The sequence below is a fragment of the Qipengyuania huizhouensis genome (assembly GCF_019711635.1).
In the GTDB taxonomy this organism is placed as follows: Bacteria; Pseudomonadota; Alphaproteobacteria; order Sphingomonadales; family Sphingomonadaceae; genus Qipengyuania; species Qipengyuania huizhouensis.
This window is the reverse complement of record NZ_JAIGNT010000001.1, coordinates 115344-225572: the sequence shown is the minus strand read 5'-3', so window position 1 is coordinate 225572 and position 110229 is coordinate 115344. Positions and strand designations below refer to the sequence as shown.

119 protein-coding genes, 2 tRNA genes, 1 other RNA gene and 2 pseudogenes (2 of these 124 running past the window's edge) are annotated in these 110229 nt (G+C 60.8%); 45 read left to right on the top strand and 79 right to left on the bottom strand.

What is annotated here, in order from left to right:
* A protein-coding gene (locus tag K3180_RS01090; protein ID WP_221537810.1) for a replication-associated recombination protein A crosses the window boundary here: on the bottom strand, window positions 1-616 show its beginning. The gene continues 701 nt to the left of window position 1, outside the view; only the first 616 of its 1317 coding nucleotides appear in the window; it begins with the start codon at window positions 614-616; its stop codon lies beyond the left edge, outside the window.
* A gap of 95 nt (window positions 617-711) precedes the next feature.
* On the opposite strand from K3180_RS01090, the gene K3180_RS01085 reads away from it, so the two are divergent.
* Window positions 712-1134 (top strand): hypothetical protein, encoded by a 423-nt coding sequence (locus K3180_RS01085; protein WP_221537809.1) that lies wholly within the window; start codon window positions 712-714, stop codon window positions 1132-1134.
* Window positions 1135-1139: 5 nt separating this feature from the next.
* Here K3180_RS01085 and K3180_RS01080 read toward each other — a convergent pair whose 3' ends face one another.
* Complete coding sequence (locus K3180_RS01080) at window positions 1140-2312, bottom strand: glycosyltransferase family 4 protein (RefSeq protein ID WP_221537808.1); 1173 nt, start codon at window positions 2310-2312, stop codon at window positions 1140-1142.
* Between the two features lie 253 nt (window positions 2313-2565).
* Between K3180_RS01080 and K3180_RS01075 the strand changes: the two genes are divergently transcribed.
* The 3 genes from K3180_RS01075 (at window position 2566) to K3180_RS01065 (ending at window position 6584) form a co-directional block, all read left to right on the top strand.
* Window positions 2566-3723 carry a phosphoserine transaminase gene (locus tag K3180_RS01075; protein WP_221537807.1) on the top strand — a complete coding sequence of 386 codons (1158 nt, stop codon included), beginning with the start codon at window positions 2566-2568 and terminating at the stop codon, window positions 3721-3723.
* A gap of 136 nt (window positions 3724-3859) precedes the next feature.
* Window positions 3860-5443 carry a phosphoglycerate dehydrogenase gene (gene serA, locus K3180_RS01070; protein WP_221537806.1) on the top strand — a complete coding sequence of 528 codons (1584 nt, stop codon included), beginning with the start codon at window positions 3860-3862 and terminating at the stop codon, window positions 5441-5443.
* A 28-nt stretch (window positions 5444-5471) separates the two neighbouring features.
* A complete protein-coding gene (locus K3180_RS01065) occupies window positions 5472-6584 on the top strand; it encodes an ATP phosphoribosyltransferase regulatory subunit (RefSeq protein WP_221537805.1) in 1113 nt (370 codons plus the stop codon).
* Here K3180_RS01065 and K3180_RS01060 read toward each other — a convergent pair.
* A complete protein-coding gene (locus tag K3180_RS01060) occupies window positions 6581-7207 on the bottom strand; it encodes a glutathione S-transferase (RefSeq protein ID WP_247710212.1) in 627 nt (208 codons plus the stop codon). The genes K3180_RS01065 and K3180_RS01060 overlap by 4 nt on opposite strands.
* Window positions 7179-8123: an oxygen-dependent tRNA uridine(34) hydroxylase TrhO gene (trhO, locus tag K3180_RS01055; RefSeq protein WP_221537804.1), complete on the bottom strand. Its 945-nt coding sequence runs from the start codon at window positions 8121-8123 to the stop codon at window positions 7179-7181. The genes K3180_RS01060 and trhO overlap by 29 nt, the downstream gene beginning before the upstream one ends.
* A gap of 307 nt (window positions 8124-8430) precedes the next feature.
* Between trhO and K3180_RS01050 the strand changes: the two genes are divergently transcribed.
* Window positions 8431-9720, top strand: a complete 1290-nt coding sequence (locus tag K3180_RS01050) for an adenylosuccinate synthase (protein ID WP_221537803.1) — start codon at window positions 8431-8433, stop codon at window positions 9718-9720.
* A gap of 295 nt (window positions 9721-10015) precedes the next feature.
* Window positions 10016-10942: a three-Cys-motif partner protein TcmP gene (gene tcmP / locus K3180_RS01045; RefSeq protein ID WP_221537802.1), complete on the top strand. Its 927-nt coding sequence runs from the start codon at window positions 10016-10018 to the stop codon at window positions 10940-10942.
* Here tcmP and K3180_RS01040 read toward each other — a convergent pair.
* The 19 genes from K3180_RS01040 to K3180_RS00950 form a co-directional block, all read right to left on the bottom strand.
* Window positions 10899-11654, bottom strand: a complete 756-nt coding sequence (locus K3180_RS01040; protein WP_221537801.1) for a DUF5131 family protein — start codon at window positions 11652-11654, stop codon at window positions 10899-10901. The two genes, tcmP and K3180_RS01040, sit on opposite strands and share 44 nt — an antisense overlap.
* A 611-nt stretch (window positions 11655-12265) precedes the next feature.
* Window positions 12266-12622, bottom strand: a complete 357-nt coding sequence (locus tag K3180_RS01035; protein ID WP_221537800.1) for a hypothetical protein — start codon at window positions 12620-12622, stop codon at window positions 12266-12268.
* A 76-nt stretch (window positions 12623-12698) separates the two neighbouring features.
* A complete protein-coding gene (locus K3180_RS01030; protein WP_221537799.1) occupies window positions 12699-13103 on the bottom strand; it encodes a hypothetical protein in 405 nt (134 codons plus the stop codon).
* Window positions 13103-13693 (bottom strand): lysozyme, encoded by a 591-nt coding sequence (locus K3180_RS12940; protein WP_345719405.1) that lies wholly within the window; start codon window positions 13691-13693, stop codon window positions 13103-13105. Before K3180_RS12940 ends, K3180_RS01030 begins: the two co-directional genes overlap by 1 nt.
* Complete coding sequence (locus tag K3180_RS01020; RefSeq protein WP_221537798.1) at window positions 13690-14061, bottom strand: hypothetical protein; 372 nt, start codon at window positions 14059-14061, stop codon at window positions 13690-13692. The genes K3180_RS12940 and K3180_RS01020 overlap by 4 nt, the downstream gene beginning before the upstream one ends.
* 97 nt (window positions 14062-14158) lie before the next feature.
* Window positions 14159-14869 (bottom strand): hypothetical protein, encoded by a 711-nt coding sequence (locus K3180_RS01015; RefSeq protein WP_221537797.1) that lies wholly within the window; start codon window positions 14867-14869, stop codon window positions 14159-14161.
* A 9-nt stretch (window positions 14870-14878) separates the two neighbouring features.
* Window positions 14879-16429 carry a hypothetical protein gene (locus K3180_RS01010; protein WP_221537796.1) on the bottom strand — a complete coding sequence of 517 codons (1551 nt, stop codon included), beginning with the start codon at window positions 16427-16429 and terminating at the stop codon, window positions 14879-14881.
* A gap of 3 nt (window positions 16430-16432) precedes the next feature.
* Window positions 16433-16816 carry a hypothetical protein gene (locus K3180_RS01005; protein ID WP_221537795.1) on the bottom strand — a complete coding sequence of 128 codons (384 nt, stop codon included), beginning with the start codon at window positions 16814-16816 and terminating at the stop codon, window positions 16433-16435.
* Between the two features lie 13 nt (window positions 16817-16829).
* Window positions 16830-19052, bottom strand: a complete 2223-nt coding sequence (locus K3180_RS01000; RefSeq protein ID WP_221537794.1) for a fibronectin type III domain-containing protein — start codon at window positions 19050-19052, stop codon at window positions 16830-16832.
* Window positions 19052-19465, bottom strand: coding sequence for a DUF6950 family protein (locus tag K3180_RS00995; RefSeq protein WP_221537793.1), 414 nt, complete (start codon window positions 19463-19465; stop codon window positions 19052-19054). The genes K3180_RS01000 and K3180_RS00995 overlap by 1 nt, the downstream gene beginning before the upstream one ends.
* The gene (locus tag K3180_RS00990; protein ID WP_221537792.1) at window positions 19465-20073 is read right to left on the bottom strand and encodes a hypothetical protein; all 609 of its coding nucleotides are present in this window, start codon (window positions 20071-20073) and stop codon (window positions 19465-19467) included. Before K3180_RS00990 ends, K3180_RS00995 begins: the two co-directional genes overlap by 1 nt.
* A 211-nt stretch (window positions 20074-20284) precedes the next feature.
* A complete protein-coding gene (locus tag K3180_RS00985) occupies window positions 20285-20866 on the bottom strand; it encodes a hypothetical protein (protein ID WP_221537791.1) in 582 nt (193 codons plus the stop codon).
* Window positions 20863-22845 (bottom strand): hypothetical protein, encoded by a 1983-nt coding sequence (locus K3180_RS00980; RefSeq protein WP_221537790.1) that lies wholly within the window; start codon window positions 22843-22845, stop codon window positions 20863-20865. Before K3180_RS00980 ends, K3180_RS00985 begins: the two co-directional genes overlap by 4 nt.
* Window positions 22845-23027 (bottom strand): hypothetical protein, encoded by a 183-nt coding sequence (locus K3180_RS00975; RefSeq protein WP_221537789.1) that lies wholly within the window; start codon window positions 23025-23027, stop codon window positions 22845-22847. Before K3180_RS00975 ends, K3180_RS00980 begins: the two co-directional genes overlap by 1 nt.
* A gap of 65 nt (window positions 23028-23092) precedes the next feature.
* A complete protein-coding gene (locus tag K3180_RS00970; protein ID WP_221537788.1) occupies window positions 23093-23473 on the bottom strand; it encodes a hypothetical protein in 381 nt (126 codons plus the stop codon).
* Window positions 23473-23931, bottom strand: a complete 459-nt coding sequence (locus tag K3180_RS00965; protein ID WP_221537787.1) for a phage tail tube protein — start codon at window positions 23929-23931, stop codon at window positions 23473-23475. Before K3180_RS00965 ends, K3180_RS00970 begins: the two co-directional genes overlap by 1 nt.
* A 17-nt stretch (window positions 23932-23948) precedes the next feature.
* Window positions 23949-24335 (bottom strand): tail completion protein gp17, encoded by a 387-nt coding sequence (gp17, locus tag K3180_RS00960; RefSeq protein WP_221537786.1) that lies wholly within the window; start codon window positions 24333-24335, stop codon window positions 23949-23951.
* Window positions 24335-24802, bottom strand: coding sequence for an HK97-gp10 family putative phage morphogenesis protein (locus tag K3180_RS00955; RefSeq protein ID WP_221537785.1), 468 nt, complete (start codon window positions 24800-24802; stop codon window positions 24335-24337). Before K3180_RS00955 ends, gp17 begins: the two co-directional genes overlap by 1 nt.
* Window positions 24780-24932: a hypothetical protein gene (locus K3180_RS00950; RefSeq protein ID WP_221537784.1), complete on the bottom strand. Its 153-nt coding sequence runs from the start codon at window positions 24930-24932 to the stop codon at window positions 24780-24782. Before K3180_RS00950 ends, K3180_RS00955 begins: the two co-directional genes overlap by 23 nt.
* Window positions 24933-24943: 11 nt before the next feature.
* Between K3180_RS00950 and K3180_RS00945 the strand changes: the two genes are divergently transcribed.
* Window positions 24944-25360 (top strand): hypothetical protein, encoded by a 417-nt coding sequence (locus K3180_RS00945; protein WP_221537783.1) that lies wholly within the window; start codon window positions 24944-24946, stop codon window positions 25358-25360.
* Here the strand turns inward: K3180_RS00945 and K3180_RS00940 are convergent.
* The 10 genes from K3180_RS00940 to K3180_RS00895 form a co-directional block, all read right to left on the bottom strand.
* A complete protein-coding gene (locus K3180_RS00940; protein WP_221537782.1) occupies window positions 25357-25686 on the bottom strand; it encodes a head-tail adaptor protein in 330 nt (109 codons plus the stop codon). The genes K3180_RS00945 and K3180_RS00940 overlap by 4 nt on opposite strands.
* A gap of 1 nt (window position 25687) precedes the next feature.
* Window positions 25688-26269 carry a head-tail connector protein gene (locus K3180_RS00935; protein ID WP_221537781.1) on the bottom strand — a complete coding sequence of 194 codons (582 nt, stop codon included), beginning with the start codon at window positions 26267-26269 and terminating at the stop codon, window positions 25688-25690.
* Window positions 26270-26290: 21 nt separating this feature from the next.
* Entirely contained in the window at window positions 26291-26512 is a 222-nt protein-coding gene (locus K3180_RS00930; protein ID WP_221537780.1) for a hypothetical protein, read from the bottom strand.
* Window positions 26513-26602: 90 nt separating this feature from the next.
* Entirely contained in the window at window positions 26603-28006 is a 1404-nt protein-coding gene (locus K3180_RS00925) for a phage major capsid protein (protein WP_221537779.1), read from the bottom strand.
* 23 nt (window positions 28007-28029) lie between these two features.
* Complete coding sequence (locus tag K3180_RS00920; RefSeq protein ID WP_221537778.1) at window positions 28030-28722, bottom strand: HK97 family phage prohead protease; 693 nt, start codon at window positions 28720-28722, stop codon at window positions 28030-28032.
* Window positions 28719-29972 (bottom strand): phage portal protein, encoded by a 1254-nt coding sequence (locus K3180_RS00915; protein WP_221537777.1) that lies wholly within the window; start codon window positions 29970-29972, stop codon window positions 28719-28721. The genes K3180_RS00920 and K3180_RS00915 overlap by 4 nt, the downstream gene beginning before the upstream one ends.
* Window positions 29969-31699, bottom strand: a complete 1731-nt coding sequence (locus tag K3180_RS00910; RefSeq protein ID WP_221537776.1) for a terminase large subunit — start codon at window positions 31697-31699, stop codon at window positions 29969-29971. Before K3180_RS00910 ends, K3180_RS00915 begins: the two co-directional genes overlap by 4 nt.
* Before the next feature lie 15 nt (window positions 31700-31714).
* Window positions 31715-32200 carry a hypothetical protein gene (locus K3180_RS00905; protein ID WP_221537775.1) on the bottom strand — a complete coding sequence of 162 codons (486 nt, stop codon included), beginning with the start codon at window positions 32198-32200 and terminating at the stop codon, window positions 31715-31717.
* A 48-nt stretch (window positions 32201-32248) separates the two neighbouring features.
* On the bottom strand, window positions 32249-32506 hold the full coding sequence (locus tag K3180_RS00900; RefSeq protein ID WP_221537774.1) for an HNH endonuclease: 258 nt from the start codon (window positions 32504-32506) through the stop codon (window positions 32249-32251).
* Between the two features lie 291 nt (window positions 32507-32797).
* The gene (locus tag K3180_RS00895) at window positions 32798-33253 is read right to left on the bottom strand and encodes a hypothetical protein (RefSeq protein ID WP_221537773.1); all 456 of its coding nucleotides are present in this window, start codon (window positions 33251-33253) and stop codon (window positions 32798-32800) included.
* Between the two features lie 416 nt (window positions 33254-33669).
* On the opposite strand from K3180_RS00895, the gene K3180_RS00890 reads away from it, so the two are divergent.
* On the top strand, window positions 33670-34569 hold the full coding sequence (locus tag K3180_RS00890; RefSeq protein ID WP_221537772.1) for a hypothetical protein: 900 nt from the start codon (window positions 33670-33672) through the stop codon (window positions 34567-34569).
* A 22-nt stretch (window positions 34570-34591) separates the two neighbouring features.
* Here the strand turns inward: K3180_RS00890 and K3180_RS00885 are convergent, their stop codons facing one another.
* Window positions 34592-36505 carry a DNA primase family protein gene (locus K3180_RS00885; RefSeq protein ID WP_221537771.1) on the bottom strand — a complete coding sequence of 638 codons (1914 nt, stop codon included), beginning with the start codon at window positions 36503-36505 and terminating at the stop codon, window positions 34592-34594.
* A gap of 41 nt (window positions 36506-36546) precedes the next feature.
* Between K3180_RS00885 and K3180_RS00880 the strand changes: the two genes are divergently transcribed.
* Entirely contained in the window at window positions 36547-37008 is a 462-nt protein-coding gene (locus K3180_RS00880) for a hypothetical protein (protein ID WP_221537770.1), read from the top strand.
* A 2-nt stretch (window positions 37009-37010) separates the two neighbouring features.
* On the opposite strand, the gene K3180_RS00875 is transcribed toward K3180_RS00880, so the two are convergent.
* The 9 genes from K3180_RS00875 to K3180_RS00835 are packed head-to-tail and all read right to left on the bottom strand — an operon-like array spanning window position 37011 to window position 41168.
* Complete coding sequence (locus tag K3180_RS00875; protein ID WP_221537769.1) at window positions 37011-37622, bottom strand: hypothetical protein; 612 nt, start codon at window positions 37620-37622, stop codon at window positions 37011-37013.
* Window positions 37619-37828, bottom strand: a complete 210-nt coding sequence (locus K3180_RS00870; protein ID WP_221537768.1) for a hypothetical protein — start codon at window positions 37826-37828, stop codon at window positions 37619-37621. Before K3180_RS00870 ends, K3180_RS00875 begins: the two co-directional genes overlap by 4 nt.
* Window positions 37825-38409, bottom strand: a complete 585-nt coding sequence (locus tag K3180_RS00865) for a helix-turn-helix domain-containing protein (RefSeq protein WP_221537767.1) — start codon at window positions 38407-38409, stop codon at window positions 37825-37827. Before K3180_RS00865 ends, K3180_RS00870 begins: the two co-directional genes overlap by 4 nt.
* 56 nt (window positions 38410-38465) lie before the next feature.
* Complete coding sequence (locus tag K3180_RS00860; protein WP_221537766.1) at window positions 38466-39092, bottom strand: hypothetical protein; 627 nt, start codon at window positions 39090-39092, stop codon at window positions 38466-38468.
* Window positions 39092-39415 carry a hypothetical protein gene (locus K3180_RS00855; RefSeq protein ID WP_221537765.1) on the bottom strand — a complete coding sequence of 108 codons (324 nt, stop codon included), beginning with the start codon at window positions 39413-39415 and terminating at the stop codon, window positions 39092-39094. The genes K3180_RS00860 and K3180_RS00855 overlap by 1 nt, the downstream gene beginning before the upstream one ends.
* The gene (locus tag K3180_RS00850; RefSeq protein WP_221537764.1) at window positions 39412-39996 is read right to left on the bottom strand and encodes a hypothetical protein; all 585 of its coding nucleotides are present in this window, start codon (window positions 39994-39996) and stop codon (window positions 39412-39414) included. Before K3180_RS00850 ends, K3180_RS00855 begins: the two co-directional genes overlap by 4 nt.
* Before the next feature lies 1 nt (window position 39997).
* The gene (locus K3180_RS00845; RefSeq protein WP_221537763.1) at window positions 39998-40495 is read right to left on the bottom strand and encodes a phage regulatory CII family protein; all 498 of its coding nucleotides are present in this window, start codon (window positions 40493-40495) and stop codon (window positions 39998-40000) included.
* Window positions 40492-40833 (bottom strand): hypothetical protein, encoded by a 342-nt coding sequence (locus K3180_RS00840; protein WP_221537762.1) that lies wholly within the window; start codon window positions 40831-40833, stop codon window positions 40492-40494. Before K3180_RS00840 ends, K3180_RS00845 begins: the two co-directional genes overlap by 4 nt.
* On the bottom strand, window positions 40830-41168 hold the full coding sequence (locus tag K3180_RS00835; protein ID WP_221537761.1) for a hypothetical protein: 339 nt from the start codon (window positions 41166-41168) through the stop codon (window positions 40830-40832). The genes K3180_RS00840 and K3180_RS00835 overlap by 4 nt, the downstream gene beginning before the upstream one ends.
* Window positions 41169-41257: 89 nt before the next feature.
* On the opposite strand from K3180_RS00835, the gene K3180_RS00830 reads away from it, so the two are divergent.
* Window positions 41258-41989: a S24 family peptidase gene (locus K3180_RS00830; protein WP_221537760.1), complete on the top strand. Its 732-nt coding sequence runs from the start codon at window positions 41258-41260 to the stop codon at window positions 41987-41989.
* Here K3180_RS00830 and K3180_RS00825 read toward each other — a convergent pair.
* Entirely contained in the window at window positions 41986-42825 is an 840-nt protein-coding gene (locus K3180_RS00825; protein ID WP_221537759.1) for an exonuclease domain-containing protein, read from the bottom strand. The genes K3180_RS00830 and K3180_RS00825 overlap by 4 nt on opposite strands.
* Before the next feature lie 113 nt (window positions 42826-42938).
* Here K3180_RS00825 and K3180_RS00820 point away from each other — a divergent pair, with 113 nt between their 5' ends.
* From K3180_RS00820 to K3180_RS00800, 5 genes are all read left to right on the top strand, one after another.
* Entirely contained in the window at window positions 42939-43196 is a 258-nt protein-coding gene (locus K3180_RS00820) for a hypothetical protein (RefSeq protein WP_221537758.1), read from the top strand.
* Window positions 43193-43639: a hypothetical protein gene (locus tag K3180_RS00815; protein ID WP_221537757.1), complete on the top strand. Its 447-nt coding sequence runs from the start codon at window positions 43193-43195 to the stop codon at window positions 43637-43639. The genes K3180_RS00820 and K3180_RS00815 overlap by 4 nt, the downstream gene beginning before the upstream one ends.
* On the top strand, window positions 43636-43842 hold the full coding sequence (locus K3180_RS00810; protein WP_221537756.1) for a hypothetical protein: 207 nt from the start codon (window positions 43636-43638) through the stop codon (window positions 43840-43842). Before K3180_RS00815 ends, K3180_RS00810 begins: the two co-directional genes overlap by 4 nt.
* Complete coding sequence (locus K3180_RS00805; RefSeq protein ID WP_345719404.1) at window positions 43839-45638, top strand: DNA cytosine methyltransferase; 1800 nt, start codon at window positions 43839-43841, stop codon at window positions 45636-45638. Before K3180_RS00810 ends, K3180_RS00805 begins: the two co-directional genes overlap by 4 nt.
* 196 nt (window positions 45639-45834) lie before the next feature.
* Window positions 45835-46929 (top strand): tyrosine-type recombinase/integrase, encoded by a 1095-nt coding sequence (locus tag K3180_RS00800; protein WP_221537754.1) that lies wholly within the window; start codon window positions 45835-45837, stop codon window positions 46927-46929.
* Between the two features lie 125 nt (window positions 46930-47054).
* Here the strand turns inward: K3180_RS00800 and K3180_RS00795 are convergent.
* Together K3180_RS00795 and sppA are read right to left on the bottom strand one after the other, a co-directional pair.
* Window positions 47055-47129, bottom strand: a tRNA-Val gene (locus tag K3180_RS00795).
* 71 nt (window positions 47130-47200) lie between these two features.
* Window positions 47201-49081, bottom strand: a complete 1881-nt coding sequence (sppA, locus tag K3180_RS00790; protein WP_221537753.1) for a signal peptide peptidase SppA — start codon at window positions 49079-49081, stop codon at window positions 47201-47203.
* A 111-nt stretch (window positions 49082-49192) separates the two neighbouring features.
* Here sppA and K3180_RS00785 point away from each other — a divergent pair, with 111 nt between their 5' ends.
* Both K3180_RS00785 and K3180_RS00780 read left to right on the top strand, forming a co-directional pair.
* Entirely contained in the window at window positions 49193-50218 is a 1026-nt protein-coding gene (locus tag K3180_RS00785) for an aspartate carbamoyltransferase catalytic subunit (RefSeq protein ID WP_221537752.1), read from the top strand.
* Entirely contained in the window at window positions 50215-51429 is a 1215-nt protein-coding gene (locus K3180_RS00780) for a dihydroorotase (RefSeq protein ID WP_221537751.1), read from the top strand. The genes K3180_RS00785 and K3180_RS00780 overlap by 4 nt, the downstream gene beginning before the upstream one ends.
* Before the next feature lie 70 nt (window positions 51430-51499).
* On the opposite strand, the gene K3180_RS00775 is transcribed toward K3180_RS00780, so the two are convergent.
* The 3 genes from K3180_RS00775 to K3180_RS00765 are packed head-to-tail and all read right to left on the bottom strand — an operon-like array spanning window position 51500 to window position 54319.
* Window positions 51500-52810: an SPOR domain-containing protein gene (locus K3180_RS00775; protein ID WP_221537750.1), complete on the bottom strand. Its 1311-nt coding sequence runs from the start codon at window positions 52808-52810 to the stop codon at window positions 51500-51502.
* A 39-nt stretch (window positions 52811-52849) separates the two neighbouring features.
* The gene (locus tag K3180_RS00770; RefSeq protein ID WP_221538075.1) at window positions 52850-53569 is read right to left on the bottom strand and encodes a hypothetical protein; all 720 of its coding nucleotides are present in this window, start codon (window positions 53567-53569) and stop codon (window positions 52850-52852) included.
* A 30-nt stretch (window positions 53570-53599) separates the two neighbouring features.
* Window positions 53600-54319: a ParA family protein gene (locus K3180_RS00765; RefSeq protein WP_160726808.1), complete on the bottom strand. Its 720-nt coding sequence runs from the start codon at window positions 54317-54319 to the stop codon at window positions 53600-53602.
* Window positions 54320-54555: 236 nt separating this feature from the next.
* Here K3180_RS00765 and K3180_RS00760 point away from each other — a divergent pair, with 236 nt between their 5' ends.
* From K3180_RS00760 to bfr, 3 genes are all read left to right on the top strand, one after another.
* A complete protein-coding gene (locus K3180_RS00760) occupies window positions 54556-55839 on the top strand; it encodes a DUF418 domain-containing protein (protein ID WP_247710211.1) in 1284 nt (427 codons plus the stop codon).
* Between the two features lie 71 nt (window positions 55840-55910).
* Window positions 55911-56105, top strand: a complete 195-nt coding sequence (locus K3180_RS00755; RefSeq protein ID WP_221538053.1) for a (2Fe-2S)-binding protein — start codon at window positions 55911-55913, stop codon at window positions 56103-56105.
* 123 nt (window positions 56106-56228) lie between these two features.
* Window positions 56229-56717: a bacterioferritin gene (bfr, locus tag K3180_RS00750; RefSeq protein WP_221537749.1), complete on the top strand. Its 489-nt coding sequence runs from the start codon at window positions 56229-56231 to the stop codon at window positions 56715-56717.
* Here the strand turns inward: bfr and K3180_RS00745 are convergent.
* From K3180_RS00745 to K3180_RS00720, 6 genes are all read right to left on the bottom strand, one after another.
* Window positions 56714-56926, bottom strand: coding sequence for a hypothetical protein (locus tag K3180_RS00745; protein ID WP_221537748.1), 213 nt, complete (start codon window positions 56924-56926; stop codon window positions 56714-56716). The two genes, bfr and K3180_RS00745, sit on opposite strands and share 4 nt — an antisense overlap.
* 107 nt (window positions 56927-57033) lie before the next feature.
* Window positions 57034-57543: a DUF2721 domain-containing protein gene (locus tag K3180_RS00740; RefSeq protein WP_345719403.1), complete on the bottom strand. Its 510-nt coding sequence runs from the start codon at window positions 57541-57543 to the stop codon at window positions 57034-57036.
* Window positions 57536-58975 carry a ribosome biogenesis GTPase Der gene (gene der, locus K3180_RS00735; RefSeq protein WP_221537746.1) on the bottom strand — a complete coding sequence of 480 codons (1440 nt, stop codon included), beginning with the start codon at window positions 58973-58975 and terminating at the stop codon, window positions 57536-57538. The genes K3180_RS00740 and der overlap by 8 nt, the downstream gene beginning before the upstream one ends.
* 213 nt (window positions 58976-59188) lie before the next feature.
* Window positions 59189-59473, bottom strand: coding sequence for a DUF3297 family protein (locus K3180_RS00730; RefSeq protein ID WP_221537745.1), 285 nt, complete (start codon window positions 59471-59473; stop codon window positions 59189-59191).
* Between the two features lie 49 nt (window positions 59474-59522).
* On the bottom strand, window positions 59523-59693 hold the full coding sequence (locus tag K3180_RS00725) for a hypothetical protein (RefSeq protein WP_221537744.1): 171 nt from the start codon (window positions 59691-59693) through the stop codon (window positions 59523-59525).
* An 11-nt stretch (window positions 59694-59704) separates the two neighbouring features.
* Window positions 59705-59953 (bottom strand): hypothetical protein, encoded by a 249-nt coding sequence (locus K3180_RS00720; protein WP_221537743.1) that lies wholly within the window; start codon window positions 59951-59953, stop codon window positions 59705-59707.
* A 149-nt stretch (window positions 59954-60102) separates the two neighbouring features.
* On the opposite strand from K3180_RS00720, the gene K3180_RS00715 reads away from it, so the two are divergent.
* Window positions 60103-60187 (top strand) — tRNA-Leu (locus K3180_RS00715).
* A gap of 59 nt (window positions 60188-60246) precedes the next feature.
* A complete protein-coding gene (gene tig / locus K3180_RS00710; RefSeq protein ID WP_221537742.1) occupies window positions 60247-61842 on the top strand; it encodes a trigger factor in 1596 nt (531 codons plus the stop codon).
* Between the two features lie 60 nt (window positions 61843-61902).
* Here the strand turns inward: tig and K3180_RS00705 are convergent, their stop codons facing one another.
* From K3180_RS00705 to K3180_RS00695, 3 genes are read right to left on the bottom strand one after another with little or no spacing between them, the layout of a single operon-like run.
* Window positions 61903-63270, bottom strand: coding sequence for a cation:proton antiporter (locus tag K3180_RS00705; protein WP_247710210.1), 1368 nt, complete (start codon window positions 63268-63270; stop codon window positions 61903-61905).
* A 6-nt stretch (window positions 63271-63276) separates the two neighbouring features.
* Window positions 63277-64764 (bottom strand): amidase, encoded by a 1488-nt coding sequence (locus K3180_RS00700; protein WP_221537741.1) that lies wholly within the window; start codon window positions 64762-64764, stop codon window positions 63277-63279.
* Window positions 64765-64805: 41 nt separating this feature from the next.
* Window positions 64806-66893 (bottom strand): TonB-dependent receptor plug domain-containing protein, encoded by a 2088-nt coding sequence (locus K3180_RS00695; RefSeq protein WP_221537740.1) that lies wholly within the window; start codon window positions 66891-66893, stop codon window positions 64806-64808.
* Between the two features lie 282 nt (window positions 66894-67175).
* On the opposite strand from K3180_RS00695, the gene K3180_RS00690 reads away from it, so the two are divergent.
* Together K3180_RS00690 and clpX are read left to right on the top strand one after the other, a co-directional pair.
* A complete protein-coding gene (locus K3180_RS00690; RefSeq protein WP_221537739.1) occupies window positions 67176-67889 on the top strand; it encodes an ATP-dependent Clp protease proteolytic subunit in 714 nt (237 codons plus the stop codon).
* 183 nt (window positions 67890-68072) lie between these two features.
* Window positions 68073-69329: an ATP-dependent Clp protease ATP-binding subunit ClpX gene (gene clpX, locus K3180_RS00685; RefSeq protein WP_221537738.1), complete on the top strand. Its 1257-nt coding sequence runs from the start codon at window positions 68073-68075 to the stop codon at window positions 69327-69329.
* Window positions 69330-69502: 173 nt separating this feature from the next.
* Here the strand turns inward: clpX and K3180_RS00680 are convergent, their stop codons facing one another.
* The 8 genes and pseudogenes from K3180_RS00680 to K3180_RS12830 all read right to left on the bottom strand — a co-directional run.
* Complete coding sequence (locus tag K3180_RS00680) at window positions 69503-70072, bottom strand: fasciclin domain-containing protein (RefSeq protein ID WP_221537737.1); 570 nt, start codon at window positions 70070-70072, stop codon at window positions 69503-69505.
* Window positions 70073-70155: 83 nt separating this feature from the next.
* Window positions 70156-70878 carry an anti-sigma factor gene (locus tag K3180_RS00675; RefSeq protein WP_221537736.1) on the bottom strand — a complete coding sequence of 241 codons (723 nt, stop codon included), beginning with the start codon at window positions 70876-70878 and terminating at the stop codon, window positions 70156-70158.
* Complete coding sequence (locus K3180_RS00670; protein ID WP_221537735.1) at window positions 70875-71444, bottom strand: sigma-70 family RNA polymerase sigma factor; 570 nt, start codon at window positions 71442-71444, stop codon at window positions 70875-70877. Before K3180_RS00670 ends, K3180_RS00675 begins: the two co-directional genes overlap by 4 nt.
* Window positions 71444-72364, bottom strand: a complete 921-nt coding sequence (locus tag K3180_RS00665) for a cation diffusion facilitator family transporter (protein ID WP_221537734.1) — start codon at window positions 72362-72364, stop codon at window positions 71444-71446. The genes K3180_RS00670 and K3180_RS00665 overlap by 1 nt, the downstream gene beginning before the upstream one ends.
* 5 nt (window positions 72365-72369) lie before the next feature.
* Entirely contained in the window at window positions 72370-73041 is a 672-nt protein-coding gene (gene mtgA / locus K3180_RS00660; protein ID WP_221538051.1) for a monofunctional biosynthetic peptidoglycan transglycosylase, read from the bottom strand.
* A 72-nt stretch (window positions 73042-73113) separates the two neighbouring features.
* Window positions 73114-74019 (bottom strand): RNA polymerase sigma factor RpoH, encoded by a 906-nt coding sequence (gene rpoH, locus K3180_RS00655; protein ID WP_221537733.1) that lies wholly within the window; start codon window positions 74017-74019, stop codon window positions 73114-73116.
* Window positions 74020-74141: 122 nt separating this feature from the next.
* Complete coding sequence (locus K3180_RS00650) at window positions 74142-75059, bottom strand: RluA family pseudouridine synthase (protein ID WP_247710236.1); 918 nt, start codon at window positions 75057-75059, stop codon at window positions 74142-74144.
* Window positions 75060-75284: 225 nt separating this feature from the next.
* Window positions 75285-75428, bottom strand: a pseudogene (locus K3180_RS12830) (GIY-YIG nuclease family protein); the annotation flags it as partial.
* Between the two features lie 69 nt (window positions 75429-75497).
* Between K3180_RS12830 and K3180_RS00645 the strand changes: the two are divergent.
* The 4 genes from K3180_RS00645 (at window position 75498) to rnpB (ending at window position 78109) form a co-directional block, all read left to right on the top strand.
* The gene (locus K3180_RS00645) at window positions 75498-75887 is read left to right on the top strand and encodes a M67 family metallopeptidase (RefSeq protein WP_221537731.1); all 390 of its coding nucleotides are present in this window, start codon (window positions 75498-75500) and stop codon (window positions 75885-75887) included.
* Window positions 75888-75920: 33 nt separating this feature from the next.
* The gene (locus tag K3180_RS00640; protein WP_221537730.1) at window positions 75921-76580 is read left to right on the top strand and encodes a histidine phosphotransferase family protein; all 660 of its coding nucleotides are present in this window, start codon (window positions 75921-75923) and stop codon (window positions 76578-76580) included.
* The gene (locus tag K3180_RS00635) at window positions 76577-77323 is read left to right on the top strand and encodes an N-acetylmuramoyl-L-alanine amidase (protein ID WP_345719402.1); all 747 of its coding nucleotides are present in this window, start codon (window positions 76577-76579) and stop codon (window positions 77321-77323) included. The genes K3180_RS00640 and K3180_RS00635 overlap by 4 nt, the downstream gene beginning before the upstream one ends.
* 365 nt (window positions 77324-77688) lie before the next feature.
* An RNA gene (rnpB, locus tag K3180_RS00630) (RNase P RNA component class A) lies at window positions 77689-78109 on the top strand.
* A 106-nt stretch (window positions 78110-78215) separates the two neighbouring features.
* Here the strand turns inward: rnpB and K3180_RS00625 are convergent.
* Both K3180_RS00625 and K3180_RS00620 read right to left on the bottom strand, forming a co-directional pair.
* Entirely contained in the window at window positions 78216-79526 is a 1311-nt protein-coding gene (locus K3180_RS00625; RefSeq protein ID WP_221537729.1) for a UDP-glucose dehydrogenase family protein, read from the bottom strand.
* Entirely contained in the window at window positions 79527-80330 is an 804-nt protein-coding gene (locus K3180_RS00620; RefSeq protein ID WP_221537728.1) for a metallophosphoesterase family protein, read from the bottom strand. It abuts the gene before it with no gap.
* A 269-nt stretch (window positions 80331-80599) separates the two neighbouring features.
* Here K3180_RS00620 and K3180_RS00615 point away from each other — a divergent pair, with 269 nt between their 5' ends.
* Entirely contained in the window at window positions 80600-81352 is a 753-nt protein-coding gene (locus K3180_RS00615; protein WP_221537727.1) for a TorF family putative porin, read from the top strand.
* Between the two features lie 82 nt (window positions 81353-81434).
* Complete coding sequence (locus tag K3180_RS00610; protein WP_221537726.1) at window positions 81435-81872, top strand: VOC family protein; 438 nt, start codon at window positions 81435-81437, stop codon at window positions 81870-81872.
* A 20-nt stretch (window positions 81873-81892) separates the two neighbouring features.
* Here K3180_RS00610 and nhaA read toward each other — a convergent pair whose 3' ends face one another.
* Window positions 81893-83104 carry a Na+/H+ antiporter NhaA gene (nhaA, locus tag K3180_RS00605; RefSeq protein ID WP_221537725.1) on the bottom strand — a complete coding sequence of 404 codons (1212 nt, stop codon included), beginning with the start codon at window positions 83102-83104 and terminating at the stop codon, window positions 81893-81895.
* 211 nt (window positions 83105-83315) lie between these two features.
* Between nhaA and K3180_RS00600 the strand changes: the two genes are divergently transcribed.
* From K3180_RS00600 to K3180_RS00590, 3 genes are all read left to right on the top strand, one after another.
* Window positions 83316-84221, top strand: coding sequence for a sulfite exporter TauE/SafE family protein (locus K3180_RS00600; RefSeq protein WP_221537724.1), 906 nt, complete (start codon window positions 83316-83318; stop codon window positions 84219-84221).
* Window positions 84222-84256: 35 nt separating this feature from the next.
* Window positions 84257-84967 (top strand): TIGR02186 family protein, encoded by a 711-nt coding sequence (locus tag K3180_RS00595; protein ID WP_221538049.1) that lies wholly within the window; start codon window positions 84257-84259, stop codon window positions 84965-84967.
* Between the two features lie 99 nt (window positions 84968-85066).
* Complete coding sequence (locus K3180_RS00590; protein ID WP_425594502.1) at window positions 85067-87046, top strand: ATP-binding protein; 1980 nt, start codon at window positions 85067-85069, stop codon at window positions 87044-87046.
* 21 nt (window positions 87047-87067) lie between these two features.
* Here the strand turns inward: K3180_RS00590 and K3180_RS00585 are convergent, their stop codons facing one another.
* Window positions 87068-87814, bottom strand: a complete 747-nt coding sequence (locus K3180_RS00585) for a 7-carboxy-7-deazaguanine synthase QueE (RefSeq protein ID WP_221537723.1) — start codon at window positions 87812-87814, stop codon at window positions 87068-87070.
* A 244-nt stretch (window positions 87815-88058) separates the two neighbouring features.
* Window positions 88059-90767, bottom strand: a complete 2709-nt coding sequence (locus K3180_RS00580) for a valine--tRNA ligase (protein ID WP_221537722.1) — start codon at window positions 90765-90767, stop codon at window positions 88059-88061.
* 104 nt (window positions 90768-90871) lie between these two features.
* Between K3180_RS00580 and K3180_RS00575 the strand changes: the two genes are divergently transcribed.
* Genes K3180_RS00575 through K3180_RS00560 form a run of 4 tightly spaced genes read left to right on the top strand, consistent with a single transcriptional unit; the run spans window position 90872 to window position 94442 of the window.
* Window positions 90872-91981 (top strand): ABC transporter permease, encoded by a 1110-nt coding sequence (locus tag K3180_RS00575; RefSeq protein ID WP_221537721.1) that lies wholly within the window; start codon window positions 90872-90874, stop codon window positions 91979-91981.
* On the top strand, window positions 91981-92889 hold the full coding sequence (locus tag K3180_RS00570) for an ABC transporter ATP-binding protein (protein ID WP_221537720.1): 909 nt from the start codon (window positions 91981-91983) through the stop codon (window positions 92887-92889). The genes K3180_RS00575 and K3180_RS00570 overlap by 1 nt, the downstream gene beginning before the upstream one ends.
* A 3-nt stretch (window positions 92890-92892) precedes the next feature.
* Window positions 92893-93840: an MlaD family protein gene (locus K3180_RS00565; protein ID WP_221537719.1), complete on the top strand. Its 948-nt coding sequence runs from the start codon at window positions 92893-92895 to the stop codon at window positions 93838-93840.
* A 17-nt stretch (window positions 93841-93857) separates the two neighbouring features.
* On the top strand, window positions 93858-94442 hold the full coding sequence (locus K3180_RS00560; RefSeq protein ID WP_221537718.1) for an ABC-type transport auxiliary lipoprotein family protein: 585 nt from the start codon (window positions 93858-93860) through the stop codon (window positions 94440-94442).
* 13 nt (window positions 94443-94455) lie between these two features.
* Here K3180_RS00560 and K3180_RS00555 read toward each other — a convergent pair whose 3' ends face one another.
* The 5 genes from K3180_RS00555 to crcB are packed head-to-tail and all read right to left on the bottom strand — an operon-like array spanning window position 94456 to window position 97558.
* On the bottom strand, window positions 94456-95145 hold the full coding sequence (locus K3180_RS00555) for an ATP12 family chaperone protein (protein ID WP_221538047.1): 690 nt from the start codon (window positions 95143-95145) through the stop codon (window positions 94456-94458).
* On the bottom strand, window positions 95142-95387 hold the full coding sequence (locus tag K3180_RS00550; RefSeq protein WP_221537717.1) for a hypothetical protein: 246 nt from the start codon (window positions 95385-95387) through the stop codon (window positions 95142-95144). Before K3180_RS00550 ends, K3180_RS00555 begins: the two co-directional genes overlap by 4 nt.
* Window positions 95374-96033, bottom strand: a complete 660-nt coding sequence (locus tag K3180_RS00545) for an HAD-IA family hydrolase (RefSeq protein ID WP_221537716.1) — start codon at window positions 96031-96033, stop codon at window positions 95374-95376. The genes K3180_RS00550 and K3180_RS00545 overlap by 14 nt, the downstream gene beginning before the upstream one ends.
* The gene (locus K3180_RS00540; RefSeq protein ID WP_221537715.1) at window positions 96030-97151 is read right to left on the bottom strand and encodes an RluA family pseudouridine synthase; all 1122 of its coding nucleotides are present in this window, start codon (window positions 97149-97151) and stop codon (window positions 96030-96032) included. The genes K3180_RS00545 and K3180_RS00540 overlap by 4 nt, the downstream gene beginning before the upstream one ends.
* Complete coding sequence (crcB, locus tag K3180_RS00535) at window positions 97148-97558, bottom strand: fluoride efflux transporter CrcB (RefSeq protein WP_221537714.1); 411 nt, start codon at window positions 97556-97558, stop codon at window positions 97148-97150. Before crcB ends, K3180_RS00540 begins: the two co-directional genes overlap by 4 nt.
* Window positions 97559-97764: 206 nt before the next feature.
* Here crcB and rpsU point away from each other — a divergent pair, with 206 nt between their 5' ends.
* The 8 genes from rpsU to K3180_RS00495 all read left to right on the top strand — a co-directional run bounded on the left by rpsU (window position 97765) and on the right by K3180_RS00495 (window position 106487).
* Complete coding sequence (gene rpsU / locus K3180_RS00530) at window positions 97765-97971, top strand: 30S ribosomal protein S21 (protein ID WP_011413239.1); 207 nt, start codon at window positions 97765-97767, stop codon at window positions 97969-97971.
* Between the two features lie 135 nt (window positions 97972-98106).
* The gene (locus tag K3180_RS00525; RefSeq protein ID WP_221537713.1) at window positions 98107-98682 is read left to right on the top strand and encodes an FKBP-type peptidyl-prolyl cis-trans isomerase; all 576 of its coding nucleotides are present in this window, start codon (window positions 98107-98109) and stop codon (window positions 98680-98682) included.
* 80 nt (window positions 98683-98762) lie between these two features.
* Window positions 98763-100466: a DUF4153 domain-containing protein gene (locus K3180_RS00520; RefSeq protein WP_221537712.1), complete on the top strand. Its 1704-nt coding sequence runs from the start codon at window positions 98763-98765 to the stop codon at window positions 100464-100466.
* A gap of 59 nt (window positions 100467-100525) precedes the next feature.
* Window positions 100526-100828, top strand: a complete 303-nt coding sequence (gatC, locus tag K3180_RS00515) for an Asp-tRNA(Asn)/Glu-tRNA(Gln) amidotransferase subunit GatC (RefSeq protein WP_221537711.1) — start codon at window positions 100526-100528, stop codon at window positions 100826-100828.
* Window positions 100828-102321 (top strand): Asp-tRNA(Asn)/Glu-tRNA(Gln) amidotransferase subunit GatA, encoded by a 1494-nt coding sequence (gene gatA / locus K3180_RS00510; RefSeq protein WP_221537710.1) that lies wholly within the window; start codon window positions 100828-100830, stop codon window positions 102319-102321. Before gatC ends, gatA begins: the two co-directional genes overlap by 1 nt.
* Window positions 102312-102686, top strand: a complete 375-nt coding sequence (locus tag K3180_RS00505) for a hypothetical protein (protein ID WP_221537709.1) — start codon at window positions 102312-102314, stop codon at window positions 102684-102686. Before gatA ends, K3180_RS00505 begins: the two co-directional genes overlap by 10 nt.
* Window positions 102679-104175 (top strand): Asp-tRNA(Asn)/Glu-tRNA(Gln) amidotransferase subunit GatB, encoded by a 1497-nt coding sequence (gene gatB, locus K3180_RS00500; RefSeq protein WP_221537708.1) that lies wholly within the window; start codon window positions 102679-102681, stop codon window positions 104173-104175. Before K3180_RS00505 ends, gatB begins: the two co-directional genes overlap by 8 nt.
* 149 nt (window positions 104176-104324) lie before the next feature.
* A complete protein-coding gene (locus K3180_RS00495) occupies window positions 104325-106487 on the top strand; it encodes a S46 family peptidase (RefSeq protein ID WP_221537707.1) in 2163 nt (720 codons plus the stop codon).
* Between the two features lie 77 nt (window positions 106488-106564).
* On the opposite strand, the pseudogene K3180_RS00490 reads toward K3180_RS00495, so the two are convergent.
* From K3180_RS00490 to K3180_RS00480, 3 genes and pseudogenes are all read right to left on the bottom strand, one after another.
* Window positions 106565-108952, bottom strand: a pseudogene (locus K3180_RS00490) (TonB-dependent receptor).
* Between the two features lie 193 nt (window positions 108953-109145).
* Window positions 109146-109451, bottom strand: coding sequence for a hypothetical protein (locus K3180_RS00485; protein ID WP_221537706.1), 306 nt, complete (start codon window positions 109449-109451; stop codon window positions 109146-109148).
* 64 nt (window positions 109452-109515) lie between these two features.
* Window positions 109516-110229: the final stretch of a M16 family metallopeptidase gene (locus K3180_RS00480; protein WP_221537705.1), read on the bottom strand. The gene runs 2160 nt beyond the window's last position; only the last 714 of its 2874 coding nucleotides appear in the window; its start codon lies beyond the right edge, outside the window; the stop codon is at window positions 109516-109518.

Below are 110229 nucleotides of genomic sequence, written 5' to 3'. Positions count from 1 at the left end.
CGCTGGCAATCAACGCATCGCGGGCCTCGGCGGTGAGGGGGAGGGGCCCTTCGAGCTCCTCGGCCCGTCCAAGCAAATGCCCCAATGCCTTGCGGTCCAGCCTCTGAAGGATCAGCACCTGCGCGCGGCTGAGAAGTGCGGCGTTGAGCGCGAAGCTCGGGTTTTCGGTGGTCGCACCGACCAGCGTCACCGTTCCGCGCTCGACAAACGGCAGGAAACCGTCCTGCTGGGCCCGGTTGAAGCGGTGGATTTCGTCCACGAACAGCAAAGTGCGCTGGCCCGCTTCGGCGGCCTTGTCCGCAGCTGCGAAGGCCTTCTTCAGATCGGCTACTCCGCTAAAGACGGCAGACACGCTTTCGAAGCGCATTCCTACGCTGTCTGCCAACAGCCGTGCGATGGTGGTCTTGCCTGTGCCGGGGGGACCCCACAGGATCATGCTCGACAGGCGGCCCGCAGCGACCATGCGTCCGATCGCGCCATCCGGGCCGGTTAGGTGATCCTGCCCGATAACTTCGTCGAGGCTGGTGGGTCGGAGCCGGTCGGCGAGTGGCGCATCCTCGCGCAGAATTTCTGTGCGTGGTGTCTGGGGCGGATCGTTGGCGAATAGGTCGGCCATGGTGAAGCGACTTAGGGTGTGCTTCGGCATTTTGCCATCGCCGAACAATGGACTATAGCTCTTCCGTGATGCGGGTTGATGGGGAGGCTTGCGAAATGAACGTGGAAACCAAAACGCCGTGGCACTTGTGGGTAGTGGGGATCCTCACGCTGCTGTGGAACGCGGTCGGCTGCTGGAGTTATACGAGCACGCAGCTCGGCATGCTCGAAGGCTACGGGATGTCAGACGAGGCGATCGCCTACGTCACCGAATTTCCCGCTTGGGCAGATGCCCTATGGGCTTTGGGTGTATGGGGCGCGCTGGCCGGTTCGATCCTGATCCTGCTACGTTCGCGTCATGCCGTAACCGCGATGCTGGTCGCTCTGGTAGGCCTCGTCGGTACCACGATTTACCAGCGGATGCTGACCGAACTCCCCGCCGATATGGCCGGTCTCGGCCTGCCGATCGCTATCTGGGCCACCACTCTGTTCCTGACCTGGTATGCGTTCCGGATGAGGTCGGAAGGCGTGTTGCGCTGAGCCAGCTAGCGGGCGGCCGAGCGTTGGCCGAGCAACCTTAGATAGGTGTCGACCACCGCCTGGTTGATCGCGTCCCAGCTATAGGCGCGCGCGGCTATTTCGCCTGCCCTACCATGGGCGAGGCGCAAGGCATCGTCGGTGCAATAGGGGGCAAGGGCCTCTGCACAACCTTTTGAAAAGGCATCCGTCTTGCTCGGCGGAACGAGTCGCCCGGTTTTTCCATCCTTGACCAGGCTGGCGGCGCCAGTTGCCCCCGCCGCTACGACCGGCAACCCGCACGCCATCGCTTCCAGAGTAACATTGCCGAATGTTTCGGTGATCGAGGGATTGAAGAAGATGTCTCCGCTGGCGAGCGCACGTCCGAGGTTCCTTCCCGTCTGGAATCCGACGAAGGTTCCTCCCGGTAGAGCTTTCTCGAACCAGCTGCGAGCCGGCCCGTCGCCGATCACGAGCACTTTATGCGGTACCTGCCGCTTGCGAAGTTCGACGATGGCATCGGCGAATACGTCGAGACCCTTCTCCATCACCAACCGTCCCAGAAATACGATGGCGACATCGTCGTCATCCAGCCCGTTGGCGCGGCGCCATTTCATGTCACGTCTGGAAGGGTCGAAAACCTCGCGGTCGACGCCGCGGGACCAGATCGTGATGTCGTGATGCATGCCTTGCGATTTCAGCTCATCGATCTGGCTTTGCGAAGGTGCGACCAGCGCATCGCAGCGATTGTAGAAGCGGCGGAGCAATGCCTCCACGGCTGGTTCGAGGAACGCAAGGCCGTAATATCGCGGATAGGTTTCGAACCGGGTGTGCACGCTGGCGAGGACTGGCACGTCCTGCTTGCGGGCCCATTTGAGCGCTGCGTGACCGGTGGGGTCCGGTGAGGCAATGTGAATCAGGTTCGGCGCGAATGCCGCAAGATCGCGGCGGGCTTTCTCGTCAAGACCCAGAGGAAGGCGATATTCGCCCCGTCCCTTTACCGGCATGCGCACATTGGGCACCCCGACGAGGTCGCCGGTCGGTTTGAAGTCGGGCTTCTCCACGACAGGAGAATAGACCCTCAGCGCCGCTCCCTGCCTGAGCAGGTAATCCGCAAGGCGATTGAGCGCCTGATTCGCACCGTCACGGGTATAATTGTAGTTCCCGCTGAAAAGCGCGATGCGAAGATCGGTAACATCCATCGCGCGCGGCCATAGGAAAAGGCGCGGCGTTTGGCGAGTGGGTAGAACACTTCGTTGTGATGGCTGAGGTTATCGCCCTCTTGCACTCTGCGCGCCGCTCCGGAACGAGAGCGCGTTTCACGGACCGATCCCACGAACATCCACTTGGGCGGCGCATACCTATTTCGCATTGACTTGAACCCGGGCAACTTTATTGCCGCCGGCGGGCCACGCGGTCCCAACGCCGCGCGAGCTCTCTGGAAGGAGAGAATACATGACTGCCGAACCGACGCTCAAACCCGAGCGCCCATTTTTTTCGTCGGGTCCGACCGCCAAGCACAAGGGCTGGTCCGCCGCAAATCTCAAAACCGAATCGCTCGGACGCTCGCATCGCAGCGCTCTTGGCAAGTCGCGGCTGAAATACGCCATCGACCTGTCGAAAGAGATGCTCGGCGTGCCCGAGGATTACCTCGTCGGCATCATGCCGGCCTCGGACACCGGCGCGCTGGAATGCGCCATGTGGACGATGTTGCGCCCCGACCGTCCGGCCACGGTCGCGGCATGGGAAAGCTTCGGCAATGTCTGGATCCAGGACGCGGTCAAGCAGCTCAAGCTGCCGAAATTGACCACGCTCGACGCCGATTATGGCGAAATCCCCGACCTCGCGTCGATCCCGCAGGACAACGACGTCGTCTTCACCTGGAACGGCACCACTTCGGGCGCGAAAATCCCGAATACGGACTGGCTGGCCGAAGGCCGCGAAGGCGTGACCATCAACGACGCCACCAGCGCCGTCTTCGCAATGGAGATGGATTGGGCGAAGCTCGATGCCACGACCTACAGCTGGCAGAAGGTCATGGGTTCGGAGGCCCAGCATGGCATGCTGATCCTCAGTCCCAAGGCGGTGCAGCGGATCGAGGAATACGACCCCGAATGGCCGCTGCCCAAGCTATTCCGCCTGAAGAAGGGCGGCAAGATCAATACCGGCATTTTCGAGGGCGCCACGATCAACACGCCCTCTATGGTGGCGACAGAGGATTACATCGACGCGCTCGAATGGGCGCAGGCGCTTGGTGGCCGCAAGGCCATGTTCGAGCGTGCCGATGCTAATGCGCAGATCGTCAAGGACTGGATCGAGGCGACGCCTTGGTTGCGCAACATGGTCTCCGACCCGGCAAAGCAGACCAACACCGGCGTGTGCTTCGTCTTCCAGGGTGACTGGTACGACAGCCTGTCCGAAGAGGGTAAGGCGGGCGTACCGAAGAAGATCGTCAAGCTGCTGGAGGAGCGCGATGTCGGCTACGACTTCAACGGATATCGCGATGCCCCGCCGTCTCTGCGCATCTGGTGCGGCGGCACGGTCGAGCAGGAGGACTTGAAGCGTCTCCTGCCATGGATCGAGTGGGCCTACGAGCAGGTCAAGAACGGCTAACGCGCCCGTAAACAATTTCCCGTTCAGGCTGACCCTGTCGAAGCCCCGTCGTTCTTCTTAAGCGATCCGCCAAAAGTGAAGTGCGACCCTTCGACAGGCTCAGGGCGAACGGTTTTCAGAGTTCCGGAGTAATCCAATGACCAAACCCAAAGTCCTCATCAGCGACAAGATGGACCCGAACGCAGCGCGCATCTTCGAAGAGCGTGGCTGCAACGTCGATGTGAAGCCGGGCATGACCCCCGATGAACTGAAGGCCGTGATCGGCGAATACGATGGTCTAGCCATTCGCAGCGCCACCAAGGTCACCGCCGAAATTCTCGACGCGGCGACCAATCTCAAGGTCATCGGCCGTGCCGGCATAGGCGTGGACAATGTCGATATTCCCTATGCCAGCGGCAAGGGCGTGGTGGTGATGAACACGCCGTTCGGCAATTCGATCACCACTGCCGAACATGCCATCGCTATGATTATGGCGCTCGCCCGGCAGATTCCCGCCGCCGACCGCCGCACGCAGGCAGGCGAATGGCCGAAGAACGACTTCATGGGCGTGGAAGTCACCGGCAAGACGCTTGGCTTGATCGGCGCGGGCAATATCGGCTCTATCGTCGCGGCCCGCGCTCAGGGACTCAAGATGAAGGTGGTCGCTTTCGATCCCTTCCTGACTGCGGAGCGCGCGCTGGAAATCGGGGTGGAGAAGGTCGATCTCGACACGCTGCTTGCGCGTGCCGATTTCATCACGCTTCACACGCCTTTGACCGACGAAACGCGCAACATCCTCTCGAAGGAAAACCTCGCCAAGACCAAGCGGGGCGTGCGCATCGTCAATTGCGCGCGCGGCGGGTTGATCGACGAGGAAGCTCTCGCCGAGGCGCTCGATAGCGGACAGGTTGCAGGCGCGGCACTCGACGTGTTCCAGACCGAACCGGCAAAAGACAGCCCGCTGTTCGGCAAGCCCAATTTCATCTGCACGCCGCACCTCGGCGCCAGCACCACCGAAGCGCAGGTCAACGTCGCGCTGCAGGTGGCCGAACAGCTGGCCGACTATCTCGTCAATGGCGGGGTGACGAACGCGCTCAATATGCCCAGCCTCTCGGCAGAGGAAGCGCCAAAGCTGCGCCCCTATATGAAGCTTGCCGAAAACCTCGGCAGCCTCGTGGGGCAACTGGCCCACGGCAACCTCACCAAAATCAATATCGAGCGGGAAGGCGCTGCGGCCGAGCTTTCCGGAAAACCTATCGAAGGTGCAGTCCTGGCGGGGCTGATGCGCCAATATTCGGACACGGTGAACATGGTCAACGCGCCCTACCTCGCCAAGGAAAGAGGGCTCGATATCCGTTCGATCCGCCACGAGAAAGAAGGCGCCTACAATACTCTGCTCCGGGTAACCGTGGGAACCGACGCAGGTGACCGATCTGTGGCAGGCACGCTGTTCGGTTCCGACGCACCGCGCCTGACCGAAATCTTCGGCGTCCGGATCGAGGCCGAACTCGATGGGCACATGCTCTATATCGTCAACGAAGACGCGCCGGGTTTCATCGGTCGTATCGGATCGTTGCTTGGCGAGAACGGTATCAACATCGGCACCTTCAACCTTGGCCGACGGTCTGCTGGTGGCGAAGCTATCCTGCTGCTCAGCGTCGACCAGCCGATCCCGGATGGCGTAGTCAAGAAAGCCTGCGCCCTCGAAGGCGTAAAGACCGTCATGCCGCTGGAATTCTGATCCGCGATAGGGCAGGGGACGCCGCGCAATGAACCAGCTCGACGATCTCCTGCCCATCGGCCTCGAAGACGCGCTTCCCGGGCGTTCCGCCATCATCACGCGTGCGATGCGCGAAATCCTCCGGGTGATGGACAGTCATGGATATGACCGCGTTCGCCCGCCCTTGATAGAGTTCGAGCGCTCTCTGGCTGGCCGGATGGAAGGTGTGGCCACGCGCCGTATGGTCCGTTTCACCGATCCGGAAAGCCTGCGTACCCTGGCCTTGCGAGCGGACATGACGGTTCAGGTCGGGCGGATCGCTGCGACCGGGCTCGCCGATGCGCCGCGCCCGCTCAGGCTTTGCTATGCGGGGGATGTGGCGCTTTTGAGGGCGGACCAACTCGATCCGGCTCGCCAGCGGCTGCAACTGGGTGCCGAATTGATCGGGAGCGACAATGTATCCGCGGCGATCGAGGCGGTGACAGTGGCGCTCGATGCGCTGGAGGCTGCGGGCGTTACCGGCCTTTCGGTCGACTTCACGCTTCCGGATCTCGTCGATACGCTGGCGGACAAGGCGCTGCCGCTCGACGCAGACAAGCGCGAGGCGGTTCGGCGCGAGCTCGACATGAAAGACGCTGGCGCGCTCAAGGCGGCAGGCGGCGCGGATTATCTCCCCTTGCTCTATGCTACTGGCCCCTTCGACGAGGCGATAGAAAAGCTGGCCGCACTCGATGCGGGCGGTGCACTTGCCACGCGGATTTCAGGTTTGCGTAACGTAGCCGATACGCTGGGAAGCCGTGTGCGCCTGACGCTCGATCCTTCCGAGCGGCATGGATTCGAATATCAGAGCTGGTTCGGATTCACTTTGCATGCGAAGGGCGCGCGGGCAGCCCTGGGCCGGGGCGGGACCTATGCCATCAAGGGTAGCGAGGAGGCGGCCACCGGCTTTTCCCTGTATATGGAGCCCTTGCTCGAAACGCTCGGTACAGGTTCGGAAAAGAGCCGTGAAACAGTGTTCCTGCCGCTGGAACATGATCGAGACGCCGCCGCACGCCTGCGCAGCGAAGGATGGAGAACCGTCGCGGCCATCGATGAAGAGGATGATGCGGTGCGTCTGGGTTGTTCCCACATCCTCAAGGATGGCACGCCCATCGGGCTTTAGTCGGCAACCCACCGGTCGTGCTTGGCCATGATACCGGCAAACAGTTCCGAACTTACCAGTTCGTCGAGCCAATGCCGCACCTTGGGCAAGTCTTGCGCATCGAACCAATCCCGGTCGGCATTCGCGAACTGGCGAACGAACGGGAATATGGCGATGTCGGCGAACCCGCGCCTCTCGCCGCAAAGGTAGGGCGAATCCGCAAGACGATCGTCGAGAACCCGCAGGTGCCTCACGGCTGCCGAGCCATGTTCCTCCGGATCGACCTCGTGGTACCGCGTGGAATATTTGTACCGATCGAGATGGTGCTTGAAAGGTCCGTCATTTGCCGTGACCAATTCGGGATCATCGCGGTCCAGCCAGCCTTCGGGATCACATCGATTGAGAGCCCAGCGCATGAGGTCGATACTTTCTTCCAGGACGTCGCCTTCTGCTGTCACGAATACCGGCACGGTTCCTTTAGGCGATGCTTCGAGCATCTGCGGAGGCTTGTCGCGCAACACGACTTCGCGGTGTTCATACTCAGTCCCGCTAACTGCCAGCGCCATTCGGGCACGCATTGCATAGGGGCAGCGCCTGAAGGAATAGAGTACCGCCTTACCCATCGTCTGTCTTGCGTCCGACATGCTCCTCGCCGCGAGCCTCGGCCAGTTTCGCCTGGCGCTGACGTTCCGCATATCGAGCGCGTTGCTCTTCGCTGCGCTCCGGATAGCATCGATGACAGGAAACACCCTCGACATAGTGCTCATGCGCAAGGTCTGTCTCGTTCAGCGGACGGCGGCAGGCGCGGCACAGGCTGTGTGACCCCACCTCGAGACCATGTTTTACACTCACGCGCTCGTCGAACACGAAGCATTCACCCTGCCAGCGGCTTTGGGCTTCGGGCACTTCTTCCAGATATTTCAGGATGCCGCCCTTGAGGTGATAGACCTCGTCCAGACCTTCCGATTTCAAGAAAGCGGTCGATTTTTCGCAGCGGATGCCGCCGGTGCAGAACATTGCGATTTTCGGTTTGCGCCCTTCGGCCTCGAAGTCGGCCCTGCGCTCGCGAAACCATTCGGGAAATTCACGGAAGCTTTTGGTCGCCGGATCGATGGCGCCCTCAAAAGTACCGATCGCAACTTCGTAATCATTGCGCGTGTCGATCAGGATGGTGCCGGGATCCGAAATCAGCGTGTTCCAGTCTTGCGGATCGACATAGGTGCCGACACCTTGCAGTGGGTCCAGATCGGGCTGGCCCATGGTCACGATCTCCCGTTTCAGACGCACCTTGGTGCGATGAAAGGGCATCTCGGCAGCGCGTGATTCCTTCCATTCGAGATTGTCGCAACCGGGCAATGTTCGAATATGGTCGAGAACCTCCCCGATCCCTGCATCGCTACCCGCAATCGTGCCGTTGATGCCCTCGTTCGCCAGCAGCAGCGTGCCACGAACGCCATTCCTTTCGGCGCAGTCGAACAGCCCCTCGCGCAGGGCAGAGGGATCCTCGAACCGCGTGAAATGATAGAGCGCGGCGATACGGATGGGGCGATGGTCGATCACGGCGGCGCCGATAGCAGTGAATCCATCATGCCGCACCCCCGATTGTCAGTCTTGAATTCGGCCGAAGCCGCGTCTCATCCCACCTTTCAGCTCACCCATATCGGCGAAATGTTCCCCTGATTGGAAGGGAGAATGGAGGGGCGAGACGCAACCTGACGACGATTAGGCGGCCAACGCTTGACTCGCTTGCTCACCACGCTCTAGGGGCCGCCCCGCATCGCGGGCCATAGCCCGCCCTATACCGTCCCAAGGTCGAGTCCTGTCGAAGGACCTTGCGGATCACCCCGGCAGGGGAAGAGACTTATCAATGGCCAACGTAACCGTGATCGGTGCCCAATGGGGCGATGAGGGCAAGGGCAAGATCGTCGACTGGCTTGCCAGCCGCGCCGATGCCGTGGTCCGCTTCCAGGGCGGTCACAACGCCGGCCACACGCTGGTAATCGACGGAACAACCTACAAGCTTTCGTTGCTGCCTTCGGGAATTGTTTCGGGCACGCTGTCGATCATCGGCAATGGCGTGGTGCTCGATCCCTGGGCGCTGAAAGCCGAAGTCGAAAAGCTGGAAGGGCAGGGCGTAAGGATCACCGCCGATAACCTTGCGGTAGCGGACAATTGCCCGCTCATTCTGCCCATTCACCGCGACCTCGACGGGCTGCGGGAAACGGCAGCGGGTTCGGGCAAGATCGGCACAACCGGGCGCGGGATCGGGCCCGCCTACGAAGACAAGGTCGGCCGCCGTGCGATCCGCGTCTGTGACCTTGCGCATCTGGATGACCTTGAGCCGCAGCTCGATCGTCTCTGCGCGCATCACGATGCCCTGCGCGCAGGCTTTGATCAGCCGCCGGTCGATCGTGAACAGCTCCTCTCCGAATTGCGGGAAATTGCCGGCTTCGTGCTGCAATATGCCCAGCCGGTCTGGAAGCGGCTCAAGAAAGTCCGCAAAGCCGGTGCGAAGATTCTGTTCGAGGGCGCACAGGGCGTGCTCCTCGACATCGATCACGGGACTTATCCCTTCGTCACCAGTTCGAACACGGTGAGCGGCACGGCTGCAGCCGGAAGCGGGCTCGGCCCCAATTCGACGGGTTATGTGCTCGGCATAGTCAAGGCTTACACGACCCGCGTCGGCAGCGGTCCCTTTCCGACCGAACTGGAAGACGACATCGGGCAGCGTCTCGGCGAACGCGGCCATGAATTCGGCACAGTTACCGGACGCCAGCGCCGCGTTGGATGGTTCGATGCGGTTATCGTGCGTCAGAGCTGCGCGATCAGCGGGGTGACCGGCATCGCGCTGACCAAGATCGACGTTCTGGATGGGCTGGATGAGGTGAAGATCTGCACCGGCTACCGCCTGCGCAGCAACGTTTACGATTACTTTCCCAGCCACGCTGCCGACCAGGCCGCTGTCGAGCCGATCTACGAGACGATGGACGGCTGGAGCGAAAGCACCGCAGGCGCGCGCAGCTTTGCCGACCTGCCTGCCAATGCGGTGAAATACGTGCAGCGAATCCAGGAACTGATCGAAACGCCGGTTGCCCTGGTCTCAACCAGCCCGGAGCGCGACGACACCATCCTGATGCGCGATCCGTTCATGGATTGAATTCCGCCGGGCGTCGGCAGAGCACTATCGATCAAGGCTTTGGACTGCAGAAGATGGTGGGCGCGGCAAGGATTGAACTTGCGACCCCACCCGTGTGAAGGGTGCTTTGCAATTGTCCTAAGCAGCGAAGAATGCTGGCATAATCAGAGGCGGCGCTGAGTGCCTTGTACGAGGTTTGTACGGAAGTCGATCAGCTGCCCGCTGTTGAAATATCTGGATTATCCCCCGCCGGGCTACTGATAACATTGCCTCTAGCGGCATTTTCGATGACATTTCCTCCAACAGGGGGAATTCAGTGCCGGGTGCAAAGAGAGCGAAGAACGAGTTCGGTGGTCCGTGGACCGAGATCAAGCTCGATGCTGTCACCGACTACCTCCAGTTCTACCAGGGCGCTCTCAAGAACATGGGATTCGAGACCTGGTACATTGACGCCTTTGCCGGCACTGGCGATCGCCACGCGAAGGTGATCAAAGGCGGGTTACTCGAAGCGCAGCCGATCGAGGAGGGCGAAGAGGTTCTCGACGGCAGCGCACGCAAGGCCCTCCGGATAAATCCACCCTTCACCCACTATTGGTTCGCGGAAGCCCACAAAGGCCGTCAGGCTCAATTGGCGAAATTGAGGACCGAGTTCGACCAAAACATCACGATCTATCCTGGCGACGCAAATACTGGCCTTCGCGATCTGTTCGGAAGTCGACCATGGAGCGATGGACCAACCAAGTCGAAGCAGAGAGCCGTCGTCTTTCTAGATCCGTTCGGGATGAGCGTGAGCTTCGAGACACTGGAGGTTCTGGCCGCAACAAAGAGGGTGGATGTTTGGTATCTGTTTCCGCGGGCCGCCACCATTCAACAGCTTCCGCACAAGCACAGCGCGCTCGATCATACGAAGAGGGGAAGTCTGGAGCGAATATTCGGTTGCGCGGACTGGGATGAGAGGTTCTACGCCGCGCAGCCCGCGCAAGGAGATTTCTTCGGCGGCACGAATTCGAAGGACAAGATACGATTAGCAAAGGGCGATGAGATCGCGGCTTTCGCTCGAGAGAGGTTCGGAAGCATATTCTGCTACGTCTCCAAACCCCTGCCGCTCTTGGTCAACGGAAACGACTTCTTCGAGCTCTACTGTATGTCGAACAACCCGCGCGCCATCCACCTTATCGAGAAGGGCGTGAAGCACGTCCTCAAAAACTATACTCCGGCATCTCGTCGTACGTTCGGCCATTGAGAAGACGGCCAGTCTTCTTCTTGTTCACGCCGCCCCATTGCTTGAAGAAGAATGCGGTGCCGTCGCTAAGGCACTGGTCCAAGATTTCCTCGACCCATTCTTCTTTCATGGGCCGCGCACGAGGGCCGCTCTCACCGCCCACGATAGCCCAATCGATCCCCGCTAGATCGAGGGAAGGTAGCCGCGCAATCAGAGGTTCGAACGAGATAAAGCGAATAGCTGCCGGCGTCCTTCGAAGATCATCGATTCTATCTATGACCTTCGGACCTTCGACGCTGGTACCCAGCCAGACATTCGGCAAGGGCACTTTGGCTATTTCCTGCAGGGCGGCCGCCATTCGATCGGGACGCTTCGTGAGGATCTGATAGTTGTGCTGGGGAGTGGCTCCCATCACCTTCCAGATGCGCTCGACAAAGGTCAGAGGCACGTCGGGATGAAACAGGTCGGACATCGAATTTACAAAGACCCGGCGCGGCTTCTTCCAGCTCAGCGGGATCTCGAGTGACGCCTCGTCACAGCGAACCTTATCGGTCCAGACCGCGCCCCTCTTGGTCTTCCTGGTAAGACCTTCATACTTGGGGCTGCCCATAGCTTGAAGGCGTGCTGCCATTCGCATGGCGTAGCAATTGGTGCATCCGGAACTGGCGATCGAGCAACCCACCACTGGATTCCAGGTCAGGTCAGTCCATTCGATTGTCGATTGCTGTGCCATATCGTCCCTCTTTCGCTCGGCATAGCATTGCCGAGTCGCCTTGAGAATCCCTGCTTTTCGACAGAGGACTGCAAATCATCCTTCGCATCGCACTGAGCCGATATTTTCCGCAAATTTGACCGGTCACTCCGCCACGCAGTCCCGCGGGATAGGGCCGCCGATTGCGGAAAATCTGGCATCCAGTTAGGTGTCGGCACCTGGTCAAAACCAAGGACTGATTGGATGCCTGACGAAGAAGCGCAGAAGATCCGCGCATGAGCCTCCCAGACAAAGCTTCAAAGCAGCGTCTTGCCAGCGACGAATTCACCCGAATGCACGCCGCGTTCGAAAGAGTGAAGGAATTCCCCGAGTTCAACCCAAACGAGCGAGCTCACTGGCTGGAGCTACGTCAGGCAGTAGAAATGTATCTGCGCCGGTGGGGTTAGTTGTCAGGCGACCGCTCGCACTTGTAGTCTGCAACATTCGACGCACCATTCAGCCATTCGCAGACGCGAACGCCCGCAGCCCGGACACGTTCGCCCCATGCCTCGAGCGCATTGTCGTAGGCTAGGCTGGCAGCTTCACTTTCGACAATATCGACGGGCGGAACAGGCTTCGGTTCCGTCGCGCCTTCAACGTCCTGCGCAGGCGGCAATGGAACTGATGTCGGTCCCGGCTTGTCGCAGGCGCTCACAGTCACGGCCAATGCGGCCACCAGTAGCAGTTGCTTCATCTCGTGCCCTTTCGGCTTCGGTGTTGCGGATGGTATCGATCGCGCGCTTTTCGCCCGCGTCGAGCGTGGCCTTGTCGGCCTTGTCTTTCGCCGCTTCCTGCTCCGCCTCCCATCGGTCCCGTTCGTCGTCCACGCCCTGAGAATAGCGGTGGTTGCCAAATATCCACGCGGTGAGCAGGATCCCGAGGATCGCCCAGACCTGCCAGGGGATGCGCTTCGCCACGCTTGATACGGCGGCAAGTGCTGTCCAGATCATCCTGTCACTCCTATCCAAATTCCAGCCAGGAACATCAGCACACCGAACACGAGAAGCCCGGTGTCGCGCGGGCGGATCATCCGCCTTTGATCCGGTCGGCTTCCTCATCGGCAGCGTCAGCCACCCGCTCGGCAGCTTCATTGCGAGAGATATTGAGATCGACGCCATCCTTGCCACCGCGAAACGATAGCCGCCCACCGGCAAGCACGATCACAACCAGCACCAAGAGGGCGAGGGCAATGGTTCCGTGCGCAATGTGGCTATCTATGGCCAGCGCGTCGATCTGCTTGGACATGAGGCCAAAGCAGCCCTGTATGGCGCTCTCTGGCCTATCGCCCTGCTTTGCCGCCCATCCTGCCCTTGCGCACCAATCGGGCGCGGATAGGTGTTCTGTCTTGTCGTAGGCGAAGAAGATGAGCGCGGCAGTGGCAACGGCTACGCATACGAGCGCCCAGGTGCTTACGAGGTGGCGCATCTTCATCAATCCGCCTTCCGATACAATTCAGCCTCGGCGGCACGGCGGCGCACCAGCCCTTTCATCGGGCGACCGTTTGCATATATCCAGCGCCCGAATTGCTCGGCTGCGCCTGCGTAGTCGCCAGCGTTGTGCAGTTTGAGTAGCGTGGACTTGGCAAGGTTCGCATCGCCCACGTTGAAAGCCAAACTCACGAGCGCCGCGAACTGGTTGTCGGTCGCCACCGGTGCCAGCTTTTCAACGGCAGCTTCAAAGCGGTCAGTGTCTTTGTCGAATAGCCGCTCGGCCTGCCCTATGGTGATGCGCTGGCCAAGTTCAAACGGCTTGCCGTCCATGTCGAGCGTTGCGCCCCGGCCCACGGTGTAAGGCTTTCCGCCTGTGGCGGGGTCGGGGTATGCTTCTAATTCGAGCCCTTCAAAGGATTTAATCAGCCGCTCGCCCGCCGCATTGATCTGGCGACCCTTCTTCTTCGGAGCGCGGACCACGATGATGCCGAGTGCTTCGTCGATCGCGTCGTCAAGCTGCTCGACTTCGGACTGTGTGAAGCCACGGCCAAGCATGGAGCGAACGGCGTCGAATATGGGTTTGCGGTTCACTTCTTCTGCTCCCGCCGTTCAGAAGCAAGGATCAACTGCGCCTTTTCCCGCGCCTCGCCATAGCCCTGCATTGCCGCTTTCAGCCGAGCGACTTCCGCTTCGCTTTCCGCGTGCTTGTGCTTGCACTCGGCAAGATCGCCCTCGACCTTCTCCAGCCTCTTTTCGAGATCAGCCCCCCGCGCAATCAACCCCTCTATCTGGGTCTCCATCCGCGCAATCAGCTTATCCATTCCGGCGTCGATGCGATCCGCCTTTTTATCCATGCGACCCCCGAGGTATTCGAATAACCACCGGACGAAGAAGTAACCGACACCGCCGCCGGTAGTGACCGCCGTTGCCGTTCCTGCAATGTTGAGAAAGTTCTCCATCACCATGCCCACCCCGCAAAGGCTTTGCGTAGGTCATGCTCCAGACGCACCGCGCCTATCGCCAGAGCGCCGATGGTGAGGATGATGGCGAGACGGGTCATGCCAGCGTCACCCCCCGGTTAGCCATAGCGGAGATGAGATATGGCAAAATCTCACCCTCAATCTCCGAAAGCGTGAGGGCGCGATCGAAAACCATTGCAGCGTTCGCATCGAAGCCTGCCGTCAGAGTGTCGGAGGTGCGCCCCCCGACCAGCATGGGGTAGGGTTGGATGTTCGACCCTGCGCGAGGGAAGGTAACCGAAAGCAGATTGTTCCCATCCTTCACATGCAGGGCGCAAGTTTCCAGATCAAATGTGGCGATTACGGCGCGAACTCCCGACATGGTGCCGTCGCTCGCCAGCGTCCGCGAAAGTGTCCCGCTTGTCGATCCGGCGTTGGTGTGCCGAATTGAAGCATCGTAATTGAATATGGCTTCGATGCCTGTCCCACCTGCGGTCGGGTAGAAACCCATCAGGGCAGCGACTTGACCCGCCACAATCGGCAGAGTGCCTACATAGACCATAGTGTAGGGGCCATCGAATTGAATGCCGGTGGCCAGCCCTGCGGGCGCTCCGAGATTGGCGCTGTTGCTGGTGAATGTAGGGGAGCCGGTAAAGGAATCCGCCTCGCCCGTAACCAGATTCTCCTGACTTGCGAGCGCGTCCGTGCCGAACAGCCAGTAACCTCTTATATCGGCGGAAAAGGGGAACTTCGACGCGATGGATGCTGCGGAAAAATCTACATCGGGAACGACGATTGCTAGTGACATGACAACCCCTCAAGAGATGACGAAAGAAGGCACCATGAGGCACCAGTTGTGGAGCGGGTTGGCGGTCCCGTTCGGATCGAACACGATTTGATCGCCCTGGCTGTCGCGCAAATTGCCGCGCGGGCCGGTTGGACCGCAGGACAGCGTCCCGCCATCCCCATTGTCGATCGCGTATTTCAGCACAGCCCCTGCCGGAATCGTCGAGGCCGCTATAATGCGGACGGTATCGGGGTTACTTACTTCGACGGAGTTGATCGTGATGGGGGTAACTCCGTCCGCCCCGAACAGGGTAAAACCGTTATTGGCAACGCTCGGCACCCTAACCGTATCTATGACCAATGGTTTTGCAGGGACGTGGAACTTGACCTCAAGGATTTGCCCTTGCCTCACCGAAGAAAGCGGGCGCACCGGCGACCATTCTTCACCGAACAACACAACCCTCGAATAGCAAAGCCCGAGATAGGCCCCCATCCATCGCGAACTCTCGGCGGTGAGATGGACCGTATCGGCGTATTGGAATTGATACATCGGGCAGGCAACATGGAAGTTCGGATCGTCCTGCTGCAATTCCAGCACGGCTTGCTGCCAGAACGGCCCCCGTCCGGTGGTGTTGAAGTATCGCTGGGTCTGGTTTGAGATAATTTGCAGCGTGTCCGCCTGTCCGGTGGTAGCCTGAATATGGGCTTCCAGATCGCTGCGCAGCGTCTCGATCTCGGTTTTTACCGTCGCAACCGGCGTTCCGTCCGAATTGTCCTGCTCGCCGTGGACCAGCAGCATGGCGCGGCATCCGAAGGTTTCGTTGTTCGCTTGCGCGCGGCTATATCCGGCTGTAATCGCGGAAGTGAACTGGCTGTAATAGGTTGAGGGATTGTCCAAATCCTCGATCGCCAGACCTCCCTCGCCGGGGGCGTTGAGAAGCAGGCGGAAATTCTGATCGGTGTAGCTTAGTCCTGAAACGCTACTGATGCGTTCCTTGACCATATCGGCAGCGCCCAACACCGGAACTTCACCATAAACGCTGCTGTCGGCAGGGGTCGCAGCAACGGCAGGGACCAGCGCGGCGTAGAACGACAGGGCATTGTCGGGATGGGTAGTGGAAAGCCCACCCTGAAACATCACGCTATCATATATCTGCTCCGTCGTGATATTCGGCGTCGACTTTGCCCCCAAGGACAGCGACTGGCCGTAGATCGGCAGTAATTCCAGGTTGTAGCGGAAGTCGCCGGACAGAAGGTCCTCGGGATTGGTGATGAATGGTTCACCGTTTAACAGGATGCTTCCCGTCTCTACGGCATCGAAGGCCCCCTTCTTCGCGACGAAGGCCTTGTCCGATGTGCGGACACCCGCAACGGCTTCGCCGCTCTCATCTTGAATGGTGAAGTCGAATGCGTCGGGGGTGCTCAGGTCCGCGTAGTTCGCAGCCAGCGCATCGTCGCGTGCAGCTTCGGCGCCTGCTTGTGCAGCGATGGCCTTATTGGCCGCGCGGGTCGAGATTTCGGTGGAATTGCCCAGGTTCACGCGAATAGGCTCACCGTTGATGCGAATTGCGAAATCGGCCATCACTCAGACCTCCCCGCTGATGAAGACATTGCCTGCGAACAGGCGGCTTTCGGTTCCGCCCGAGGGCGTGCGCTGCACCGAATAGACAAGTTCGGTCAGGCCGTTCGCGTCTGCGTCCGTTGGCAAGGTGTCGACCGTTGTTTCGGGCAGGGCGAGTGTGATGGTCGTGTATTCGCCATCGAACGCACCCACGGTCACGGTGAATGTCGCAAGAGGGGCTGCATCGGGCGCGATCCCCAGCGCAGCCGTGAACGTGTCAGCCGATGCATCGAGCGGCAGTGTGAAGCTCGTCTCGTAGGCCTCGCCGCGTGTGATGCTCGGCAGCGCCACGCCGCCCTTACCGTCTGCAGCGAGTTGCCGCAGCCAGTCACTGTGCTGGGTTTCCATTGGGTTTTCCTTGTTATGAGCCGGTCGCGCTGGCCGTGCCGGAGAGGAAGCGCGTCACGCCATCGCCCGCGTTTGCCTTGGCGGTGAGGCGGAAACTGTAAGCAGTCGAGGCAGTCAGGCCGGTGAGCGTTTCGTTTGCGGACGCCGATGCCGGAATGACCGTGCCGTCCGGTTCGCGCTGTGTATTGCCCGAAACGTGCGCCGATCCCACCGCCGTCCATGTGCCGCCGATGTCCTGCTCCCATTGCAGGGTTGCGGAATAGGAACCCGTTGGCGAACCCGAACCGACCTTGATTGTGAGCGGCGCAGACAAGTCCACTTCGCCCGCCGTGCCGGTCTGCATGTTCATCACATCGGTGACGACCACGTAGCTTGTCGAACTGAACGAATTGAAGCTGTTATCCGCCGAACTCGATCCGCCCGTGCCGGTATTGATGTCCACGCCCGCAAGACGCTTGGCGACTTGGTGCACGAACTTCGTCTCGCGCCCGTCAATAGTCGCTGTGACCGTGTAGCTAGCCAGCAGGCTATCCATCGCCGTGACCGTGACTTGTCCCGTTGCCGCGCCGATGGAGAGCGTGATCGTGCCGCTATCCACATTGACTGACCAAGCCGCATCCGTAGTGCGATCCGTGCCGCGATAGAGCAGTGAGAAACTTGTAGTGAAGGGCAATTCGCCATCCACCGCATCGCCGTTCGTCTTGGCTTCAACCACCTTGGACGTAGGTCCGACGATTTGCGGAGTTGCATCGCCGTTTGCAGCCGCCGCCAGTTCGTCGCGTTCCTGCGCAGTCTGTCCGACCGCAGGCGTAGGCGGCGCAACACCGGTCAGCCCGAGACAATAGGCGTGCTTGGCTGCCGTCTCGGTTATCATCTCGAAGGTGACCTTCATCGTCGCCGGATCGATCTGACGCCGCAAGATGATCGCCGTGATGTCGAGGCCCAATTCTTCGTCGGTGATGTGCAGGCATTCGCCGGGACGGTAAAAGCGCATGTGCGGCTTGCATGTCACCGTGAAGGGCAGTTCGCGGCTGTCTCGCATACGATAGGCGGCAAGCTGCGAGGCCTGCGTGGCATTCTTCACACCATTGAACGGCCAGACTTCGCGCTTCTCTTCGCCGTCCTCGGTCAGGAAGGTGGCATTCACCACCGGCTCGGCGTCCACCATCTCCCAGTTGTGGTTCGGGCTGCGATATTTCGGGATGACCGTGTTGATGCGGTCGCGGAACGGCTGCATCCCGGTGATCGAGCGGTTGTCGTCGGTCAGGTCGTCTGCCGTGATCGTGTCGAGCGCCACGACCGGCGCGGAATATTTGAACGTCAGCTTGCCGCCTGCGACCGGTTCGGCCCCGCCCGCGAAGCAGATGTCTTTCAGGTTGGCCCAGCGGTCGCCGGGTTCGAAGACCGGCAGGAATATCGTCCAGCCATTTGCATCGCAGACGTTCGCCCAGGCTGCTACGGTTGCCCAGTCGATCCCGTCTGCGGGTAGGCCCATGCCGATAGTGCGTTTGCCGTTCTGGTAGCGGCCATAGGCATAGGTGCCCGCGTGCAGGGCAGGGTTGGCGCTGTATTCGTAAGTCGTCTCGTCGCCGAGTCTGTGCGCTCCAACTCCACCCGGCTGCGTGTCATCGAGACGTGGATCGTAAACCTTGACCCACTGGCCATAGGCGCCGAGCAACGGAACACCGCTGGCGAACCGCTTGCCGTCCTTGTCGAATTTCAGATTGTAGAGAATGGCTGCTTGGCCTGATAACTTGGCGCTCGCCCCCCATCCGGGCATTCCAGAAAAGTTGGGCGTTAGCGCGCCCGGTTCCGGGCAAGCCCCTAGTTGAGTGTCAGTGTAGAGAAAACCATCATACCAGCTTGAAACGGCGGCGAAATCAACTTGCGGAGTGATGCTCTCGATCGGGCCTCCCCCTGAATAAACCACCACCATTCCGCGATAAGGATTGGGGACGTCATCAAGGGTCGCGCCATATCCAGTGTCGTGTCGCAATACGCCTGCAAAATAGCCTTCGCCCATGATGTAAGGTTGAGGCGCGTCTGGTTGTATCAGGATTTGCGATACCGAACCCCGCGCCGGGGGAGGTTTGATGAGCGCCTGCGCGCCCATTGTAGCAACCTGAGCGCCGACAGCGACCAGAGCGGCAATGGGCTGATGCGGACCCGGTATCATGGCCGCGATTGATGCTATCGCACCGACCACACGACCTACGGAGCGGACTGCCTTCGCCATCAGACCCTCCACGCCCCGGTGAGTTCATCCAGCCCGATGTCGAGAATGACCATCTTCGGTTGATCCTCGCGCCACCCGAACACCTTGAGCGGACCAGCACAGACGAATATCGCATCCATGCCGCCTTCACCCGGCACGATCGCCAGATCGCCCAGCATCATTTGCGCCGGAGCGATACGCGGCATCATGCTGTCGAGCATATCCGCCACCGACGCCCATCCCTGTTCTTTCAATGCCTTCTTCGCACCAAGCGCCGACCGAAAGCGCGGAAGCGTCTCGGGCTTGTGACCCATGTTGCGCAGGTGGAAGCGCGCCAAGTGAACGCAGGTAATCCCCTTCGACCAGTCGAACACCTTCCCCTGATACCGCTTCAGTGTCTTTTCCGTTGCAATCCGGCGGCGTTCCAGTTCCATCAATAGGCCCTCAGATCGCGCGCGCCGACGGGACCGCTGCCATCATTGTAAGAACCGCGCCCTGTCGTCCCTACGCGAGGTGATTCCACACCCCATGCAACCGGCTTCGAAAGCCCAGTCGCGTTGTCGTGCCCCGTTTCCCCCGGCCAGACCGACTTGTGCCAGGTCGGATTGAGCGTGTTGCCGATGTTGCCTTCGAACAGACGCTCCGCGAGGCTGACCACCGAAACGTCCAGTGTCTTGGTGCCCTTGCCAACCGTCAGGATTGTCTGGTCGATCTGCCCGTCGAACATGACTTCGGCAGAACCGATCACACCCGTCGCAGGATCGAACTCCGCAATCCAGAAGCGCACCCGGCTTGTCTGGTGGCCCGGCTTCGAAAGGTCCGCCGCAGCGGCATCGCCCGCCGGTAGCAGCGTCATTTGCAGCGCAGGCACGACATCGCCCACACCTTCGCTCATTGCCTGTAGAGAACCGATTGTCCCGAACGTATCGTCCCTCGACCGGAAAGCCTCACCGCCGAACTCGAAGAACCCGCCGTCGCAATAGCGCAGCGTTCTTTCCGGCAAGTCAATCTGGACTAGGCCGGTGAGGGCGACTTGGTTCATCAGACGTGGACTCTGTTCCGCAGAGTCTCAGCTTCTGGTGATCCCTCGGGAGGCTCATGCTTCGCTATAAGTTCGCATACTGACTTGAACGCACATTTGAGCGACCTCGGCGCAGAGGATAGAAACGCCTTATGGTCCGGTGCGCCAAGCTTTCTCGCAGCCGCGTCCATTACTGCGGGCGAACATTTTTGGTTGATGTGATAATTCCAGTTCACGCGTATTCCTCCACCGAAAACCCGACCGAGACGAGGCGATTGACCGGAACCGACCAGCCCCATTCATCGCCGTCGACGAATCCTTCGATCCAAGGCGCGGCCAGTTCCACAGTGTCACCGTCCGCTAAGGGCGCACGCAGTGGCGGTTCAACAGTCAGAGTGGCTAGACCGCCCGCATCGGCGCGAACCGTCTCGGTGATCTGGTGCAGATAGCCGACGCCATTCGCATCCACGACCGTCAGCCAGAAGCCTTCCTTCGCCGGATAGCCAGCGTTGAATCCGCGCACGGCCAGCGATGTGCCAGCCTGTCCTGCACCATCCACCACCGTTGCGCCGGGTGAGCCCTGTGGCACGATCAGCGGCAGGGTGATTTTCACCCCGTCGCGCTTCGCCCGCGTCAGCCGTCCGGTGAACGTGCGCGCCTTGTCCGGCTGCATAGGCGGATAGCTGAACGCGATGCGATAGCGATTGCCCGGGCGATTGACCCGGATTGACGACGCGCCGCGCTGGACCATGCCATAGTCGAGCAGCGCAGGTTCCATCCCGTTCGGCGCGGGGGATGCGGGTAGTTCGATCATGCGAGCCGCCGCGAGCGTTGGAACTGCATCTGTTGCCCTGCGAGTTGCGCGCCGCCTTGGGCGATGGCCGGTGCTGCGCGCTGGACGCGGCCGTCAACCACTACGTCAAAGTAAGGCGAGGGGATGATCTCGACACGTTGCCGTCCGCCACTAGCCTTCATGCTGTCGCTGTTATTCAGAACCCGCTCGCCGCCATTGAACTTGACCAGTTCCGGCCCGCGCTCACCGACCCAAGCCCATCCACGCGCCGCCGAGTTGGTGCCGGTCGCATAGCCGGGAACAGAATTGACCTTGCCAGCCAGTCCCTTGCCGAACACGCCGCTGCCAGCGAGGTTCATGAACAGGCCGACCGCGCTCTCGAGAATATCGAGGAAGCCGCCGCCCTTGATTGCATCGACCAGACCGCGAACCGACTGCAACGTCTTTTCCGCCATGTCCTTGAAGCTCTCGGCGATGCGCACCGTGCTGACCTTCGTTTTGTCAGCGACGTCCTTCGTGATGTCGCTGAACTTGCCGAGGCGCCGTTCGGTTGCTTCGATGTCGAGGCCGGCCGGAGCGGCCACGGTTCCGGCGGTTGGTTCTGCCCGTCCGGTGCCGCGTGCATCGGCTCTAGCCGCAGCAATCGCCGCAAGGCCCACGTCTTCGGTGAGCAATGGCGCTTCACCATTTGGCCCGCGCTTCATTCCCGCTTCAAGCTTGGCAATCTCTTCATACATCTTACGGATGCGAGCGGCTTCGGGGAAAAGCCGGTCAAGAATAGATCGAATGTCGCTGGCAAGGTTGCGAAAAGCTTCGCCGGTTTTCTCCGTAGCCTTCGTGGCAGGATCGACCATGAGTCCATCGAGGCGGCGCATGTGGTCGCCGATGCTTTCAACCATATCGGGAATGTAGGAGTTGCGAACCACTACATCGTCGAGCCACTTGAACTTATTGGCTACCCAATCAACCTTCTTGCCGACCCAATCCCAAACGGCATTTAGCTTATCCTGTAGCCAAGTCTTCACGCTAATGTAGAGCCGTCGCAGCGCAGCGTTGGCGCTCAAGGCAAGGTTGTCGAAATACTGGCCTGTCGAGGTTAGCGCATTCAGCGCCGTGTTCTTCATGCTGACCAGTGCTTCATGCGTCGCCTGCGTGCCGCGATCCATTGCCGCGCCGAGAGCCTGCACATTCACTACCGCGTCGATCAGCGCGAGCTTGAGCGTCGAAAGACCTTCCTCGAATTTCAAGATCGAGTCCGCATGCTCAAGCATCTTCTTGTTCTGCTTCGCGTCGACCTGGGCATTCAGCAAAGCAAGGTTGTTCGCGACTTCCTTGGCCTTTGCTATCTCTTCGCTCGACATGACTAGCCCGAGACGTTCCGCTTCTTCGGCGAATGCCCCCATCGCCTTGCCGTTCTCGCGCATCAGCGGAATGAGCAGCGTGGCATCGCTGGCCATCGCTTCCATGTAGAACGTCATCTGCTGCTGCGAGAGACCAGCCTTTTCCAGCGAGGAAACGAAAAGCTGCAAAGCCTGCGGGCCGGATAGCTTTTCAAACTGTTCCGCAGTCACGCCAACCTTGGGCGCGATGTTCTCGAAGAAGTCGGCCATAGGACCGCCGCCGGTGGCGATGAAGTCACCAATGCGGTCGTTTACGTCCTTGTAGATGTCGGCCAGCTTGTCGCTTTCGATCCCAACCGAACGGGCAGCGAACGCAGCCTTCTGGAACTCTTCGACGCCCGCGTTGGAAATCTGCGCGAACTCTTCGATTTCCTTGGCGCTCTGGATAGCCTGTTGCGCCATGTCGCGGAACTTCACACCGATAGCGACAACCGACGCACCAATGGCAGCAGCGCCCACGGCTATCTTCTTGCCCAAGTCCGAGAACTTGCGCTTCATCTGGTTCATGCGCTTCTCGGAAGATGTCGCGCCTTTCTCAAACGCAACAGTATCCAGAGAGAGGTTCACCGCGAGACGCGCGATCACATCGCCCATTGCCATCAAGCGTCTCCCTGCTTTGCGATCATGCGGTCAAACATCCGCTTAACGTCACGCGCTCCGCTCTCGGCGGTCTTGGGTTTCTTCGGTGTCAGATACTTCGCCAAATCCGGCAGCTTCTTCTGATAATGAAGGTTCCGGGTGTGCCACCCGATCATTCCGGCCATGTCGCCTTTGGCTTTCATGCGTGCGCCCACGATAAGGCCGAACGTGCGCGGTGTTGCTCGCCAGAAGTATTCGTGATCTTCGCTTACTTCGCACCACTGCGCCCAGAGGTCTTCCCACGTTGGGTTTTTGCCTTGGGCGCTTTGCCGTTTCCCGACTTCTCGCTATCGGGAAAAGCCGCCTCAACGGCATTGCCGAGGGCTTCTTCCAATGCATCGCTATCGTCCGACATCACCATCTTCACCACTTCCGCGCGGGTGACTTCGGGATGGTGGCGAGCGAATGCAGCCTGCGCGATTGCCGCAGTCGAAGTGATGAACCCTTCGCCTGCCATCGCCATCACGCGCGGGAGAGGTTTGCCGGTCGATTCCTCAATCGAAAGCAAGGCTTCGTGATCGAGAACCAGCGTGAACTCCCGCCCGTCGCTGAGAACGAGCGGGGTTTCACCTTTGACCTTGTTCACCATTAGACGGGCGCCACATAAGCAGCGCCAGTGATCGCGCCGCTAACGGCCATCGTCACAGTGGCTTCCATCTTGCCGTCTGCGGTGACCTCGCCCTTGTCGTAGCCCGTCACCACGACAACGGTGTCGTAAGTGTAAGCCGGAACACCAAGCTCGGGCACGTTGAAGCGGGCCGCGCGCTCATCGCCAGCAGCCAAAGCCGCTTCGATCAGCAGGTCGGTATCGGTGCCAGGGCGGAAGTTCAGCGTCACTTCCAGTTCCCCGCCATCGATCATGCCGCTCGTATAGGTGCGGCGACGATTGGCGCTCTTGAGATGCGTGGTTTCGACGCGCTCGGAAGTGTCGCTCGGAAGCGAGAAACTGACGACTTCCACCAGTTCGTCTAGGTTCGCGGTGGTGGCGTCCGTGGACAGCCACACCTCGCCCATATAGCCGGTCGAGGCTTCGGTATCTTCTGCCATTTTAGATTACTCCAGACCTAAGCCAGTGAGTGCTCGGCCAGCAGGTCAAGACTGAGCCGATGCACATATCCGACGCCCTCGACGTCTTCTCCAAGGTCGCGCGGGCCTTCCGCCTTCGTTCGACCAAACTTGATGCCGCTCACTGTCGCGGGATTGGCGACTGCGGCGATGATGGTTTCCGATGCCGCGCGGGCTTCGCTGTATTTTTCTGCGAACACATCGACCTGCACTCGCGTGATGCGCGCCCCGTCATATCCGGTCAGGTGTTCCGGTCGTGGGTCGCTGATGGTCTGCATTCGAACGTAAGGCCGTGATGCCCCTTGCGGCACCAGCGTCCAGTAAACGCGGGAATGCCCAACCGCCGTGACGATGCGGCTGCGAAGGGCGGTTTGCAGGTCGGGCATCAGGTGGACCTCGCTGCTTTCTTCCGCGCCCTTGCGAGCGACTTGTCTATGGCATCGCGCAATTCGTCGCCCACGATGTCGATCACGTTCTGGCCTTCTGAATCTGCGGCAGGTCTCATGAACGGATTGGCCGGCATTTCGACCGTGCCGAACTCCTGGAAGTAGGCATAGCGCCCGCCCTTGTAGGTCGTCGGGCCGGTCAGGATGGATATGCCGGTCTGCCTTTCGAACTTGTAGGAACCGCGCTGGCGCTTGGCCTTGGCGTTCTTTGTCTTGATGCTGTCGCGCAGTTCGCCGTCATCAACCGGCGCAAGCGACTTGGCCTTGTCCTCGATCCGCTTCATCGCGTTGCGCATCCCGCGGCGAACCGCGTTCTTGCCGGTGTTCGTCCGCCCGCTGAACTGTTCCAGTTCGATCAGCGCATCTTCTAGGCCCTTGAAGCCGCTAGTCTTGATCTTCGGCTGCATCTTCGGCCACCAATCCCGCCGCGATCAGGTTGCGCCCGTCGCGTTCCGAAACCTCGTATTTGCGGCCCACATTTTTGACATACTGCGGTTTGTGTGCGTTACCGTGTCGCCTCAACGTCCTGACTTTCATCGGAGCCTCCTATGCGCGCTGCGCTTGTTCTTCTGTCCTCTTTGGCCTTGTTGAGCTGTTCTGAACCGGCATCCGAGTGGATGGTGAATGGAGATAGTGCAGTCGTTGAAGCTGACCTCGGCGAACTTCCCGTCATCAACACGATGAACCGGAGCAAAGAACTTCTCGCCACGGCGCCCAGGGTGAAAAACCTGACGATCCGATATTACGGCCAAACCGAAGATCGCCTTGGCAATGACGAACGAAACTTGTTCTATTCAGCGCAATTCGACGGCGAAGAGATCGCCAGGGCAAACTTCACCAACCTTGACCAGTTCGAAGCTGCGGCCCTTGCGACCTCAGTCACTCGGGGCAGTCAGGAGGGTAACCGCATACTTTACGGCCAGTGCCCTTTTACTGAGCAGGTCTGCGCCGACGCTTTGAATTAAGCCGCGCGAACAGCGGTGACTTCAATCTCTCCGCGCCTCGGCGTGTCCGGCGCGATTCCCTCGATGTCCCACGTCGCACCGGCGTGGTTGATGCGGTCCTTGACCGTCAGGCCCAATGTGATCGGATTGGCGAGCATCCCGAAATTTGCAGGCTGCGCCCCCTGTTCCATCGCCGCTTGTCGCCGCTCGCTCCCGCGGCCGTAGTAAATCGCGGCCCACTCCTGCCCAATTGTCGACCAGGACGGGATCTCGTCGCCATACTCGTCCTGAACGGTAGTGGCTCGCTCGAGCGTCACCAGCTGGTCGCGGCGGCCGATGCTCGCCATGTCAGATCAGCACCTGCCGAAAGGGCGAACACAGGGCAGTCACGCCCATTGGAACTTCGCCGGCCATGCCAGACGAAACCACTGCTTCGCGGTTGAGATAGAGATGTCCAAGCATCAGCTTGACCGCAGAGAGCAGGGAGGAAGGAGCTTCTCCAGCGGCGTATCCCGCGTCGAATGTCACCACGACCGAACCGCCAATGCCGGAAGGCCACTGGCCGCCGACAAGGGGAAGCATCTCCCCGCTGTCGGAGATCCGGTAATCAGCAGGCACACCATCAACGGGTGTGCCTTCTCCATCCTGCCAGGCGACGGCCGTCACCGCAGTGACCGGACGCACGGCAAGCGAGATCGATCGCGAAGGATCCGAGGGCAGCGATTCCGCGCGCCAGGTCATCCCGGTCACCTGGCCCAGCTTTACCCCGCAGTAGCGCTCCACGAACTCGATCGCCGCATCGCGCAGCGCCGCGATCAGCTCGTTCTCGCTGCCATGCGTAACGCGCAGATGCAGCTTGCACGCATCAAGCGACAGGATCGCGTCCCCATACCCCTCCGGCATGGGGACGTGTCCAAGCTCGAAGCGCATGGTGACTTACCCCTTTCGGCCTCAGCTGGCCGATTTGTTCTCAGGCTTTGGCGCGGCCTTGTTCTGCGGCGTCTTGGCTTTCTTGTTCTTAGGCTTTTCAGCCGCCTTGGCATTCGAAGCTGGCGCCTTCTTCACGGCCTTGCGTTCGACTAGTCGGTCGAAATCGACCTTGTCGAAATCGGCTGTCGAGCCGATCTCCGCTCCGTTTAGCGGCTTCAAAAGAATTGCCTTGATCTTCGCCATTGTGGCCTCCTTCGCTTTCGGGAAGGCCGCTACCGGCCCTCGCGAAAACGGGGGACGGTCCGAGGACCGCCCCCTGCCTTTCGGTCAGGATTAGACCACGCGGCCGAAGTCGCCGTAGACCAGCGCTTCCGGACGGTAGATCGCGAGCGCGAGGCGTTCCTCGGCGCGGATCGTCACCTTGTTCTTGATGAAGTTGTCCCCGTCTTCGGTCGAGACTTCGACCGTCGAATTCTGACGATCGAAGATCTGCGCCGCCAGATCAAAGGCGCCGACGAGGAACTTGTCTTCAGTCATCGCCTGCGTCGGCACTACCGGAAGACCCCACAGCGTCGGCGGCGTCATTCCCTGCGGCTGACCAATCAGGTAGTTGTCGTTTGCGTCCTTGAGCAGCTCGATAACCGCCCAATCGATCGGGTTCATGACGATGCCGTTGGCAGGATATTCGGCGAGAGCGACCTGCAGCATCGCGAGACGAGCCGTGTCAATCTGATGTGCCGCCGTCAGGCCACTGGGCGCGGCGTATGCGGTGGCCGCGGTGACCAGGCCTTCGAGATCGGACCCGCCCGGACCATTCAGAAGCTTGACTTCTTCCTTGAAGGCAAGGCCGTAACGCAGGCGGTTATCGATGATCGACTGGAGCGCCGGAGCATCATCGAGGATCTGCACGCTTGCCCGCATCCAGTGGGCGATCGTGACCACCTTGGCAGTCGCTTCCTCGAACTGGATTTCCGACTGCGGCTTGGCCGCACCTTCGGCCGTGGTCTCGGCGTTATTGGTGAAGCCGACCTCACGGTCGTATTCGACTGTGTTCGAGCTGGTAGTACCAGGCGCGAGCAGCGCACGAATGGTCATCCGGCGCTGTGGCAAGGGAACCGGACTGGTGCGGTCGGGCTGTACGAGCGTTCCGACCGAACCGGCTGCATCCGTGGTGAGCGAGGTGATGTCCTTGACGTCGACCTGCACGCGGCCACGCGGACGGGTTTCGCCTGCGAAAGCCTTGAAGCTTTCGTCGCCGATGAAGCGTTCGCCGGCAGTCATCCGGTCATCGCCTCGCCCGTTATCACGCGCCAGCTTTTGCTCCAGATCTTCGAGCCGCGCCTTAGTGCCGTTGAATTCGGTCAGCGCTTCGTCGATCTTGTCCTTGTCCGCCTGGTCGAGCTTCACGCCCTTCTCGGCTTCCGCGAGGGCCTTCTCGGCCATACCCTTCACGGTATCGAGCTGCTGTTCGAATGCGGCCTTGGTTTCTGCGGCGAGTTCGGCAGCAGTCTTTTTCACAGTCGGATGATCCGGGCCGCGCATGACACGACCCTTTGCGCGTTCGGCAGCGGTCATTATCATGCGACCAGTACCGGCGGCACCAGCCATCCCGATGGCACCCAGCGCAGAACCGCCGAATTCACCGGACATGGCGAGAGCAGGATCTGCACCGACAACGGTCAGTACAATGGCGAAAGCGAGCGCGAGAGCGCCCGCGAAAAGCGAATATATTTTCATGTTACGATTCCTGATTAGGCGGCTCAATCGGGCTCGCCGGTTTCATCGATGATCGGCGCGTCTCGCATTGCGGCCCAGAGTTCCGCCATGAATTCGTCGCCTTCGACTACCTCCACTTCTCCGGAATCGCTCCGAAGCAGCTGGGCGAGGCCGTGACCCGCGATCGCGGTGGCCTCTTTCTTGGAGAATCCTGCATCGCGCAGGAACGCCTCGAATTCGGGGAGCGAAGGGAGTCCCTCCGCTCGAATGCTTTTGAAGCTGCTGACGAGAGCCTGCTCGTTCGCTCCGAGGGAAACGACCGACACCTCGACCAAGTCGAGTTCCTTGAGTAGGGTCACGCCCTGGACTTCGTCGTCTTCGCTCTCACGGACACGGTAGCCGATGGAGAGCCCGTCAATGTCGCCCGCTTCCAGCAGCGCGTAGGCCTCGCGCCCCTGCTGGACATCCATGTTGAGGCGTCCCTTCACCTTCAGCCCGGTGTCGTCTTCTTCCATTTCAAGCCAGCTGCCGATCGGCTTCCAGCTGTCGTGTTGCCAGAACAGCTTAGGCATAGTGTCGTTCTTCGCATGCTCGGCCAGACTGTCCTTGAAGGCCCCGGAAACTACCACATCGCCGTAGCTGTCGCGATTACCGAATACTGAGGCATAACCCTCGAACTCGCCCTTCTCGCCGAACTTCTTCAGCTTCAGCACTGGCATGCCCTGCTTGGTCTTCATTGGTTTTCTCCGGCAATTGCATCGGCCAGCGGCACGTCCTGCATCTGGACCATCGCCACGTCGCCGCCATCGATGGGCGGCAGGTTCTCGAGCCGCCTGACTTCGTTGCGCGTCAGCACGCCGAGGCGGACGAGTATCTGGTAGAAGGCCGCGCGGGCCGCGCTGTCGCCTCGCAGCAGGCCTTCGATATTGAATTCAATCGAATAGCCGCCCTGGCGCTCTTCGCGCGTCAGCAGCTGCTTCATCAGCGCGCGCTCGATGCGGCGCAGTCGTTTGCGCAGGGTGAACTTGATGAAGCCGAGGACATCGACCTCTTTTCCTGTTCCCCAGTTCGACGCCTTATCGCCGTAACCCACCATGGCGGGCGGCACCCCGAATAAGCGACAGATTTCCTCGCCGGAGAACTTGCGGCTTTCGAGCAGTTGCGCGTCTTCCGGATTGATGGTCAGCGCATTCCAGGTCAGTCCATTGTCGAGGACCATCGGGCGGCCCACATTCAGTGCGCCTTGGTGTTTCTCTTCCAGTATAGCTTCGAGCTCGCTCCGCTGCTCGGGCGTCAGCTTGTCCTCCATCGAAAGGAATCCGCTGGGGCGCGACTCGTTCTCGAACATCTTGTCCGCAGTGCGATCGGTCGCCATGGCGCCGCGAAAAATACGGGCGCATGCCGTCAGCGTGGAAGCACCCTTGATCAGGTTTCCGCCGAATCCGCGCACATGGAGCATTTGCTCCTGCGACTTGATCTTGCGGCGACCGTCGTCGACCCACTCGTATTCGAGGCTGCCGTCACCCTTTCGCCGCACATGCATACCCACAGGCATTACGGGAAGCAGCGCTGTCAGGCGTGATCCATTGAAGATCTTCTCGGCATAACCGTTACCCTGCAGTTCGATCGAAGCCGCGAGAAATTCCCAGAATTCGTAGTCGGTCTGGTCGAAGTTGGGATCGAGCCGCAACAGCCAGAACAGCGGATGCTTCCGCGCCTCTGTCCGCACACCCTTTTCATCGGTAAAATAGATCGTTGGCGAAAGGCTCGCGATCGTCCCGGCGATCAGGTTGACGCAGGAATAGGTTGCTGACAGGCCCAGAGGATTGCCGCAGCTCGCATCGTTGTAGTCGGCCAACGTCACTCGGTTGGTGACGAAGTTATCCCGGTCTTGAAACGACGGCCGCCCTGTCTCAGGCGTCCATCGCGCGTCGGCGTCCTTCACACCGTCGCTCTCGAGGCCGAACATCTGGCGCAACCAGCTCATGCTGCCCGCATTCCCGCGATCCAGTCGTCGATGCTCGGCTTGCCATCACCCGCCACCGGCCCTGCCTCGAGCAGCTGTACGGCATTCAGAGTGGCGATGAGGGGATCGATCTTGCCGCTCCCCGCCGCCTGCTTGCTGATATACATGTTGCTGCCTCTCAGCTCGGCGCGCGCATTGGAAACGCACCACTGCATCATCGCCGAAGGAGCATGCCGCAGCATGCCGTCAGCGAGCTTGAACTCAGTTGTCTTGATGGTGCCCGTCAGGCCGACACCCTGCCGCACGGGCAGGATCGACCCGCCGCGCTTGTTCACTTCGTCGTATGTTTCGAACCCGGCCGCGACCAGGGCATCGACCAGGGCACCCATGCCCCAGGCATCGAGGCCCACCGCGCCAATGTCGGGCATCAATCCGCCATCACGGATCTCCACCGTCCGGCGAGCGACCTGCTCGACTATCTGCTGGCCCGTGTCGGTGAAGGTCAGGTCACCATCCGCTTCGAACCCTTCGAGCAGGCTGGCGATGTCCTTCCGCCGATCGAGCACCACACGTCGGGCCCAGGCATGCGCCCAGGTCAGCCATACGCCGGTGCCGCGCTCGCGGCCGCCGACGGCCATACCGTAGAGATCGTCTGCGCCGCCGCCATCGAGGCCGACCACCACCACCTCGCACCGCCGCAGCAGTTCCGCGAGGTCGAGTCCCTCCTCCTCAGTAGCGTCCCAGTAATCCGCCGCCATCCACCGGTCGCGCCGGAGGCGCAGTCCGATCTCGACATTGAGATGCTTGGCGAGGAAAATCTGCTTTCCTTCGCCGTCTCCAAGCATCTCCTTCTTCAGCTCGCTCGCCAGCCACTCCTGCGTGACCGATGATCCGAGATGCGGGTTGGTGACGTAGAAATTTGCCGGATCGAGATAGGCCTCGCTCTCCAGCATTGCTTCCGGAAATTCGTAGAGCACTCCGAGCGAGGACGGGTCATCGATATTGCCGTCACGCACGTCGCGGAAGTATTCGAGCTTCGCCTTGAACACGCCCGCAGGCGGTTCGTCGGAATGCGTCGTGATGTAGAGCACGAAGCCTTCCGGCCTGGCCGACAGACCGCCGGTTGCCTCCCGCAGCATCGCCGCGCTCTTCGGCTTCTTGCCGAACAGCCAGAGTTCCTCGACCAGCACCATACCGGCCTTCTTGCCCGACGCGGTGTCGTTGTCGGCCGCGATGACCTTGAGTTCGGATTTCTTGACCCGGTGCCTGATCAGGCGGCGATTCTCCACGATGTGGAGCAACCGGTCGAGCTCGGGATCCGCGCGGACCATGCCCTTCGCCGGTTCGAAACTGTTGTTGGCGACTTCCAGGGTCGGCGCGAGGATCAGCAGCTCGGCGTGATCGCGCCACCCGATGATGAGCGCGGTCAGCATGATGCCGGCCGCGATCGTGGACTTCCCGTTCTTCTTGCTGATCAGCAGCATGAAGTCGCGGATCAACCGCTTGCCAGTCGCCGGATCCTCGGCTCCAAAAATCGCCCCGACTAGGTCGAGGATCTTTTGGTCGACGACATCTCCGAGAGTTGGCCAGGTCCCGTCCCCCTTGCGTGGCAAGTCGACGACCTGAAGCGAGCAGAAAACCCGCAGTGCGTCGTTCGCCGTCTCCGGAAAGAGCGGCGCGATCGGCACGAGGCTTTCCCCCGCGACGATCCGGTCTTCCCAGTCGGTGCAGGCGGTCGACCACTTCATGTGCGAACCGAAGGGCTAGTTGATCATCGGAGAAGGGCGGGGCGCGAACTTGCCCTCGACCCGTTCTGCCAACGCCTGCTGTTCCTGTTTTTTGCCGACCGGCGGAGCCTTCTTCGGCTTGTCGTCGGTCTTGCGATTCTTGACTGCCGCGTTGAGCGAGACCAGTTCGCCGCGCTCGGCTTGCTCGAGGAGCTTCTTCATCGCGCCGACGTTTCCAGCTTTCGCCTGGTCGAACAGCTGCGCGAGAACTTCCGCCTTCAGCTTCAGCTGCATAGCGGCGCGCTGCGACACTTCTGAAAAATAATGCTTCCGCAGAGTCGGTTGTGTGACGCCTATCGCGGCCGCGACGTCCTTCACTTCGTGACCGAGTGCGAACAACAGGCTGACTTTATTGGCGTTTCTTTCGGTGCGGACATGCTCTGGCCGTCCGCGCTTGCCGCCGCGATGGATCACGGGGTCGCCGAAGAGATCGACCTCCCCCGAATTCTCGACATCGCTCAAAAAAAATCTCCGAATGAGAGGGGCGGTGGTGTTACGGCCCTCTAGGTCTCAGACTTTTGGCCTCCCCCCGGTCACCCGCGCCGCCTTGGCCGCTGCCGTCTTCCGGTTATGGCAAGGCTGACAGAGCAGCTCGACGTTCGCCGGATCGAGTTCCGCGCCGCCATCCCGCCGCTCAACCTTGTGATCACCAGCAACCCGGTGACCCGAACCGCAACGCTCGCACCAGTTACCGCGTTCAGCCTTGATCGACCTCACCAGCGCCCGCCATTCTTTCGACTGGTAGAACGCCTCCGCCTTCTTCGGCATCGACCTGACCCGCGAAGGAGCCCGGCCAAGCCGCGAGGGCAGGCGCTTCAACTGGCCCACACCGTGCCTCGATCATCGAAAAGGGGGAGGCCCGGCCACCACGCAACCTAGGAGGGAATCGCAGTCACCGGGCCCCAAGGGAGAGGATCACCCGCCAGAACATTCACACGTCCCGCCGAGTATGACGGGACATAGCACGCAAACCCTGTGCAAACGGACACGCTATATTTGCTGTGCAATTTTCTCCGCGCTTGACAGGGTGCACAGCGCAGAACCGCGTGAGTTCCGCCCTCAAAGCCTGTGCAATAGTGCAGCGTTGAGCCGCTGGCAGACCGCGCCTACCGCCCGCTCGTACCGCTTCCGCAGTGCTTCGGGTGCAGGAACCCGCTCCCCATCGCGGGCCACGCGCAGCATCGCCTCGCGCACATAGCGCCAGCGGAAACCCCCGCTGCGCTCGGGAAATCGCTTCATAATCAGCACCCGGCCGACGAGGCTGCGCTGCGCTTCAGGGATCGCGAGGAACACCGCATCGGACGCCAGCAGGAAGCGCTCGACATGCTCCAGCTGCCGCCGCGACAAACGCATGCGAGGATCGGGCCGATCGGGATAGTCGCTCTGATCGATACGCAGGACCGCCGGCCAGCTGGACGAGCGTCCTGCGGCAAGGAACGCGCCCTCGCGGTCACCCAGCGCACCCAGCCACTCCACCGCATCGCCGAGCGCCTCTTCGGCATCCTGCCAGGTCACGAGAGGCTTTCGGCCTATTCCTGCGCTGCCTGAGACCCTGCCTTCCGGCCAAGATCGCGACGGAACCGAACGCGGAAGGTCAGTGGAAGCTAACTCGCGGTCCTCGAAATTTGCTCTTTCCTCAACCTTATCAGTATATTCCATTCAATCTCTCCCTTCTGGAAGTGAGAAGATGGAAGTTATGGAAGGAAATATCGGGCCAAGAGCGCTGCAAACTGCATTGCACTGTCTTGTGCGGAGTGACCGAGATTTTGCTTCCACGACTTCCAAACGAAGCCAAACGCCTGAAACGACGCTCTTTATTTACTTCCAACCCTGTTTCCGCTGCGCCTCCGCCACGCGGGCGGTGGAAGCGAGCGGGGATAGCTTCGCCAGCATGATTGACGGCAACGCGCAGGACGAGGAATTCTTCGGCAATGAGTATCGCAATCAAGACACCCCCTGGACGAAGCGACGATCGCGATGCGCAGTTCATTAATTACCAAGAAGAATTTCGACGAGCTAAACGCAATAGTTTGACTTGGTCGGCACTCACCTTGGTGGCATCCATGGCCTCGCCCGTAGCGACTGGAGAGCAGGGTACCTTTCGGATTTACGGTACAGATTTGGCCGTGGAGCAACCTGTGCTCATAGCTCTCTTGCTCTGCGCATCTCTTTTCTTCTTCCTCGCCTACATCCGTAACCTGGGGGTTGTTCGCTCGCTCAACAGCGCTGCTGCGGTCGATGCGGACAAGATCTGGGCCTCCGCGCGAGATATGCTGGAGGGGATCGAGAAAAGCCTGACAGAGCCCTTCCACTCTGCAAAGGATGCCGAGAAGTCCGAAGTCAGTCTCAGCAACCTGATTACTCAGTTTGCCGCACGGCTCGACGATCTGGCGATGTTGCGACACACAATTATCGAGGTTGATGAACTCAACGCCAAATCCGCCGCGCGGAATTATCTCGATACGGTTCAGAGAAACCCGCACCATGAGTCCGAAGTGCAGCTTGCGGAAAAGCGGTTGGTCTATGCAGTTGACGAGCGCTTCCGACGCAGCACGGAACATGCAACTTCGATAATAAACGAGCTTGCGGACTTTAAGGATGACATCGAAACCCACGAGCGTGCTCGCATTCAACACTATGCGCGTGCAGTTGAGGCTGTGGAACGTCTGGAGAAGAGCCTGTCGAGGTTCCGGAGCGCAGTGACTGGAAGAGAAAAGGCATGGCACATTGCTCTGGATAAGGTAGCGGTCATCGGTCTGTATGCATTCTCTAGTACGCTCGGTTTGGCCGAAATTATCCCGGCCATGGCCGGTGCGATCGGCTCTCTTTGAGCTGTAGTCTGCGGCTTCTGCTTTAGTCACCCGGCACCCAATCGCTATCCGCCGCCGGATCGATCCAGTCGCCACCCTCTTCACCGGCAGGTCCACCATCGCCGGAACTCCAACCCGGATCGCCCGCAGGCATCTCCGGCGGTCCGTCCCAGCGTCCTTCGCGGATCGCCTCGGCATCGACCCCGTCGCGCAGCCTGATGCCTAGCCACCAAACGCCGTTGCTGGTCTTCTGCTCGAAGCCCTTGTCCAGCATTGCCGCCTTGAAGCCGCGATTGGTCCATTCGGCAGCGCCCGCTTCGCTCGCCCATGCGGCATAGGTCTCGAACAGCGACTTCGCCTTCACCCGGCATGGGCGATCGGGCAGGTCCTCGCCCACTTCGCAGGTGGCCGACAGGAATCGGCCTAGATCGTCGGACTGGTCGCGATAGGCGGCCGTCGCGCGCGTCACCGCCTCTGGTTCGATCAGCCCGTTGGCCTGCCAGTCGCACAGGCCCTCCAATAACCGATTGAGGATGCCGCCTGCTTCCCCGCGCAGGGTTTCCGGTAGGGACCGGTCCACCTCGGAAGCCGCGATCGTAACCTCCCACGGGACCAGCTGCATGCGGCGCCAGATGCCGTCGCTCGTGTCCTTCACCTGCGGCTTGTGATTACCGCTGATTGTCATCTTGAAATCGGGCAAGAAGGTGAAGAAGCCCTTGTTCAAATGCCGCGCATCCACCGGATCGCCGCCGGTCACCATCTTGATCAGACCCTCGTTGAGCCGCGCATTCTTCTCCGGTTCGGACACGCGGAGGAAGCGAACGCCCGGCAGGCGGGCAAGGTCGGGCGTCGCCTGGTCGCCGCGGCGCTTGATACCGCTGTCGAGGAAGCTCTCGATCGGGATAGATCCGGCATAATCACCCGCCAGATGCGCCACCGCTTCCACCCAAGTGCCCTTGCCGTTGCGGCCGCTGCCGTAGAAGAAGGCCAGCTTCTGCTCACCGATATTGCCGGTGAGCGACAACCCGCCCCACTGGTGAATGAAACGCCGCATCGCCTCGTCTGGCTGCGTCCGCAGGATGAAGGCATCATAGACCGGGCAGCTGGCAGCAGGAGCATACTTCACCGGCGCCAGCTTGGTGATCAGGTCCCGCCGATCGTGCGGGAAGCGCTTGATCTTGTATCCCGCATTCTTCCACTTCGACTTGCCTTCGGCCACTTCCTCGGCCGACCGCTTCACATTGTTCGGTACGAGCCGCAGCGTGCCGTTGAGCACGTTGATCGCCATGCGGTCCTGGTCGAGCTGCTCGGGCCGTATCGCGATATCGGCGAAAGACTTGGCCAGCTTGGCGACCGAAGAGAGCTTGCCGCTGGTCTCAGATGCCTTGGCATGCGCCGCGATCGTGTCGCTCCACAGCTTGCGGCTGCCCGCTGCGGTGGACACGGCGAAGTCCCGCGCATCGCAGCGCGCGATCCAGTCCGCCCGTTCGCCGTCCTCGTCGCCTTTCAGGTACCGGTCGAGGCCATCATCGCGCTTGCCGTCCGCCCATGCGGCGAAGTTCTCGCGCTGCCGGGTATTCAGATCGATCGGGATCTCGCAGCCCAGCGAAGCGATCAGCGACGCTTCGTTGCGGATCGCGCGCACCGCGTGGAACACGCTCTGCATGACCTCCGCTGGCATCGCGTCCTTTTCCTCGGACAGCAGCTTCCACCGGCGGCCGTCCCACATGAACCAGCCCATTACGTCGCAGAACCGGAAATCGTCCCCATGCCGCACCCGCCACCGCTCGGCATTGCCCAGGTCGGTCAGCGGCAACCGCGCACAGAGAAGGTCTATTTCGGGCTCGGGCAACGCACGAATGCGAGCATACTTGCGCGGAGCCTCGCCCTCGTCAGTTGGCGGCGCATGATCACGCGGCGGCGGAGTGCCGCCGGAAAGGCGATTCCGGGTGGTCATCGGGGCTGGCCGGGGCGGGCATTTTCGAGCAATGACGCGGTATGCCCAGCAAAGATCCCCACATCGAGAATGCGTTGCAGCTTATTGCCTTTCGAAGCCGAGCCGGCGCCTATCAAGTCGACAATCCGTTTTTCACCAGTTGTTTCAAAGAAGCCGTGATTGTTCTGGCCGAATGTATGCGGCGGGCCGAAAGCAACGAGGACATCTGTGAACTGACTTCCGTCGGTAAACTCTCGGGCGAAGAAGTTCGACTGACGGATTTGCTGATCCAACTCCGCAATGCAGCCGGGCACACATTCTCCGGCCAAAACAATCTGTCGGGCGACTATGTTTCGTGGAACGTCTTTGCAGGTGTCACTGGAGGAATTTTGATTCAGGATATGGAGGTGACCAATCCATTCGATGATGACGTGTTGATACAGGTCGGCGAAAAGACAATTTTTCTCAAAAGAGACTTTTCCCGCGCCTTCCAGTGGCTCGCAAGAATCTACCTCGCCTCTTGACATCACGCCGCCCTCCTGATGGGCAGCGTTCCCGTTTCCTTCACCCGCGGCAGCCCGCCGACGCGCAGAAGCGCTTTCAACCTCTCACCTGCACCACGATCGCAGCGCAGCAGCACGTTCTCCCCCAGACCGCGCAGCATGCGCAGCCCCAGATCCCATTCCAGAATTGCCACGCCCTCGCAGCCACCGCGCAGCCAGGCGAGCGGCGTCGCATGCACGCGCAGCTCATGCGCAAACCCGGTCTCGCACCGCAGCCAGGCATCATAACCGAGGCACCAGCCCTCGCCGCGCCGCAGCGCCCACTGGTCTTCGTCATGCGTGGCAAGCGCCACGATATCGACCGGCACGCCCTGTTCGCGCACCGTCAGCAGCAACCGCGCATCCGGACCCTCCGGCTCGTATCGCGATCCATCGCGAGACAAGGCAACCCGGGTCGCGGCCACGTCGCCCGCACCGCAAAGCTGCGCCAGCGCCTTCGCCGGGATGCCCAGCTCGAGCAGCCGCGCGAATGCCCGCGCTGAAAGCCCAGCTTCCGCAACCTCGCGTCGTAGCGCACACAGCGGGTCTGCTCGATCGCCCGCCAGCGCGGATTCCAGATACGCCAACGCGCTCATTTCCCGATCTCCCCCGCGATGACAGTCCAGACGGTCCGATCGGTTCCCGGCTTCGCCAAGTCGACGCCGATAATCACCGCCAGTTCTGGATCTGAGCCCTCAGGCAGCGACACCGGGCGCGCATGAATCATCGCCATCTGCCGCTCGGCCACGCTCGGCCCATTGCGCGGCTTCCGGCTCGCGTATTTCAGCCAGCGCCCGCTCAAAGGACCATCTCCGAAAGTGGTTTGGCTCGGCGGCGCAGGCCATATCGCTGCTGTTCCTGGGCGAGCAGGCCCGCTTCCCGTGCCTTCCGCTCGCGGATCACGGCCTGACGTCTCGTCTCAATCTCTTCCGCGGCAAGGCTTGGACAACCTGCCTCACCGCGCAGCTGCAGCTTGAGTGTAGAAATCTTTGGATCTGCATATTCGCGAATTTCGGCATCGATCTGCTTTTGCCGTGCCTTAAACTCGGTTGACGGCTTCTCGCGGCGCAGGCGATCCTCCTCGGCCCGCTTGGCGAGCCGTTCGAGCAAATCTGCAGGCACCGCCGTCGACTTACCAAGGGGCATTGTGACGAGAAGGTCGGTCGCGCGGCGCATTTCGGGGCATCTCTTGCGGGCGTCATCGATCTTTTTCTTCGAGTGGATGATCGTCGAATGATCCCTTCCGCCGAACCGATGGCCGATCTGCGGATAGCTCATTTCCGGCCAGCGCATTTTCATCGACCAGATTGCTGCATCGCGAGCGCGCACGACCTCTTTCTTTCTGCTGCGGCCCGGCAGAAGATGCGGTTCGACGTCGAACATTCGCGCCGCCGCATCTCGAAGAAAACGCGTGGCTCCGACAGGAATGGCACAGCAGCTCATGCCGCGAACTCGTAATCCGACGCCCGTTCGAGTCGCTTGCGACACGGAGCGAGCCATTCGAGCGTAGTGTCGCAGTCGTCACGATCGCCCAGCCATACGAGCCATGCGTAGGCGGTCGCAGTCGTACCGGCTTCGGAGAGTTTGCCCTTGTGGATCACCACTCGCTCGGTGAATTGCAGGACGTGAGACGGTGGATTGACCGCAAACAGACGCTGATACCGTCCGACCGATTCGAGGAACGCGGCGCGGACGATCATCGCGAAGCCGAATTCGCTGGTGCGAGCAGCCTTCGCGATGAACTCTTCAGCCAGACGGAAGGGCGGGTTCGTGATCGTGTAATGGACCGGCTCGCTGTCTCCGAACAGGTAGTCTCGCACCGGAAAACCGACGCCATAGTCGTGGATATCGCTGGCCTCGACACGGTGAAAATATTCCCGCAGCGGTGCCACCATGTGACCTCGATTGGCAGCGGGCTCCCGCACCGTGAATTCTTCGATATCTTCCCCGCGCGACTTCAGCCATTCGCAAAGCGCGCGAGTGGCCCAAGGCGGGGTGGGGAAGTCGTCGAGCGAAGTGTGCGGCTCGCTGCGCTGCTGCATGACTGCGGAGGAACGGTTCTGCATCACGCGACCTTTTCCAAGCCGCAGGCGCTTGGCCTAGCACTGACGAGGCTCTCACCTTCGTGAAGCCCGCCCGAAAGATCGTCGATCGCAACCGACATGGCGCGCGCGGTGGATCGCGCATGCTCTTCCTGGTCGGGACTGCGCGAGGCGATGCGGAGCGCATTGTCGCGTTTGCGGGCAAGGTAGCAAAGCGTGTCGGCACGCTCGGTGCGTCGACCCACCGTCTCACTCACCGCCTCGCCCTCGGCAAAGTCGGAAACTTCGGCGGAAAGACGCAGCGCTATCCCGGGCGGGATCGCTGGAAGAAGTCCTGATCCGCTCATCCTGTCTCCCCCCTGGTAGTTTTTGCGAGCAGCGCGACAGTGAAGACCATCGGCGCATCGCGGCGCGCATCGGCGCTACGGTCATGCTTGGTCAGCAGTCCGAGCTCGCAAAGGCGGCCGAGCAGGTATTTCGCGCGGAACCGGCTTTCGAGATGGCACCGGGTGGCAAGGCGGGCGAGGCTGGGGCATGCCTCGCCCGCATGCGCGGCCTGCGCCACGCATTGGTAAACCCGCGCTTCGTCGAGCGGCAGCGTGAGGGGGTCCGGAAGAGAGGTTGCGCTCGAAGGGTTCTCCCCGTCCTCAAGCAGAGAAGCGGTAGGACGCAAACGTCTGGCGCAGTAATCGAAGCAGTTCGCCCGCCCCGAGCGGCGCTGGAACAACTCGACTAGCCCCCGCTCGGCCATCGACCGCGCCGAACGCGCCGCGGCATGGTCGCCAAGCACGGGTCCGGTTGCATAGATCATCTCGTCGCCCGGTTGCGCGCGATTGGCCCAGTCGGTCATCGCCGCGCAGTCGGCATAGGTCGTCAGCGGCCCGATCCGGAACCCCGCCGTGTCCGCATGGGCAACTCCCGCGCCCATCTCAGTGCACGTCCCGCTTGCCGATGCCGATCGACACAACCGCATCGCCCTGCAGCTTCTGCAGCTCGGCGCGCAACATGACGGCACGTTCGATCAGGTCGTCGACTTCGGTCTCGACGCTGGCGGCTTCACGCGGAGTGACTGCCCCGTCGGCAACCGCCTCGCCCACGCGGGCGGACACATCGCCAAGCTCCTTGGCCAGTTCGCACACGCGTAGCGCCAGCGTCTCGCCATTGCCGGTGACCTGCGGCAGCTGCAGATAGACCCCGCCCAGCTCGCGCGCCATCGCGCTGACGATCTCGGGCCGCCTGCCTTCGATCACCGCGATCTCGTCGATCGCATGGGCATCGGCCAGCGTCGGCAGATCGTGCTGGTTCGGGTTGTGCCAGCTGCCCACCAGGCTGCGGCTCTTCTCAATCGTTGCTGCGGCACCATCGATGCCACCGCATGCCGAGATGGCCTGACGCACTGCGCGCTTGATTCGTGCGAAAGCGCTCATGTGTGATCTCCGGCGCCTTGGGAATCTCGAACTGCTCGGTTACGCAGCGATTCAGCGGAAGAGGGAGTGTCATGGAAATCATCGAATTCAGCCACGAGGGAGCGCTGGAAGTCGGCACCTTCTTCGACGACACCGGTGCCGAGTTTGTCTGCATCAAGCTGGATGAAGCCGAGGGAGCGCGAGAATTGCGCCTTTACTACCGCGTCGAGCACTTCGTAGCCGTCGCTGACCATCTTCGCACCGTCGCCGACGAGATGGTTGCCAGAAAGGCTCGGGAAGACAAATAGCCGGTCGAGCTTGAAGGGCTCTGCCGCGCCGAGGTTGGTAAGCGCGCTCATGCCGCCTTCTCCTGCGCGCTGGACGCATTGTCCGTCTGTCCAGCAGACAGGGCAGGGGCGGGCGCGCTAACACCGACCACATGAGCCAGCGCCTTCGCCTCATCAGCAACCTCGCCTTCCGGCCAGTTTTCCGGATCGACCAAAAATTTCGCGAACTTCGAGATGGTCGTATCGTAGACTGCCCGGCCGGGGTCTTCAGCCAGACGATCAAGCGTCTTACCATCGTCCATGACACGAGCGGAGAGTGCACCAGAAGACCGACCAGTAGAGGCGGTCCAAGCACCGGCAGCTGCAAGCAACCGGTCGCGAAGCGGAATGGTAGCGGGTGAGTTCATTCGCTCCATATGCGGGACATATCCCGCACATGTCAACGGGGTTTATCCCGCTACCAATCCTAACGCTTTTGCGGGATACTTCCCGTGCTATGGCAAACCCGCAGGAAACCTCGCTTCTCGACCGGATTACGGAACTGAGGAAAAAGTTCGACCTCAGCGAGCGACAGCTTTCGATCGATGTCACGGGCAAGCCTGATCTGATCCGCGACATCAAGCGCCGGGGTCATTTGCCGACAGCAGATAATCTTGCGCGGATGGCGCAAGTTCTGGGGACGACGACAGATTACTTGCTCGGCTACAGCAAAGATTCGGAGCAGGTCAGGAGCGAAGTCGGCTTGTCGGAGAGGCCGATCGATCTCACTACCAGTCGTAGTGAGCCAGGCATTCCGCTTGTAGGCACTGGCGACTGTGCGGATCTGGAAGTCTGTGACGAGAGCGGGAAAATGGTCCAAATCGAGCGCTCTAGCTTCGATGAAGACTACCATGTGCGGATGATAGCCCGCCCTCCAGCACTACGTGGAGCCCGAGATCTCTACGCGGTATATTTCCACGGCGAGAGCATGCAGCCGCGCTTTGAACCAGGCGAAGTTGGAATTGTCGATCCTCGCCGTCCGGCCGGGCCGGGAGACTATGTATTAGTTCAACTCAATGCCGGCGACAGCGATGAGGTCGTCAGCGTGCTTGTGAAACGCCTCGTGCGGCAGAATGCGCGTGAACTGGTCCTCGAGCAGTTCAATCCCGCGCTCACCTTCACCGTGCCCAAAAGCCGGATCGCGAGAGTCCATCGTATCTTGCAGCAGACGGATCTGCTCTTCGGCTAAAACGCGTTGAAATCGCACTCTGCGAGGATCCGGATAGGGTGACCGTCGACAATCATTTTTTCGGCCTTGCGGTGCTTGCTACTCTTCGAGTGACCAGCAAGTTTATCTAGATCTTGATCGCCTACGACCACGATTGTGGTCTTTTTGCTGACCGTAGAGCCAACATCCGCCCCCAGAGACGCGGCTCTATCAGCAGCCTGCGCCCGTGGCATCGCCAGGGCACCTGTGAAAACGATGCACTCGCCCAGAAGTGGACCGTCGCCTTCTCCAGTTCGCGTAACCGTTCCAGCTGGAGTTATCGATCTTTCGACCTGGTCGAGCCAGTCTTCAATCGACAGGGAGCTCTCTGCGAGAGCCAAGTGAAGAATTAGACCTGCTGCCCGAGCATCCTCCAGTGCGTCATGGTGCCTGAACTCAATACCGTGCCGCGCGGCAAGGGCGGCGAGACCATATCCCCTTCTCGCCACTTCCGTCCAAGTGCGCCTGGCAACTCGGGCGCTGTCCAGCCATCGGCATTGGAAGGCCGCCAGTTGATGGCCCTCGCAAGCCTGAGCGATCGCGACGCGGTCGAAGTGGGTGTGGCAAACGGCCACATCGTCCTCGATGAACTCTCGAAGCTCTCCAAGGGCAACTGGAATGGCCGGGCACCCACGGACCCTCTCTTCATCGATACCGTGGATCGAAATATTAATCTCATCGAAGTCGGTTTTGGGATCGACCAGCCACATTTTCTCTTCGGTCGGTCGGCCCTGCGAAAACCGTACGGCGCCAATCTGACAGATGCTTCCCATGAAGCTGTTGGCGGTTTCAACATCTATGGACACGAATTTGCTCATTAGAAGAACGTAACCACGGGACACCCACGGGGCGAGCGGGACAAATCCCGCAAAATCTGTTGACACGGGATATATCCCGCATTTAGGTGCGGGGTATTGCAACGGAGAATCCCATGCTTCAGACACCCGTCCCGTTTCCCTTCACCGGTTCGAAAGGCTTCATCGCAGGCACATGCCAGCCCTGCACCGTGCTCCGCCGCAATGACGACGGCAGCTGCCTGGTCCGCGTCGACGCACGCCCGCACCATGCCGCAAGTCGAGACGCCAGCGGCAACCGCACGCTCGAGCCCGGCCAGCTTTGCAAAACCGAGAAGCAAGCTTTCGAAGCAGGTCAGACCAAATCGAAGCGCAGGAAGGCGAGGGCGAAGTGAGCGCGCTGGCCCGTCTCGCTGCCGACGAATACCGCCGGCGCAAGGCTTCGGTCGATGCGGCTGTCGCTGACCGCCGGTTCGATCGGGCCGAGGGCGAGAAGCTGCTGCGCTGCTGGCTGTCGATCGCGCTCACCGCCGGAGCGCGACCTGCCGATTGCGATGCTCTGCTCGGATACTGGCAGGAAGAGCGCAAGCTGACCGACGTCTACGCGCGCTACATCCTGCTCGAGCAAGGCCCGAAGCGCAAAGTCTGGCAGGCCGAACTCACCCGCGCCCGTGACGCTGCCGGCGGCAAGGCCCGCGCGGCCGCCGAAGATATTGGCTGGGAGGACCGCCGCACCTTGGACCTGTCCTTGCGCCACCACGCTCTCGACAGCCTCGCGATCTACCTCGGCTGCCCCTCCGAATTCCCCATCGAAGAGCAAGAGAAGGAAGCGGCATGACGCACCATTCCCGCCCCGACAGCTGGCTGCACCCGAAGCCCTATAGCGACCCCAGCTTGCGCCTCAGGAAGCACGGCAAGATTCTCCCGATGGAGTATGCCCCAAATCCGCAGCGCCGGCTCGCATGGGCGTTTGCGCAGGGCACTATCATCATGCTCGGCTTCTTCGGCCTGTTCTTCCTCTTCGCAGTGATGACGCCGTGAACGGCCTGATCGTCGACAACTTCGCTGGGGGCGGCGGTGCCAGCACCGGCATCGAAGCAGCTATCGGCCGTGCCGTGGATATCGCCATCAATCATGATGAAGCAGCGATCCGGATGCACGAGGCCAACCACCCGGGCACCAAGCATATCCGGAACAACATCTGGCAGGTCGATCCCCGCGAAGTCACGGGCGGCGAGCCCGTCGACCTCGCTTGGTTCTCTCCCGATTGTAAGCACTTCAGCAAGGCGAAAGGCGGAAAGCCGCGAGAGAAGTCGATCCGTGACCTCGCATGGGTTGTCGTCCTCTGGGCGCAACGTGTGAAGCCGAACCTAATCCTCCTCGAGAACGTCGAGGAATTCCGTACATGGGGGCCGCTCTGCGAAGAGGGGAAACCAATCAAGGAGCGGCGGGGCGAGACATTCGAGAAGTGGTGTCGCGAACTGCGCAAGGCCGGTTACAAACTTCAGTTCCGCGAGCTCCGTGCCTGCGACTACGGCGCGCCCACGATTCGCAAGCGCTTCTTCATGATCGCCCGGCGCGATGGTGAGCCGATCGTTTGGCCGAAGCCTACGCATGGCGCTCCGGATAGCGAGGGCGTGAACGCCGGGAAGCTCAAACCGTGGCGCACCGCGGCGGAAATCATCGACTGGTCGATTCCTTGTCCATCGATCTTCGAGCGCAAGAAGCCGCTGGCCGAGAAGACGTTGCGCCGCATCGCACACGGCATCGTCAAGTTCGTCCTGAACAACCCGTCGCCTTTTATCGTGCCGATTTGCGATACGAACTGGGCAGGAGACCGCTTCTATCCCGGCGATGAGCCGCTGCGCACGATCACGACGGCCAAGGGTGGCGAGCAGGCTCTGGTGACGCCCTTCGTCGCACCACTCACCCATCACGGCAATCCGGCGCGCGGTACGGACCTGCAGGATCCGCTGCCCACCGTCACCGGGGCAAACAGAGGCGAGCAGGCGTTGATCGTCCCGCACGTCACCAAGTTTCGTAACGGGGCCATCGGCCATGATGCCGGGGAGCCGCTCGCGACCGTCACAGCGAACTCTTACATCAAGCGACCGGGCGGTAGTGCGCCGCTGGGCGTCGTCGCGGCCCACCTGGTGCAGACCGGATATGGTGAAAGGGAGGGGCAGGCTCCACGCGCTATCAACGCGGAAAAGCCCCTCGGCACTGTGGTCGCCGGTGGATGCAAACACGCTCTTGCCGTGGCCCACATGATGCAGGCGAACGGCGGACCGCGAAACGAGAACTTGCCGGGGCGAGCGGCCAATGCACCGATTTCCACGGTGGCCACTAAGGGAAGCCAGCAACAGCTGGTCACGAGTAATTTGGTCAAGCTGCGCGGCGGAGAAGAGAGCCATGCAGCATCAAGCGGTGTCTCGGTCGAAGAACCTCTGCACACAGTCTGCGCAGGCGGCACACACATGGCAGAAGTTCGCGCCTTCCTCATCAAGTACTACGGAAACGAAAGCGACGGTCACCCACTCGACGGCCCGCTGGGCACCGTCACGGTCAATGACCGCTTCGGCCTGGTAACCGTCACCATCGCCGGCGAGGAATATGTGATCGTCGATATCGGCCTTCGCATGCTCACGCCGCGCGAGCTCTTCAACGCCCAAGGCTTCCCGCCCGATTACGTGATCGAGCACGACGCCGAGGGTCGCAAATTCACCAAGACCGCGCAGGTCGCCAAATGCGGCAACAGCGTCTGCCCGCCTTTGGTCGAAGCGCTCGTTCGGGCAAACGCTACCAAATGCCGAAGTCAGGAGAGCGTGGCCGCATGAACACCACCGGCTGCGCCACGATCGATCAGGGACAAACGCCCGCCAATTGGGTCGCCATTTTGGCTGAGCGAGGATTCGAGGTATCCGAACGCACTCTCCGAGAGCGAGCGAATCGGCTCGGCGCCTGTCACAAAATCGGCCGCGCTATGCTGATCACGCCCGCCCAGCTGGAGCAGATCATGGAGGATGCCCGTCAATGTCCCTCGAAATCTACCGCCGCGGAAACACGTTCTGGGCCCGCGGCCGCATCGTCCACCAGGGGCAACCGATCGGGGAATATGTCCGCCAGAGCACTGGAACATCTGACGAAGCGGGCGCATGGGCCTGGTGCAGGGACGAAGAAGCGCGGCGGATCCGTCGTTTCCTTGTCGGCGACGAACACGCGCTGACCTTCGCCGAGGCGATCCTGCTTTACGAAGCAGATGCCAAGACTGCAGCCTATCTCATTCCCATCGTAGCCGAGATCGGTGAAACGCCGGTCACGCAGATCACACCGAAGACCGTTCGGTCTCTCGGCGCACAGCTCTACCCCAATGCAGGCACCGCCACATGGACCCGGCAGGTCGTCAGCCCGGTGAGGGCGGTGATCAACAATGCCCACGATCTCGGCAAGTGTCCTCCCATCCGCGTGAAGGGCTTCAGCAAGTCGGAGAAGGTCGCGCAGGACAAAGCGCGCGGAAACACCGGCCGGAAAAAGTATCCGCCCGGCAGCTGGGAATGGCTTCTCCAATTCCGCGCCCACGCCGATCGCAAGGTTGCCGCGCTTGCGCTGTTCATGTTCGTGACCGGTGCCCGCATCGGGCAGGCGACCGCGATGCACCCTAGCAAGCATCTCGACCTGCAGAACTTCAAGGCCTGCGTTCCCGGGGCGAAGGGCCAGCCCGACCGCTGGCTACGAATACCGAAGGAGCTGGTTGTCGAGCTCGCCAACCTGCCGAAGCTATGGCCGCGCGGGTGGGAGAGGAAACCGAAGAACCTGCGCCTGTTCGGCTACGCCGACCGCACTGCACCTCGCAAGGCTTGGGAATCGGCGATCGAGAAAGCTGGCATCGAGTTCATCCCATTCCACAGCGCCGGCCGTCACGGCTTCGGCCAAGAGATGAACGTCCGCCAGAGGCTCGACGAGAAGGCCGCCGGCGAATGGGGCGGGTGGAGCGACACCAATCTGATGAAGCGGACCTACACCCATGCAGAGGACACGCAGGGCAAGATCCACGAGGCGTTCTATCGCGGTCTTAAGGAGGCCGAAAAGGCCACCGGCCTGAGCCTCATCGAGCGGAACGCAGCGTGAACCCTTGTACGGGAATTGTACGGACGGAAGCCGAAACGAGCCGTATTTTCCTGCAATGTTCCGCATCGAGCGAAACTGACCTTCGCGGCGAGGCGCTACAAAAGCCTATGATTTAAGGGAAAAAATGGTGGGCGCGGCAAGGATTGAACTTGCGACCCCACCCGTGTGAAGGGTGTGCTCTACCACTGAGCTACGCGCCCGCCCCGAATTGGCGCGCCAGCGCCGGGCAGGCGCGCGCCTTTACGCGGCGAATCACGGCATGGCAAGCGTATCAGTCCGAGAGGAACGCTCCCACCTGTCGCAGGAATCCGTCGAAGCCGCGCTCGGCCTGTGCTCGTGCAATGCTAGGAGAAGGACAGACGAGGCAATAGGCCTGAATTCCACTGGTAGCGAGCAGGCGCTGTGCGTCCAGAATGATCATCCCCACAGTGGCACGCTGCTGGTTGCTCACCATGGCGAAAACGTCACGTCCACCTGCTTCCTCTTCGCCTATGAGCCATTGGCGCAGGATGGTGTCCGCGGTGCCACGATCATCGCCAAGATAGACCGGCGACCAGTCTTCTTCACCGAGTTCCGCCTGACGAGCGACCCAGGCAAGCGCCTCTTCCATTCCGCCATATTCGTCGACGAGGCGTAGTTGTCGCGCCGTACCGCCATCCCAGACACGACCTTGGCCGACACGGTCAACCTGATCGAGCGTCATGTTTCGTGACGCTCCGACGCGGGTCAGGAAATCATTATATCCGTCTTCGATCGAGGCTTGCAGAATGCGGTCCACCTCGGGAGTAAAACCGGCGATGAGATCCGGTTGCCCGGAGAGCGGACCTGTCTTCACTCCGTCGCTGGTCACACCGAGACTGCTCGCCGCTTCTTCGAAAGTCGGGATGAAGGCGAAAATTCCGATCGATCCCGTGATCGTTTCGGGTTCGGCGAAGATTCGATCGGCGGGAGTCGCAACCCAATAGCCGCCGCTGGCCGCGACATTGGCCATCGACACTGCGACAGGAATGTCTTTCGCCTTGTGGCGCAGGATCGCGTCGCGGATTTCTTCACTAGCCAGTGCCGAACCACCTGGGGAGTCGATGCGCACGACCAGCCCTGCGAAATCGCGATCGAGCGCTTCGTCGAGCAAGGTCGCAATGCGCGTCCCACCCGCGGTACCGGGACCCGCCTCACCGTCGACGATTTCGCCGGCGATTGTGACCACGCCGATTTCGCGTCCTTCGGTCGTCCAGGGGTTCTCTTCCAGCCAGGCGGCCAGGGTGGTCGACGGATAGCTACCCGGCATCTCGCTCCAGTCGTCTTCGCCGACGACCTCGGCCACGCGTTCGCCGAACTCGATACGTGTACCAAGCTTGTCGACAAGGCCGGCGTTGAGTGCCGCAGTGGCGAGATCGCCCTCGGCCGCCTCGACCCAGGCTGCGGGATCGCCGCTTACCAGCGCGAGGTCCGCACCAGGCCGGGCCTTTTTGACATTGGCCTGCCATTCTTCCCACAGGGCACCGTAAAGGGCTTGCGCATTTTCGCGCGCGGGAGCGGACATGCCGGTCTCCGTGTAAGGCTCTACCGCGCTCTTGTAAGTGCCGACCTTGTACACCCGGGCGTTGACGTTCAGCTTCTCGAGAAGACCGGCATAGTAGAGACGGTTGCCGCCCGGCCCGGCTACGAAGGCGCCGCCTTGCGGATTGACCCAGACTTCACTTGCATGGGAGGCAAGGAATACGCCGTCATCGGCATATGCCGTGGCATAGGCAAGCACGGGCTTTTCGGCTGCCCGAACACGATCGAGCGCTTCACCCACCTGCGCCAGATGAACCTGGCCTGCGCCGAGAAAGCGGTCGAGGTCCAAAACCACGGCGGTGATGCGCTCGTCGTTCGCTGCAGAATCCAGCGCACGCACCAGATCGCGAGCCTGATATTCACCGACCGGAGCGCTTCCCGCCAGCAATGCGGCCAGTGGATCGATAGGCGTGCGTTCTTCGACAATCACGCCATCTAGTTCCAGCAGCAACGCCCCTTCGCGCACTTGCGCCGGACTTGGCCTGGCGGTCAGTATCGCGAAAAGCAGCCCGAAGAAGAGCAACATGAAGAGGAGGACGAAACCGTCCTTGATACCGACCAGCAAGCGCCAGACCTTGCCTGCGAAATGCATGAGAATTCGTCCCCTGAAGTACTTTCCCGGTAAATCTAGGGGAGGGTGCGACGTTGCGCCACCGGATTATGCTTGAGGGGTAGATAGCTCTCGACTAAGGGCGTGACTTTAATGACATGCACGGACTCTTCGCCTCACGCGGCCCGCTATCCTGCGGGCGCGCTGGCATTCCCGCATCGCGACCTGCTTGGCATTGGCCAGTTGGAGCGGCACGAAATCCTCTTCCTGCTCGATGAGGCGGAGCAGTGGGTCGCATTGAACCGCCAGCGCTCGAAACACGTCGATACGCTGGCCGGACTAACGATCATCAATGCTTTCTTCGAGAATTCCACTCGCACGCTGCTCAGCTTCGAGATCGCGGGCAAGAGGCTTGGCGCGGACGTAGTCAATATGCACGCCGCGCAATCTTCCGTGAAGAAGGGCGAGACGCTGATCGATACCGCGATCACGTTGAATGCGATGCGTGCTGATGCGATCGTGATCCGTCATGGATCGAGCGGCGCCACGGGATTGATCGCGGACAAGGTCGACTGCCCGGTGCTGAACGCAGGCGACGGCCAGCACGAACACCCGACGCAGGCACTGCTCGATGCGCTTGCGCTGCGCCATGCACTGCGTGAAAGGGGCGAGGCCGCAGAGGATTTCACCGGTCAGACGATCGTGATCTGCGGAGACATCCTCCACAGTCGCGTGGCGCGTTCCAACCTGCTCTGCCTTCAAGCGCTGGGCGCAAGCGTGAGGCTATGCGCGCCGCCAGCCCTCATGCCCGTCGGTATCGAAGCGATGGGCGCGGAAGTGTTTCATGATTTCGATGCCGCTCTTGAAGGCGCGGACGTGGTGATGATGCTCCGCCTCCAGAGCGAGCGGATGAGCGGCCAGTTCATTCCGTCGGCGCGAGAATATCATCATCTCTACGGCCTGACCAAGACACGGCTCGCGAAGGCCAAGAACGATACGCTGGTAATGCATCCCGGTCCTATGAACAGGGGGGTGGAGATCGACAGCGATGTGGCCGACATGATCGACCGTTCGATCATTACCCGGCAGGTCGAGATGGGTGTGGCGATCCGCATGTCCTGCCTCGATGTTCTGACCCGCCGCACGCGAGGTGTAGAAGGCTGGGGAGACATCGCATGAAGCAGCTGTCCCCCATAACAATCGTCAATGGCCGCATCGTAACGTCCGATGGCATACGTGAAGGTTCGCTTCACATGGTGGACGGCAAGATAGCTGCGCAGGCCGAAGGCGATACCGTCGATGCAAAGGGACGGCTGGTCGTTCCTGGTCTCGTCGACCTGGGCGTCTTTGCGATCGACAAGCCCGCGTTCCATTTCGGCGGGATCACGCGTGCTGCCTTGATGCCGGACCAGATGCCGCCGCTCGATTTGCCGAGCCGTGTCTCCTACATAGCGAAAAGCGGCAAACCGGACCTTTGGGTGCATCCCTTGGCTGCTGCGACGCGAGGCCTTGATGGTCGGGAAATCGCCGAGATCGCCTTGATGCAAGAGGCTGGTGCCAAGGGTATTGCCACTGGGCGTCAGTGGATTGCCGACAGCGGGGTCATGCTCCGATTGCTACAATATGCCGCGATGCTGGATCTGCCCGTTTTCTGCCATGCCGAAGATGCCGCATTGGTGGGTGATGCTGTTGCGACCGCTGGGGAATATGCCACCCGTCGCGGCCTGCCGAGCGCACCCTGTGAAGCCGAGGCTATAGCGATCGCTCGCGACCTAGCGCTCGCGGAAATGGCGGCTGCGCAGATACACTTTCGGCAGGTCACTACGCGCCGGGGCCTGGAACTTGTCCGAAGAGCGAAGAAAGATGGTCTGCGCGTAACGGCTGGTGTGACGCCGGCGCATTTCATGCTTTCCGATCTCGCCACGGCGGAATTCAGGACTTTTGCCCGCCTGTCGCCGCCCTTGCGCTCCGAGGCGGATAGGCACGCAGTTCGCGAGGCGATAGCCGACGGCACGATCGATGTGATTGCAAGCGGACACGATCCACGCGGCCCCGAGGACAAGCGCCTGCCTTTCAGTGACGCGGAGCCCGGCATGGCGGGTGCGGAGACCCTCCTCGCGATGGCGCTTTCGCTGGTGCGGGACGAGGTCATCGACCTTGCACGGGCGTTCGAGCTGGTATCCACCAATCCTGCGCGGCTCCTCGGGGTGCGCGCGGGCAGCCTTGTGGAAGGCTACGAGGCGGATGTCGCTGTGGTCGACCCGGACAAGCCATGGATCATCCAGAGCTCCAAGATGGCTGCCACAGCCGGCAATACCCCATTCGACGGGCAGCCGACGCAGGGACGGGTCACTGCGCTATGGAAGGGCGGCGTACGGGTTGAAATCTAGATAAGAAAACCCCTCCCGAATTATGTCCGGGAGGGGTTGCAGTAGTTGTTATGGGATGCCTGCAGACTTCTCAGCGCGCGGCCACCCGTATGTTGCTGTTATCGAGAGCGCCCGGAAGCGGGTTGCTGCGGGCATAGGCAATGCAGCCACCTCCCTTGCCCTTGACGCTTGAGCACAGCGCTCGGGCCGCGTCCTTGGCATATCCCACGGCAGCCACCCGGTAATAGATCTTGCCGTTGACGCGAGCCTTGCTGATCACGCGCTCGGCGTCGGCGAGATCCGGATACATTGCCTGGAATTTATCCCAGCCAAGCTCGGCGTCCTTCATAGAAAAATAGGAGCCGAGTTGGATATTGTAGTCGCCGCGCGCAAGCGATGGAGCGGGAGCTGCAACTGGTGCCTTACGAGGAGCTTTGGTGGTTGACCGGACGGGGGCCTCGTCCGCCGATGCTTGACGCCGTATCGGCGCGACATCAACCGGCGTCGCAGCTTGCGAAGCGGCAATCACAGGCTGGGGCGCGTGAGCTTCCTCGTCATCGAGGTCGATGCGTTCGATTGCAGCCGGTCGGACTGCCGGAAGTTCTTGTGAATAGGCAAATTCCGTTTCCGGCGTATCCTCAACGACGGGCGCGTCATTTTCCGATGCGAGCATGTCGACGCTCGGATTGTTCGACAATGCGAGCATCGTCGGCTGACCCGGGTCGGCTACGATATCGACCTTTAGCAAGGCTGCAACGCGGGTGCGATAAAGTTCGGGATGCGCCAGCGCACCCCATTCGGCCATCCGCTCGCCAACCTTGTCGGCAGGGACATCTTCGGCGACCATCAGGCGGGCTTCGCGCCATTGCCCCGACATGGCATATGCATAGGCGAGGTTCTGGCGGATCTTGGCAGTATTGTTGCCGGAACGCAGCGAGTTAGACAGTATGTGTACACCCCGCTGCGGCTGCCCAGCGAGCGCGAGGGCCAGACCGAGATCGGCCGGATCCAGCGCCGCTTCGTAGCGTTCGAGAGTGTAGATTGCGGCAGCACGATCGCCCATCCCGGTCTGCGCCAGCGAAAGGCTTATTACCGTGCGTGGAGAAGTGCCTCCGAGGGCGATGGCGTCCTGAAAGGTCGTGGCGGCCGAGGCGAAGCGGCCCGCTTCGAGATAGGCGTTGCCAAGCAATGTGCGGGTGTAAGCATCGCGCGGGCTCGCGAGAACGGCTGCCTCTGCATGCGAAACCGCCTTGTTTGTCTTGCCTTCTGCGAGTGCCACTTCAGCTTTGTGGGCAGAGTTGGATGCAGTCGGTGCGAGCTTGCCGGTGCAGCCGGCGAGGGCGCTGGTCGCGAGCGCTGTGGTAACGGCGAGCCGGATGAAGGTGGTATTCCTGTTCGTCATTTTATTACCCCTGAAAAGGCGATCCCACGTCCTTCAAGTTCAATTCGGCCTGCGCTGCACCTGGGCGGCGAGCATGGCTATTTCCGGCATTTCGGCCAGCAGGCCATCGAGAGCGTCGGTCACGAGCTGCTGTGCGCTGCTGCCGCGAACGGTGCAGGCCAGGCGCAGCATGAGATGACGCTCCGGATCCAGACGCAGCGTGAAAGCTGCGCGTTTGCCCTTGGCGGCCGTTTTGGAGCGGGCCGGCGCAGGCTTGATGGCTTTTGGAAGGACTGCTTCGGAAGAGGTCTCTTCCGCATCGTCGGAATATTCTTCCTCGTCTTCGTTGTCGGCCTCGAAAACCCTCTTACCCTCCAGCTTGGTGGCAATGCGGTCGAGCGATTCGCGAACTTCGTTGTGGCCGTTGCTGCTTTCCTTGGACTGCAGCGGGCTTATCGATACCACACGGGTCGAGTTGTCCCCTTCTGCGGTGTCGAGTTCGTCGCGTTCATCGATCGGAGGAAGAGCGGGCTTCTTGATCAGGCCCGATTCGGCCAACGATCGAGGGCTGCTCGAAGTCGCGGACGAAATGGATTGCTCCGACTGGGAAACAGGCGCATCTTCGCCCATGTCGTTCCAGCCGAGGTCTTCGAGATTTGCGGCAGCCGACGCGCCATCAACCGGTCCGAGGACGGCCGATTGCGGACGCATGGCAGGCTTTGCCCCGCCCTTGCGTGCAAGGAGGGTTGAGGAAAGAGAAGCGAAATTGGCGTCCGACATCCGGCTGGTCTCCGCCTTACCTTGTTGCTCTTACTGGGCGACCCGACGGCCGAAGCCACCGGCGGGGCGATAGGCACCTGGTTGCTGCGCGGCCTGCTGGCCGGGCGCTGCAAAGACGGTGCGTCGAAACTGCTTTTCAAGCCGGTCGGAAATGTACTTCCACAGGGCCGTGACCTCGGCAGCCGAGCGACTTTCGGGATCGACTTCCATAACCGTTCGGCCGTCGATCATCGATGCGGCGAAATCGGTGCGGTGATGCAGTGTGATCGGTGCGACCGTACCGTGCTGCGAAAGGGCAACGGCCGCTTCCGAAGTGATCTTGGCTTTCGGGGTTGCGGCGTTGACCACGAAAATCAGGGATTTGCCCGCCCGTTCGCAGAGGTCGACCGTAGCACCGACAGCGCGCAGGTCGTGCGGGCTGGGACGGGTGGGGACGACGATGAGCTCTGCGACGGAAATGACCGACTGGATCGCCATGGTGATCGCCGGCGGAGTGTCGATAACCGCAAGCTTGAAGCCCTGCTGGCGCAGGATCGCAAGGTCAGCGGCGAGCCGTGCGACAGTCGTCTGGGCGAAAGCGGGAAGCTCCGCTTCGCGCTCGTTCCACCAGTCGGCGAGCGATCCCTGCGGATCGATGTCGATCAGGACGACCGGGCCTGCGCCCGCTCGCTGGGCCTGAACGGCGAGATGTCCCGAAAGCGTGGTCTTACCCGATCCGCCCTTCTGTGATGCCAAAGCCAGTACACGCAAGGCTAGGTCCCCCTGTAGCGCCTGTATCAATTCCATGTGCCGCTAGTTTGCGGCGGTCTCGAAACAGGGGGATCGCAGACTACCCCTAATTTAGGGTTAATACCCTGAAACATTTGCCGGTCCGGGAGGCATTGCGGTTGGGATCTGGTGCAGATTGCCCTTGCTTCACACGCCCGCAGGGATGCACTGACCCAGAATTGGAATGCTCCAAGGCTTTGCGTTTCGGGGGTGGCAGGATGACGGCACGTATGATTTCCGAAGGCTCTACTCCCGATCGGCCACAACCGGTTTCGGTTCAGGGCGGACGAATCGCCAGTCTCGACTTCATTCGCGGCATCGCTGTCATGGGCATTCTGGCTGCCAACATCTTTTCGATGGGTCAGCCCTTCACCGCGTATATGTATCCCGAGGCATTCACCACCGGCCACTCTGACGCGGAGGACTGGATGTGGGCGGCACAACTGGTGCTGATAGATGGCAAGATGCGCGGCCTGTTCACGATCCTCTTCGGCGCAGGCCTTTACCTGTTCATGGAGAAGGCCTGGGCAAAGGGTGCGAGCCGTTGGCTGCAGGTAAAACGCCTGCTGTGGCTGGGCCTGTTCGGGCTGATCCATTTCTATCTGATCTGGCGGGGCGATATCCTCTTTGCCTATGCAGTGAGTGGCTTGGTTGCAGTTCTGCTCTTCATCAATCTGAGCGCGCGAAACCAGTTAATCCTGGGCATTCTCGGGTACATTGCGGGAGGTATCTTCTACGCGATCGGTATGACTTTCATGCAGGTGACCGCCGACGGGCCGAAGCCCGACAGCGCGGCGCTTAGTGAGGTTCGAAGCGAATTCATCAAGGCCGCAGAGACGGATTTGGCCGACGGCAGAGCCGAGACTGCGATCCAGCAGGAAGGGACTTACCTGGAGTTCGTATCCCACACGATAGAGGAACATGGCACAGATCCGCTGGTCAATGCCTGGCTGCTCGTGTTCGAAACGCTGCCCCTGATGCTAATCGGGATGGCGCTTTACCGCTTTGGCCTGTTTGGCGGGGAATGGGATCCGAGAACGCAGCGCATTTGGGGGTGGGCGGGTTTGGCGGTCGGCGGGTTGTTGACGGCGATTATCGCCTCGATGACCATGGAAGGAGGCTTTACCTACTATAATGTGCTCGCAGCTCACATCGGCTGGTCTCATTTTCCGCGGTTGTTCATGACGCTTGGGCTTGCTGCGCTGTTGGCGCTTTATGCACCGCATGCGGGAAACTGGATTGGAGACCGGATCTCGGCTGCGGGACGGGCAGCTTTTACCAATTACATCGGCACATCTCTCGTCATGCTGATGATATTTGGCAATTGGGGTTTCGATTTATTCGGCCAGTTGGGCCGCGTTGAACTCTATGTCGTCGTACTCACAGCGTGGATAGCAATGCTGGCGTGGTCCCAGCCGTGGCTGATTCGTTTCCGATATGGCCCGCTTGAATGGGTGTGGCGTTGTATGACCTACGGCAAAGTCTTCGCACTCAGGCGATGACGGCTTGCTATTGCGACTAACTCGCATTACATACGCTCTTGCGAATCAATCGCAAGGGAATCGTGAGCGCCGTGTACATCTGCATTTGCAACGCCATCAGGGAGAGTGAACTGCGCAGTGCAGCGCGGCGCTGCCCGGGCGATGCGGAAGCCTGCTATGCCTCATTAGGTAAGCAACCGGCTTGCGGTTCCTGCCTCAATGAGGCCGATGCGATCCTCTTCGAAGAGCGCGAAATGGCCTTCAAGCCTACCACCGTCGCGGCTTAGTTTTCGCTACTGACAATCGCTCGCAATGGCGGAATTCCGCCATTTTTTCTCGATTCCGTCCTTGCGGCGTGCTGCTCCGAAGCGCATAAGGCCATAACTCGAAATTCAGCGGAGCGATAAGCCATGAAGGGCGATTCCAAGGTCCTCGAATTCCTCAACAAGGCGCTCACGAACGAGTTGACCGCGATCAACCAGTATTGGCTGCACTATCGGGTCCTTGCCGATTGGGGCGTGACCAGGCTGGCCGAATACGAGCGGCATGAATCCATCGACGAGATGAAGCATGCCGATGTGCTGGCGGAGCGTATCCTGTTTCTTGGCGGTCTCCCGAACTTCCAGGCGATTCACAAGCTCAAGGTCGGCGAGACGGTCGATGAAATCCTGAAGGCCGATCTGGCAGTGGAGATGGAAGCCATTCCGCTGTTGAAGGATGCGATCGCCCATTGCGAAGAGGTGCGGGACTATACCACTCGCGAGATCTTCGAGCGGATCCTCGAAAGCGAGGAAGAGCATGTCGATTTCCTCGAAACGCAGTTCGATATGATCGAGCGCATGGGCCTGCAGAATTACGTCCAGCTCAATTCGAAACCTGCGGGCGAGGGCGAGGGTTAGTTCGGACCCAATTCCCAGAAGGTGGCATGCCCTGCCGCATGCTTGGTGAGCCTGCCGATTCGCTTGCCGTCCTGCCACAATTCGGCATCCCCGGCAGAAACGTTTATGTCGGTGATGGTAAGGGCAGTGGGCACATCCAGTGCCTCTATCCTTATTGCTTGTCCCTTTTCGTCATAGCTCGAACACAAGGCAATCTCGATGCGGGGCATGGCACCTCTCCTACGATGTAGGAAGGAAGCTGCGCGAGTATTCCTGAATGCTATACAACCGGTGACATGTGGCCCCCGCCGTAAGTTCGGCCTGCCGGAATCATGCGCTAATTTCGCGACGAATCGTCGTCCGGCCCGAACCGGCGCTCTTTCATCCGCTCCAGATTTCGCCGTGCTGCAGTTCGCGTTTCGAGCAGGAAAAAGGCGAGGCCTGCCATCAGCAGGCCCATCGTGATGACCCATGTAACCGCCACCAGCGTACCAAGCGGAGTCCGAACAAAGGCGCTCACAAACAGAAGAAGAATTACGATACTGATCGTCAGGGCGGCGGCCGTGCTGAACATTACGGCACGCTGCGCGAGTATCCTCCTCGTCTCCAGTGCAGGAAGTTCCACCAGCTGATCGCCGGCCTCATTCTTCGCATCTGCCGCCAGGATGCGTTCGATCTTGTTGGCGACCCACAACAGGCGGTTGGTCATGACATTCATGACCGCACCGATCCCCGCGAGCAGGAAAGCCGGCGCGAGGCTCAACTGAACCACATTCTGGACACGCAAGGTCGAGCTGGTGCGTTCGATGAGCTCGATTCCCGGCAGGATGGCAAGAAGTTCAGGCACGATCGGAACCACTGCTGTAGTTACCTCCACCACCGCGATTGGCATTGTAGGGGTTCTTCGGACTTTTCAGCACGACACGCACGGGTACGGCTTCGAAGCCGAGCTTCGCACGGATTCCGTTGATGAGATAGCGTTCGTAGCTCTTGGGCAAATCGTCGAGCCTCGTACCGAAGACCACGAAACGGGGCGGGCGCGTGCTCGCCTGAGTGATGTAGCGCAGCTTGATCCGGCGGCCACCGGGCGCAGGGGGCGGATTGGCAGCCAGCGCGTCGTCGAACCAGCGATTGAGCGCTGCCGTCGGGACGCGGCGGCTCCACGCCTCGCGAATTTCGAATGCGGCAGACAGCATGGTATCGAGTCCCTTGCCGGTCTTTGCCGATACGGCGAAAAGCGGAACCCCGCGCACTTGCGAGAGTCCTTCGTTCAGCGCCTCGCGAATGCCGTTGAACAGGTAGGACGCGTTCTCGGCGATATCCCACTTGTTGATCGCGACCATAAGGGCGCGGCCTTCTTCGAGGACCTGCGATGCAATCTTGAGGTCCTGATGTTCGAGACCCTTGGTCGCGTCGAGCAGTAGGACCACGACCTCCGCAAAGTCGATCGCGCGCTTGGCATCGGCAACCGAAAGCTTCTCCAGCTTCTCGACTACGCGGGCGCGCTTGCGCATCCCAGCGGTATCGATCAGCCGGATCTGGCGCGTTTCGTTCGTCTTGGGATCATGCCATTCCCAATCCACGGCAATCGAATCGCGGGTAATACCTGCCTCGGGACCGGTAAGCAGGCGATCCTCTTCGAGCAAACGATTGATCAGCGTCGATTTCCCGGCGTTGGGCCGGCCGACTATGGCGAGCTTGAGCGGCCCAGAGACTTCCTCATCTTCACTTGCCGCTGCGATTTCGGCCCCCGCCTCGGCTGCTTCGGATTTTTCGCCGATGATGGGCCACAAGCCTGCGAAAAGGTCGGCAATGCCTTCGCCGTGTTCGGCCGATATGCCCATTGGTTCGCCCAGGCCCAGGCTGTAGCTTTCGAGAATGCCGGCCTCGGCTGCCCTGCCTTCTGCCTTGTTGGCGACGAGCACAACCGGCACGTCCTGCCCGCGGAGCCACCGGCCGATTTCTTCGTCCAGCGGTGTCAGTCCTGCACGGGCGTCGATAACGAACAGAGCGGCATCGGCACCTTCGAGGCTGACCTCGGTCTGTTTGCGCATACGACCGGGCAGGCTGTCGGCATCTTCGTCCTCCCAGCCCGCCGTATCGACGATGGTGAATTCCAGCCCTGCGATCTCGGCATCGCCCAGACGCCGATCACGCGTCACCCCCGGCTGATCGTCGACCAGCGCGAGTTTCTTGCCGACGAGCCGGTTGAACAGCGTCGACTTGCCGACATTGGGCCGGCCGATGATGATGACGGTGGGTTTCTGCGTGGATGTCATGATGTTGCCTTGCGGGCAGGTGGGCGCAAAGCGTGACTTTGGCAAGGCCGGAAGGCCGCTCCTGCAATATCGAACGCGTCGAATAGGGTCCTGAGGAAAGAAACGCCGGATGCTGCAAATCGCGGAAATGCGACCCTAAGCGGCATGTGGGGTTTGGCAAAAGCGGATCCTGGCGGGTGTTCTGCCACGATCCGCCGGCTTCACGAAAGCGTCTCAGTCCGCTTTAGCGACCGGAGGGTTTTCACCGAGGTCTTCGAACCAGGCCTCGACCGATCCGTTCAGCTTCAGCGTAAGTGGATTGCCGTGGCGATCCATGGTCTTGCCCGCCTGCACCCGCACCCAACCTTCGGGAATATTGTATTCTTCGATATCGGTGCGGGTACGGCCCTTGAACCGGATGCCCACGCCACGCTGCAATACGTCGACGTCGAAATGTTCGCTCTTCGGGTTTACCGAAAGATGCATGGGCGGGGTCTGCGGCTTGCTGTCTTCACTCATGGCGCGCGCCTTTACTGGCGAACGCCTCGGCCGACAAGCTCAATTGCCCCTAGTCGGGCGGCGGCGTCTCGACCGGGCTCCGGTCAGGACGATCGTAATCGGGCTGGACCGGCTCGATACCCGGAGGCTCCTGCATCGGGGCCTCGTCGGGCGGGCTGTCAGGCGGCATTTCCGGCGGTGCACCGGGATCGATCGTATCGGGGTCTGGCTGTGTTGCCATCGTGTCTCTCCTTAATCGGGTGGAAGCATGGTCGCGGCATCGAGCGCTTGTTCGCCGGCACCCTCATGGCCCTTCTCCATTGCGGGGCGCATCGCTTTTTCTGTCTCGGCGTCGATTTCATCCGGCTCGCTCTTGTTGGCGATAACATCGTCTTCGCGCTCGCCTTCCGCTTCCATTTCCTCTGCAGTCTTCGGTTCGACATCGGGGTCGATAGCGGGAGGGGTGGAGGGCGGCATCTTCGCGGTTTCGTAGTCGCTCATGATTGCGATCCTTTCCCTACAGGAACGGTCCATTGTGGCGGGCTGTTCCCTCAGCCGTCGTCGCGCTTGCCCTTTTCGCCGCATCCTACTAGAGGCACGCGCCTATATGCGCGACGTACCCACGTCGGCGCACGGCTTCGTTCGGGTTTGCGGGCGTGGCGGAATTGGTAGACGCGCTGGTTTTAGGTACCAGTATCGAAAGATGTGGGGGTTCGAGTCCCTTCGCCCGCACCAATTTCGCCCGACGCGGGCCCTCGCTCAGATAATAGTACAACTCGCGAGTCCTTAATCCCATGCAGATCAAAGAAACCGCCAACGAAGGCCTCAAGCGGGCCTACGCGATCACCATTCCGGCCAAGGAAATCGATGCCCGCATCGATTCGCAGATCAAGAAGATCGCCCCGCAGGTGAAGATGCCCGGTTTCCGGCCTGGCAAGGTTCCCGCGAATCTCGTTCGCAAGATGCATGGCGAACAGCTTCATGCAGAAGCCGTCAACGAGATGATCCGCGAATCGGTCGACAAGACCATGGCGGACAACAAGCTCAAGCCCGCAATGCAGCCGAAGGTCGAACTGGGTGAAGGCTATGAGGAAGGCAAGGACGCGACCCTCACCGTCGAGCTCGAAGTGCTTCCCGAAGTCGATACGCCTTCGACCGACGGTCTGAAGATCGAACGTCTGACCGTGCCTGTCACCGACGAGCAGGTCATGGACGCGATCGGCAAGCTTGCCGAGAACAACAAGAGTTACAAGGACGCCGCCAAGACCAAGAAGGCCGCAGAAGGCGACCAGCTTATCATCGACTTCGTCGGCCGCGTGGATGGCGAAGAATTCGAAGGCGGCAAGGCCGAAGACGCAGCCCTGGTGCTTGGCTCCGGCATGTTCATCCCCGGCTTCGAAGACCAGCTGACGGGCGTGAAGACCGGCGACAGCAAGACCATCGAGGTGACCTTCCCCGAGGACTATCAGGCCAAGCATCTCGCCGGGAAGAAAGCCGAATTCGACGTCACCGTGAAGCAGGTGAAGGTCGAAGGCGACACCAAGATCGACGATGATTTCGCCAAGAACTTCGGCCTCGACGGGTTGGACAAGCTGAAGGAACTTCTGCGCGGCCAGCTCGAGCAGGAAACCGCCGGCCTCACGCGCACGCAGATGAAGCGCTCGCTACTCGATCAGCTTGCAGCAGGTCACGATTTCGCAGTCCCGCAGGGAATGGTGGATGCGGAGTTCGACCAGATCTGGAACCAGCTCCAGCAGGAAGCCGCTCGTTCGGAAAATCCGGAAGAGATGCTCAAGGAAATGGAAGCCGAGAAGGAAGATTACCGCCACATCGCCGAACGCCGCGTGCGCCTCGGTTTGCTGTTGTCGGAAATCGGACAGGCCAACAACGTCCAGGTCACTTCGCAGGAAATGAGCATGCTCATTCAGCAGGCGGCCCAGCAGTATCGCGCGGAAGATCGCGAACGGTTCATGCAGTATATCCAGCAGGAACCGATGGCTGCCGCGCAGCTGCGCGCGCCGCTTTATGAAGACAAGGTCGTCGATTTCCTCTTCGACAAGGCCGAGATTACCGACCGCGAGGTGACGCGCGAGGAGCTCGAAGCCGCGATCGAGGCAGAGGAAAATACCGAAGCTGCCAAGAAACCGGCCAAGAAGAAGGCCCCGGCGAAGAAAGCCGCTGCCAAAAAGTCCGACGAGAAGAAGCCTGCTGAAAAGAAAGCGCCTGCCAAAAAGGCAGCGGCGAAAAAGGACGAAGGCGAGAAGAAGCCTGCAGCCAAGAAAGCTCCGGCGAAGAAGCCTGCGGCTAAAAAGGCAGCGGTCAAGAAAGATGACGCGAAGCCCGCTGCGAAGAAGGCTCCAGCCAAGAAAGCGGCTCCGAAAAAGAAGTAAGCGGTTTTTCTATAACCAATTGGAAGGGCGGCCGGAGCGATCCTGCCGCCCTTTTTGTTCCTATTCCGGCTTGGTGGTTCCTTCGACCATGATCGGTCGTCCGCTTGGCGTATGGGACAACATCGACTCTTCCTGTCCTGCATGGATGTGCGATTTGCGCTTTTCGGCGAAGAGGATGAAAGGTCCCGAAACGATTCCGTGAACCACGATGGACACAAGGATGGCAAAGCTGGTTACAGCCCATAGCTGGTCGAGTTGGGCGAAATCGGCATGATTCTGGCCGTAGGCGAGGTAGTAGATAGATCCCATTCCCCGCACGCCCAGGAAAGCTATGGCCAGCGTCCCGATCATCGGAAGGTCTGATCGGGCTTCCGCAACGAACCCTGCAATTGGGCGGATCACAAAGACCAGTGCCAGCCCGATCAGCGCTCCGGGCCAAGTCAGGGGGGCGAGCACCCCGCTGGCCAGCATCGCGCCGAAGCCAAACAGCACAGCGACGAGCACGATCTGCTCGATCTGGTCGATGAAATGGTGGCTGATCTTGTGATAGCGGCTGCGGTTCTCACGCTGCCTGGCTGTGACGGCGCCGACGAACACGGCAAGGAATCCGTAACCTTCGGCCAGTTCGGCAAGCCCGTAGGCGAGCAGGAGGGTGCCGAGGACGATCAAGCCTTCGCTCGTCGAATATTTCGGCGTGCCCGCGCTTGCAGTTTCCTCGTTGATCTCTTCGATAGGCGCATCCGCCTCGCGTTCGAACACGTACCATGAACCCAGCCGTCCTACCGCCCAGCCGACGGCACACCCCGCAAGAATACGCCAGCCAAGATCCAGCGCAGCCCATTCAAGCGTCCATGTGCCCAGGCTCGTCATGCCGACCGCGGCAATAGCGAGATAGGTGAAGGGGAACGCCAGCCCGTCGTTCAGGCCAGCTTCGGCGGTGAGGCTGAAGCGGATGTCGTGGCGCTTGTTCTCGCCCGGCGGCCCCACCTGAACGCTGCGTGCCAAGACAGGATCGGTCGGCGCAAGGGCCGCACCGAGAAGGATCGCCGATGCCGGGGCGAGACCCAGCGACCACCAACCGAGGAATGCGACCGAAGCGATGGTAAGCGGCATGGCCACGACCAGTAGCGGCCAGATTTGTCGCCAATTGATCCAGCTCACCGGTCGATCAATCGCAATTCCTGCGGCCATAAGTGAGGCGATAACGATGAATTCGGTCACATATTCCAGTGTGACCGCATCGAAACCGTCCACCGTGGGATTGATATGCGGCAATCCCAATGGGAGCGAGAACAGCACATAGCCAGCGCCGACATAGAGGATCGGCAAGGATAGCCAAAAACGTGCGAGGAATCGCTCGAGCGAAACGGCCAGCATCAGGCCCAAGCCGAAGATGACGAACAGCAGGATGCGCGGATCGAATTCCAAGATAGGTTACTCTGCTATTGTCTCGATGGGCGACCAAGGCTTCAACGAAGGTTTGGGCAGATATGCACGGCGTACCCGTTCGTAAGCGGCACCCAGTTGAAGTACCTCGAAGTCACGCCATTTCGCGCCGAATATACTCAAGCCCACGGGCAATCCCTCTATCGAACCCATCGGTACGGTCAGATGCGGATATCCGGCAATCGCGGCAGGCGAGCCGAAGCCGATACTGCCATTGAAATTGTCGCCGTTGACGAGATCGCTGGTCCAGGCCGGTTCGCGGGTCGGAGCGATCAGGAAGGCCACGTCATGTTCTTCCATGAGCTTGTCCAAAGTCTCCTCCCCAGCGATCCGCAGGGCCGTGGCCCGCGCTTCTTCGTACTCTTCGCGGTTGGTTGAGGCTTCGGCGAGTTCGAAAAGATCCTGTCCGAACCAGCGCATCTCGCTATCTTCATTGTCTTTGTTGAAGGCTATGAGGTCCGCGAGACTACGGGGCTTGTCGTCTCCAGGCAGGCTGGTGAGGTATTTGCCCATTTCTTCGCGCAATTCGAACATCAGGACGGTGAAGCTTGCGCCATACATTTCACCGTTCGGTTCGAATTCGATATCGACCAGCGTGGCGCCGCCGGATTCCAGATCGGTCACCACGGTTTCGAATATGTCTTTCAGGTCCTGCCGATTGCCGATCTGATTTCGCATCACGCCGATGCGAACACCCTCGAGCGAGAAATTTTCGAGGCCCGTATGGAAATCGGACCTGCCCGGGCCGACTAGCGTAGCGCTATCCAGCGCATCGCGCCCCGCAATCGCCGACAGCAGAAGCGCTGCGTCTGCCACAGAGCGCGCCATCGGACCGGCCGTATCCTGCGTACTGGAAATCGGTACGACGTGGGTGCGGCTGACAACCCCCACACTGGGTTTGAAGCCCACCACGCCGTTCACGCTTGCCGGACAGGTGATCGATCCGTTCGTTTCAGTACCGATGGCGGCCCAGGCCAGTTCAGCAGCTACAGCCGCCCCGCTGCCTGAGGACGACCCGCATGCGTTACGGTCGATCGCATGCGGGTTGCGCGTCAGCCCGCCGACTGCGCTCCACCCGCTCGTGGAATTATTGTCGCGGATATTGGCCCATTCGGAGAGATTCGTCTTACCCAGCACCACGCCGCCTGCAGCGCGCAGATTGGTTATCAGGGAAGCATCGCGCCCCGTCCGGTTGTCCGCCAGCGCAAGACTGCCCGCCGTAGTCGGCAATTCCCGGGTCTCGATATTGTCCTTGATCAGAACGGTCCTGCCGCGGAGCAGACCGCCGCTTGCCTCGGCAGATCGTGCGTCTTCGACCGCACCGGGATTGACTGTGATGACGGCATTCAACTCCGGCCCGTCATCGTCAATCGCTGCGATCCGGTCCAGATAGGCTTGTGCATCCTCCGCCGCCTGCTGGGCGGTCAACGGTGATGCGAGAAGGGCAAGAGCGAGCGGCAGGGCGCGGTGGATCATGTCCGCACCCTGCCAGCGCCCCGTGCGAATGCAAGCGCGCTCTAGAAGTCGCCGCTTATGGTCAGGCGATAGATCGGCCCGATCCTGCGATTGACATCTTCGCGGAACAATATGTCGCCCTCCGTACGGGATCCGTCGAAAACTGTACGCTGGAAGCGATTGCGAGCGCCCAGGACAAGGTTGGTTGCCTGCGCGCGCAGGGTGAGGCCCATGACGTCCTTGTGTTCGATGAACAACGTATCGAAGAAGGGTCCCTCCCACTCGCGCCCGACTTCGTAGCGCCGTGCGTAAGGCGCATTGTCGAAATGGCTGATGCCTCCGCCATAGGCCCAGTCGGTCGAGGGAATATCATGACGATAGTCGATTTCGAGGCTGCCTTCCTGGTCGTTGGAAAAACCGCGCTCTACGCCTGTGAAGGGGTCGTCGACATACATGTAGCGTTTGACCGCAGCGATATCGAAGCGCGCTCCCTTCCAGCCGATCGGATCAAGGTTGATCGTTGCATTGGCCTGCAGATGGAGCCGGCTCGCATCACCGATATTGCCGCGCGCCTCCCGACCTTCGGGCAGGGGGAACCAGTCGATGAAATCCTCGAACCAAGCCTGGCGGGCTTCCAGTTTCAACGAACCCCAGGGGCCGAGCGACTTGTTGGCCTCGATCTCGACGTTCCAGCTTTGGTAGGGCACGAGTTCGTTGTTGCCGCCGTTCTCGTTATCGGTGTTGAGCGAGACGCTGGCGAGGAAGTCACCGAAACCAAGCTGGCTTACCCGGCGCGCCAGAGTTAGCGAAACATCGAAGTCTTCCGCAGGTTTCCATGTCGCAGCGAGTGATCCCTTGGGCCGCCTGAAGCTGCGCGAATTGGGCATGGCTCCGGTCTGCTCGATCTTGGAGAATTCCAGGGCGCCGATCGCCTGGACGGAAAGCGTCGAGGAAAGCCCGCGCGAAAAGCTGAGGCTGGTTTCGTATCGATCTTCGCGAACCCCGCCGTTGCCGCCGGGGAAGGGCAATTGGACGAACTGCTCGTCGGTATCGAGCTCGAACAATGAAGAACGGCGATCGAGGCGGTTGAATGCGGCTTCGCCTGAAAGTTGCCAGTCGGCCTCCCACAGCTTCCAGCTGTATTCGGCACGCCCGATGCGTTCTCCCACTTCATTCGTCTGCTGGAAACGGAAGCCGGTGGGCGCGCTGCCGTCGTCGAACCTGTCGATGAGGGTCTGGCTGAAATTGTCCCGCTCATAGCGTTCCAGGCCGATAATTTTCAGCGTGCCCGGTCCGAGCGGGAACTGGAAATCGCCGCCGATCTCATACTGCGGGCCGTCCTCGTGCGTATCGACCGTGCGTCGTCGTACGGGTCCGGACACCGGATAGCCGATCTCCGGTTCATTGCGGTAGAGGAAGTCCTCGGCATAGTTGAGATTGAGATTGGCCTGGACGCCTCCGCCGAAGTCATAGGCGAATGTCGTGGCCAGCTTGGGTTCGTCGAATTTCCCCGAGAAGCGCGAATATTGCTCTTCGATCAGATTGCCTGCGCCATCGGTAATCAGGATCGGTCCGTCCGCGCCGAAACGGTTGTTCGGATTGGACAGGGCAACCGTATAATCGAGCCTGCCTTCACTACCGGTGAGCGAAACTTCTCCGCCAAGCAACTGGGCTTCGGTATTGTGCGGGCGGAACCCGGTGGTCCAGCGGAACTGCCCGGAAGCACCATTGCTCTTGTAAATCACATTGGCGACCAGTCCGGTCAGCCCCGGAAGGTCGAGCGTGTTGCCGTCGACGAGTTCGATCCGGATCAAATCGCTTGCCGGAATTCGGCGCAACTGGTCCTCGACACTGTCGGATTTACTGGAGAGGCGCTCGCCGTTGACGATGACGTTCTGCGTCGCTTGTCCAAGGCCACGCTGGCCCTGGTTGTTGCCGCCAGTGATCGTGAAGCCGGGAATCCGGGTGACCATGTCGAGCGCATTCCGCGGAGCGAATTGCTCGAAATAGGCGGGTTCGAAGACCCGGGCTGCGCCGGGCAGGGGGGTAGAGGGTGTTGCTTCGGCGTCCTGATCCTGCGCAGCAAGATTGGCGGGCAAACCAAGCACGCAGGCGATGGCTATCGCGCTGGCTGAAAACGAGTGCGGCATTGTTTCTCCTGTTCTTCCTCGCCGCGACGTTTACAACTGTAGCTGAAATGCCCCAGCCTCTGTCGATCAATGGCATTTGGTCGCCGATGAGCGTCGAACGGACCCGACGAATGTCTATTTCGGTAGCGGATCGAAACCATTGGAACTGGGAGGGTGGTCACGGGCAGGTGCCCAACCTTATCGGCCCAATCGAGGTTAGCTGCGCATTTGGACGGAAAGACCCTTGAACAATCCGGGTGCTATGGCGACATAGACGCTCGATATTCAGACGGAAGGATTTTCATGATCGACCTTTTCGGCAGCGATGCGCACGGTTCGCAGGGCCAGTTCGACCGCGACCCCCTGACCGGGGCCTTGGTGCCCACCGTGGTCGAGCAGTCGAGCCGCGGCGAGCGAGCTTTCGATATTTTCAGCCGCCTGCTGCGCGAACGCATCGTTTTTGTCACCGGTCAGGTGGAAGACAATATGGCTTCGCTCATTGTGGCGCAGCTGCTGTTCCTCGAGAGCGAAAACCCATCCAAGCCGATCAGCATGTATATCAATTCGCCCGGCGGCGTGGTGACGGCCGGCATGGCGATCCATGATACCATGCAGTATATCAAACCGCGCGTGTCGACCGTCTGTATCGGGCAGGCCGCCTCGATGGGCAGCTTCCTGCTTGCGGCGGGCGAACCCGGCATGCGCATCGCGCTGCCAAATGCGCGCATCATGGTTCACCAGCCTTCGGGCGGTGCCCGCGGCATGGCCAGTGACATCGAAATCCAGGCTCGTGAGATCCTGCGTATCCGCAAGCGGATGAACGATCTCTACGTCCAGTATACCGGCAAGAGCCTGTCGGATATCGAGAAGGCGATGGACCGTGACACCTTCCTCGAAGCCGAGGAAGCCATGAAGTTCGGCATCGTCGACAAGGTTTTCGAGGCCCGTCCCGAGAACGAGGGCGACGATGAGCCCATCAAGGACGCGGACAAGGGTTCGGGCGGCGCGCCCGAGTAACATCCCTTCAACGTCCCCCATTTGTCTCTCTGGGGGACTGTTGCATTATTGTCCTAGGAAATCGGCAACCTTGCGCCTTCAGCTTATGGCAAGGGGTTGCTGGTAGTGAAATGTTGACCGAATCCCCTACCGGCCTAGAGTCGGCGAATCCCTGTATTTTGGGCTGGCGGGGCAGAGCAGGAAATGACCAAGTTGAGCGGAACCGATAGCAAATCCACGTTATACTGCAGTTTTTGCGGTAAGTCGCAGCACGAGGTGCGCAAACTGATTGCGGGCCCGACCGTGTTCATCTGCGACGAATGCGTCGAGCTGTGCAACGATATCATCCGCGAAGAAACCAAGGCGGGCATTTCCGGCAAGAAGGACGGCGATGTCCCGACGCCTTCCGAAATCTTCGAAACGCTCAACGACTATGTGATCGGGCAAGACCGCGCGAAACGCGTGCTTTCGGTGGCGGTTCACAACCACTACAAGCGCTTGAAGCACGGCGGCAAGGCGGGCGATGTCGAACTCGCCAAGTCGAATATCCTGCTCGTCGGCCCGACCGGTTGCGGCAAGACTTTGCTGGCGCAGACGCTGGCGCGCACTTTCGACGTGCCCTTCACCATGGCCGACGCCACCACGCTGACCGAAGCCGGTTACGTTGGCGAGGATGTGGAGAACATCATCCTCAAGCTACTTCAGGCCTCGGATTATAATGTCGAGAAGGCGCAGCACGGGATCGTCTATATCGACGAGATCGACAAGATCACGCGCAAGGCCGAAAACCCCTCGATCACGCGCGACGTCTCGGGTGAGGGCGTCCAGCAGGCACTGCTCAAGCTGATGGAAGGTACCACCGCCTCTGTTCCGCCGCAGGGCGGACGCAAGCATCCGCAGCAGGAATTCCTGCAGGTCGACACCACGAACATCCTGTTCATCTGCGGCGGGGCCTTCGCGGGTCTTGAAAAGATCATTGCCGACCGCCTGCAGAAGCGCTCGATCGGCTTCGGCGCGCATGTCGCCGATCCGGACAAACGCCGTGTGGGCGAACTGCTCGAAAAGGGCGAACCGGAAGATCTGCTGAAGTTCGGATTGATCCCCGAATTCGTCGGCCGTCTGCCGGTCATCGCGACCCTGCGGGATCTGGACGTTGATGCGCTCATCACCATCCTGACCGAGCCGAAGAACGCCCTTTGCAAGCAGTATGCGAAATTGTTCGAACTCGAGAATGTCGAACTGACCTTCAAGAAGGATGCCCTGCAGAAGATCGCGGAAAAGGCCATCGCCCGCAAAACCGGCGCGCGCGGCCTGCGTTCGATCGTCGAAGGCATCCTGCTCGACACGATGTTCGACCTGCCGGACATGGACGGCGTGACCGAAATCGTCATCGATGCCGATGTGGTGGAAGGCAAGAAAGATCCGATCCAGGTTCACGGACCCAAGGAAGAAGCGGCTTAGCTTCCGCCCTCCTGGTTATTAAAAACGCCGCGCGGTCTCAGAACCTCGCGGCGTTTTGCGTTTGGGGTTAGAAAAAGGCCCCGCCAGGCCGATGGGGTGGCCGGACGGGGCAGTGACGCCGCTCTCTCGAAAGGGGGAGGTAGCCCTAGCGGCGTTGTTGACTGATTTGCGGATCAACCGGGCAGGAAGACACCGTCGGTGACGTGGATCACGCCGTTCGTGGTTTTCACGTCGGCCATGGTCACGGTGCTGGTGCCGCCGGCACCGTCAGTGATGACGATGTTCTCGCCTGCGAAACTCGCGGTCAGTTCGGCGCCTGCAACGGTCTCGAAGGTGTAGCTGCCGCCATTCGTCTTGATTGCAGCGGAAAGCTGTGCGGCGGGAATTCGGCCTGCCACGACGTGGTAGGTGAGAATGTTCTGCAACTGGCCTTTGTTAGCCGGCTCGAGCAGCGTGCTCACCGTGCCATCGGGCAAGGCGGAAAATGCGGTATCGGTTGGCGCAAACACGGTGAAGGGCCCGGGCGAGGACAGCGTGTCGACGAGGTCTGCAGCCTGGACGGCGGCGACCAGCGTTTCGTGCATGCCCGTTCCGATTGCGGTCTGGACAATATTGGCCTGAGCCTGTGCGGGCTTTTCCTTGTGATTATGGGCAAGCGCAGGGCCGGATGCAGCAATGGCGAAACCGCCCATGGCAAGGACTGATGCCGCGGCTGCGGCCTTAAACTGGGTCGAAATGGTCATTGGTATAACTCCTCTATCTCACAAGCCCGTCCAACTTGTGCATGGAGTTACGAAAGCCGCCGCAATGCGGATGCAAAAAATTTTCAGATAGTTTGCATGCGCCCTTCGGCCACGACCGGACCTGCGTCGACGCCGGGTGGTTTGCCGCCCAGCGGTTCCCGGGTGAGGAGGAGAGGAGAACCATCCGCCATCTGCTCGGCGACAGCCTGATCCAGAGATATGCGGCGTTCTTCGCCGGGCGCGACCACACCGAGGGAAAGCAGCGGCATATCCTCGGACCGGGGCACCAGCCAGAGCTCGTGATCGTGCACTCCATCAGCGGTCAGTCCGCTGGCCGAGACCAGCAATTCCTGACGTTCGGGGAGATAGGTGACAGCCAAGCGCAACTGCGTGTCGGCAATCGGGATGGAAGCGGCGAGAGGTGCCTGCGGCTCAGCGGTGGGCGGGGGCGATGGTGCCTGCGAAGGAGAAAGAACCAGCACGGATATGGCAGCAACAGCTGCGGCAGCGGCCGTTCCGGCGGCCATTTTCCAACCCCGGAGCCGCGCATTCAGCGAGATGATCTCGGCACTATCCCCAAGCGTATCGAATTCGTCCCGGATTCTTTTCCAGACTTCCTCGCGCGGCGTGCGGGCATCGATCGTATCGAGCAGCGGTGCCAGCTGGTCCTGCCAGCGTGCGACCTCGGCAGCGAATTTTTCATCGGATGCCTCCCGCGCCCGGGCCGCAAGCAAATCCTCTCCTTCGAGCAGGCCGAGCACGTATTCGGCCGCAAGCACGTCGTCGGGGCGGAAATCCTCGCTCATTCGCCGCGCTCCAGACATGCTTTCAATTTCTGGAGTCCCCTGCGTACCCAGCTCTTCATTGTGCCGAGCGGTATTCCGTCGGCCTCCGCGATCTGGGCGTAGGTGCGGCCTTCGAAAAAGGCGCTGCGGATCGCGCTGCGCGGCTTTTCGTCCAGCCGATCGAGACAATGATGGATGCGCGCATCACGCTCTGCATCGATCAGCAAATTCTCTGCAAGCGGTGCCTCGTCGGCAATCGGTGCGGCGTGTTCGGCGGGCACGCTGCCCTGCCGGACCTTTCCCACCCTCAGCCGGTCCACCGCGCGGTTCCGCGCGAATGTGGCAAGCCAGCTTATCGGACTGGCCCGCTCCGCATCGTAGCGGTCGGCCTTGCGCCAGAGAGAGATGTAAACGTCCTGCAACGCGTCCTCGGCTTCCTTTTCGTCCTTCAAGATACGCAGGCAAATTCCAAAAAGTTTCGCTGAGGTGCTCCGATAGATTTCCTCCAACGCGCTGCGATCGCCGCCAGCAAGGCGAGCCATCGCAGCTTCGAGCCGATCGCGTGCATCGCTTCCGGATGGCATCATCAGCACCTGTGCCTGCAATGCAGGCCCGCTTGTTCGATCTGGATGGTCGCGTGGCCGATTCGGTGATGGTGTTTCAGCTCATGGCCGATCTCGCGCAGGAAAGCGTCGCCCGGATGGCCATCGGGCATCACCAGATGCGCGGTAAGGGCCGTTTCGGTCGTAGACATGGGCCAGATATGCAGCTCGTGAATTTCACTCACCCCCTCCAGACCGACCAGATATCCGCGAACGCGGCTTTCCGATACGCCTTTCGGCACACCGAGCAGACTCATGGCAACGCTGTCCTTCAGCAGCCCCCACGTCCCCCAGGCGATAACCGCCACGATCAGCAGGCTCACTAGTGGATCGATCCAGAGTGCACCGCTGAGCAGGATCGCGATGCCTGCAATGACCACGCCTAGGCTGACCAGGGCATCCGCCGCCATGTGAAGGAACGCCCCGCGAATATTGATGTCTTGCTTGCGCCCCCGCATGAACAGCATGGCGGTGCCGGCGTTGATGACGATGCCGATACCCGCCACGATGACCATTGTCGCGCCTTCCACCGGCGCGGGATCGGACAGACGGTGGATGGTTTCATAGGCAATTGCCCCGATTGCCACCAGCAGGAGCGCTGCATTGGCCAGAGCGGCAAGAATCGTCGAACTCTTGTACCCATAGGTGAAGCGGGCATTTGCCGGTTTCTTTGCGGCAATGCTCGCCCCCCAGGCCAGCAGCAGCGCCATCACGTCCGAAAGGTTGTGCCCGGCATCGGCAATCAGCGCCATCGACCCCGAAAGCCAGCCATAGACCGCCTCGATGATGACGAATGCCGTATTCAGTACGATGCCGATCAGGAAGGCGCGGCCGAAATCCTTCGGTGCATGGCTGTGGCCCGCGCCGTGCGCATGTCCCTGTTCGTGGCTGTGACCCGTTCCCATCGAACCTACTGATAAACGCAGGAATCGAGGCCGTCACGGGCTACGACGCCGATACGTGCGGAAATCGTGTTGCCATATCCGCGCAGCCAGCCGCTGGGATTCTTGACGGAGCGCTTTTTCGGCAAGGGAAGCGCTGCCGCCATTCGTGCAGCTTCGAGCGTGGTGAGAGAAGAAGCACTCTTTCCGAAATATCGCTTCGCCCCGGCCTCCGCACCATAGGTTCCGATGCCGGTTTCGGCGACGTTGAGATAGACCTCCACGATGCGCCGCTTGCCCCAGATTTTCTCGATCAGCAGCGTGAAATAGGCTTCCAGTCCCTTGCGGAAATAGCCGCCACCCTGCCACAGGAAGACATTCTTGGCGGTCTGCTGGCTGATGGTGGATCCGCCACGGATACGCCCGCCCTGCGCATTCTCGCGCATGGCCGTCTCGATCGCCTCGCGGTCGAAACCGTCATGAGTGCAGAACTTGCCATCTTCCGCGGCAATCACGGCGCGCACCATATTGCGATCGATCTGCGAAAGCGGTTCCCAGTCCTTGGTTATGCCATTCCCGTCGAGGACCATCGTGGCCGTGACCGGAACCGGGACGAACTTGAACAGCAGGACAAGCGCCAGGCTCAGTCCGATGAAGCCGACAAGGAACTTGAACAAGAAGCGTGTCAGCGACCGTATCATCATGTGGCCCATAAAAGAAAACGGCGCGAAAGGTCCATCCTCTCACGCCGCTTTCATATTCAGTACGGTGGATCAGGCCACGCCGGGCAACAAGCGGTCGCCGGCGATGCGCTGCATCGCCTTCTGCAGCTTCTCGAAGGCGCGAACCTCGATCTGGCGGATGCGTTCGCGGCTGACGTTGTAAACCTGCGACAACTCTTCGAGCGTCTGCGGGTTTTCCGTCAGGCGGCGTTCGGTAAGGATGTGCTGTTCACGCTCGTTGAGGCTGTCCATCGCCTCCACCAGCATTTCATGGCGCACTTCCTTTTCCTCGGTATCGGCAACCGTCTCGTCCTGAAGCGGACGATCGTCGGTCAGCCAGTCCATCCACTCGCCCGAGCCTTCTTCGCCATTGCGCATCGGCACGTTGAGCGAACCGTCGCCGCCCATCATCATCCGGCGGTTCATATTGATCACTTCCTGCTCGGGCACGCCGAGATCGGTAGCGATCTTGTTCACATCGTCCGGGTGAAGGTCGGTGTCTTCATAGGCATCGAGGTTCTTCTTCATCCGGCGAAGGTTGAAGAACAGCTTCTTCTGCGCGGCGGTGGTACCCATCTTTACGAGCGACCAGCTGCGCAGTATGTATTCCTGGATGCTCGCCTTGATCCACCACATGGCATAGGTGGCGAGGCGGAAGCCGCGGTCGGCTTCGAATTTCTTCACGCCCTGCATCAGGCCGACATTGCCTTCGGAAATGAGATCCGACACAGGCAGGCCGTAGCCGCGATAGCCCATGGCGATCTTCGCCACGAGACGCAGGTGCGAGGTGACGAGCTGCGCCGCAGCTTCGCTGTCCCCATGCTCTTCGTAACGCTTGGCGAGCATGTATTCCTGCTCTTGCGTCAGCACGGGGAATTTCTTGATTTCGGAGAGATAGCGGTTGAGGCTTTGCTCACCACCGAGCGCCGGGACGCTCAAACTTCTGGTATTGCTCACTTTACCCTGACCTTTCTTGCGTCGACCTCGCTTGCCGGACCCCTGCTGGGCATCCGATCATTCGGGCCACTGGTTTGCTTGTAACAGAACGCGACCGAATTTGCACACGCGTTTCATCGATTTCAACGAGCGGTTTCGTCGATGAGTTCCCGCATATCGTGGGGTAATTCGGCGCAGAAATCCAAGCTTTCACCGCTGATAGGATGTATGAATCCCAATCGGGCCGCATGTAGCGCCTGGCGCTTGAAATCGAGGCTCTCGAGCAGCGTTCGGAGCGGCTGGGGCGTGCGTCCATATACAGGATCACCCAATAGCGCATGACCGATTGACGCACAGTGAACGCGGACCTGATGAGTGCGTCCGGTTTCAAGGCGGCATTCGATAAGCGCCGCATGGTCGAGACGCTGCAAGGTTTCGTAATGGGTCACCGCGTGTTTCCCCCGCGTGGACTTGTCGGGCAGCACGGTCATCTTCTTGCGGTCCTTGTCCGACCGCCCGATACGAGTGGAAATTGTCCCCGACTGCGGGTTGGGATGCTCGGCACAGACCGCCAGGTAACGCCGGGTGATCGAATGGTCGGCAAACTGCCGCGCCAGCCCTTCGTGTGCCGCATCGCTCTTGGCGACGACAAGCAGGCCGGACGTATCCTTGTCGATCCGGTGCACGATGCCCGGACGGGCGACGCCGTTGATCCCCGAAAGCTGCCCCTTGCAATGATGCAACAGCGCGTTGACCAGCGTTCCGTCGCGATTGCCTGCCGCCGGATGGACCACCATCCCTGCAGGCTTGTTCACCACCAACAGGTGTTCGTCCTCGAACACCACGTCGAGGGGAATGTTCTGTGCGATGGTTTCAAGCGGCTCGGGCGGGGGCAGGGTGACGACATAGCTCTCGCCGCCGGTCAGCTTTGCAGAACCCGATTTTGCCGATTTCCCGTTTATCTCGACCGCACCGTCCGCGATCAGACCCTTCACCCTCTCGCGCGAAAGACCGGTCGCTTCCGCGAGCGCCTTGTCCAGGCGGCCCGACGTGTGGATCAAGCCTTCGAGGGGGCGCTCAGAAGGAAAAGACGGTGCTTCGACAAGCTCAGCACGAGCGGGGAAAGAATTGGTTTTTCCATCCGTTCGCCCTGAGCTTGTCGAAGGGTCGTCTTTCTTTTTCGCCAGTTCCGATATCCGCTCCCAGTCACCACGGATTAACGCCATCTTCTTGGCCCGAGACCAGCCTTTGATCCTTCGCTCAGCAGCGAGCGCCTCTTCACGCGTTGCGAACTCCTCCGACCAGACCAGTTCCACCGGCAATCTGTCCGCGGTAAATCCTTCGATTTCACCGCGTTCGTGCTGCGCGACACGCAATTCCAGATCGTCCGTGTGCCCGATGTAGTAGGCACCGCCGCGACAATGTAGCATGTAGGCCCAGAACGGCATGGGTCGCGCCTAAGTGAAGGACGGCCCTTCGACAAGCTCAGGGCGAACGGTTTGAAGGTTTCTCGGCAGATTTTGAACGCCCTGCTCGTGGAAGCGGCAGATGCCTTCACCCGCGAATGTTGCGGTATTCTGATGGGCGAAGAGGACGCGATCATTTCGATCCATCCGGCGAAAAACGTGCATCCGCGGCCCGAAAGCCATTTCGAAATCGATCCGCAGGCGCTGATCGACGCACATCGCGAGGCGCGCCAAGGAGGGCCGCAGGTGCTGGGCTATTACCATTCCCACCCCAACGGCCTTGCGCGTCCTTCCGCTACCGATGAGGCCATGGCGACAGGACAGGGGCTCATCTGGGCGATAATCGCGGCGGACCGCGTCACTTTCTGGCGCGAGGGGGATGCGCGATTCGCTGCGCTTCCCTATGTGGTCTCCCCCCGCTAGAAGGCGGTCAATTCGAGTTTCGACGGGATATAAATGGACGACAGCCAATCGATCGATCTTGCGGCAATGCTTTGCTCGCGTCTTTGCCACGACATGCTCAGCCCGGTCGGTGCCCTGAACAACGGGCTCGAGCTTCTGGCGATGGAAGACGATCCCGAAATGCGCAGGAATGTCATGGCGCTGCTGGAACAGAGCGCGACGACTTCGACCAACAAGCTGAAATTCTTCCGGCTGGCCTTCGGGGCTGCGGGCGGTTTCGGTGAACGCGTCGACGTTCACGAACCCAGGGCCCTGATCGACGCATTGGTTGCGGACAAGCAGAAGGTCGAGGTCAATTGGGCGATAGATGCGGCCAACCTTGCCAAGCCGGCGGTCAAGGTCCTCCTCAATTTTGCGCAGATCGCCATCGATGCGCTGGTGCGCGGCGGCACGCTCGATATCGGTGCCGAAATGCGTGACGGCAATTGCGAGATCGTGGTTCGCGCTGCCGGGCCCAAGATCGGGTTCGATGACAATATCGGCAAGGCACTGGACGGCAGTCTGGCGCGGGAGGAGCTTTCCAGTCGCACGGCCGCAGCACATATGATCCGTCTGCTGGCCGAACAGTCGGGCGGCGGACTGCAATACGCCAGGACGGACGAGACGCTGGTGCTCGGCGCGATCCTGCCCGAGGGCGAAGGACTGATCGGGTGAGCGATTTCGGCAAGCTGGGTGAAGGCCTGCCCTCCAGCAAGGACGAACTCGTCGACCGCGAAGTGCTTTCGCCCAATCACGACGAACGCAAGCATCCCATTTCGATGTTGGTCATCCATTACACCGAGATGGAGGACAAGGGCTTCGCCATCGAACGCCTTTGCGACCCCGAAGCCAAGGTCTCCGCGCACTATCTGATTGGCGAGCAGGGCGAAGTTGTACGGCTTGTGCCCGAGGAAAAGCGGGCCTGGCATGCCGGATTGTCATACTGGCGCGGTCACAAGGACGTGAATTCTGCCAGCATCGGGATCGAACTCGACCATCCGGGCCATAAATACGGCTATCGTGAATTCAACGAGGCGCAGTTCGAAGCGCTGGTTCCGCTGGTCGCGCGTATCGTGAAGGAATACGATATTCCGCGCGCCAATGTGGTCGGCCATTCCGATGTCGCGCCAGCGCGCAAGATCGATCCGGGCGAGCTGTTCCCGTGGGACCGCCTCGCCGAATACGGATTGTGCCTGCCGCGACCGAAAAAGCTCGAACGCGGCGATCCGTTCGATAACGACGCCGCGTTTTACCTCGCGCTCGAACGCTTCGGCTACGACGTTTCCGATGGGCACAAGGCGGTGGAAGCCTTCCAGCGCCGGTGGCGTCCGGAAAAGATCAATGGCGAGATCGACGGCGAAGTACGGGCGATCCTGTTCCAGCTCCTGCTGGATCGGGACAGGGGGATCGCAAGGTAGCACATGGCGCGATTTGCGGTCGTGAGTGAAAGGACTGTTGCTGCCCCGTAACTCTAGGCAGCGTACGCGCCGCGCGGTTTCCTACAGGTGTAGTGCCGATGTAGAGACCGGGGGATGTACCTTGGAACGCCACTTTCCAGTCCGGAAATAGCCATGCGTATCGGTTTCGATGCCGGAATCCGCGTGCGGTCTGCAGCCGATGCTCGTTCTTGCAAAAGTCACACCCCTATCGGCGCAAATAGGCTCAAAGGCTTGGAAAAGAACAAGAAAGCTGGAAGGTCACGGGTTTGCAAACACTTAGCCCCGTCACACTTCGAAGCGGTTTCGCTTGGCGAAATGCGAGGCGCGCATTATCTGCTATATCGCCAGGGGGCCGGGCAGCCGCGCCTGTCCCTGCGAAAGCAGGGATCTGACGAGGAAAGTCCGGGCTCCACGAGACGAGGGTGGCGGGTAACGCCCGCCGTGGGCAACCACAGGGAAAGTGCCACAGAGAGCATACCGCCGATGGCCCCTTTAGGGGATCAGGCAAGGGTGAAAGGGTGCGGTAAGAGCGCACCGGGGTTCTGGTAACAGCGCCCGCATGGCAAACCCCACCCGGAGCAAGGCCGAATAGGGGCGGCGTGTCCCGGACTTGATCCGGGACAGGGGTGTTTCTCCCCAGTCGCCCGGGTTGGCTGCTCGAGCCATGGAGCAATCCATGGCCCAGACGAATGGCTGCCGCCGCGCGGCTGGTGTGCAAGCATACCGCGTGCGGAACAGAACCCGGCTTACAGGCCCCCTGGCATTTTCACGGAACAGACCTCTGCGTGCGGCTGGAATTCTATTATCGAACGCCTGCCTCGTAGCGCACTTCAGCCCTCATCCGTGCACGGTGAAATGCGCAAGGTCCGTATCAGGTCCGTCCGATGCTGGAATACTCGAAGCCCAGAGCACGCACGTCGTCGGGGCGGTAGATATTGCGCAAATCCACCAGGACGGGCGACTTTGCGAGGTCCTTGATCCGCTTCAGGTCGAGCGCGCGGAACACATCCCATTCGGTGACGATGGCGATGGCATCGGCACCTGCGATCGCAGCATAGGGTTCGTCCACCATGGTCACTTCGGGCATCAGCGGCTTGGCCAGTTCCATGCCCTCGGGATCGTAGGCCGCGACCTCCACGCCCGCGTCGGTAAGCGTCTGCGCGACCGCAATGGCAGGAGAGTCGCGCATGTCATCAGTATTGGGCTTGAAGGTCAGTCCGAGCAGCGCGACTTTCTTGCCGCGAGCCGCTTCGGCGCCGCCCAGCGCGTCGATAACCTTGCGGCCCATGGCGCGCTTGCGACTGTCGTTGGCCTTGACCACCGCTTCCACGATCCGGGTCGGACTGTCGAAATCCTCTGCCGTCTTGAGCAGGGCGAGCGTGTCTTTCGGAAAGCACGATCCGCCATAGCCAGGCCCGGCGTGGAGGAACTTGGAACCGATACGGTTGTCCATCCCGATGCCGCGCGAGACGTCCTGCACATTGGCCCCCACTTTCTCGCAGAGATCGGCCATCTCGTTGATAAAGGTGATCTTGGTCGCGAGAAAAGCGTTGGCCGCATATTTGATCAGTTCGCTTGTGCGCCTTCCGGTGAACAGGATCGGTGATTCATTGAGAAAGAGCGGACGATAGACTTCGCGCATGATATCACGGCCGAACTCGTCCTCGGCGCCGATGACGATGCGATCGGGGCGCTTGAAATCACCGATGGCCGCGCCTTCGCGCAGAAACTCAGGGTTCGATACGACCGAGAATTTGTGGCTCGTGCCGCTGTCCTGCAGGATCCGCTCCACCTCGTCGCCGGTGCCGACCGGGACAGTGGATTTGGTAACAACCACGGCATCGTTGGCCAGGTGCTCACCGATTTCCTTGGCCACCCCGTAGACGTAAGAGAGATCGGCATGGCCATCGCCTCTGCGACTGGGTGTGCCAACGGCGATGAAGATCGCATCGGCTCCGTCGATACCTTCAGCAAGGCTGGTGGTGAAACTCAGCCTGCCGGCAGCGACATTCGAGGCAACCAGTTCGGCAAGACCCGGCTCATAGATGGGCATAACGCCATCGTGCAGCCGGTCGATCTTCGACTGGTCCTTGTCGATGCAGACGACCTCGTGACCGAAGTCGGCGAAACAAGCGCCCGATACCAGGCCCACATAGCCCGAACCCACCATTGCGATCTTCATTTATACATCTCTCTTTTCGATGGCGATTTCGCCGTTCTTGTCGGTGACAGCCTGTATGATGCGCCGACTGGTCCCTTCAAGCACCAAAGCCGTGAGCCGGCCTGTGCGAAAGGCGCCCGTATCGATACCGATCCGGTGTTTGCGGTGTTCCATTTCCTCGAAAATGGTGTGGCCATGCACGACGACATGACTGAATGGTTCTTCGTGCTTCAGAAAGCGCTCACGAATCCAGCGCAGGTCGGACGGCTTTTGCTCATCAAGTGCGAGCTTGGGATTAATACCCGCATGAACGAAGGCATAGTCGCCGATGACGATCATGTCTTCGAAGGAAGCGAGGAACTTGCGGTCCCTTTTCGGCACAGCCTCCTTCATGACCTCCTGCAATTCGCTCATCTTCATTCGCGAATAGGTTTTCCGGTCCAGCCCATAACTGAGTATGGTTTCCTTGCCGCCATGCTTGAGGAAATGCCGCAGTATTTCGCGATCCTCGAAGCTTTGCAGGAACATTTCTTCATGATTTCCGGCAAGGTATCTTACCTTGCGGCTTTCGCCCCATTTCCGCGCAGACTTCACTACTCCGGCGCTATCGGGTCCGCGATCCACGAGATCGCCCAAAAGAATGACAGTCGTTTCGCCTGGTGGCTGGGCAGCATCGTCATCTTCGATGGCGTCCCGCAGCGCCCTGAACAGATCCAGCCGGCCGTGGATATCCCCGATGACATAGAGACGCTCGCCATCTGGAACTCGCGCGTTTCGATGGGAGGCCGTGCCGGACGCAAATAGGCGGCGGATGCTTTGGAACATGGTTTGGGTGCAGGTATCTTTCGAGGGTTTGCGAGCGCTTAGGCCACCGCGCCGCGAGCGGCAAGTCGGGGGGCGTATGCGCTGACTTCGCAGTTGCACAATAGCCACGCTATTTGTTGCAATAGCGAAAACTTAATGCAGCTATCTTGCGCGTAAAATGCATTTCCTGCACGTTCGTTTCGAATTCGATCGAGGATCCATACAAAAATCAGGACCCGACGGATGCGCAGGTGGGACGAAGCACCAAACCGAACCGAAGGAGTTCGCACATGCTCACGTCCTTTCACGGCAAGATTGCCGTTTCGCTCGCCCTGGCTGGTTCAGGCCTAGCCTTACCTACAGTGGCAACCGCCCAAGAAGAAGACAGCGGTCCGATCACAATTTCCGCCAATGCCGCACTGACCACCGACTACCGCTTCCGCGGTGTGTCTCTGTCGGGAGGTGATCCGGCAATACAGGGCGGCGTCGATGTCGCTCATGAAAGTGGCTTCTACGTAGGCACCTGGGCATCGTCCATCGACGGTGGCGATGCCTATGGCGAGATGGAATTCGATATTTACGCAGGCTGGTCGGGCGATGTCTCGGACGGTGTCGCGGTCGATGTCGGAGTGCTCTATTACGCCTATCCTACCGAGGAATTAGGTCTCGATACCGATTATTGGGAGCCTTACGCTTCGGTCGGCTTTACCCTCGGTCCTGCAGAAGCAACCGTAGGCGCGGCCTACGCTTTCGAACAGGATTCGCTGGGCGGGGACGACAACCTCTATGTCTACACCGATCTCGGATATGCGCTGCCTTCGACACCCATCTCGCTCTCGGCGCATCTGGGCTACACGGACGGCGCTCTCGCCCCGCCCTTTCTCGCGGGTTCCGCTGATGACAGCGGGTTGGACTGGTCGCTCGGAGCCAGTGTTGCGTCGGGCATTCTCGAAGTTGGGGTGGCCTATGTCGGCGTCGAGGGTCCGTCCATCGACGGATTTACCGATGACGCGATCGTCGGGACCATCAGCGCCAGTTTCTAGAGAATTCACTGGCGATGTACCAAGGGGTGTGCCTTCGGGCGCACCCCTTTTCGAATGTATTTTATGCTCCTACCTGAGGGCCATGACCAAATATCTCCACAGCATGATCCGAGTCGCCGATCCCGAGGCTACAATCGCGTTTTTCAAGCTTATCGGTCTCGAAGAGGTCCGTAGGACAGATAGCGAACAGGGCCGATTTACTTTGATCTTTCTCGCAGCACCTGGACAGGAGGGCGTGGCAGAGGTCGAGTTGACCTACAATTGGCCCCCCGAGGACGGGAGCGCCCCCGAGCGATACGACGGTGGCCGGAATTTCGGCCACCTCGCCTATCGTGTGGAGAATATATACGATACCTGCCAACGGCTTATGGATGCTGGACATACCATCAACCGTCCGCCGCGTGACGGTCATATGGCGTTCGTCCGCTCACCCGATGGAATCTCGGTCGAACTTCTTCAGGAAGGCTATCTCCAACCGCAGGAACCCTGGATGAGCATGGAGAACACCGGGAGTTGGTAGAGCCCGCGCTAAGCGCGTGTTCAATCGACGTAGGGTGAGCGCGCGTCTTCGGGGTGAGCGGTCGAAAGGCGGAGCACCACGAAGCCGAGCACAGCCGACAGCAGCGAGCCGGAGAGTATACCGAGCTTGGCTTCGTTGATCACGTCGGCCTGGCCGGTGAAGGCGAGCCCGCTGATGAAAAGCGACATCGTGAAACCGATGCCGCACAATATCGATACACCCCAGATTTCCTGCCAGCTCGCCTGATCGGGGCGCGGTGCGAAACCGACCTTATCGGCCAGCCAGATCGCAGAGAAAATGCCAACCTGTTTGCCGAGAAACAGGCCGGTGGCAATCGCGAGCGGGAGCGGTGCAAGCAGCCCCTCCATCCCGATTCCCGCCAGCGGGACACCGGCGTTGGCGAAGCCGAAAACCGGAACGATGAGATAAGCACTCCAGGGAGCTAGTCCGTGCTCCATCCGTTCAACCATGGTCTCGTCGTCCTTGCCGACCATCGGTATCGTCAATGCTGCCGCAACCCCTGCTATGGTCGCATGAATCCCGCTGTTGAGCACGAAGAACCAAAGGACGAGAGCCATTGCGATAAATGGCCAGTATCTGGCGACACGCATACGGTTCATGACCATCATCGCGACGACTACCGCGGCCGATGCGGCCAGCCACACCATCTTGATCTCTTCGGTGTAGAATGCCGCAATCACCGCGACCGCACCGATATCGTCGACAATCGCCACAGTCAGCAGGAAGAGCCTGAGAGATGCCGGGCAACGATTACCCAACAGGCCAAGCACACCCATGGCAAAGGCAATATCCGTGGCAGCGGGAATCGCCCAGCCGCGCAGCAACTGCGCGTCGCCCCCAACTACACCAACATAGAACAGGGCCGGTACGGCCATTCCGGCAATTGCGGCGAGGATCGGCAGCCTGCGTTGTTGCGCCGTACTCAGCTGGCCTTCGATCCATTCACGTTTGACCTCCAGGCCAACCACGAAAAAGAAGATCGCCATCAGCCCGTCGTTGATCCACAAATGAAGATCGTAAAGCTTGGGAATCGGCGTGAATGGCAGCTTGCCGTAAAAGAGTTGCTGGTATTCGTCCGCAAGCGGCGAGTTGGCTGCCAGCATGGCCGCCACTGCCACGAGGATAAGCAATATCCCTGCCGAAGCATCGCTAACGAAAAGCGCGCGAACCGGTGCGAAGACGAGGCGAAAGGCTGAAGGGCGTTCGGTCATGTCGGGCTGCTCTTTTTCGGAAAGCCGGGCACGTTGCAAGTGTCGATTCTCCGTTGTGCAAAGTTTGTGAGGAAGAACGGGCGTTTCGGCGGCAGGAATGTCATGCAAGAGTTCGGTCGAGCGGTCGGCAACCGGCCCACACGGCAATCTCGGGAAACTGAAAGCGCAGTTCCGCTTTTATACACTCTTCGCCTGCGATAGGGGCTGGCCCATGGACGTTTATCTCCCCATCGCAAACCTTTCGGTGAACGGTCTCTGGATCGTTGCGCTCGGGGCGCTGACGGGAGTGCTGTCGGGCCTTTTTGGAGTAGGAGGTGGTTTCCTGACCACTCCACTCCTGATCTTTTACGGCATTCCACCGACTGTTGCTGCTGCCTCGGCATCGACGCAGGTAACTGGTGCAAGTGTCTCGGGAGTATTCGCGCATAGCAAGCGCAAGGGCGTGGACTATCGCATGGGCTCGGTCATGGTGGGAGGCGGGGTTATAGGCGCGGGCATTGGCGCGCTGCTGTTCCGTTTCTTTCGTTCGATCGGACAGATCGATGTCGTAATCAACGCCCTTTATGTCGTCCTGCTCGGATCGATCGGAATGCTTATGGCAAAGGAGGGCTTGCAGGTGCTTCGGGGGACCGCAGGCAAGCAAGCCCCGCGCAGGCGCCACCATCCTCTTGTTGCGAACCTTCCCTGGCGTTGGCGTTTTTATGGCTCGGGCCTATACATTTCTCCCTTGGCCCCGGCACTGGTCGGTGTCGTGGTCGGCATCCTCACAATGCTCATGGGGGTGGGGGGCGGATTTATCCTCGTGCCGGCGATGCTCTACATACTCGGCATGAGCGCCAATGTCGTCGTAGGCACGAGCCTGTACAACATTCTGTTCGTCACCATTGCCACAACTATCATGCATTCTTTGACCACACGAGCGGTGGACATAGTGCTGGTGGCCCTCTTGCTGATCGGCTCGGTGACAGGGGCGCAATTCGGTTCGCAGCTGGCGGTCAAGGCAAAACCGGAAATTCTGCGGCTGGTCCTGGCGGCCATCGTCCTGGCCATCGCATTTCGCATGCTTCTCGGGCTGTTCTACCAGCCTGACGAAATCTACACGGTATATTCTCTGTGAGGTTTCTGCTGCTCTTGCTCGCCGCATTTGCTCTGATGGGTCAGAGCGATCCGGTGCTGGTGCCCGAAGTCTCGCAGCACGAAGTCCAGGTACGCCAAGGCTTTACCGGGACCGAACTGTTGCTGTTCGGCGCAGTTCTCGATCCGGATGGTCGGGCCGGGCAGGGCTATGATATCGTGGTCGTACTCAAGGGTCCGAGCGAGCCCATCCGCCTTCGTGAAAAGGAACGTTTCGCCGGCGTCTGGGTCAATGCACAGAGCAACGATTTCCGTTCCGTGCCGAGCTTCTTCGCGGTTGCTTCATCGCGGTCCGTTTCCGAGATCGTCGATGAAAAGACCGCCGCTATCTACGAGTTCGGCACACGATACATACAGCTTTCTCCAAACGGCAGTATCGATCCCGAAGAACAGCTTCGGTTTGCCGAAGGCCTGGTCGATCTCAAGCAGCGCCAGGGACTGTACAAAGAGGATATGAACGGAGTGCAGATTACCGAAAACGTCCTGTACCAGGCCCGGATATCCCTGCCTTCGAATGTAATTACAGGCACCTATACTGCGGAAACATTTGCGGTGACCCAGGGCCGTGTCATCGCTTCGGCGGTGGCGGAAGTCGAAGTCCGCAAGGTCGGTATGGAACGCCGCGTGGAATATTTCTCGCAGAATTACGGCCTCGCTTATGGTCTGATTGCCGTGTTTCTTTCTGTCTTCATGGGTTGGGGGGCAGGACGGGTTTTCGCGCGCTTGTGACACGGTGACAAATCACCATCGTTGACCCGATTTTAACCCTTATCCGCCATCACTCCGAGCTAACGCATATGCGCCAATTCGAGGGGCCAGGGCTGGATAATGAACGATATGGGCAATGGAGATTTCGGTTCCTTTGGCGGTCCGCGTCAAATGGAGTCCGAACAACCGGAACAGCGCAGTAATTCGCTGCGCGATCGAATTCGCCGCTCTGCAGATAGCGAGATGATTTCACCTGCCACCGGGGCGGCTTCGCGCTCGGGCTATGTTCACCAGCAAACCATTTCGCCGCCGGAGACTACATCTGAAAAGCTGGCTGGCGAACCGTCTGTCCTTCCTCCTGCCGAAGGCGCTGTACCGGACGAAGTGGCGCCAACTCCTGCGGCGCCCCTGCAGGGAGCGGCATCAACTCCATCAGAGCCTGCTCCAAAGCTTGAGACTGATCCGGCCCCGGCCTCCGAAGACGATGTCGTGATGCCCAGCGACAACGCCCTCCAGCCAATTGGCATCGTACTTGAAATCGCGGGCTCCGGATCGATGATCGCCATCGACACGCAACGTCTGACCGAATGCGCCGATGATGAAGATCCCGCAATCGCAATGGCGGGGCAAGTCGGCTCGCAGATCAAGATCCGCGTTGGCAATAGCTGGTTGCTGGCCAGCGTGCGGAATCAGCGGCAGGATCGGAAGGCGGGCAGCATTCTCGCCAATATCGATTTTCTCGGCGAAGGGATGGAGGAAAAGCTCACCGGTAAACTTCACGGGTTTCGCCGCGGTGTGACGCGCTATCCAGTGCCGGGGGCAATGATATATCCGGCTTCGACTGCCGATCTGAAACAGGTTTACGCCAGCGACGGGCGCAGTTCGATCACCGTCGGCAAGGTCTATCCGACCAAGGATATCCGTGCCGGTATTTATGTCGACGCCATGCTCGGCAAGCACTTCGCGCTACTGGGCTCGACCGGTACCGGTAAGTCGACCAGTGCGGCACTGATCCTGCACCGCATCTGCGAGGCGGCGCCCGAAGGGCATATCGTCATGATCGATCCGCATGGCGAATATTCGGCGGCGTTTCGCAACACCGGCGTGATCCTCGACGTCTCTAATCTCCAGATGCCCTACTGGATCATGAACTTCGAAGAGCATTGCGAAGTCATCCTGACCAGCAATGGCAACGAACGACAGGTCGATGCCGATATTCTCGCCAAGTGTCTGCTCAAGGCGCGGAGCAAAAGTCGCCTGGCCGAAACGATGGGCAAGATTACGGTCGATTCGCCCATCCCCTATCTGCTTTCGGATCTTTCGAACGAGATCCAGGACCAGATGGGCAAGCTCGACAAGGCGACCAATTCCGCGCCGTATATGCGCATCAAGAACAAGCTGGACGAGCTCAAGGCCGATCCGCGCTATCAGTTCATGTTCTCCGGAATGCTGGTGGCCGACACGATGGCGGAGTTCATCGCGAAGATTTTCCGGATGCCTTCCAATGGCAGGCCAATTTCAATCATCGACGTATCGGGCGTGCCTTCGGACATCACCTCGACGGTGGTCGCCGTGCTCAGCCGGCTAGTGTTCGACTTCGCCATCTGGGGCCGTGACGACAAGACCACGCCGATCCTGCTGGTTTGCGAAGAAGCGCACCGTTACGTTCCCAACGAGAAAAATGCTGATGGCAACTCCGTCGGCACCATTCTCGGGAGAATTGCCAAGGAAGGTCGTAAATACGGTATCTCGCTGGGGTTGATAACGCAGCGCCCATCGGACCTTGCCGAAGGCGTGCTGTCGCAATGCGGCACGATCATTTCGATGCGCCTCAACAACGATCGCGACCAGGACTTCGTCCGTGCCGCGATGCCGGAAGGTGCGCGGGGGTTTCTCGATGCGATTCCCGCACTCCGCAACCGCGAGTGCATCATCTGCGGCGAGGGCGTCGCGATTCCCATCCGCGTGAGCTTTGACAATCTCGAGGAAATAAAGCGACCAGCATCGGAGGACCCGAGCTTCATCGAGATGTGGAACAAGCCCGGCGGAGAAGAGGATCTCGTCCTTCGCACAGTCCAGCGCTGGCGTTCGCAAGGATAGCGATCCCTGCGAAGGGAGGAATCACGTTCCTCTGGTATCTCCAAACAGATGAATATGCAGCCGATCACTAAGCCGGAAACCGTGTTTCAGGCATAGCGGGGCGAGCCATTTCTCGCGTGTCCGGATCGTCTCGCTATCCGTTCCCTCCGGCATCAGGAAGACGTGGTCGGCCTGGAACCGGTAGCGATCACGCAGGGTCAGCACCTCCTCGACATCCGCAGGCTGGGCAATCACGAATTTGAACCATGCGCGGGGATCGGTGGCATAGGCGTCCAGCCGTTCCGGCAGCAGCGCGAGATTGGCGGGATTGCCGCTATGCGCCAGCTTGGGGCTGACGTTGAACTGGTCGATACGGATATCGAGCCGGGGCGGGGCCCTTGTGGTCCCGTTGGTTTCGATCTCGACCGCGATGTCCGGCAGCAAGTCGAGTAGTTTCGTCAGCGCGGGCGCCTGCAGGAGCGGTTCGCCACCGGTGATCACCAGCCGATCCTGCCCCAGCGAAAGGATAAGCGCGGCAACCTCTTCTTCATCCAGCGTGACCTGGTTGTCCTTGCGCTCGAAGATCACACCATCGCGATGGGGGCGCCCGAACTTCGCCTCTGCGCCCTCGAAATGCCAGGTATAGGCCGTGTCGCACCACACGCAGGCAAGATTGCAGCGCGAAAGCCGCATGAAGGCGACCGGCATGCCCGCGCTCGGCCCTTCGCCCTGGACCGACGCGAAAATTTCCGGTCCGCCATTGTCATCGGTGGCGAGGACGAGAGTCATCGCCGCTTTCGACCCGGCGACGAAGGCGACAAAGGCGACTCCGGCGTCATCCTGAAAAAGCGTTTATTTTCCATCACTTGACCATGCAAAGGCGACAAAAGAGCGGATTTTCGGCCCCCCCCCCTGGACGCGAAGGACTGCTAACGAATGCATCGGACATGGCATATGTAACGCAAGTAGGAAAACCCGTCTCCGTGTTTCGACCTGCGTAGGGATAGCCTCGGCGGCGCAATCCGGGCCTCGGTCAGCCCAGACGCGCCAGTGCCGCCTCCAGCCGTTCGATTTCCGCCGTGTGATGGGCAAAATCGGCACGGGCCTTTTCGACCGCCTCCGGATTTGCACGTTCGACGAAATTCGCATTGCCAAGGCGGCCCTCGAGCGATTTCGCTTCCTTGGAGGAGGTTTCCATCGCCTTGGTAAGGCGGGCCTTTTCAGCCTCGATGTCGATGACTCCTTCGAGCGGGATGATGAAGGCATCTTCGCCCGCCGCAACTTGCATCGCCGCGCCGCCGGGCGCTTCGGCGAAATGGATCTGGGTGAGGCGCGCAAGACGCTCGATGGCAGGTGCGTTCTCTTCGGCCACCTTGCGCCCCAGCGGTGAGGGAGAGGGGCAAAATGCTACTAGCTTTGCGCCCGGTGCAATGCCGATTTCGTTCTTCGCGGTACGCACGGCGCTGGTCAGTGCGATCACCCAGTCGATTTCGACCTTGGCAGCAGCGTCCACCTCTGCCTGCGGTTCTGGCCATTTGGCGGTGATCAGCGGATAGTCCGGACGATCGCCCTGCTTCGACCACAGCTCTTCGGTGATGAAGGGCATGAAGGGGTGCAGCATGACGAGGATCTGATCCAGCGCCCAGCCGGCGACTGTCTTCGTTTCCTCGTCGAAATTGCCCTTGATCAGCTCGATGTACCAATCGCAGAAACGGTCCCAGACGAAGTGATAGATCGTATTGGCGGCGGCATCGAAGCGCAGGTCGGCCATCGCCTGTTCGAGCGCATTCTTGGTCTCGACGACCTCGCCGATGATCCACTTGTTGACCGCCTGGTTCGCGGCAGGCGCGGCGATAGTGGTGCTGGCGCCGATACCGTTGGACTGGCAGAATCGGGTCGCATTCCACAGCTTGGTGGCGAAGTTGCGGTAGCCCTCGACGCGGCGCTCATCCATCTTGATGTCGCGGCCCTGGCTTTCCATCGCCGACATGAAGAAGCGCAGCGCATCGGCTCCGTACTGGTCGATCAGGCCCAGCGGATCTACGACATTGCCCTTGGACTTGGACATCTTCGCGCCGTCCGCTGCGCGCACGAGGCCATGCAGGTAAAGCCGCGGCCACGGCGCCTTGCCCGTCAGGTGCATGCCCTGCATCATCATGCGCGCATCCCAGAAGAACAGGATGTCGAAGCCGGAAATCAGCAGGTTGTTGGGATAGTGCTTATCGAGCAAGTCGGTCTTTTCCGGCCAGCCGAGTGTTGCAAATGGCCAGAGTGCGGAGGAGAACCACGTGTCGAGAACATCGTCGTCGCGGGTCAGCACCACGCCTTCGCCAGCCTGCGCCTGTGCTTCTTCCTCGGTCATGGCGACATAGGCCTTGCCGTCGGCATCGTACCATGCAGGGATGCGGTGGCCCCACCAGAGTTGCCGGCTGACGCACCACGGCTGGATGTTCTCCATCCAGTTGAAGAAGGTCTTTTCCCAGGCCTTCGGGACGATTTCGATGGTACCGTCCTTCACCGCCTCGATCGGCGCGCGCGCGAGCTTTTCGGCATCGACGTACCATTGGTCGGTCAGCCAGGGTTCGATCACCACACCGCCACGGTCGCCGAAAGGGGTGGCGATTGTGCGCGGCTCGGAGTCATGCTCGGTCTCGTTGCCTTCCTTGTCCCTGGTGACATGCGGGATGAGGTAGCCCTGCTCCTTCAGGCGTTGGACCACCAGTTCGCGCGCGCCATCCACGCCGTCTCGCCTGAAGCGGTGCAGGCCGAGGAATTCTTCCGGCACCAGCCCGTCGGCGGTTTGGCAGACGTTGGCATCGCCATCGAGCATGTTGAGCATATCGCTAGCCTTCATGCCTGCGCGCCTGCCCACTTCGAAATCGTTGAAGTCGTGGCCCGGCGTGATCTTGACCGCGCCGCTACCCAGTTCGGGATCGGCATGCTCGTCGGCAACAATCGGCACGCGGCGGCCCGTGATTGGCAGAACGACATGCTTGCCAACCACGCTTTTATATCGTTCGTCATCGGGATGTACCGCCACTGCCATATCGGCGAGCATGGTTTCCGGGCGCGTGGTGGCGACTATGATATGGTCGCGCCCGTCATCGAGCGTGACGCCGTCCGCCAGCGGGTATCTGAAGTGCCAGAAACCGCCCTTCACATCGGTCGTCTCGACCTCGAGGTCTGAAATGGCGGTCTTCAGCTTCGGGTCCCAGTTCACCAGCCGCTTGTCGCGATAGATCAGGCCGTCGTTGTGGAGATCCACGAAGGTCTTGAGCACGGCGTGCGAGAAATGCTCGTCCATCGTGAACTGCTCTCTGGACCAGTCCATCGAGCAGCCGAGGCGGCGGAGTTGGCGGGTGATCGTGCCGCCGCTTTCCTCTTTCCATTGCCAGACCTTGTCGACGAATTCCTCGCGGCTGTAATTCGTGCGCTTGTCTTGGCTCGCCTCGAGCTGGCGTTCGACCACCATCTGCGTGGCGATGCCCGCATGATCCGTGCCTACCACCCACAAGGCATCCTTGCCGCGAAGGCGTTCATAACGGATCACCACATCCTGCAGCGTGTTATCGAGCGCATGGCCGATGTGGAGCGAGCCGGTGACGTTCGGCGGCGGGTTCACGATGGTGAAGGGCTCTGCGTCCGGGCGTTCGGGACGGAACAGGCCGTTTTCTTCCCAATACGCGTACCAGCGCTGCTCGATTTCGGCCGGGTCGAAAGTCTTGGATAGCTCGGTGCTCATGGCTGCCGCCTTTGCCAGCGCCTTTTGTGCGATGCAACGCCGTATGGGAAAGGACTTGATACAAGCTTGTTTAGTCGGGCGATTCCCCGCATACCGCATGGTGAATGGCTGGATTGGCAGAATACGAACTCGAACAGGGGGATGGGGGCGCGGTGCTCAAGCTCGCCGGGCCCTATCTCGTATCGACCATCGGCGCTCTCGACGAAGAGTTGCGCAGTCTTGAAGGACCGATCGCGAAGGTCGACCTCGCAAGCGTGTCGGAGATCGACACGGTGGGCGCGTGGGTGGCTTGTCAGATCGCTGGCGAGCACAATGCGGAAATCGTGGGGGCCAGCGATCGGGCGGAACGCTTGCTGGACGCGCTAGAAGGGCTCAGCAGCGATTACGGTATTGCCCCTCCGCGCGCGCCTGTGTGGGTGCGAGTTCCCGAAGCAGTGGGCGAGAAGGTCTTCAACGCGAGATCGGGGATTGTCGGCGTTGTCAGCTTCCTCGGCGCCTTGCTTATTTCCATTGCGCGGTTGGCGCGCCATCCACGTAATTTCCGCATGGTTGCACTGGTGCGGCAAGTCGAACTGGTCGGCGTTTCTGCACTGCCCATTATCGGCTTGATGAGTTTTCTCATCGGGATCGTCATCGCACAGCAGGGGGCGGTGCAATTGGCCGCATTCGGGGCGGAGACGCTGACGGTGAATCTCGTCGGCCGTATCACCTTGCGCGAACTGGGCGTTCTGATGACGGCCATTATGGTTGCAGGCCGTTCGGGCAGTGCCTTTGCCGCCGAAATCGGCACGATGAAGCTGACCGAGGAAATTGATGCGATGCGCACTATCGGTATTTCGCCGATGGAAGCGCTGGTGGTTCCGCGTATTCTGGCCGCTGTGCTGATGATGCCGCTGCTGGGTTTTTATGCTTCGTGCATGGCGATTATCGGCGGCGCCTTCGTCGGCGACATCATGCTCGGCATTCCCTTTCTGACCTTCCTCTCGCGCATCCAGGAAGTCGTGCCGACTTACGATGTATGGGTCGGCCTGATCAAGGCGCCGGTCTTCGGCCTGATCGTTGCCTTGGCAGGCTGTTACCACGGCATGCAGGTGAAGGGGAATTCGGAAGAGGTCGGCCTGCGCACCACCTTGTCGGTGGTTTCGGCAATCTTCGCGGTCATCGTCCTCGACGCAATCTTCGCTGTCTTCTTCACCGAGTTGGGGTGGGGCTGATGGCCGAGGAAAGAGGCACGAAATCTCCGAGGCGCCACGAACGCTATCGCGGCGAATATCCCATCATAGTGGAGAATCTGAAGAACCAGTTCGGCGAAACGGTGGTTCACGAAGGGCTGGACCTCACGGTGAAGCGCGGCGAGATTCTGGGCGTGGTCGGCGGTTCAGGTACTGGAAAATCCGTGCTGATGCGCTCGATCATCGGGCTGCAGCGGCCGACCGAGGGCGAGATCGAAGTTTTCGGCAAATCAATCGTCGATGCGGAGCCGGACCAGCAAATCGGCGTACGGGATCGCTGGGGCGTGCTGTTCCAGGGAGGTGCACTGTTCTCGACCCTTACGGTTGGCGAGAACGTAGAGGTGCCGCTGAAGCAATTCTATCCCGAGATTTCCGATGAGCTCCGCGAAGAGATTGCGCGCTACAAGGTCCTGCTGTCCGGCCTGCCGGAAGAAGCGGTGAACAAGTATCCGAGCGAATTGTCGGGCGGCATGAAGAAGCGCGCCGGCCTCGCCCGTGCGCTGGCACTCGATCCCGAACTGCTGTTCCTCGACGAGCCGACTGCCGGTCTTGATCCCATCGGTGCCTCCGCGTTCGACAATCTGACGCGTGAGCTCAAGGAGACGCTGGGTCTCACCGTGTTCCTGATTACGCACGATCTCGATACGCTGCATGAAATCTGCGACCGGGTGGCGGTCCTGGCGGACCGGAAGGTCATCGCGGTCGATACTGTGCCCAAGCTGATGGAGCTCGATCACCCCTGGATACAGGAATATTTCAACGGCCCACGCGGCCGCGCGGCGTTGACCGCTCAGGCGGTGGACGAACTCCGGCGGCATATGGACGATCCGGTCGCGGCGCGTGCGGTCAAAGCGTTGGACAACGCGCGTTCAAGCAGAGATAAGGCGTAACCAATGGAAACACGGGCGAATTACATCTGGGTGGGGGCGGTCACACTGACGGTGCTTGCGGCACTTGCGCTGTTCGTCGTCTGGATCGCGCGCTGGGATGAAGGCGCTCAGAAGGATTACGACATCTTCTTTGCCGAGAGCGTTTCAGGTCTCGCCAATGGCAGCCAGGTCAGTTTCGCGGGCGTGCCGGTGGGGCAGGTGAGCGAGATCGTCCTGTGGGAAAAGGATCCCGGCTTCGTGCGCGTGCGCATCAAGGTGAAGGAAGAAGTTCCGATCCTCGTCGGGACGACCGCTACCATCCAGGGCAGCTTTACCGGCGTGTCGACCATCCTGCTCGACGGTGCGCGCAGCGGCGCGCCTCCGATTTCCTGCGAAACAACAGCCTGTACCGAAGGCGTACCGATCATTCCGCCCAAGGATGGCGGGCTCAACGCCCTGCTTTCCAACGCCCCCCTGCTGCTTGAACGTCTGGCGACGCTGACCGAACGACTGACGCAATTGCTGGACGAGGAAAATCAGGGCGAGATTGCCGGTATCCTTGCCAACACCAACCAGATGACCGCCGAATTGGCAGACGCCGCACCGCAGTTCGAACGGACCATGGCCGAATTGCAGGTGACATTGCGTGAGGCATCCGAAGCGCTCGACGAGTTCGAGAATGTAACAGCCTCCACCGACCGTCTGCTCAACCAGGAAGGCGCGCAATTGGCCAACCAATTGCGGACCACGCTGAAGCAGGCGGGTGATGCTTCGGAAGAATTGCAGGGTGTCCTTTCCGAAGCGCGCCCGGCAACCCGGCAGCTGACCGAAAGCACGCTGCCCGCAGCCGAAGCAACGCTGCGCGATTTGCGCGCGACCAGCAAGGCGCTGCGCGACGTGACCGAAAAAATCGACGAGAAGGGCGCCGGCGCGCTGCTCAACAGCCAGCCATTGCCGGACTACGAGCCGTGACACGGGACAAGTATGCGATGACCAAGCACTTCAAATTCGCCATCCTCGCTCCGGCACTGCTGCTGGGCGGGTGCCTTTCCTTCGGCAGCGAACCGCCCGAGAGCCTGCTGACGCTGACACCGACGGCCTCTGCGCCTGCAGGCGCCGATGCCTCGAGCAGTGCCGGGACCGCCATCGCGCTGACCGAGTTCGAGGCACCCAGCGCGCTCGATGTCACCCGCGTACCGGTGCAGATCACCGACACCGAACTCGCCTATCTTCAGGATGCTGTCTGGGTCGAAAAACCTGCACGCCTGTTCCGCCGCTTGATCGCAGAGACAATCCGGACGCGCAGCAACCGGGTAGTAATCGACGGTGACGATCCGGGCGCGCTTGCCGAAAACCGTCTGACCGGCACGCTCCGTCAGTTCGGCTACGACGCGCGCACGTCCAGCGTGGTGGTGGTGTTCGATGCCGTTCGTCCGGGCGAAGGAAGCGCGATGACGACGCGTCGTTTCGAAGCTGTGGTGCCGGGCGTCGCAGCGGATGTAGCCAGCGTGGGTCCGGCACTAAACCGGGCGGCAAACGATGTGGCGGCGCAGGTGGCCGACTGGGTCCAGTAATCAAACTTAGCGGCTAAACCGCACGCGCAAATTCTACAGCCGCCAGAAAATCGCTCTTCCGCTTCGCACGGCGTTCTTCGGCTTCCTCGTCGCGGCCCCAGAGGTCGGCTTGCCAGTCTTCTTCGAGGTTTGCCGCATCCCATAACGCTTCGGCATCGACACCTTCGCGCAGTGATTCCAGCCCGATACATAGCGATGCGGAAAGCGAGGTGGTCTGTTCCAGCGCGGTCAGCGTGAAGGGATCGAGCGCTTCCAGCCTTGCGCGCAGTTTCTCACGCGTTTCCGCAGTTTGCGGGCGATGTAGGATACCGCTGATGCGGTGCAGTTTCACACCCTCGCGCGCTTCCATTGCCGATACAATCGGATCCCACACTTCCTGCTGGCGGCGATAGAGCGGCTCTTCCGGATCGGCGCGGAAACAAAGCGTATCGGTTTCGGCATAACCGAGCAGTTTTTGGACTACTTCCGATCTGTCACCGCTCACTACGTCGAGCGCGTAATCGGCCATGTCACGGTGGCGGAAAGAGGCGGGCTCGATCACCTCGCCCTGTCCGCGCCACTCCTCGGCAAGCCGTTCAGCGAGCGCTTCGGTCGGTACGACTTGCGGCTGTCCACCTTGCGTCTTAAGCGGACGCCCGTCGAGAGCCACGATCCAGCCCTGCTCCGTCCGGGCAGTCGTAACGTCCTTGTAGAAGCGCTTCACCTTTCGGCTTTCCACTTCCTGGCGAGCGCAACGGGGAGGCCGAAATAGATGCCGACACCAGCGGCCAGCAGCAGGCCTGCGGCCCACTGCGGCATGGCCAGCTTTTCGGCCACGCCCGCAGCACCCGCCATCGCAGTAACGATGCCGACGAGGCGGATTCCCTGCAGGGTCCAGAATTTCGCGGCTGCGGGGTCACGGCCAGAATTTTGATCGGGATCGGGCGGCTGGTCACCGGGCTGCACAGATCATTTCCTCGAGTTGTTCCATCGTTTCGGCAACGCACTCTGCCCCTGCTTCCAGCAATTCGCGCGGTTCATGATAGCCCCAGGCTACTCCGATTGCGCGGACACCCGCCGCGCGGGCCATTTCCATGTCGAAGCTGGTATCCCCGACCATGACGGACCGGGATGGAGCGATACCGGCTTCCGCCAGCGCCACTTCGAGCATGGCGGGATGGGGCTTCGAAGGATGGCGATCCGCCCCCTGCAGCGTTGTGAAATGGTGTTTGATACCATGCGTGTCGAGGCAGGCATGAAGCCCGCGGTCGCTCTTGCCGGTGGCTACGCCAAGCAGCCAGCCCGCCGCCGCGAGACGTTCGATCAGCGCTGCCATGCCATCGTAGAGCGGTTCCTCGAGCAGACCCGACGTCCGCCGGTCCCGGTAGCCGGTTTTATAGGCTTCGAGCGCCACGAGGTGCTGGTCTTCCTGCGCATCCGGGGCGAGCCGCCGCAGCGCCTGCGGCAGGCTCAAGCCCACCATGCGGCGCACTTCGTTGCGGTCAGGCGGGGGAAGTTTTGCAGCGGCGAATGCCTCGGCCATCGTATCGCAAATCGCCGCCTGCCCGTCGACGAGCGTCCCGTCGCAATCGAAGATGACGAGGCGGGTCACTTCTTCCTGCCTGCGCCTTTCGGCCTGCCGCCGGTACCGCCGCGTGCACGGCGCGGCCCCCGCTGTGATTTCTTGTAGGTCTTGGCGTGCTGGCGGGCTTGCTGCTTCTTTTCCTCGCGCGATTTGGGCGGTGGATCGGCGCGCATCGGCAAAGCGTCGCTCGCCTTCTCGTCGAAACCGATCTGTTCCATGCTGGTCGCGAAATGCTCGGGCAGTTCGGCGGTGACGTCGAGCTTGCCGTCCGGACTGTCGATGATCAGGCGGCGCGCGTGAAGGTGCATCTTGCGGCTGACCGAGCCAGTGAGGAAGGCGTCCTTGCCGCCGTATTTGCCATCCCCCACGATGGGGTGGCCCATAGCCGCGCAGTGGACGCGAAGCTGGTGGGTGCGGCCGGTGAGCGGCTGCAGTTCCAGCCAGGCGGCCTTCTTGCCAGCGCTGTCGACGACGCGGTACTTGGTCTTGGCCGGCGCTCCGCCTTCGTGATCGACATGCATCTTCTCGCCGCCGGAGCCGGGCTGCTTGGCAAGCGGGGCTTCGATCACGCCTTCCCGGATATCCGGCACGCCGACGACCAGCGCCCAGTAGATTTTCTTGGCCGATCGGCCCGAGAACCGCTTGGAAAAGAACGCCGCGCTGCCGGGTGTGCGCGCCACCAGCAGGACGCCCGACGTGTCCTTATCTAGGCGGTGGACGAGACGGGGGCGTTGTTCGTTACCTTCGCCCATATAGGCATCCAGCAGGCCATCGACGTGGTTGAAGGTGTTGGTGCCGCCCTGCGTGGCGAGACCCGGGGGCTTGTTGAGCACCAGGGCGCTGTCGGTCTGTTGGATCAGCATGTCCTCGGCCTGTTGGATTTCGGCCTTGGTAAGCTCGCGCTTGGGCTTCGGGCCCTTGTGCGGTGCATCGCCGCCCGGGGGGACGCGGATCTGCTGGCCTTCGCTCAGCCGGTCGTCGGGCTTGGCGCGGCTTCCGTCGACGCGGATCTGGCCCGTGCGCGCCCATTTGCTGACCGTGCCGAAGCCGACCTGCGGCAGATGGCGCTTGAACCAGCGGTCGAGGCGAATGCCGTCATCATCGGCAGTGACAGTAAAGTTGCGGACTTCGTCGGAGGTCTTCACGCGGCCATCCTCATGATAGCAAGCCCCATCAGCAATCCGCTGATCCCGAGGGCGAAGGAAAGGACCGCATAGAGCGAGGCGAAGAGATATTGGCCCCGCTGGATCATCAGCACCATTTCGAGGCTGAAGGCGGAGAAGGTGGTGAAACCGCCCAGCACGCCCACGCCCAGCAGCAGGCGCATCTGTTCGCTGCTTTCGTTGCCGTGGCGGACCAGCCAGCCGGCCAGGATGCCCATCAGCAGGCTGCCGAGGGCATTGACCGCCAGCGTGGCGAAGGGGAAGGCGGATACAATCGGCGCACCGAGCCATTGCGTCATCGCGCGGCCGGTCTGGTAACGCAGCGCTGCGCCCACACCGCCGCCAATGGCGACGTGCAGCGTGGCAACGAGTGGGGACAGGGTGGACATGGTCACGCCACTAGCGGCTTGCGCGCCATTACGAAAGCCGCTCTAACGCACTTGCCTTTTTCCCGCCGAATCCGTATGTGCGCGCCATTCGAGCCGGTCCGGAACGGATTCGGCGCGCTTTTCGTTGAAGAAGCAGAACCCAATTCAAGGAGGCATACCCCGCTTTTGAGCGGGCTCTGGCCCGCAAAGTCGAGGTATTGAAGTTTATGCAGATCATGGTTCGCGATAACAATGTCGACCAGGCCCTCCGCGCGCTCAAGAAGAAGCTGCAGCGGGAAGGCGTCTATCGCGAAATGAAGCTGCGCCGCCACTACGAAAAGCCCAGCGAAAAGCGCGCCCGTGAAAAGGCAGCCGCAGTTCGCCGCGCCCGCAAGATGGAGCGCAAGCGTATGGAGCGTGACGGCATCAAATAAGGAGCCGTCGGCAAAAGTGGGAACCGGCTTCGCGCCTGGAGGGACCGCCCCAAAATTCCCGTTGATGCAAAGCACCAGACAAGCCATGAGGGCGCGGAGAAATCCGCGCCCTTTGCGTATCAGGACGAATTCTACATGACCGAGATTACCCGTGTACCGCTCCAGCCTATCAAGAAAGGCTCGCTGACCAAGCTCTGGCTCGGCGTGATCGTCGCAATCCTGCTGGGCGCGGGGCTCGCATGGGCCGCATCGCCGAAGTCTGCCGGTGTCGAGGTCCTCACCGAAGGCAATGGCCAGTCGCCTCAGATCGGTGATGTCGTGTTCGTGAACTATGTCGGCACGCTGGACGATGGAACCGAGTTCGACCGTTCGCGTCCGCTTCCCATTCCGCCGGGCTTCTTTCCCGAAGGCAGTCCGCTGCTGCTGGAAAAAGACGCGATTATTCCCGGTTTCCTCGACGGACTTTCGCAGATGGAGAAGGGCGGCAAGTACCGCCTCACGATCCCCGGCGATCAGGCCTATGGCGCGGAGCCGCCTCCCGGTTCGGACATCCCGCCCAATGCCGATCTGACTTTCGAGGTCGAAGTGGTCGACTTCATGCCGCGCGCGGAGTTCGAGGCCAAGGCGCAGCAGCTTCAGGCTATGATGGGGGCGATGGGCGGACCGCAGGGTCCCGAAGGCGAACCCGGGGCTCCCGAAGCGCCGGAGTAGTTTTCCGCAATTCCTCAGCTTTTCCTCATGCCGGGAAGCTGACTTTCGGCTAATCCCTCCTTCCGATGGAGGGATTAGCGATGACCGATACCGACACTACGCGCGATACCGACTGGTCGCTGCGCCCCTGGATGCTTGCCCTGTTGCTGGGCGTTGCGGGGCTGCTGATCCATTACGCCAGCGATTGGCAATACGGCAGCGTCCCGGCCTGGCGCGCGGCGCTAGCAGGCTTCCTGTTCTTCGGACCGCTGGCCTTCGCCTTCACGCTGGGCCGTGAGCGCTGGAAAGGGCCTCTGGCTTTCGCCCTGCTGGTCGGCGCCGTGATGGCGGGTATCGCCTGGCGGGTCGCACGGGCAGAGGATCATTACGCCGACGAGGGATATTGGCTGGCAGCAGGTATCGTCTCGATCGCGCTGGCCTTGCCGCTGTTCCAGGCGCGTTTCCATCGCTTGCGCTGGCGGACCTCCTACGACGACACGCATTTCCATGTCTGGACCGATGCCATAAGCGCAGGCGGGGCGCTGGCATTTACCGGTCTGTCCTTCCTGCTCGCCAATCTTCTGGCCGAGCTGTTCGCCGCTATCGAAATCGGGTTCCTGCGCGAACTTCTGGGGAAGGAATGGTTCAACTGGACCTTCGCCGGGGTGACCTTCGGCGCTGCGCTCGGGGTGCTCCGCAACCAGCTCAAGGTTATCGGCACGCTGCAATCGGTCGGGATGCTGGTTCTGTCGCTTATTGCGGTTCCCTTCGCCGGGGCGCTGGCGATCTTCATCCTCGCAGTATTGGTGAGCGGCCTCGAAGTGCTCTGGGGAGCGACACGCAGCCCGACGCCGCTGCTCCTCTCCTGCGCAGCGGCCAGTTTCGTGCTGGTCAATTCGGTCGTTCGCAACGGTGACGAGGAGGCCAGCAGGAACCGGGTGCTGCGCTGGGCGGCACTGGTGCTGGCGCTGGGTATCCTGCCGCTATCGATCATGGCGGCGATTTCCACCGGCACGCGCATCGCGGAATACGGCCTCAGCCCGGAACGTATCTGGGGCCTGATCGCGATCATGGTCGCAGTGGCATATGGCGTGGCCTATTTCGTCGCCCCGATCCGCGGACGGATGACGCAGTGGATGGAGCGCGTGCGTAGGGCCAATCTGCATCTTGCAGCCGGAACCTGCGTGCTCGCGTTTATCCTTGCGCTGCCGATCCTCGATTTCGGTGCCATATCCGCACGCGACCAGCTGGCGAGATTGCAAGCTGGCGAAGTCTCGGCAGAGGATTTCGACTTCGCGGCCCTGCGCTGGGATTTCGGCGATGCCGGGCGTGAAGCGCTGGCGAAGCTTGCCGCCAGCTCCAATGCCGAGATTGCGAATCTCGCCCAGGGTGCGCAGGCTCAAACCACCCGCAGTTACCGGAATACCATTCGCGACGAGACTCGGGACGAACGGCTGGCCAATTTGCGTATGCAGTTTGCCGATCCGGATTTGCAGAACGCCGTTCGCGCGCTCGTTCGCGACGCGGCGTTCATGTGTAACCAGCCCTGTGTCGCTCTCGATCTGGGACCGGCCAGCCAGCGCGAGGGAAGGGAAGTCGCTATCGTGACCGGGGGCGACGTCAGACGCGAAGTCGTGGACCCCCGGAATATCCCGCAGGAAGGAACGGTACAGCCGCGACCGATCGACTTGGGGCGGGATGACGACCAGCCCGAAGTAGGCCCGAATTCCGTGGTTGAAATCCGGGAATGGAAGGGCCGCCAGATTTATGTCGATGGCAAGCCGCTCGGCGAACCGTTCGAATGATGTTGCACCGCCGCATAGCCGCTTGAAGAGAACCCCCTGCGCGGCTAGTGCGCACACCCATGTCAGTCACACGCGAAGAAGTGGCCAAGATCGCCTCGCTCGCCCGTATCAAAATGGGTGACGAGGAACTCGATCGAATGGTCCCCGAACTCAACAATATCCTCGACTGGGTCGAACAGCTGGGCGAGGTCGATACCTCCGGTGTCGAGCCGATGACCGCGGTCATCCCGAACAAGTTGCGCCTGCGTGACGATGTGGTCGATGCGATCCCCGAAACTTCGGGTGGTCGGCGCGAGGATATACTCGCCAATGCACCGGCGGCCGAACACGGCTTTTTCGGTGTGCCGAAGGTGATCGAATAATGCCCGAGAACGCAAATGAACTGACCAATCTGGGCATCAAGGCCATCCGCGATGGCGTGGCCGGCGGCGAGTTCACCGCGCGCGAAGTGGCCGAGGCGTTCAACGCTGCCGTGGCTTCGGCGAGCGAACTCAACGCTTTCATCGTCACCACGCCCGATCACGCCCTTGCTGCGGCCGATGCCACCGACGCGAAACGCGCCAGGGGTGAAGACCTCGGCAAGATGGGCGGCGTGCCTATCGGAATGAAGGATCTCTTCGCCACCAAGGGCGTGCAGACCACTGCTGCCAGCCATATCCTCGAAGGCTTCAAGCCGCAGTATGAAAGCACCGTCAGCCAGAAGCTGTGGGATGCGGGCGCGGGCATGCTTGGCAAGCTCAACCTCGACCAGTTCGCCATGGGCTCGTCGAACGAGACGTCCTATTTCGGCAACGTCAATTCGCCATGGAAGAAGGATGGCACCAATGCCGCGATGAGCCCGGGCGGTTCGTCGGGCGGGTCGTCCTCCGCCGTTGCAGCGCGCATTGCGCCGGCTGTCACCGGCACCGACACCGGCGGTTCGATCCGCCAGCCAGCAGCCTTCACCGGCATTTGCGGGATCAAGCCGACCTATGGCCGCTGCAGCCGCTGGGGCGTGGTCGCCTTTGCCAGCTCGCTCGATCAGGCGGGGCCAATGGCGCGCAGTGTCGAAGACTGCGCGATTATGCTAGAAGCCATGGCCGGGTTCGATCCCAAGGACGCGACCAGCCTGGAAATGGATGTGCCCAACTGGGAAGCCGCACTCGATGCGGACCTGACGGGCAAGAAGATCGGTATCCCGCGCGAATACCGCATGGAGGGCACCGACCGGGCGATCCTCGACAGCTGGGAACAGGGCAAGGCCATGCTGCGCGATGCAGGCGCGGAGATCGTCGACGTCTCGCTGCCGCATACCAAATATGCGCTGCCCGCCTATTACATCATCGCCCCGGCAGAAGCCTCGTCCAACCTCGCGCGCTATGACGGCGTGCGATACGGATTGCGCGACCTTCCCGAAGGTGCCGGCCTGCAGGACATGTATGCCGCAACCCGCGCTGCCGGTTTCGGCGATGAGGTGAAGCGACGTGTGCTGATCGGGACCTATGTGCTCAGCGCCGGTTTCTACGATGCCTATTACACGCAGGCGCAAAAGATCCGCACGCTGGTGGCACAGGACTTCGAAAAGGCCTTCGAGGCATGCGACGTGATCCTCGCGCCGACCACGCCGACCGCCAGCTTCCCCCTCGGCTCGCTCAACGACGATCCGCTGACGATGTATCTGAACGACGTCTTCGCCGTTCCTGCATCGCTTGCGGGCCTCCCGGCAATGAGCGTGCCTGCCACGGTGAATTCTGACGGTCTGCCGCTCGGCCTCCAGATCGTCGGCAAGCCCTTCGACGAGCAGGGCGTGCTGAATGCGGGTCTTGCCATCGAGCAGCGGGCCGGGTTCGACGCGAAGCCGGAGAAATGGTGGTGAATGGCTTTGAATGGATTGTTCTTGGCCTAATCCTATTCGGTATGGTCATCCCATTCTGGTTGATGACCTACTTGACCGCAAAGATCAGCCGAACCTCTCGCGATGCTGGGCCGCACAGGATCATGAGGTACAATGAGGTAATGGACTACCTCCATTCAGGCCTCAAAAGATCGAAAATCGATGGCCTCAGCGGTGCTTCTCTCGTCGCAACGATCAGGGAGCTGGAAAATTATCCGGAGCATCGGGACGTGACTCTTCTATATCTCGAAGAAATTACCATCACCGGCTCTGGAAAATTTGACGAATTGGCTAAGAGCGAAATCCAGAAACTCGAAACCTATCTGTTAGGACTAAAGGATGACTAGCTACCGCATCCAGGGCGCAAAGGGCGAATGGGAAGTCGTGATCGGCCTCGAAGTCCATGCACAGGTCACTTCCAATGCCAAGCTGTTCAGCGGCGCTTCGACCGCATTCGGCGCGGAGCCGAATACGCAGGTCAGCCTCGTCGATGCAGCGATGCCGGGTATGCTTCCGGTGCCGAACCGCGAATGCATCCGCCAGGCGGTGCGCACGGGCATGGCGATCGAGGCGCAGATCAACAAGTGGAGCCGGTTCGACCGCAAGAACTACTTCTATGCCGACCTGCCGCAGGGTTACCAGATCAGCCAGCTCTACCACCCGATCGTGGGCGAGGGGCAGTTGCTGATCGAGGCCGACGAGAAGGCCGGCATTCCCGAGGATAAAATCATCGGGATCGAGCGCATCCACGTCGAACAGGACGCGGGCAAGCTGATGCACGACCAGCATCCGACCATGTCCTATGTCGATCTCAACCGTACCGGCATTGCGCTGATGGAAATCGTTTCCAAGCCCGACATGCGCAGCCCCGCCGAAGCGGGCGCCTATGTCCGCAAGCTGCGGTCGATCCTGCGCTATGTGGGCAGCTGCGACGGGAACATGGAAGAAGGCTCGATGCGCGCCGACGTGAACGTCTCCGTCCGCCGCCCGGGCGAGGAATTCGGCACGCGTACCGAAACCAAGAACGTGAACTCCGTGCGCTTCGTGATGCAGGTCATCGAATACGAAGCCAACCGCCAGGTCGATGTGATCGAGAATGGCGGTACGGTCGATCAGGAAACACGCCTGTTCGACGTGGCGACCGGCACGACGCGGACCATGCGCAGCAAGGAAGACGCGCATGACTATCGCTATTTTCCCGATCCGGACCTGCTTCCGCTGGAGCTGGAAGACAGTTTCCTCGAGGATTGCCGCGCCAGCCTGCCCGAACTGCCCGATGCCAAGCGCGCGCGTTACGAGAGCCAGCTTGGCCTGACGCCCTACAATGCGCGCGAGCTGACCGCAGAGGTCGAGACTTTCGGCCGGTTCGAAACTCTGCTTGCCGCGACCGTAGCGAAAATCGGCAAGCCCGAGGCGGAGGTCGCCACGCAGGTCGCGAACTGGGCTCTCTCGGTCGCCCCAGGCGTGGTCAAGTCGCTGGGCGAAGAGGCAAACATCGCCAACGCCACCGCTGAAGCGCAGGCCAGCATCCTCGCAATGCAGGACAAGGGCGAAATCTCCGGCGGGCAGGCCAAGGAGATCTACGAAATCGTCCTGAGGACCGGCCGCGATCCGCAGGAAATCGCCGATACCGAAGGGCTGAAACAGGTCAGCGACACCGGGGCGATCGAAGCGGCCATAGACGAGATCATCGCCAATAATACCGACAAGGTTGAGGAATACCGCGGCGGCAAGGACAAGTTGTTCGGCTTCTTCGTCGGGCAGACGATGAAGGCGATGCAGGGCAAGGCCAACCCGGCGGTGGTCAACCAGTTGCTGAAGGACAAGCTGGGCTGAACTTCGCTACAACCGGCAGGGTGAACGCGGGGGATATTCGTCGACCCGACAAGTAGCCCGCCGAGCGCCTTCTTGCTCCGCAGTAGGTTGACCTTTACGCCCTCCGCCATCGTGCGCCCTTTGCGCACAAGGTAGGGGACTGTACTTCAATGAGAAAAATTACGACCGTCGCCGCCCTCCTGGCGTGCGCCGCATCCGCGCCGCTTGCTGCCAAGGAAGGCATGTTCACGCCGAAGCAGTTGCCGGAGATCGCGGAAGATCTGCGTGCAACCGGACTCGAAATCGATCCCGAGGCGCTGACCGATCTGACCGGTTTCCCGATGGGAGCCATCGTTTCGCTGGGCGGGTGTTCGGCCAGCTTCGTTTCACCGGCTGGCCTGGTGGTGACGAACCACCACTGCGCGCGCGGATCGGTCCAGTACAACTCGACCGCCGAGAACAATTATCTCGTCGATGGCTTCCTCGCCAAGGCCAAGGGCGACGAACTGCCAGCCGCTCCGGGCTCGCGCATCTACGTCACCACGGCGCTGACAGACGTAACGCAGCGCATGCGCGAAGGCACCGAAACTCTCTCGCCGACCGAGCGGTATGAGACGGTCGAGCAGCGCATGAAGGACATCACCGCCGAATGCGAAGAGAAGGCGGGTTACCGCTGCCAGGTCGCCAGCTTTTACGGCGGTGCGGAATATACGCTGATCGAGCGGCTCGAAGTGCGCGACGTGCGCCTTGTCTATGCCCCGGCGGATTCGATCGGCAAATACGGCGGCGATATCGATAACTGGATGTGGCCGCGCCACACGGGCGATTTCGCTTTTTATCGCGCCTATGTCGCCCCCGATGGTTCGGCTGCGGATTATGCGGAAGAGAACGTACCCTACCAGCCGGAACATCACCTGAAGGTAAGCGCGGGCGGCCTGAAGGAAGGCGATTTCGTGATGGCCGCGGGCTATCCCGGATCGACTTCACGCTATGCCACGCTGGCAGAGGTGGAGAACACCTTCAGCTGGACCTACCCGACTTATGTCACCCTGCTCAACGAGTGGATCGATACGATCGAGGAAGCGGCGCCAGAGGGTTCGGATGCGCGGGTGAAATATGAATCGCTCCTCGCCGGATTGAACAATTTCGAGAAGAATACGCGCGGTCAGCTCGAAGGCGCCCGCCGCGTGGGGCTGGTCGACCTGCGCCGCGAGCGCGAGGAAGCACTGGCTGCGTGGATTGCGGCCGACAGCAGTCGCGCCGCTTATGGCGAGGCCATTGCCGGCCTGCAGACTCTCTCACAGGAAAGCGCCGAGGCTGCGCAGGAAGCCTTCTGGTACGGCTTCGCGACCCGTCCTGCCCTGCTTTCGGCGGCGCAGCGCCTCTATCGCCTCGCGCACGAACGTCAGAAGCCCGACGCCGAGCGTGAACCGGGTTTCCAGGAACGCGACATGACCTTCTTCCGTCAGGGACTTCAGGCGCTCGACCGCCGTTATGAAGCCTCGGTCGACAAGGCACAGTGGATGCTGTTCCTCGAAAGCTATCTGGATCAGCCTGCTGGAAACCGCGTTGCCGTGTTCGACAATGCACTGGGGCTGACAGGCGAGATCGATGAGGCGACCCTGTCGACCAAGCTCGATGCATATTACGCGGGCACGTCGCTAGGCGATACTGAAACGCGCCTGTCGCTGATGGATGCCACACCTGAGGATCTGGAGGCATCGGACGATCCCTTCATGCAGCTTGCAGTCGCGCTCTACGAGTACGAGCGCGGACTGGAAGCCGAGAGCGAAGAACGCTCCGGTCGCGCGCTGGCGCTACGCCCGGGCTACATGGAGGCGATCACCCAGTGGCAGCGTTCGCAGGGTCTTGCGACCTATCCGGACGCGAATTCCACTTTGCGGGTTACCTACGGCACCGTGCTGGGGGGCTCCCCCAAGGACGGCATGGCCTATATGCCGTTCACCACGCTCGAAGGCATTACCGAAAAGGACACCGGCGAAGATCCCTTCAATGCGCCCGAACGGCAGCTGCAGGAAATCCGCGAGAAGGACTACGGCAGGTATTACTCGCCCGAAGTAGGTTCGGTCCCGGTGAACTTCCTGTCTGACCTCGACAGCACCGGTGGAAACAGCGGTTCGGCCACGCTCAATGCGCGCGCCGAACTGGTTGGCCTGCTGTTCGACGGGACTTTCGAAAGCGTCAATTCCGACTGGCACTTCGACCCGCGCACCACGCGCACGATCCATGTCGACACCCGTTACATGCTTTGGGTGATGGACAAGGTCGACGGTGCCCAGGGTCTGATCGAGGAAATGGATGTGGTCGAGTAATCCTCCACCGCTCAGACAAATGTAAAAGGCCGCCGGAGCGCTAGGCTCCGGCGGCTTTTATCACTCTTGAGACCTGATTAGTCGCCGAAGCGTACAGCCAGCTGGATGCCGAAGAGTTGCGGTTCGGCCGGGATGAAGGTCGGGATGCCGAAGGCACCGCCGGTGTTTCCGGCATCGAGCAGATATTCCTCGTCGAAGGCGTTGCGGATGAAGCCGGCGATTTCATAACGGTCATCGGCAAAGCTGATCCCCGCGCGGGCGTTGACCAGCGTCACCGGCCCCTGGCTGATAAGCGGATTGTTGGGCACTTCGAAGAAGATCTGGCTGCGATGCGTCACGCTCGGCGTGGCGAAGAAGCGCGTGCCATTGCCGGATTCGTAATCGATCGTAAAGCCGCCTGCGGCCTGCCATTCGGGTTGCAGGCGGAAGCGCGCACCCGAAAATTGCGGCGAGAAGGCATCGTCTTCGTCGATCCCGCCGTCGATATAGCCGACATTGCCGAACAGTTGGAGCCAATCGGCCACGTCGATCGCCACTTCGGCTTCGACCCCGAGGTTGGACGCCTTGCCCGCGCTTTCGGTGACGAAGGCGCCTGTCGGATTGCCATCGGCGTCGAGCTGCGCAACGCTCACCTGGAAGCCGTCATAGACCTGGTAATATACCCCCAGCGCGCCCGAAATCGGCCCGCTGGCGAGCTTGATTCCGCCTTCATAGTTCCACACAGTTTCCTCGGGCACGTCGAGCCGGTTGGCGATGGCGGTGCCATCGGCGTCGCGGCGCGCGCCCAGCTGGACGATCGGCGAACGGCGGCCCTTGGATAGGGTGGCGAAGACGTTGACGTCATCGCTGATCCGGTAAAGCGCGTTGAAGCGCGGCAGGACAGCTTGGAAGGCATCGTCGGCAGTGAAGGTCTGGCCGCGCGTATCGATTTGTCCGGGGATCAACGGTGCGCCGCTCAGCACGCTGTTCGGGACATCGGCAAAGAAGCCTGACTGGCGATATTCGTCCAGCAGGCGGATACCCGCGGTCAGCTCAAGCGCGTCGGTGGCGAACCAGGTCAAATCGCCAAAAATCGAATAGGCTTCGTTGCGGCCCTGATTTTCGAACACCGAAGTGTAGGGGATCGCGCTGATGAGGCCGCCAGTGGCAAGGCCGGTCACTGCGGCTGCGGGCACGCTGCCGTCGTCTCCGACACAGGGAATGCCGGGGATCAATGGCGCTCCGAACAGGCTGGTGAGGCACTGCAGGTAAGTACCTTACTCGGTCGAAAAAGGCACGTTCTGGCGACCGTCCTCGATAAACAGATTCCAGCCCGCGCTGGCGCGCAGCTTGCTGCCAGCGTAGGTGAAGCGCCCTTCATGGCTGATCTGCCAGCCCTCGGCGATTTCAGCAAATTCGAGGAACGGAGCGGCCGAGCCATCGGCATCGAATACTTCGGCACTGTCGAACTGGCGATAGCCGTTGACGGTGGTGAAAGTCCAATCGTCGGCCAAGGCGTATTCAGCGGTCATGTTAAGGTCGTAAACCTCGCGGTTGAGGCCCAGCTGATCGTCGCCCAAATGCTGCGCCGAGTAGGGCGAGCCGCCCAGATTGGCATCGACAAAGGCGTTGGCCGGACCGCCCGGCGCACCAGCGAAAGCCGGGAACCGGCCCGAGATGAACGGGGTCCCGCCATTGCGCTGCTGGTCGAAAGTGCCGATCACGTCGAGGGTGAAATCGGCAGTCGGCGTGTAGCGGACCGAGGCGCGAATGCCGAGCTGGTCCTGCGCGTAGAGATCTTCTTCCTGGTTTGCGGCGAGATTTTCGACATAGCCGTCGCGAGTGCGCCATTCAAAGGCGATACGCCCGGCAATCGTACCGTTGCCGTCGTTAATGTAGCCGCCCAATAAAGTCTGGTTGAAATTGCCGTAGCCGCCGCGCAGCTCACCCGAAAAGCCTTCGCGCGGACGCGCCGAGACAAGGCTGATCGCGCCCACCGCCGATGCGGTGCCGAACAAAGTGGCTTGCGGACCCTTGATGACCTCGACCCGTTCGAGATCGTAGATCGCCTGATAGCTGCCGCGCGAGCGTGAGATGTCGACGCCGTTGTAATAGAGCGTAACACGCGGACCCTGCTGCGCCGAGCCGCTGTCCGAGGTGATCCCGCGAATGACGACGCCCGGATTGTTGGCGCTCTGTTCCTGGATGTTGAGGCCGGGAATGTAGTTTGAAAGTTCGTCGAGATCGGTGACGCCCAGTTCTTCAATCCGTTCGCCGGTGACGGCTGAGATAGTGATCGGAACATCCTGCGCGCGCTGTTCGACTTTCTGCGCGGTTACAATGATGGTGTTGCCCGAATTGGCGGTTTCCTGCGCCTCGACCGCGGCAGCTTCGGTAGAGGCCTCAACCTCGACGTTTTGCGCGAGCGCGGGGACGGCAGGAAGAGCTATAGATGCCAGCAAGGCGGCGCGAAAAGCGATTGTCATGGGGTCGGATGCCTTCTTGAGCCAGAGAGGATGAATAAGACCCTCGCGGTTAGAGGCAGGGTGCGACAACGCGATTGCTGCCTGATGGCAGTTTGGTGAAGCAGTATGTGTGCGCCTTTTTGTTGTATTGCGGCAACAAAAAGGCCGCCGGATTGCTCCGGCGGCCCTGTGTATTCAGCGATGGGCGAAAGACTCAGCCCTGGCGTTCGCCGGTCAGCGGCATATCGCCGAATGCACCGGCGTTGACGGTGCCGGTCAGCTGGTCGCCATTGACGGTCGCCTTGCAGTTGAGCGTCATCGGCATCGGGACGGTCATGTCCATCGCCCAGGTCAGTTCGTCGCCGTTGATCTTGCCGTCCTTGACGTCCATTGAGCCCATTCCGCCGGCCATGGAGCCGGTGAAGGTGTTGCCATCGTCACCCGGGACGACGGTGAAGGTGCCCTTCTGGTCGCCCATGGGGCTCTTGACGACGGTGTCATAAGTTCCGGCTACGGACATGTGTATTCTCCTTGATTTGAACTCGCGTGGTCTTCGTGCTTGCTGACATGAATGTCAATAAGCCTCAATTGCCTGTCTGGGCCATCTCGACGACCTCGACATCGAGCCCGAGGCTTTCAAGCTGTGGTTCGACCTGTTCCGCATCCCCCACTACGACCCAGACGAAGCGGTCCGGATCGATGGCGGCCCGGGCGGCGGCATCGAGGCTGGCTCCCGTTTGGGCACGGTAACGGTCGGCGAGCAATTCGTAGTAATTGTCCGGACGGCCATAGAGCGCATTGTTCTGCATAGCCGAAAGGACGGCGCCCGAGGTTTCGAACTGGCCCGGGAGTTCTCCGATCTGCGCCGCCACGATGCGGGTCAGCTCGGCTTCGGTAACCCCGCGCGTATCGAGGAATTCGCCGGTCTCGCGGATGAGTTCGGCCAGGGCATCGCCCGTACGGTCTGCCTGGACCGGTGCCGAAATACGATAGGCAACCGCATTCTCATTGGTCTGCGGTGCGCCGCGAACGCCGTAGCTCCAGCCCTTGGTCTCGCGCAGGTTCATGTTGAGGCGCGCGAGGAAATTGCCGCCCAGCGCGTTGTTGGCGTTGAGGAAGTCGACATAGGTCTCGTCGCGCGCATCTACCGGCGTGATCTGGCCGCCGAGAATATAGCTCTGCGGAGAATTGGGCCGGTTGACCAGGACGACCCGAGCTTCCTCGGGACGTTCGGGCATGTTCGAGAAGCTCTTCACGCCCTTGGCGACGGCAGGTGCATCCCAGTCACCGAACACGGT

Excerpts from the sequence above, each read along its gene's own strand:
- K3180_RS01085 (WP_221537809.1), top strand. The coding sequence starts at position 712 with ATGAACGTGGAAACCAAAACGCCGTGGCACTTGTGGGTAGTGGGGATC.
- K3180_RS01080 (WP_221537808.1), bottom strand. The coding sequence starts at position 2,312 with ATGGATGTTACCGATCTTCGCATCGCGCTTTTCAGCGGGAACTACAAT.
- K3180_RS01075 (WP_221537807.1), top strand. The coding sequence starts at position 2,566 with ATGACTGCCGAACCGACGCTCAAACCCGAGCGCCCATTTTTTTCGTCG.
- serA (WP_221537806.1), top strand. The coding sequence starts at position 3,860 with ATGACCAAACCCAAAGTCCTCATCAGCGACAAGATGGACCCGAACGCA.
- K3180_RS01065 (WP_221537805.1), top strand. The coding sequence starts at position 5,472 with ATGAACCAGCTCGACGATCTCCTGCCCATCGGCCTCGAAGACGCGCTT.
- K3180_RS01060 (WP_247710212.1), bottom strand. The coding sequence starts at position 7,207 with ATGTCGGACGCAAGACAGACGATGGGTAAGGCGGTACTCTATTCCTTC.
- K3180_RS01050 (WP_221537803.1), top strand. The coding sequence starts at position 8,431 with ATGGCCAACGTAACCGTGATCGGTGCCCAATGGGGCGATGAGGGCAAG.
- K3180_RS01040 (WP_221537801.1), bottom strand. The coding sequence starts at position 11,654 with ATGGCACAGCAATCGACAATCGAATGGACTGACCTGACCTGGAATCCA.
- K3180_RS01035 (WP_221537800.1), bottom strand. The coding sequence starts at position 12,622 with ATGATCTGGACAGCACTTGCCGCCGTATCAAGCGTGGCGAAGCGCATC.
- K3180_RS01030 (WP_221537799.1), bottom strand. The coding sequence starts at position 13,103 with ATGAAGATGCGCCACCTCGTAAGCACCTGGGCGCTCGTATGCGTAGCC.
- K3180_RS01020 (WP_221537798.1), bottom strand. The coding sequence starts at position 14,061 with ATGGAGAACTTTCTCAACATTGCAGGAACGGCAACGGCGGTCACTACC.
- K3180_RS01015 (WP_221537797.1), bottom strand. The coding sequence starts at position 14,869 with ATGTCACTAGCAATCGTCGTTCCCGATGTAGATTTTTCCGCAGCATCC.
- K3180_RS01010 (WP_221537796.1), bottom strand. The coding sequence starts at position 16,429 with ATGGCCGATTTCGCAATTCGCATCAACGGTGAGCCTATTCGCGTGAAC.
- K3180_RS01005 (WP_221537795.1), bottom strand. The coding sequence starts at position 16,816 with ATGGAAACCCAGCACAGTGACTGGCTGCGGCAACTCGCTGCAGACGGT.
- K3180_RS01000 (WP_221537794.1), bottom strand. The coding sequence starts at position 19,052 with ATGGCGAAGGCAGTCCGCTCCGTAGGTCGTGTGGTCGGTGCGATAGCA.
- K3180_RS00995 (WP_221537793.1), bottom strand. The coding sequence starts at position 19,465 with ATGGAACTGGAACGCCGCCGGATTGCAACGGAAAAGACACTGAAGCGG.
- K3180_RS00990 (WP_221537792.1), bottom strand. The coding sequence starts at position 20,073 with ATGAACCAAGTCGCCCTCACCGGCCTAGTCCAGATTGACTTGCCGGAA.
- K3180_RS00985 (WP_221537791.1), bottom strand. The coding sequence starts at position 20,866 with ATGATCGAACTACCCGCATCCCCCGCGCCGAACGGGATGGAACCTGCG.
- K3180_RS00980 (WP_221537790.1), bottom strand. The coding sequence starts at position 22,845 with ATGGCAATGGGCGATGTGATCGCGCGTCTCGCGGTGAACCTCTCTCTG.
- K3180_RS00975 (WP_221537789.1), bottom strand. The coding sequence starts at position 23,027 with ATGAAAGCCAAAGGCGACATGGCCGGAATGATCGGGTGGCACACCCGG.
- K3180_RS00970 (WP_221537788.1), bottom strand. The coding sequence starts at position 23,473 with ATGGTGAACAAGGTCAAAGGTGAAACCCCGCTCGTTCTCAGCGACGGG.
- K3180_RS00965 (WP_221537787.1), bottom strand. The coding sequence starts at position 23,931 with ATGGCAGAAGATACCGAAGCCTCGACCGGCTATATGGGCGAGGTGTGG.
- gp17 (WP_221537786.1), bottom strand. The coding sequence starts at position 24,335 with ATGCCCGACCTGCAAACCGCCCTTCGCAGCCGCATCGTCACGGCGGTT.
- K3180_RS00955 (WP_221537785.1), bottom strand. The coding sequence starts at position 24,802 with ATGCAGCCGAAGATCAAGACTAGCGGCTTCAAGGGCCTAGAAGATGCG.
- K3180_RS00950 (WP_221537784.1), bottom strand. The coding sequence starts at position 24,932 with ATGAAAGTCAGGACGTTGAGGCGACACGGTAACGCACACAAACCGCAG.
- K3180_RS00945 (WP_221537783.1), top strand. The coding sequence starts at position 24,944 with ATGCGCGCTGCGCTTGTTCTTCTGTCCTCTTTGGCCTTGTTGAGCTGT.
- K3180_RS00940 (WP_221537782.1), bottom strand. The coding sequence starts at position 25,686 with ATGGCGAGCATCGGCCGCCGCGACCAGCTGGTGACGCTCGAGCGAGCC.
- K3180_RS00935 (WP_221537781.1), bottom strand. The coding sequence starts at position 26,269 with ATGCGCTTCGAGCTTGGACACGTCCCCATGCCGGAGGGGTATGGGGAC.
- K3180_RS00930 (WP_221537780.1), bottom strand. The coding sequence starts at position 26,512 with ATGGCGAAGATCAAGGCAATTCTTTTGAAGCCGCTAAACGGAGCGGAG.
- K3180_RS00925 (WP_221537779.1), bottom strand. The coding sequence starts at position 28,006 with ATGAAAATATATTCGCTTTTCGCGGGCGCTCTCGCGCTCGCTTTCGCC.
- K3180_RS00920 (WP_221537778.1), bottom strand. The coding sequence starts at position 28,722 with ATGAAGACCAAGCAGGGCATGCCAGTGCTGAAGCTGAAGAAGTTCGGC.
- K3180_RS00915 (WP_221537777.1), bottom strand. The coding sequence starts at position 29,972 with ATGAGCTGGTTGCGCCAGATGTTCGGCCTCGAGAGCGACGGTGTGAAG.
- K3180_RS00910 (WP_221537776.1), bottom strand. The coding sequence starts at position 31,699 with ATGAAGTGGTCGACCGCCTGCACCGACTGGGAAGACCGGATCGTCGCG.
- K3180_RS00900 (WP_221537774.1), bottom strand. The coding sequence starts at position 32,506 with ATGCCGAAGAAGGCGGAGGCGTTCTACCAGTCGAAAGAATGGCGGGCG.
- K3180_RS00890 (WP_221537772.1), top strand. The coding sequence starts at position 33,670 with ATGAGTATCGCAATCAAGACACCCCCTGGACGAAGCGACGATCGCGAT.
- K3180_RS00885 (WP_221537771.1), bottom strand. The coding sequence starts at position 36,505 with ATGACCACCCGGAATCGCCTTTCCGGCGGCACTCCGCCGCCGCGTGAT.
- K3180_RS00880 (WP_221537770.1), top strand. The coding sequence starts at position 36,547 with ATGCCCAGCAAAGATCCCCACATCGAGAATGCGTTGCAGCTTATTGCC.
- K3180_RS00875 (WP_221537769.1), bottom strand. The coding sequence starts at position 37,622 with ATGAGCGCGTTGGCGTATCTGGAATCCGCGCTGGCGGGCGATCGAGCA.
- K3180_RS00865 (WP_221537767.1), bottom strand. The coding sequence starts at position 38,409 with ATGTTCGACGTCGAACCGCATCTTCTGCCGGGCCGCAGCAGAAAGAAA.
- K3180_RS00860 (WP_221537766.1), bottom strand. The coding sequence starts at position 39,092 with ATGCAGAACCGTTCCTCCGCAGTCATGCAGCAGCGCAGCGAGCCGCAC.
- K3180_RS00855 (WP_221537765.1), bottom strand. The coding sequence starts at position 39,415 with ATGAGCGGATCAGGACTTCTTCCAGCGATCCCGCCCGGGATAGCGCTG.
- K3180_RS00850 (WP_221537764.1), bottom strand. The coding sequence starts at position 39,996 with ATGGGCGCGGGAGTTGCCCATGCGGACACGGCGGGGTTCCGGATCGGG.
- K3180_RS00845 (WP_221537763.1), bottom strand. The coding sequence starts at position 40,495 with ATGAGCGCTTTCGCACGAATCAAGCGCGCAGTGCGTCAGGCCATCTCG.
- K3180_RS00840 (WP_221537762.1), bottom strand. The coding sequence starts at position 40,833 with ATGAGCGCGCTTACCAACCTCGGCGCGGCAGAGCCCTTCAAGCTCGAC.
- K3180_RS00835 (WP_221537761.1), bottom strand. The coding sequence starts at position 41,168 with ATGAACTCACCCGCTACCATTCCGCTTCGCGACCGGTTGCTTGCAGCT.
- K3180_RS00830 (WP_221537760.1), top strand. The coding sequence starts at position 41,258 with ATGGCAAACCCGCAGGAAACCTCGCTTCTCGACCGGATTACGGAACTG.
- K3180_RS00825 (WP_221537759.1), bottom strand. The coding sequence starts at position 42,825 with ATGAGCAAATTCGTGTCCATAGATGTTGAAACCGCCAACAGCTTCATG.
- K3180_RS00820 (WP_221537758.1), top strand. The coding sequence starts at position 42,939 with ATGCTTCAGACACCCGTCCCGTTTCCCTTCACCGGTTCGAAAGGCTTC.
- K3180_RS00810 (WP_221537756.1), top strand. The coding sequence starts at position 43,636 with ATGACGCACCATTCCCGCCCCGACAGCTGGCTGCACCCGAAGCCCTAT.
- K3180_RS00800 (WP_221537754.1), top strand. The coding sequence starts at position 45,835 with ATGTCCCTCGAAATCTACCGCCGCGGAAACACGTTCTGGGCCCGCGGC.
- sppA (WP_221537753.1), bottom strand. The coding sequence starts at position 49,081 with ATGCATTTCGCAGGCAAGGTCTGGCGCTTGCTGGTCGGTATCAAGGAC.
- K3180_RS00785 (WP_221537752.1), top strand. The coding sequence starts at position 49,193 with ATGACATGCACGGACTCTTCGCCTCACGCGGCCCGCTATCCTGCGGGC.
- K3180_RS00780 (WP_221537751.1), top strand. The coding sequence starts at position 50,215 with ATGAAGCAGCTGTCCCCCATAACAATCGTCAATGGCCGCATCGTAACG.
- K3180_RS00775 (WP_221537750.1), bottom strand. The coding sequence starts at position 52,810 with ATGACGAACAGGAATACCACCTTCATCCGGCTCGCCGTTACCACAGCG.
- K3180_RS00770 (WP_221538075.1), bottom strand. The coding sequence starts at position 53,569 with ATGTCGGACGCCAATTTCGCTTCTCTTTCCTCAACCCTCCTTGCACGC.
- K3180_RS00760 (WP_247710211.1), top strand. The coding sequence starts at position 54,556 with ATGACGGCACGTATGATTTCCGAAGGCTCTACTCCCGATCGGCCACAA.
- bfr (WP_221537749.1), top strand. The coding sequence starts at position 56,229 with ATGAAGGGCGATTCCAAGGTCCTCGAATTCCTCAACAAGGCGCTCACG.
- K3180_RS00745 (WP_221537748.1), bottom strand. The coding sequence starts at position 56,926 with ATGCCCCGCATCGAGATTGCCTTGTGTTCGAGCTATGACGAAAAGGGA.
- der (WP_221537746.1), bottom strand. The coding sequence starts at position 58,975 with ATGACATCCACGCAGAAACCCACCGTCATCATCATCGGCCGGCCCAAT.
- K3180_RS00730 (WP_221537745.1), bottom strand. The coding sequence starts at position 59,473 with ATGAGTGAAGACAGCAAGCCGCAGACCCCGCCCATGCATCTTTCGGTA.
- K3180_RS00725 (WP_221537744.1), bottom strand. The coding sequence starts at position 59,693 with ATGGCAACACAGCCAGACCCCGATACGATCGATCCCGGTGCACCGCCG.
- K3180_RS00720 (WP_221537743.1), bottom strand. The coding sequence starts at position 59,953 with ATGAGCGACTACGAAACCGCGAAGATGCCGCCCTCCACCCCTCCCGCT.
- tig (WP_221537742.1), top strand. The coding sequence starts at position 60,247 with ATGCAGATCAAAGAAACCGCCAACGAAGGCCTCAAGCGGGCCTACGCG.
- K3180_RS00700 (WP_221537741.1), bottom strand. The coding sequence starts at position 64,764 with ATGATCCACCGCGCCCTGCCGCTCGCTCTTGCCCTTCTCGCATCACCG.
- K3180_RS00695 (WP_221537740.1), bottom strand. The coding sequence starts at position 66,893 with ATGCCGCACTCGTTTTCAGCCAGCGCGATAGCCATCGCCTGCGTGCTT.
- K3180_RS00690 (WP_221537739.1), top strand. The coding sequence starts at position 67,176 with ATGATCGACCTTTTCGGCAGCGATGCGCACGGTTCGCAGGGCCAGTTC.
- clpX (WP_221537738.1), top strand. The coding sequence starts at position 68,073 with ATGACCAAGTTGAGCGGAACCGATAGCAAATCCACGTTATACTGCAGT.
- K3180_RS00680 (WP_221537737.1), bottom strand. The coding sequence starts at position 70,072 with ATGACCATTTCGACCCAGTTTAAGGCCGCAGCCGCGGCATCAGTCCTT.
- K3180_RS00675 (WP_221537736.1), bottom strand. The coding sequence starts at position 70,878 with ATGAGCGAGGATTTCCGCCCCGACGACGTGCTTGCGGCCGAATACGTG.
- K3180_RS00670 (WP_221537735.1), bottom strand. The coding sequence starts at position 71,444 with ATGATGCCATCCGGAAGCGATGCACGCGATCGGCTCGAAGCTGCGATG.
- K3180_RS00665 (WP_221537734.1), bottom strand. The coding sequence starts at position 72,364 with ATGGGAACGGGTCACAGCCACGAACAGGGACATGCGCACGGCGCGGGC.
- mtgA (WP_221538051.1), bottom strand. The coding sequence starts at position 73,041 with ATGATACGGTCGCTGACACGCTTCTTGTTCAAGTTCCTTGTCGGCTTC.
- K3180_RS00640 (WP_221537730.1), top strand. The coding sequence starts at position 75,921 with ATGGACGACAGCCAATCGATCGATCTTGCGGCAATGCTTTGCTCGCGT.
- K3180_RS00625 (WP_221537729.1), bottom strand. The coding sequence starts at position 79,526 with ATGAAGATCGCAATGGTGGGTTCGGGCTATGTGGGCCTGGTATCGGGC.
- K3180_RS00620 (WP_221537728.1), bottom strand. The coding sequence starts at position 80,330 with ATGTTCCAAAGCATCCGCCGCCTATTTGCGTCCGGCACGGCCTCCCAT.
- K3180_RS00615 (WP_221537727.1), top strand. The coding sequence starts at position 80,600 with ATGCTCACGTCCTTTCACGGCAAGATTGCCGTTTCGCTCGCCCTGGCT.
- K3180_RS00610 (WP_221537726.1), top strand. The coding sequence starts at position 81,435 with ATGACCAAATATCTCCACAGCATGATCCGAGTCGCCGATCCCGAGGCT.
- nhaA (WP_221537725.1), bottom strand. The coding sequence starts at position 83,104 with ATGACCGAACGCCCTTCAGCCTTTCGCCTCGTCTTCGCACCGGTTCGC.
- K3180_RS00600 (WP_221537724.1), top strand. The coding sequence starts at position 83,316 with ATGGACGTTTATCTCCCCATCGCAAACCTTTCGGTGAACGGTCTCTGG.
- K3180_RS00595 (WP_221538049.1), top strand. The coding sequence starts at position 84,257 with ATGGGTCAGAGCGATCCGGTGCTGGTGCCCGAAGTCTCGCAGCACGAA.
- K3180_RS00590 (WP_425594502.1), top strand. The coding sequence starts at position 85,067 with ATGAACGATATGGGCAATGGAGATTTCGGTTCCTTTGGCGGTCCGCGT.
- K3180_RS00585 (WP_221537723.1), bottom strand. The coding sequence starts at position 87,814 with ATGACTCTCGTCCTCGCCACCGATGACAATGGCGGACCGGAAATTTTC.
- K3180_RS00580 (WP_221537722.1), bottom strand. The coding sequence starts at position 90,767 with ATGAGCACCGAGCTATCCAAGACTTTCGACCCGGCCGAAATCGAGCAG.
- K3180_RS00575 (WP_221537721.1), top strand. The coding sequence starts at position 90,872 with ATGGCTGGATTGGCAGAATACGAACTCGAACAGGGGGATGGGGGCGCG.
- K3180_RS00570 (WP_221537720.1), top strand. The coding sequence starts at position 91,981 with ATGGCCGAGGAAAGAGGCACGAAATCTCCGAGGCGCCACGAACGCTAT.
- K3180_RS00565 (WP_221537719.1), top strand. The coding sequence starts at position 92,893 with ATGGAAACACGGGCGAATTACATCTGGGTGGGGGCGGTCACACTGACG.
- K3180_RS00560 (WP_221537718.1), top strand. The coding sequence starts at position 93,858 with ATGACCAAGCACTTCAAATTCGCCATCCTCGCTCCGGCACTGCTGCTG.
- crcB (WP_221537714.1), bottom strand. The coding sequence starts at position 97,558 with ATGTCCACCCTGTCCCCACTCGTTGCCACGCTGCACGTCGCCATTGGC.
- rpsU (WP_011413239.1), top strand. The coding sequence starts at position 97,765 with ATGCAGATCATGGTTCGCGATAACAATGTCGACCAGGCCCTCCGCGCG.
- K3180_RS00525 (WP_221537713.1), top strand. The coding sequence starts at position 98,107 with ATGACCGAGATTACCCGTGTACCGCTCCAGCCTATCAAGAAAGGCTCG.
- K3180_RS00520 (WP_221537712.1), top strand. The coding sequence starts at position 98,763 with ATGACCGATACCGACACTACGCGCGATACCGACTGGTCGCTGCGCCCC.
- gatC (WP_221537711.1), top strand. The coding sequence starts at position 100,526 with ATGTCAGTCACACGCGAAGAAGTGGCCAAGATCGCCTCGCTCGCCCGT.
- gatA (WP_221537710.1), top strand. The coding sequence starts at position 100,828 with ATGCCCGAGAACGCAAATGAACTGACCAATCTGGGCATCAAGGCCATC.
- K3180_RS00505 (WP_221537709.1), top strand. The coding sequence starts at position 102,312 with ATGGTGGTGAATGGCTTTGAATGGATTGTTCTTGGCCTAATCCTATTC.
- gatB (WP_221537708.1), top strand. The coding sequence starts at position 102,679 with ATGACTAGCTACCGCATCCAGGGCGCAAAGGGCGAATGGGAAGTCGTG.
- K3180_RS00495 (WP_221537707.1), top strand. The coding sequence starts at position 104,325 with ATGAGAAAAATTACGACCGTCGCCGCCCTCCTGGCGTGCGCCGCATCC.
- K3180_RS00485 (WP_221537706.1), bottom strand. The coding sequence starts at position 109,451 with ATGTCCGTAGCCGGAACTTATGACACCGTCGTCAAGAGCCCCATGGGC.